Here is a 115,343-nt window from a genome sequence, read left to right on the forward strand (position 1 = left end):
TTAAAACTCTTGAAAGTATCCCGAGTACCACGGAGCACGTGGAATTCTGTGGGAATCTGCCGGAACCATCCGGTAAGGCTAAATACTCGCCAGTGACCGATAGTGCACAAGTACCGCGAGGGAAAGGTGAAAAGTACTCCTGACAGGAGGGTGAAATAGAACCTGAAACCATTTGCTTACAAACGGTAGGAGCCCAGGCTTGCCTGGGTGACTGCGTGCCTTTTGCTTAATGAACCAACGAGTTACTCGTATGTAGCAGGGTAAGGTTTTAAGAATCGTACCCGCAGCGAAAGCAAGTCCGAATAGGGCGTTAAGTTACATGCGGTAGACGCGAAACCGTGTGATCTATCCATGGTCAGGATGAAGTACCGGTAAAACGGTATGGAGGTCCGAACCAGTGTGGGTTGAAAACCGCTTGGATGAACTGTGGATAGGGGTGAAAGGCCAATCAAACTCGGAAATAGCTCGTACTCCTCGAAATAGCTTTAGGGCTAGCCTCGAGACAAAGTATGGCGGAGGTAGAGCACTAATTGGGCTAGGGCTGTTACAACGGTACCAAACCCAGATAAACTCCGAATTCCGTTCATATGTTTCTCGGGAGTCAGGCAGTGGGGGATAAGCTTCATTGCCAAAAGGGGAACAACCCAGACCACCGATTAAGGCCCCCAAATCAATGTTAACAGACTAAGGATGTTAAGTTGCACAGACAACTAGGATGTTGGCTTAGAAGCAGCCATTCATTTAAAGAGTGCGTAATAGCTCACTAGTCAAGCGACTTAGCGCCGATAATACACGGGACTAAACATTGTGCCGAAATCGTGGACTTCTTAGGAAGTGGTAGAGGAGCATTCTGTCGACAGCGAAGGTGATCAGCGATGATTGCTGGAGTTTACAGAAAAGAAAATGTTGGTATGAGTAACGATAATCTAGACGAAAAATCTAGACACCGAAAATCTAAGGTTTCCTGAGCAATGTTAATCATCTCAGGGTTAGTCGGACCCTAAGCCGAGGCCGAAAGGCGTAGGTAATGGAAAGCAGGCACAATTGCTAATATTCCTGCACCATCGAAAACGTTAAACACGGGGACGCAGATCCGTAGTTGCGATAGATTATTGGATTTCTATCGTAGTGAAAGAGCTGCCGAGAAAAGCCGTGTGTATTGTTTAGATGACCGTACCGCAAACCGACACAGGTAGATGGGATGAGTATTCTAAGGTGCTCGAGTTAGACGCAGTCAAGGAACTCGGCAAATTAACCCCGTAACTTCGGGATAAGGGGTGCCCCTAGCAATAGGGGCCGCAGAGAAATGGGCCAAGCGACTGTTTATCAAAAACACATGTCTATGCCAAGCCTTTAAGGCGATGTATATGGACTGACACCTGCCCGGTGCTGGAAGGTTAAGAGGAGAGGTTAGCTTCGGCGAAGCTTTGAATTGAAGCCCCAGTAAACGGCGGCCGTAACTATAACGGTCCTAAGGTAGCGAAATTCCTTGTCGGGTAAGTTCCGACCTGCACGAATGGTGTAACGATTTGGTCACTGTCTCGACTGCGCGCTCGGTGAAATTGTGGTACCGGTGAAGACGCCGGTTACCCGTATACGGACGAAAAGACCCCGTGCACCTTTACTACAACTTAACATTGTGTTTGGACAAAACATGTGTAGAATAGGTGGGAGACTTTGAAGCTGTGGCGCCAGCCATGGTGGAGTCGCAATGTGAAATACCACCCTTGTTTTGTTCGGATTCTAACCTATACCCTTGAATCAGGGTAGGGGACAGTGTTAGGCGGGTAGTTTGACTGGGGCGGTCGCCTCCTAAATTGTAACGGAGGCTTTCAAAGGTACCTTCAGCATGGTTGGTAATCATGCATAGAGCGTAAAGGCATAAGGGTGCTTAACTGTGAGACATACAAGTCGAACAGGTGCGAAAGCAGGACTTAGTGATCCGGCGGTAGAGTGTGGAATTGCCGTCGCTTAAAGGATAAAAGGTACGCCGGGGATAACAGGCTGATCTCCCCCAAGAGTTCACATCGACGGGGAGGTTTGGCACCTCGATGTCGGCTCATCGCATCCTGGGGCTGGAGAAGGTCCCAAGGGTTTGGCTGTTCGCCAATTAAAGCGGTACGTGAGCTGGGTTCAGAACGTCGTGAGACAGTTCGGTCTCTATCCTATACGGGCGCAGGATACTTGAGAGGAGTCGCTCTTAGTACGAGAGGACCGGAGTGAACGAATCAATGGTGTACCAGTTGTCACGCCAGTGGCACCGCTGGGTAGCTATATTCGGTTGAGATAAGCGCTGAAAGCATCTAAGCACGAAACTCACCTCAAGATTAGGTATCCCCTTTCTTCGGAAAGATAAGGCTCCAGAGAGATGATCTGGTGATAGGCTGCAGGTATAAGCATAGTAATATGTTCAGCCGAGCAGTACTAATAAGCCGAATGACTTACCATATAATTTTTATCTTATATTGCATAAGGTAGCTCTAAGGTTTGTCATCAATAAAAACTTTTACATTATACTACAAGTTTGTGCGTCAATCACCTAAAGGCGAATGCCAGTGAGGCGCACGACAAGTTTCTGGTGATTTAATTCAGGGGAAACACCTCTTCCCATTCCGAACAGAGTAGTTAAGCCTTGAATTACCGATGGTACTGTGCGGGAAACTGTACGGCAGAGTAGGTTTCGCCAGTTTTATTCTAAAGCCGTTCTGATTATTTCAGAGCGGCTTTTTTGTTATACATACCCCGAATGTATAGCGTAACTATTTTTTTTACGAATACGTAACCTTAATAAAAGGGGAGAAAATTAATCAAAACACCTTCTATGAAAAAAAAATTACTTTTAGTGTTTTTTTCTATGGGGATTGTTGTTTTGCTGAATAGTGTTTCTTATACACAGACATCCTTAGCAGACAGTCTCAGAGACGCCGGCAATCTCGATGCCGCGATCGAAGAATATCAAAGATTGTACAATACCAACCCTAATGACGATGATAATACATATGACCTGGCAGGAGCTCTGGCTTTAAATCGTCAGATCGACAGCGCATTTCACTACCTCTTTATAGCCGTCAGGAATGATACTTCGGTTGTCGTTTTGAGTGATCCTTTTTTCATTCACCTGATAGATGATCCACGATGGAGTGAACTGGAGGATATGCTCATCGAAAGGGTAGAAAAAAAGTTGGGAAAATACAGTAATGTCGAGCTTTCCAAAGAGCTATGGAGGATGCGCTTAAAAGACCAGGCTTATTACTATCATATCAATATAGCTGAGAAGAATGGCTATGGAAATTTGGTCCGCATGGCACTATGGGACCTTAAAACGAGAATAAATGAAGAGAATGTCGCCAGGCTAGAAGAAATAATCTCGGAGTACGGTATCCCGAAGATATCATATGTCAAAAATACTGCGGCTGAAGCCGCCTTTCTTATCATTCAGCATGCAGACATAAAAACCCAGGAAAAATATCTTCCAATGTTCATTGAAGCCGCAGACAGCGGAGAGGCTCACTGGTTTCAGGTCGCGCTAATGGTCGATAGGGTAAATATCAGAACGGGAAAGATGCAAATTTACGGGACACAATTATATCAGCATGAGGACGGATCATACTATGTAAAAGATCTTATCGAGCCGGAATATGTAAATCAAAGGCGCGCGGGTGTTGGACTGGGACCGATCCAGGAATATGTAAAACAGTGGAATGTGGTATGGGACATTGAGCAAAAGGAAAAATAGTATAAGTCTAGGAAGATTATAAACCGTCCTGATTTTTTTCAGAGCGGCTTTTTTTGTTACATTTTGACAAAAATTTAATTTTATCCGCGGTTCAATTTTATTATATTTAATTAAAGCAAAAATCTATTAATGAATTATCAACCCGGTACTAAAGCCCTGGTTTACGGGCAATCCGTTTCTCCAGAAGCATATGAAACAAGAGACTATCTTGGACGCCTTGTGGTACACCATGATTGGATCGAGGTAGACACTGATGAAGAGTCTGTTAAGATGTTTGGAAAACCACTTAAGGAAGTCCAATACCCAGTTGTTATCTGTCCCCGTGGTGAAGTACTCTATAAGCCTTCAAAGAAACAAATGGCTGAGCATATGGGCTGGACCTTCACCCCAAGCAGAAAAGAGTATGACGTATTAATACTCGGTGCAGGACCTGCGGGACTAAGTGCCGCAGTATATGCTTCCTCCGAAGGACTTTCCACGCTTTTAATAGAAAGATATGCAGTTGGAGGGCAGGCGGGTTCGAGTTCACTGATAGAAAATTATCTCGGATTTCCGCATGGTATCAGCGGTGTTGAGCTTGCAGAGCTAGCCCGCCAGCAAGCAATAAAGTTTGGTACGGAATTAATTCTTTTCCAGGAAGGAATAAAAGGGTTTTATAAGGATGATATGGTTGCAATTCAAACCAGGCAGGGTGAAGAGATATTAGCTAAAAGTGTTATTTGTGCCACAGGAGTTAATTACAGAAAGTTGGGATTAGATGAAGAGAAAAAATATCTGAACAAAGGTGTTTATTATGGCGCGGGAATGGGAGAAGGTCCTTTTTGCGTGAATGAGCATGTATTTGTTGTCGGCGGTGGTAACTCAGCCGGGCAGGCAGTAATGCATCTTGCGCATTACGCAAAACAAGTAACGATGGTAGTGCGGTCCGGCAACCTCGCGGAATCACTTTCACAATACCTGATAAACCGCATCGAAACAAAGGATAACGTGGATGTGTTGTATAATTCTAATATAACCGGGCTATACGGCGACAATCATCTGGAATCAATAGAGGTAACATCCGACGGTAAAAAATCCGAGTATAAAACGGGGAGAGTTTTTGTTTGTATAGGAGGAACACCTAATGTAGAGTACACAACGGAAAATGATTTTGAAGCTGATGACGGTGGATATCTTCTTACCGGGCATGACATACTAACTGAAGGGAAACCCGGTGTGTGGAACCACGACCGGCATCCTTACCATCTGGAAACGAGCCAGCGGGGAGTATTTGCAGTGGGTGATCTGAGGCATAATTCAATTAAACGCGTGGCTTCAGCTGTGGGTGAGGGGGCTATAGTTATTTCATTCGTTCATAAATATCTTAAGGAAATGGGATACGTAAATGCGTAAGTTAGACCTTAAGCGATTTTATTTGTTTTAATAACCAGGATTTTACACCGAAATAGTTATTTTTCATTTTTTCGGTATTCGTTCGTAGTTTTTCCTTTTCGTAGTTTATCTCAGTTTTTTGTTTCACCGACAACCGTAGCTTTATTAGCGCTGAAGTGCTGTCCAGGAAGTTCTTGATCCCTTTCTGCATTTCCCCAATGGCTATCTCTTTTTTCAAGTATTCTTTTGCTGTTTTTATCAGATTCAATCCGTCCTCATAATATCCTATCTCGTAGTAGATCCTGAGTAACATAATATAAACCTGTATCTGCATTATAAAAATGTTGAAGTTAACCTTGTAAATGAGTTCCATTGCCTTTTCGAGATTTCCTTTAAGATATTCCATATATCCATACGAAAAATTTAGCGCGTCCGTTTTGACGTCATCGATCAGGTCATGCTTCATTTTATCCATGAATTTTTCCGCCCATTCAAATTCACCGACGCTTGCCGCATTCTTTACCACGGCTATAAAATCCGGATAAAGAATCTTTCCGAGCGGTATAATACCTTTGTCGAGGTGAAACTTATCCAGTTCAAAACAATCACGAAGATATTTTTTGTCCATTGTTCTTGCAAAATTTACAACTGTGTATGATCTCATGTAGGTAAAAAGCATATATATGTCACCCCGGTTCAGATTGTCATAATACTTATCCCTGAGTTCCTGAAGGATATTGTAATATTTGTATTCACCTGTCTGCTGAAGGAAAAAGATGTTCTTATATAAATTTATTATAGGGACATCTTCAAACGATCTTCCTTTGAGATACCGTGTAATATCATCGATCATTGTAAGCTTAAACGGGTAATTATTCTGCTTAAGTTCGTGGAGGATAGCGCAATAGTGTTTTACTACTTTTACAATGAAGAAGTTAACTAAAGTGTCAAGCTCCTGTTGCATGAGGTCAAATCTTGTATTGGGATCGAATATGCTCCAATATAGAGCTTCCTCGAGTATCAGTTGATGCTTATCTTCGAGATAGAACTCGCTATCGGTTTTTTCACTCTCCAGTTTTTTCTGAGTCTTTGCGAGGCGTGTTTTATATTCGTCAAATGCCTGCTTATCCCTAAGCATTTCGAGTATTCTGATCTCCTTTGATATAGAACGCTCTTCCTTATATTCTACGAGAATAAATTTTATGGCCAGCGCGTGGAGATCGGATAGGATATTTTTTATGGCGAAGTAATCGAACTCCTCTGTTTCAAAACTGCTTTTGTAGACCGTTTCCTCAGAGTAATCCTCAAAATCCGGATAAAATTTGATCAATTCACCGTAAACCCTGGCGGTATTTCTATTCTTATTATAATATGGGGAGCTTACAAAATCCTTGAACCTCTTGACCTCATCCTTATCGAAGCGCTTTAACAGCTTAATTAATTTTGACTCTCTCATTCTAAACAGTTTCTCTAATATATGCTGATTTTAGCAAAATTTCTATGTTTTTATAAGTGAGTTTCCTAAAAATTTTCTAAAACATTGATAATTTTTTTTTGGAGGGTTGGACTTATGCTTATAATTTTGAAGCATCATTACTAATTAAACCATTTTAAAAATTTTAACACACAAAGGAGGAAAAATGAAAATCCTTTATCTGGTTCTGGTGGTTTTCATTTCCGTGTACATTGCAGGTTGTAACAATTCCGATGTTGTAGATCCGAATAGTGGAATTAACGGGACCGGTACCGGAAATACTGTGAACTTTACTATGCAGGGTTCAGGAACTTCGCAGAGCTATGATTTTCAGTTTACACCCGGAGTAGACGTAAAGCTGAATTATCTAATTGCATCACTTCCGGCTCAGCAGTTTTCGGATTCAGTACCAAACACCAATCCTAGTACTGTCTTTTCATCCGGGCAGTCATACAGCTGGTATCCGTACACCGGTGTTCAGACAGGACAGCAGTGGTCGTTTACATTTAACGGCACCACTGTCTCGAGTAACCAGTCGTTTACTTCAACAGTAAGTTTCACTATTCCTTAAACCAAAAAAAATTTAAACAATGAAAAACAAAACATTTAAATTTTTACTTCTTGCAGTAATAGTGCTAACAGCGCTACTCCATACAGAGAAAACATACGCCCAGAAAGTTTTGATCGGACCAAGATTATCAGGTAATTTGAATATTTACAATCAAAAGGGTTTGACAGGCACATGGAACGGTATCGGGGCGGCTATAGGAGGAACTATAGATGTTTCCTTTAGCCCGCACATAGGATTGATGGCTAACCTTAATGTTTTCGATATGAGGAATTTCAAGAATTCACAAACCCAGGGCGGTGTAACAACCGAGCAGAGTTACAAGCTTGCCTATGTAACCCCGGAAGTTCTGTTCAAAACCGAGTTCAGCGGATTTTACATGGTAGCAGGTCCTTCACTGGGTATTAATATTACCAATAGCGGTGAGATAACACAAACAGCTACGGGACAGACACCGGTTTCTCAGACAAGTAATCCGGAAGTCAATACTATGAGGCTGGATATTAAAACAGGTGCGGGTTATACATTCTCGTTAGGCAATAACATGTATATGGGAACAGACTTTATGGTTATGATACCCGTTACTGACACCTATAATTTTACAGGTGTCAGTAACAGTGTCCTTACATTCCAGCTTGGTGCAGCGCTGAAATTTAAGATCTGATTTTACACGGGCATGTTTGATTGATTTCAAACATGTTTTCTCCGGGGAGCGGTTGTATGGAACCGCTCCTCACTTAAAATAAGAATTTTTAATTCTTCTTTCAATTTTCCTTTCGAATGAACTAGCCCGTGTAAGAACTTACCCCCTTATGCGGGCTATTTAGATTTTCCAAAAGATGCAACAATTCCCCAATATTAAGTTTTCAATTTATTCTTAAAGTTTTTATTTTTAATGTAATAAATTAAAAACTTTGATATGGGCAAATATCTTTTAACATCGATTTTCGTCTTACTGTTTTGTGTAGATATAATGGCGCAATGTGATACGGCTGAAATGTCGGCAATCGATGGAATAGTCATAACTGCCGAGAATAACCTGCTTGACGCAAAGGTACTGAATACGACTCTCGAAGATGGTACCGGGCTGACAGCATTCTATGTCAATAATGACCTCATTAAGCTGACTGTAGACGCAAAACAATTCATGCAGGAGATCTTCGTATCCGGTGGGTATGCAGTGTGTTTTAAGGTGACTTCGTTTACTTCGGATTCAAATATGTACGAGATATATTATTTCAAAGACAACAAACTGGTTTGCCGTGAAGATCCAATGACGGGTGAGATGTCAGGTCCGCCGGACGAGCCGGAAACCGACCTCATCGCGGGATTTGAGTATTATCTTAGCGCTATACAGTGAGGTGTACTGGTAACTTATTTACCTAATGCCGGGAGTATATAATCGTTTATTATTTTTTCGGTTTGCTCATGTCCAGTTCTCGAGCCATATAGTGAGCCTGTTAATACTACAACCGCATCCAGGTCGGGAAATACGACAATTTTGCTTCCCCCGTTTCCCCTCATCGAATAGGAGTAGTATTTTTCCTTCCTGTCGCCAAAATTTTCTAGCCACCAAAGATAGCCATAATCCAGGTATTTGCCAGCATTTGCTTTTGATGTAGTAGATTTTTCTATCCATTCTTCGGAGATTATCCTCTGACCGTTCCACATTCCTTTGTTATTATACATAAGACATAACTTAACATAATCGCGTGCTGTCAATCCCAGTCCGCCTCCTGTCATTGGAAGCCCCGTAGGAGTTTTCTGCCATTGGGGATTTGTAATGTTCAGCGGCTCGAACAGGTACCTCGTTGCGAATTCATCCACTTTCATTCCGGTTGCTTTCTCAAGGACGGCTCCAAGTGTCACTACCCCCGCGGTGCAATAGCTGAAGCTTCTTCCGTACTGGGAATCCTCCGGTTTCTCTACCCACGCCGGGAAGCCCTTTATGGGAAGATCCAGAGTAAACTTTACATAGTCCTCTATGAGATACATTCTTTCCTCATTGCCCCTCGAAAAGCTGTTATCATCGTCACATTCAAGCAATGAGCTCATTGTGAGGAAATCCTCTATTGTAATTTGGTTTTTACGCGGGTCAGGGTTTTCCACCGGTTGCAGGTCTGGGAAGTAGTCCATTATATAAGTCTTTTCCGAAGGAATGAATCCTTTATCGATTGCGATTCCTATCAGCATCCCTGTTATGGTTTTTGTGACCGACCGTGTATCCTGTAGGGATGAGCTTTTGTATCCATTGTAATACTTTTCATAAATGAGTTCATTATTTTCTGCAATTAGCACGCTGTTTATATTCTTAAAAGCTCCGGCGTCGATTGCGCTGTCGAGGCTCCTCATGATGGATAGTGAAAGATTATACGATGAGGGGTCTCCTGTTTTAAGTCCGTCATCGAGATCTTCGGGAGTTCCATTGTCCTGAGCTTTACATAGACATGTACTGATTATGATTAGTGGTATGATAATAAACGTGTTGAGCGGTATTCGCATTTGTAAATGATTAATTACTATATCCAAAAATAAAGGTTTCTGTGAGAGCTAAATAGAACAATATTAAGGTTTATCCGAGATGAGACTTTCTGTAGGCAGAGGGAGTAAAGGATTTTACTTTCTTAAACTCTCTTATGAAATGACTCTGGTCCGAGAACCCGCACGTATAGGCTATCTGTGTAAGTGTGAGTTCGGAATTTGCGAGGAGATGCAGGGATTTTTCTATTCTGAGGTTTCTAATGTAACTTCCAAGAGTCGCATTAAAATACCGGGGAAATTCACTGCTGAGATATACAGGATGGATACCGGCATAGGATGCCAGGTTGCTGAGGGAAATACTGTGCGTGAATCTGGAATGTACTATTTCTCTAACGGTATTTACCCAGTTTGGTGTTCCGGTCTCTTTCCTCCCGGAATGTTTTGTGAGCCGGCTCCATAATTGTATAACCAGGTTTTCTATTTCTGAGGCATCGGGCTTACCTTTGCTAATCAAGTGGTGGATTTTTAAAAAGATATTTTTAACAATACTGTTATTGATAATTTTACTGCCTTCAAAGTTCTTTTCGTCGATCCGGTTTTCCCTGAGCCAACCGTTACCAAGCTCTATATGGAGCCCACGCGCTGTGGATGAATGCCTTACATTATAATGAGCATCCTGCCAATTGTGAAATAACAAAGTGCCTGGGTTACAATAATACGATTCTTTTCTATTAGCTTCGTAGAGTTTTCCTTCCAGGAGAAAAGTGAAATAGGGATTTTCGTGGTAATGCCATCCTACATATTTGTGCGTGTATGCAGTATCGGTAATGATCAATCCTTTATACCGCAGGATCGTATTATGATCGCCGAAATAACTTCCAGAGTCAAGAACTTTCATAAGTTTAATATAAACAATATATCAGGTTATGTGAAGTTAAACATATGATGCTTTTGTAAGGGTATTAGTTTATCAGATATTGCCGGTGCTCATCCTCACCTAAATTATTGAATTGTATAAGTATTAAAATCAAATTATCTTATAAATTCACGTAATCTGCCCTTGTAGCTCAGTGGATAGAGCATCGGTTTCCTAAACCGAGTGTCGGATGTTCGATTCATCCCAAGGGCACAGGCGCAGACGCGCAGTTCGTAGAGACTTTAGAGATAAGAGTTTATAGAGTAATGAGCAATAAAGTTGCACTCGTAACCGGCGGAGCAAGGAGGTTAGGCAGGGATATCTCATTATCCCTTGCAGAGGCAGGTTTTGATATAGTGATGAACTACAGCGGTTCATCACCGGAGACGGTCGCAGAGACAGCCGGAGAGATAGAAAAGTTCGGTGTTAAGGCTTACCCCGTTAAAGCCGACATCAGCAGATCCGGTGAAGTGGAAGCGATGTTTGACATGGTGAGAAAGGAGGCGGGCAGACTGGACGTATTGGTCAATAACGCCGCGATATTCGAGGGAGTTGATTTCTTTGACATTACCGAAGAGTATATAGACACGTTCCTGGGAATAAATCTGAAAGGAACGCTCTTCTGTTCACAGCAGGGCGCGAAGCTGATGCTGGAGTCCGGCGCAGGAAAGGAAAGAGAGAACCGCAGGCGGATCATTAATATGTGTTCGCTGGGCGGAATTCTGAACTGGTCCCGCTTTATTCCGTATTCTGTCGCAAAAGCCGGTGTGCATAAGCTGACAAAGATAACAGCGCGAAAGCTGGCTCCGGAAATTCTCGTGAACGGTATTGCGCCCGGGACGATAGTCATAGAGGACGATCCGAATTACACTGTCGATCCGGAGGAAGTAAAGAAGTACCCTATGAAAGAGTTCGGTAAAGCGAGCGACATAACAAGTTTAATAAAATATCTTGCAAAAGAAAACGAATACATTACAGGACATATTTTCATTGTCGATGGAGGCAGGGTCTTAGTATGATAATAAGCATGACCGGCTACGGCAAGGCCGAGGGCGACTTCGGAGGCAGAAATTATTCGATAGAGCTGAGATCGGTGAATAACAGGTTCTGTGAAATAAGTTTTAAATACCCCAGGTATATGTCGTCCAGGGATTTTCAGCTTAAGGATATCGTAAAGAAAAAGATTTCGCGGGGAAAGATAAACGCATCACTTATGGTAAAAGCCGATGGCGACATGGAAAACATGGCAAAGGTGAATACGGACGCGGCTAAGTATTACTACAGCATGCTGGATGAGCTAAGAAAAGCTACCGGTATTCAGAGCGAGATAGGGCTGGATCAGTTGTTGAAATTTTCCGATGTCATGGATACAAACGACGCGGAGGAAGTATCGAATGAAGAGTTTGATTTTATCGCGTCACTGCTGAATAAAGCGCTCGATGATGTTGTCGCGATGAAGCTCAAGGAAGGCAGTCATATAAGGGAAGATCTTTTGAAGAGGATAGAATTTATTGGTAAAGAGACAGGCAGAATACTAGAAATATCTGAAAAGAATAAGCCGGAAGCTAAAGAAAAGCTGGCTAAGAAGGTCGAAACTATAATGGGCGATAAGACGATCATCGATGAGAAGAGATTGGAAATGGAGCTGGTGCTCCTCTCCGATAAACTGGACATAAGCGAGGAGTGTACGAGGCTCGACAGCCATTTGAAATATTTTGGTGAGTATATTGATTCTGAGGAACTTGCGGGCAGGAGGCTTGTATTCCTGGTGCAGGAGATGAACAGGGAAGTGAACACTATCGCTTCCAAATCGATGAGCGCCGAGATTTCCCAATCGGCATCGGTGCTTAAAGAAGAGCTTGAGAAGATACGGGAGCAGTTGCAAAATGTTGAATAAATTAATTAAACATTCGTAATGCTTTTTGTGATCTCGGCTCCTTCGGGTGCAGGAAAAACAACGATTGTTAGAGAAGTCTTGAATGATATGCCGGAATTGGTATTTTCTGTGTCGGCGACATCTAGACCCAAAAGAGAAAGCGAGATCGAGGGTAAAGATTACTTCTTCCTTACGAAGGAAGAGTTTCAGGAGAAGATAGATAATGACGAGATGGTTGAATACGAGAAGTTGTTTAATGATCATTTTTACGGTACGCTGAAGTCGTTCATTCATAAGGAAATAATGGCGGGAAGAGACCTGATCTTCGATATAGACGTAAAGGGCGCTCTTTCTATAAAGAATTTATATGGGCAGAAAGCGGTTTTAATTTTCATCGAGCCGCCGAATAAAGAAACGCTGAGAGAAAGACTGATAAACAGGGGAACGGAACCGAACGATCATATAGAGGAGAGATTGAAAAGGATAGATATGGAGATGGAAAAGGGAAAGGAATTCGATTTCAGGGTCGTAAATGACGACCTGCAGACGGCAGTAAATGAAGTAGAAAAAATAATTAAAAATTATAAATTAGAGGATTAAGAACATGGCAATGAAAACATTGGACCTGGACAAATTCGAGGCAGATGCATCGAATCTTTATGAAGCGACCGTAATTTGCTCAAAAAGAGCAAGGACGATCAATGACGAGCATAAGTTAGAGCTTGGCCAGAGGCTTCAGCCGGTCATTGAAAAGGAAACCGAAGACGATACTATCATGAACCAGGACAAGCTGAACATCTCGCTGGAATTCGAAATGAGAGACAAGCCGACCATACAGGCTATCAAGGAAATGACGGACGGCGAGCTGGAGTTCAGGTACAGGGATAGTGAATAATCTTATTCCCGATGCTTAAGGGAAAGAAAATATTACTTGGCGTCAGCGGCGGTATAGCCGCCTACAAGGTATGTTATCTTGTAAGGTATTTCGTCAAGGAAGGCGCGGAGGTAAAGGTCATAATGACACCCTCCGCAACGAAGTTCGTCTCACCCGTCACACTATCGGCGCTCTCTAAAAATGAGGTGCTGATAAATCTCCTTCCGCAGGATGATCCCGAAAAATCAGAGACAGTTGATACACAGACTTGGCACGTAAACCTTGGGCTATGGGCTGACATTTTTGTTATTGCCCCGGCCACGGCGAATACAATAGCTAAGATAGTACACGGCGAGAGCGATAACTTCCTTCTCGCAACTGTGCTCTCCGCGCGGTGCCCCATCGTTATTGCACCTACCATGGATGACGATATGTACAATAACGAGGTAACACAGGATAACATAAAATCTCTCAAAAAGCTGGGGTACAAGATCATCGACCCGGAATCCGGGGAACTGGCGAGCGGACTGATAGGGATAGGGCGTATGGCTGAGCCCGAGACGATATTCGAGTTTGTGAAGAATGAGCTAAGCAGGCAGGAAGATCTGAAGGGAAAGAAAGTGCTGGTGACAGCCGGACCAACTCTAGAATACATTGACGCAGTGAGGTTCATTACAAATCACTCCTCCGGGAAGATGGGTTTTGCTGTTGCGAGAGCCGCTAAGGAAAGAGGCGCGGACGTAACTCTTGTAACCGGAAAGGTAAATCTCGACGACATACAAGGAGTAAAGAGAGTGGACGTGGAGACGGCGGAGGAAATGCTCGACGCTGTAAAGGAAAACATGTCCGGAGCCGATATTATTATTATGACAGCGGCTGTGGAAGATTTTAAACCGCTCGAATCTAGCGCAAGTAAGATAAAGAAAGAGGGACAGGATAAGTTTACATTCGAGTTCGGTAAGTCACCTGACATACTTGATTATCTCGGGAAAAACAAAGCAGGATATAAGCTTGTGGGATTCGCTATGGAAACGGATAATGGTGAAGCAAACGCGAGAGATAAATTCGAACGCAAGAATCTCGATCTAATAGTTCTTAACAATCCTAACACCGAAGGCGCGGGGTTTGGTACAGATACTAACGTAGTGACATTTATAGATAAAGACGATAAAGAAGAACTTCCGCTGATGAGTAAATATGAGGTAGCTAACAAAATAATAGATAAGTTTGTAGGTTAGCTTATTAACAAACACCTAACAATCACACCCTTTTTACTAACATTATTAACATTTATAGAATTTTAAATAGATGTAAAATTAGCTCTTTATTTTTGTATTCCTACCGTTTATATTTACCTATCAACAAATATTTTCAACCTAATCTCATTGAGTGAATTAGACGAAATCCTCGAAGGGGCGAGAAATTTCCTCAGGTATAAAGAGAAGTACAGCCCTGTCAGCATTTTTGAAAGTGAGGTGGCAAGGACACCGGGAAATTCACCATCCGATCAAACAGTGAAAGCAAAAGAAAAAAGTATCGAGAAAAAAGCAAAACCTTCACAGCCGGGCGAAGACGGTTTGGTGCGTGAAGATGACGTGCTGTACTCACTTGTGAGAGAGGACTGGATGGATGCAAACAGCCTGGATGAACTCAACAAGATGATCTGTAATTGTCAGAAGTGCGATCTATGGAAAACGCGGACTAACTTCGTTTTTGGCGTAGGGAATCCGAATGCTGATCTGGTTTGTGTTGGCGAAGCACCCGGCGCTGAAGAGGATAAACAGGGTAAGCCGTTCGTCGGAAGAGCCGGACAGCTGCTGACTAAGATTCTTGAGGCTATCAATTTTCAGCGAGAGGACGTATATATCTGTAATATCCTCAAATCCCGCCCGCCGGATAATAGGAATCCTTTGCCATTTGAAATAAAGCAATGTGAGCCATATCTTATTAAACAGCTTGAGCTGATAAAACCAAAGTTTATACTTGCTCTCGGCACGTTTGCGTCACAAACTTTGTTGAAGAGTAAGGAGCCTCTCGGTAAATTGCGTGGACGATTCCACTCGTACAACGGAATTCCGATGATGGTTACGTATCACCCTGCGGCATTGCTCAGAAATCCACATTGGAAAAAACCCACGTGGGAGGATGTTCAGCTTCTGAAAGCGGAATATGACAAAGTAGTAAATAAATAATTTTAATATAGATTGGCAAAGAGTACAAAAAAACAAACGCTGGAATTAGTAGATATCCCCGATGAAAACCAGGATCTGGGTGAGGGGCGCATAGCCCCTAACGCGCTCGACCTTGAAGAGAACGTCATCGGCGCGGTGATGCTCGACAATATGGTTATGAACGAAGTTCTCCAGATACTCGACAGCAGGCATTTTTACCGCCCGGCTAATGGTATTATATTCCAGGCTATGATAAACCTGGATGCGAAAAAGGAACCGATAGACCCGAATACGCTCAAGGAAGAGCTGAGGCGGATGGGAAAACTGGATGAGATAGGAGGTGTAGAATATATCATAGACCTGAGCTCGGCAGTTTCTACTTCAGCAAACGCTGATTATTACGCAAGGATAATTTTCGAAAAGTATATACTGCGCTACCTGATTAATATCTCATCGAAGATCGTTAACAAATGCTTTGATCCTACTATAAATACTTTCACTGTACTGGATGAGGCGGAGCAGAAGATACTCGATATTTCCGAATCACTTTCCAAAAAGAAGATCGTTTCCGTAAAAGAAGAGATAGAAAAGCTCATCTCCGAACTAGGCGATCAGCGTACAAACAGAAGCGGTATCATAGGAATACCAACCGGTTATGTGAAGCTCGATGAGCTTACTGTAGGTCTTCAGAAATCTGAGCTTATAATCGTAGCAGGCCGTCCGTCACATGGTAAAACGGCTTTTGCGTTGAATATAGCCAGGAATGCGGCGGTTGATCACAACAAATCTATCGGCCTGTTCAGCCTGGAAATGTCCGTACGTGAATTGATACTAAGGCTTCTTGCAGGTGAGGCGAGAGTTGACGGTAAGCTCTTGAAATCCGGTAAATCGACTCCCGAAGACTGGAACAAAGTTTTGAACACATATCATAAGCTAAAAACGAATCTCTATATAGACGATTCGAGTGAGCTTTCTATACTTGAGCTGAGAGCAAAAGCAAGGAGGATGAAGCAGGACAACGATATAGATATGATAATCGTCGATTACTTACAGCTTGTAAAAGGACCTGACAACGCCGAGCGAAGAGACCTCGAAGTTGCATATGTTTCGCGCGGATTAAAGGCTCTTGCAAAGGAGCTCGATATACCGGTTGTCGCGTGCGCTCAGCTTAATCGTGGCATCGAGCAGAGAGGTAAGGAGAAACGCCCTCAGCTTGCCGATCTTCGTGAATCCGGTGCTATCGAGCAGGACGCTGACGTGGTAATGTTCGTACACAGACCCATCATGGGAATGAAAGTTGATGAACATAATCCCGACCACCAGGAGCTTAAACGTAAAGCGGAAATAATAATCGGTAAACAGAGAAACGGACCGACGGGAGATTTTGAATTAATATTCCTTAATGAGTATGCTAAGTTCGAGAATATGCACAAGAGCCCAAGGATAGATGAACGAAGCCTCAGTGTGGATGAAGAAGAAGATATGCCCTTCTAACGAATGACTGACATCAGACCAAATATTAATAAGCCGGTTGTGCCGGCTTTTTTATTGCATATAATCGGGTATGTAATAATTTATTCCGTGCTCGAGATCGTAGCCGGCTTCGGTGATCCTTTGAATCCGGTTTTTGCCTTGATCATCGCCCTATCGGTTGTTGCGACGGCCGCAATAGTCGAAGTGGGTCTTTTAAAATCAAGGATGAGCGAAGTCTTCTCTATCCTTGGTTTTGGTATTCCTTCCGGTTCCTCTATCATATTTGCAGTAGTAATTGCTCTTTTGCTATTTCTTTGTTTCCCGCTTATCACATCTGTAACCGGGTATGAGTTTACGTTGCCTACTAACTGGATCAGGCTTGCGCTGGGTGTCTTTGTATTGCACGGTATTGCAGAGGAAGTGTTATATCGCGGTTATTTGTTCAATCACCTTAGGCAGGGAAGGAGTTTCGCTAAAGCAGTTTGGATGTCTGTATTATTTTTCACACTCGCTCATATTCCGATAATGATTACTCAGGGGATATTTGTTGGAGGTACGGCTGTACTTCTTGCCGCGGTGTCGTCATTTCCGTTAGCTAGGCTTTATGAAAGAGGCAATAATACTATCTGGGCACCGGCTATTGTGCATTTTGCAATTGACATGGTGATACCGATTGTCGCGGGAGGAGAGATGACAGAATCAGCACAAAAAGCAGTGATGATGTGGATGGGAACAAGTATGGTTATCCCATATATAGCATTCTTAATTCCCCGTAGTAAAGCTCAGAGGTCTATTCGATAAGTTATCCATTCGTTCATCTGGCGTGCGCCGAGCTTGTCGTAAAATTTTATCGCATTAACGTTCCAGTCGAGAACCACCCATTCCATCCGCCCGCACTTTTTCTTCTCTGCTATCCTTCTGAGTTCAGCCATATACATCTGCCCTATGCCCTTGCTTCGCTGATCTCCCGATATATAGATGTCTTCCAGATATAGAGTAGGTCGCGCTCTGAAAGACGAATATGTGAAAAAGTATATTGCATATCCGACCGCTTTACCGGAACTCTTATCGAATGCCAGGAGTACTTTTATCAGCGGTTTATCTGAAAAAGTATCTCTCAGAAGCCGTTTTTGGGCTTTTTTGTCAGGACGGTCAAGTTTTTCGAAATCAGCCAGCTCATTAATTAAACGGAGAAATTCTTTGCCGTCGGATTTCTTTGCTTTGCGTATTTTTATGCTCATATAAGGATTTGGGAATTCATTAATTACTTTGAATAAATTTATTATTTTAAATTAGCAAAATAAAAAATGTATTGAAATGGATAGAAGGGACTTTTTAAAGGGTGCGGTGTTGATGTCTGTGTCAGGAGTTTTCCTGGGAAGATTATCGAGCGGAGCATCGAGAGCTTTGAGCTTTTTCGATGACTACGAGGATATGAAATGCCAGAAGATCCTCAAATCATTTCCTGCTTCACTGCAGGAGCTTCCTCTGAATGAAATTATTGCCGAAGTCGGTAAATCGTTCATAGGGACGGAATACGTCGGCGGCACGCTCGATGAAAACATGAAAGAATCGCTGGTGATAAAAGTAACCGGGCTCGATTGCGTAACATTTGTCGAAAATACACTTATAATGTCCAGGCTCGTAAAAAGAGGAAAAACGGAATTCGAAGATTATAAGAAGGAACTGGAATTCATCCGCTACAGGGACGGAAATATGGACGGCTATCCGTCACGTCTGCACTATTTTTCTGATTGGATATATAATAACCAGCAAAAAGGTGTCGTCGAAGATATAACTTCCGGTATTGGCGGAAAGCCTTATAATAAGACTATTGATTACATGACCACTCACCCTGATTCATATAAACAGCTTAAGAACGATCCTGCTAATTTCCAGGCAATGGAAAATGTGGAAGCCGAAATAAACTCTCGCCAGATGTATTATATACCAAAGGGTGAAGTGGATCAGTATTACGATCTTCTTCAAACCGGAGATATTATAGGCACGACAACGGACATCGCGGGGCTGGACATTACACACACCGGGTTTATTTATAAAGACGATACCGGGACGTATTTTATGCATGCTTCCTATCCTAAGAAGGAAGTGATTATCAGCGGTGAAGAGCTTAAGGAGTATCTTGCGGGCAATAAGAAGCAATCAGGCATTATGGTTGCGAGACCGCTCGCATTATAATTTTGATGACGGGATTTATTCTATTTTATATTATCGCCTGTATTGTGTGCTACCTGATAGGTTCCATTCCAAGCGCATTCCTGGTACTGAAAAAATTTCACGGTAAGAACATAATGGATGAAGGCTCCGGCAATGTCGGCGCTATGAATTCATTCGACGTTACTGGGTCTAAGATGACAGGCTTTGTAGTGTTCGCGTTTGATTTCCTCAAAGGATTTATTCCGGTGGCTGTTCTGATATTTGTATTCGATCTTTACCTTCCTTATATAATGATTCCTGCTGTAATGCTCGTTATTGGTCATAACTATTCTATCTTTCTTAAGTTCAAAGGTGGGAGAGGGCTTGCAACTGCTGCAGGAGCATCTATGCTGATCAATTACTGGTTGATGGTGATATGGTGTTTCCTCTTCGTGGCGACCTTCCTTATTAAAAGGAATGTACACTGGGGAAATGTGATCGCAACAATATTAATGCCTTTGACGGTGTATATATTATCGGGCTTCATTTTGCAATTTACGCTTGGTTATATTGACGTGGGAAGTGGCGGTTATTACACAGCCTTAGAGGAGCAACTATTTGTCTTCAGTTCCTCAATAAGTTTAATTATATTACTAAAGCATATTAATCCTATCGTAGAATTATTAAAAAAGAAAGAAAATGAGTAAAAATCCCCAATTGACATCCATAGATGATCTAAATGAAATGGCTCGCCAGATTAGGAGGGACATTATTAATGAGCTGAATATTGCTCAAACCGGACACTCCGGGGGACCTCTTGGTATGGCGGATATTTTCACCGCACTCTATTTTAATATTATGAACGTAGATAATGAAAACCCGGAAATGGGTGAACGGGATTTTTTATTCCTTTCGATAGGACATATAGCGCCTGTTTGGTATCCTACACTTGCCCGGCGCGGATACATACCCCTGGAAGAGCTAAAAACGCTCCGCCAGATAAACGGCAGGCTGCAGGGCCACCCGGCTCCAGCAAAAACTCACGGTGTTCCGGGTGTAGAGATCGCGTCAGGATCTCTGGGACAGGGACTCTCTATTGCTGTAGGAGCGGCTTTGGGGTTAAGATTGGATGGGAAGTCGAATCACGTGTATTGTATATGCGGTGATGGTGAATTGCAGGAAGGGCAGATATGGGAGGCGCTGATGACAGCCGCGCATCATAAATGTGACAACCTTACAATGATAATAGACAGAAACCATTGCCAGATAGACAACAGGACCGAGAACGTGATGGAGATAGAACCGCTCGCGGATAAGCTGAGGGCGTTTAATTGGGAAGTTTTTGAGATGGACGGGCACGATATGCAGGCGATACTGGATACGATAAAAGCCGCGAAGGATTTCAAAGGGAAGCCGTCGGTGATAATAGCCAATACATATATGGGTAAGGGCGTTTCATTTATGGAAGACAAATATCAATGGCACGGCGTACCTCCATCACATGAGCAGGCAGAGCAGGCTCTCAGCGAGCTTGAACCGACAAAGTATGGTGATTTTGTGTAATTTAGAGAAAATGATGAATCAAAATGGAATCTTTAAAGGATAAAGTTATAATCCTGACCGGTGCCTCACGAGGCATCGGCAGGGCAACCGCAATAAACCTCTCAGCAGATAATCCAAAACTAGTACTGGTTTCAAGAAAGCGTAACGATCTGGATGAAGTGTTGCCGTTTTTAAAGGGCGATAAGGAAAACGTGCTTTTTGTCGAGGCAGACGTGTCCAGCGAAGAGGATTGCAGAAAGATAGTGGACGAAGCCATAGGGAAATTCGGTACAGTGGATGTATTAATAAACAATGCGGCGCAATTTGGGCGATATAATGTTACTGAGCTTAAGATGGAAGATTTCGACAGGATTATGAACACAAATCTCCGCGGGGTAATATATTTAACACAACTTGTGCTACCCTACATGATAAAGCAGAACGGTGGTACAATAGTAAATATTTCGTCGACAGCAGGCAAACGCGGTTATGAAGGCGGTACGGCATACTCAGCTTCTAAGCACGCACTCAACTCATTCAGTGAATGTCTTAATAAAGAAGTTCGTCCGAATAACATTCGAGTTATTACCGTAAGTCCATCATCTGTTGATACCAGAAATAAAGATGAGTCTGATATTAAGAAAGGCGGGAAAGGTGTTTACATGAGGATGGAAGATGTGGCAGAGTCGATCGCGCTCGCTATAAGGCTTCCCCAGCGTGCTTTGGTAAATGACATAGAGCTTTGGGGAACCAATCCATGGAAATAGAATGAGATCAGAAGCAAAGCTTACAGCGGTGGCGCCGACTCTTTTAGTTGCCGATATGAAAAAAAGCATTGAATACTGGAAGGATAAACTTGGTTTTGAGCTTGTGAATACCTTTGGTGAGAATACTTTTGCCATAATGAAAAGGGATAATAACTATGTAATGTTTGGGCAGGTCAAAGATCCTTCCGAAATTAAGCCCTACTGGAAGATCCGTGAAAAAACCTCCAATATCTACTTCTGGACGGATGATGTAGAAACGCTATACAAGGAATTCAAAGAGAACGGAGCAACAATCGACTGGGATCTATATACTGCACCTTATGGTGTGAAGGAATTTGGAATAAATGATCCGGATGGTTATGATATAGCCTTTGGGGAAATCCTCCGTTAAGTTTAGAGAATACTTTTCAGCTTTCCTTGTATAATTAAACTTTTTACGATACTTTTATTTAGCGTGCGGGAATAAAGAGTCACCCTTCCTTACATTAAATCATTGTGAAATAATTTCTTATTTTGCTCCCCGGCTAGTAAATAGTATTGCTGATAATAATACCGATAATAAATGCTTATAAATTGAGAATAGTTTAATTAACAAAACAAGGAGAATTCAAAAATGCAAAAACTTCTTAAATTTCTGTTCTCAATGGTTTTTCTTGCTATTTCATTTAATTCAGTCCTTTCACAGGGCTGGTTTACACAGGTAAGTAACGCCAGTGGTAATGACCTGCTGTCGCTTTCATTTATCGATGATATGACAGGCTACTGTGTAGGTCAGGGAGGAACAATCATTAAAACCACTAATGGAGGCACAAATTGGGCATTACAATCCTCCGGAACGACCGAGACGCTCAACGGTGTGTTCTTTGTGGACGCAATGACAGGCTACGCAGTTGGTAATGGTCCGTTTCCATCGGGTGACGGTGTGATATTGAAAACCACCAATGGAGGTACTAACTGGGTAATGCAGGCATCAAATACTTCGGGGAATAATCTATATTGTGTTCATTTCTTTTCTGCCGATGTGGGGATTGCCGGGAAGGATTTCGGAGGCGGTGACACTTCTGCTATGATTATGACATCAAACGGCGGTACGAACTGGGTGAGAGTATTCCCGGGTTCGGCAGTGATCGTTTATTCATTCGATTTTCCAACGTCTTCGATCGGTTACGCGACGGGAAGCCAGACAATCCCAAATAATGCATATATACTTTCTACTTCCAATTCGGGAAGTAACTGGGCATACGGCTTTTCGACCTCGACTTCGATACAAACTGATGTTTCATTTGGAAACGCAACAACGGGGTACACATGCGGTTTCTTTGGAACTGTAGCAAAGACGACCAATTCCGGGGGAAATTGGACTGCCCTTACTACAGGGCAATCACCCTCCGATAATTATTTTGGTGTTCATTTTACATCCGCTACAACCGGATATGTAGTGGGCTCGAAGGGCGGAACATCTTTTCCAATTGTAATAAAAACTACCGATGGCGGAAGTAATTGGACAGAGCAGTCAACAGGTCAGGTACAATATCTTGAAGATGTTGCATTTGTCGATGATAATACGGGATGGATCTGCGGCAGGGTAGGATTATTGTTGAAAACAACTACCGGAGGCGCTTTGGTTGGTATAACCAATATAACTTCACAAGCGGTAGATTACACCCTGCAACAAAATTATCCAAACCCTTTCAATCCGGAAACAAAGATCAAGTTTTCTATTCCGGGTGCGGGATCAAAAAATAATGTAAAGCTCAGTGTCTTCGATGCTTCAGGTAAGGAAGTGGCTGTTCTGGTAAACGGCGAACTCAATTCCGGCACGTATGAGTATTCATTCCACGGCGGGAATCTATCCAGCGGGGTTTATTTTTATAAGCTTGAGACGGATGGATTCATAGAAACTAAAAAGATGCTACTGGTCAAGTAACGATAATATAGCAAAGGATCTAAAAAAACCCGGTCATACCGGGTTTTTTTGTTAAAATATAGCATTTCAACTACCTTTTAAAGTGAGTTTATTAACTTACTTCACTTCTTTAATTTAATATTTTACAAAAATATAATATTTTCTTTGGCCTGAAATTTGTAGTAGAAAGTATAAAATCAAGTATATGCGGGGATTTATACTTTTATTTTTTCTTTTTACTACCATAAATAGTCTTTTCTCTCAATTCACATCCGGCTGGGAAACTCAAAATTATTTTTCCTATACCGGAACCGTGAATGACCTCATTTATTTTCCTTCAAACAAAATTGTCGCTGCAGGTGATTACGGTGAAATTTACTATTCCGAAAACGGGGGAATAGATATGAAAAAGATCCCTACGGGGTTTTCATATCATTTGAGGTCAATATCATTTAAGGACAATTCGACGGGTTATATTGCAGGGCATGGGGGCACAATCCTAAAAACCACCGATGGCGGTAAGAAATGGGAAAACCTTATCAGTGGAATATCCGACAATATTTTTGACATCGAAGTAAACAGTAATTACATAATAGCTGTGGGTGAAAGAGGAAAAATTTTGAAATCCACTAATGATGGCTTGACATGGATTTTAAAGGATCAAAATGATTCATACTATCTTCTTGCTATAAAGTTTTTTAATAAAGATACCGGAAATGCTGTCGGTTCAAACGGTACTATCCTGCGAACTACCAACGCAGGTGAAACCTGGAACCGACAAAATACCGGTTTAAATTTTACAGCTCAGTTTACGGATATCGATACACGAAACGACATAGGGATTGTGGTTGGTGATTCCGGTTATGTATTGCGAAGTCTCGATCACGGCGAAAGCTGGACCGATGCAGATACCGCGTCGCACACTAATTTTGGAAAGATACTATATGAAGCAAAGATAATTAACGATACATTAATTTACGTGGTCGGAGAAGGAATGAAGGTTTCGACAGACGGAGGAAATACCTTTGCATTCTCTTATTTTAATAACTTCGGCATAAGTAAAGTGAAATCTATCTCCGTATTAAACCCGGATTCTGTTTATGCCTGCGGAACAAAAGGGATAAGCCTTTTTAGAGGTTCCTATTATGATATCCTCCACTTCCCATTTCATTCATTCGACTATATAAATCTATCCGTTTTAGACGAGAATAATTGCTGGATAAGCGGAGGTCCAACTGCCAAATATTTGTATTCAGTATATAATACTACAAACTCCGGAGAGTCGTGGAATTTTACTAAAATCAATGAATACGAAGATGATTTCTATTCCATGGCTTTCCTGAATATCGATACCGGATTTATTATGGGTAGAATTAATTACCCAGGGCAAATATTAAGGACTACCGATCGAGGCACATCCTGGCAGGTAATTAGAGACTCTACTTACTTCTGGAGAAGGTCGGATATTCGTTTTAGGGATAATTCTTTATATACAATCAAGGATTATCAAATTCATAGATTTGATTATGATGGAAATCTCATAGATACTATACCCAGACCTTTCGGATTACCCGGACATCCAGAGGTGTATGACTTTTTTCTGATCGGTGATTCGACAATTTACATGATCTCCGGTAATTCGCTATATAAGAGCAGTAATAATGGGAGAAACTGGACATATTTAATACAATATTTTTATCAAACCGAATATACAGACTGTTATTTCTACAGCGAAGATTATGGCTTTTTTGTCGGGTATAACTCTGTGATACTGCGAACTACGGGAACGAATCTTCTCGAAGAACTCTACACGGGAAATCCTGAACCTGATCTGGTTTTTAACGGGGTTACAATGTCCGATTTTTACACTGTTCATATAGTCGGAAATGACGGTATTATATATACATCAACTGATGGAGGGGATACGTGGAAATTAATTGAAAGCGGTGTAACGTCAGATCTGAACCAGATAGAGTTTGCAAATGATAAAACCGGCTGGATAGCAGGTGATAATGGTGTGATACTTAAAACAACAACCGGGGGAACAAATTGGGAAAATGTAAATAACGGAATACCTGTTAAGTATACTCTGTATCAAAATTATCCAAATCCCTTTAATCCGGTTACCACAATTAAATTCGATATTCCTGATGACATTGGGACAGCGGTTATTAGAACAAAGTTAGTGATCTATGATGTCATTGGGAGGCAGGTAAAAGTTCTCGTCGATGATGACCTCCAGGCAAATTCATATTCCTATTCCTTCGATGCTTCCGATCTATCCAGTGGAGTGTATTTTTATCGTCTTGTAGCTGGAAATGATTTCTCTCAAACCAAGAAAATGCTGTTAATTAAGTAATATTCATCTAATTTTTTTTTAAAAAAAAACCGGGTTAGTGCGGGTTATTGTTTAATAGATAGTCTCAACTACTTAATGGTCAATTGAGTTTTCCGGATTGCAATACCAGTAGATAGGTATATCGTCCATTAAGTCACCGAACTTTGATAAGATGCTTTCCGGATATCCGAATTTATTGTAAAGAGCCAGTCTTTGCGCAGGATAGTACCATGATAAAGCATAAGGTTGTAAATCGGTAAGGATCCCATCTATTTCTCTAACTATTTCAACCCTTCTTGTTTTATCAAAGGAAATAGTATATTCGTTACAAAGCTGGTCTATCCGGGTATTTTTTACACCAGCCCAATTTGTCGAATAAAGTTCATCTGCGGATTCTGAACCGAAAGAACTTACGGGATTAGGGAAAAGTAATCCACCCCATGCGGCTACGATCATTTGAAACTCCCTTTCGCTTCCATTAATATAAGAATCAGATATATCTAGTAGCTTAAGTTTTATCTTTATCCCAGCTTTTTTACAGTCTTCTTGATAATAAGTAAGAAACTTGGTGAGCGTTGGACTTCCATATGTAATTTCAGCTTCCAGCGTTTTACCATTTTTTTCAAGATAACCATCCGAATTTTTACTACTCCATCCTGATTTTAATAAATATTTTTTGGCTTCCTCAGGATTATATCTAACTTTTGGATTAGAGGGGTTAGCATATTCGCTATTATCCCAGTATGAATCTTCAGGCTTTGGGTATCCATCATACAATTCGTTGATAAATCTTTCTCTGTCATAAAGATACGAAAGCGCTTTTCTTATGTTTACATCATCAAAGGGAGGTTTTCTCATGTTAAAACAAATACCTCTGACTCCACTTGGGTATTTATTGAAAACTTCTTTCCTCAAGATAGTTCTACTATTGTCGCTATCAAGCTTCTTCCAGTCCCGGATCTTGGAGACTGTAGTTAAATCTATTATGTCGATATTACCATTTAGAAACGCTTCAAACTCAGATCCCTTTACAAGTTCAAATTTTATTTGATCAAAATTAAATTTTCCTTTATTCCAAGGCTCGTTATATCCCCAATAATCATTTCTTCTGGTTAAAGTAATAGATTTTCCATCTACAACATTATTGGGATCCAAGGCATACGGTCCACTTCCGGGGACATATTCAAAATCAAACATATTTAAAAATTGGTCCCCGGTCAGTCCTCCGATCACATGAGCAGGTAGCAAACTTATTTGTGAGAAATATTTAAACATTCTCCAATCCAAATCTTTTGTCTTCACAGAAACAATATATTTGCTTTCGGCAATAGGCATGTCAAATCCTTGAAAGAGTTCGTTTGTATATGGTGATCGAATTCCAGGATCTACCAATAGCTTCCATGTTGCTATTACATCTTCCGTTGTTACTGGCATTCCATCAGACCACCTTGCCTTTGGATTTATTCTAAATTTAAATTCTTTTTTGTCCTCGGAAATCCACCAATGTGTTGCCAGTCTAGGAATATCATCAAGGGTTACCGGATCTAAACCTAAAAGGCTTTCGTATCCCAGCTCATAATAGAAAATGTAATTCCAATAATAGTTTGCGTATTCTCCCACTACCCTGAATGTTACGGGGAAATCCTGTAGTGGAAGTACAATACTTCCACCTTTTACGGCGTTTGGATTGCCAATAGTGTTATAATTCATATTTGTTATCCATCCTTCTCCTGTAAAACCCTCTCCGCCCTGCTCTGGCGATACTGTAGAATCACTTAATGTGATAGAATTAGAAACGTATTCATTGCCTCTTAGATTGTTTGTAGCTAAAATAAAGATTACATATATTGTAAAAACAATAAATAGATTTGACTTATTCATTTTCTTGGATTAAGTTATGAATATACACAAGGATATTCTGAAATAATAGTTTTTTTTACTTACATATAATCCTCCGCAAGTATTTCCACTTCCCATCGTCCAATCAGTAAAAGAGAAAATCTCTAATTTACTGAAAGGGGATATTATCATGAAAACTAAATTAATTTCAGCAGCAATGGTTATAATAGGACTTATATATTTGCTTGCATTCTACGGATGCAATGAATCGAGCGCGATCACAAATACGGAGACTTCAGGTAGTTCAGGAACCGGCGGTGAGGTGCCGGCTATTTATTCAAAGCTTTACGGCGCATACGATATGTATGTCGATGGTGATTATCTCGTCGTAAAGACAAAGGATCTCCCGGATCACGGAAGCCCGTATTATACGGGAAGCGGTTATGAAGCTTACAATGGAAACAATCAGAACTTTAACCTGAACCCAAACAGGATCAGGGAGCAGGATATTACTCTAAGGATTCCGCTGAATCCAACTGAGGCTTCAAATCACCAATCCACGCCAATGGGGGTAATAGGTGTATCGCTGAATGGAGTGCCGTTCTTTAATCAATACGCAGCAGGAGGTGTGCCATTGACAGGCGAAATAAATTCTTTCGATCAGTATAATGGTCACCCTCAGATGACAGGCTTGTATCACTATCATATTGAACCTACTTATCTGACGCAGGCTTACGGAAGAGATGCATTGTTAGGATATTTGCTGGACGGATTCCCGGTTTACGGACCTGAGGAAAACGGGCAGACCTTAACAAATTCCGACCTGGATGAATACCATGGACACTTTGGACCGACTGCGGATTACCCTGACGGTATTTACCATTACCATATAACGGATGAAGCGCCCTATCTGAACGGTGACGGATTCTACGGTGTACCGGGAACAGTAAGCCAATAAAGAAACTCTTAATAATACTGAAATGAAGAACATCAAAATTAATATAGTATTAATGCTAGTTACAGCCGGTATAATCGCCGGCTGTAACGATAGCGATACTGTAACAAGTGTTTCATCGACAGATCCGGAATTAGGTGACGCTCTTGTTACTACTTATCATAAGTTTTACGGGGCGTACGAGGTGTCCTTTGAAGGGGACTATGTAGTAATGAAAACAAAGGGACGTCCGGAACATCCAAGCCCGTATTATCAGGGGACTCAATGGGAGGGATCATTATATGAACCATATAACGGCACAAATCAGAACTTTCACCAAAACCCAAACCACATCAATGAGTTTAACTTCACTTTTAAGATCCCGTTACATCCACAGGCATCAGGTACTCCAACCCCGACGCCGCTTGGACCAATCGGAGTAGCGCTTAATGGTGTACCGATATTTAATCAGTATGCGGCAGGCGGTGTACCTCTGACAGGAGAAATTAATTCCTTCGATCAATATGGCGGACACCCGACGGGTAATCATATGTATCACTATCATGTCGAGCCATTGTATTTGACTACATTGTACGGCAGGGATGCACTGGTGGGGTACTTGCTGGACGGATTCCCTGTATACGGTCCTGTCGAGAACGGAAAAGTTTTAACAACAAGTACTCTAGATGCATATCACGGTCATTTTGGTGTGACCAGGGAATATCCAAATGGGATATATCACTATCATATCACAGATGACGCACCTTATATCAATGGTGATGGATTTTACGGGACGCCGGGTACAGTAACTCAATAAAGATTGTTGGTGTCTCATAAAAGACTCTCCGGATCGATTCCGGAGAGCCTTTTATATTTATAAAGTATTAAATTATAGCTATTTAAAGAAGTGCAAGTATTTACGCGTAACACCGTCTAATTATACAAATGGGTAAGATGAAAACATTAGTATTAATATTGTTTTTAGCCGTAACACTGAATATAGCCGGATGCTCATCGGTTAATAACGGAGCTATAGAAGCGGCATCGATCGTCGTCGAAGAGAAGACGGTAAGCGCCGATGACAAAGGGCTCTCGTTGAGCAACGGAACGGTTCTTTATAATGGTGAACCGTTTTCCGGAACGGTGATAGGGTTATATGAAAGCGGAGATTCGGCGTCTGTTTCATCATACTACCTTGGGAAAGAAAATGGATGGTCATATAAATGGTACCCCGACGGTACAAAAATGGAAGAGCGTTATTACGAAAACGGAAAGAAAGAGGGGACTCACAAGGCGTGGTATGAAGACGGCAGTCCGAGATTCGTATATAATTTCGTAAATGGTGAATATAACGGCAGTGTGCAGGAGTGGTATCCGAACGGACAGATGTATAAGAACTTTTACTATGAAAAGGGTTACGAAACGGGCATGCAGACTGCATGGGAAACAAACGGAAAGCTCCTGGCTAATTACGAGGTGAAAAACGGCAGAAAATACGGTCTTACCGGAACTCATAACTGTAAATCACTTTGGGATAATGAAAACTCTATGTAAATACATATTGATCGCATTAGCGGTAATTTCAGTTTCAGGCTGTGGTATGAAAGAGGAAGAAAGCACAAGCACGCTTCCATATTACAACGGCTCTGACTTCACACCTATCTGGATAGCTCCCGGTGAAAGTGTACCGGATAGCATTCATAAGGTAGATCAGTTCTCTTTCATCGATCAAAACGGTGAGACGGTAACTAACGAAACATACGAAGGCAAAATATACGCGGCGAACTTCTTCTTTACTTCATGCCCGAGTATCTGTCCCGTAATGACGAAGAATTTGAAAACTGTCGAAGATGAATTTGCGGATGATGATGAGGTTATGTTTATTTCGCATAGCGTAACCCCGGACATCGATTCGGTCAAAAGACTGAGACAATTTGCCGACACATACGGAATAGATGACAATAAATGGCACATGGTAACCGGAGATAAAGCCGACATATATAATCTCGCATGGTATTCATATTTTGCTGATGAGAACCCCGGTTTTTCCGAGGATTCGAGCGAATTCATTCATAGTGAGCATGTACTCCTTGTAGATCAAAACGGCTACATTAGGGGAGTTTACAAAGGCACGCTGGAGCTGGAAATGCAGAGAATGTCGGATGATATAGCGATATTGGAATCAGAGAATTAGTTCTTATTTATTCAGTATATTATTCTCTACTGCCCCGTGTAAAAGCGGGGCTTTTTATTAGGTATTTTAATTAAATATTCAGTTTCTTAACTTAAACCTGTGAAAAATCTGAAAAGATACATACCGCTGTTTATTACGGTCGGCGTATTTGTTTGCCTGTTCGTAGTGTTTAATATGACAAACACACCACCGAAACAAATTTCACAGCTTTCGCCGGAGCAGTCATCTTATTTTGAGGAGTTCGGCACGCCCGAAATATATTCCGAAAAATATATTTCAAGAAACGGTGGCTTACTTAATTCAAGAATAAATATACAACCCGGAGTTTCAGAGCCTAAAGTGACAGCAAACCCCGTTAAAAGCGACGTATTCGCCGTTGCGTCGAATGATTTTTCCGCCCAGAACTCTGCCGGCATATATATTACTGAGGATGGCGGAGTGAACTGGGATCTTGTGCAGGTTCCTCTCTCCATAATAAAAGTAAAGAACACATTCTACTCAGACCCGTGGGTAGAGTATGATAATTCCGGTAACCTGGCTTTTGCGGCAGTGGTAATAAGAACGGATAACGATCACAGGAGCGTGGTGTTTAATGTTTCCAGGGACAACGGAAAGACATGGCTCGACCTGCCGATAATTCTAAAGAGCAAGGAGTCCGATTCGGAAGGATTCGATAAGCCAAAGGTACACTTCGATAACAGCAGCAATGTATATGTAACGTGGCTTGAGGAAGGAGACGGTACAGAAGATGTTTACATGAGTATTAGTCATGACGGCGGAAAGACATTTGGCGGAGCGAATGTTATTGCTAAGGGTGAAATACAATATGATGATGTGCTCTTCGATAACGACAAAGTATATCTGGTTTACGCGGAGGAGCATGAGGAGATCAAGCTTATCAGCTCAAATGATAAAGGTGTTACATGGAGCAATCCTGTTACTATTGCGGAATATCAGCATTATGAAAAGGTCGAGGGCGGTCAGTTCGTAATAAAGCACAACGGTGAAAAAGGCATAAGGGTTAATTCAGACCCGCAGGCTCTAATATCGGACGGAAAACTGTTCATAACTTTTGCCGGGCAGGCTGAGAATAAAGACCTCTCGCAGATTTACTTTATCAGCGGGGATCTGCAGACAATGCAGTTCAGCGAGCCGCGAGCTCTGGACGGAAATCCAACCGGGGATAAATTCATGCCGGCTCTTTGTAAAGACAATAATGGAACCATTTTTGTATTATACTACTCTTCTCAAAACGATCCGGGCAACCTTATGACCGAAGCGTATCTCGCTTCTACAAAAGACCTCGGAAACTCATTCACATTTACAAATCTCTCTACCGAAAGTTTCGATCCGCTGGATATTGTGGTGGATGGAAGCTACATGGGTGATTATATTTCACTAGCTGTGAACCGTGACAGGCTCGTTGCAGTCTGGACCGACGGAAGGCAGGGCAGTCTCGACCTTATGGCAGGCGTGATAAATTATTAATCCAAATCATAGTCTTTCCTTAGAATTTATTTATGTTCAAAATAATACCAATGATCATCTAATTTCCAGCCTTTTTCATCATACGTTGAGTGATAATCTAATAATGGGTAATATACAATTCCATTGTCATCCGAAAAATCAAAATGGACAGTTTTCGCATCGGGTGCTTTATTAATCAATCTAACTTTAGTTTTTATTAAAAACTGCAAGGAAGTTCTAATTAAAATAGTATCAATTTTACTTTTTGATGCAATATCGAAAAGACTTTGATTACTATTCCTATCATATATCTCGCGAAAACTTGTGTTCCAAAATTTTATTTCATCATCGACACTCAAACCCGTAAGAATAATACTAAAATAATTATCATCTGCACTAGAAATATTATAGAGTACTGCCCCCCCAAAAGGGAGATCTATTCCATTCGAATCAAACCTTGATATTGTTACACATGTGTTTTGATTAAAAAAAGCATTTCCTAAAGAGATAATTTCTTCTTTATTTGAATTATAAATCATTTTGCTTTTTTCAAAATCACTTAAACTTTTCGAATCACATGCGATAATGTTTAATACTATCAAAGATGATATTAATATTTTAGGCATAGCTACAAATCTTAGGCGAGATATTCTTTTAACTTTTCTATCGCTTTTCCTCTGTGCGATACCTCATTCTTTTCTTCAGCGCTTAGTTCGGCGAAAGTCTTATTATATCCATCCGGGATAAAAAGCGGGTCATATCCGAATCCATTCTCACCGCGCATTTCCGTAATTATTTTCCCAGGGCATACTCCCTCGAACATGTGATACTCTTCGGGGGACAGGTACAAGCATATCACGGTCTTAAAGTGAGCGGGAGACTCATTTAGATCCCTCTCTTTTAATTCGGATATGAGCTTATAGCAGTTATCGGAATACGATGCGTTTTCACCGGCATATCTCGCGGAATATACTCCGGGTCTTCCGTCCAGCGCATCCACGAACAAGCCCGTATCATCCGAAATAACCGGTATCTCCACTGCATCATATATCTCTTTGGCTTTTTTAAAAGCATTGCCTTCGAGCGTATCCGCGGTTTCTTCTACGTCGATTTCGATCCCTTTGGAATTTAACGAATATACTTTCGTGCCGTTATTGGAGAGTATAGAACTTATTTCCCACGTCTTGTGCGGATTATTTGAAGCTATGAGAAGTTCTTTCATATCGTTGAGTTTATTCATAAGGGATCTCTTCTTTATATTGAAGTTGATAGAGTTTGTAGTAAAGTCCGCCTTTTTCGAGAAGCTCCTGGTGCGTGCCCATTTCCTTGATCTCTCCTTTATGCATTACTATTATTTTATCGCATTTTTGTATTGTGGAGAGCCTGTGCGCAATGATGATCGAAGTTCTTCCTTCTATGAGCTTTTTGATCGCTTCCTGTATAAGTATCTCTGTGTGTGTATCCACGCTCGATGTTGCTTCATCTAGTATGAGTATTTTAGGATCATAAGCCAGCGCTCTTGCAAATGATATGAGCTGTTTCTGTCCGGTCGAAAAAGACGACCCGCGCTCCAGCACTTCATTATCGAGCTTGTCGGGAAGTGTCTGCACAAAGTCATACAGCCCTACATTCTTTACGGCATTATCCACTACCTCGCTGGTGATGGATTCCTTGCCAAGTGTGATGTTAGAGCGTATCGTGCCTCTGAAAAGGAACACGTCCTGTAATACGATGGCGATATTCTTTCTTAGCTCATGCTGGCGCATCTTCCGGAGGTCTATACCGTCAACCAGTATCTCACCTTCATTCACGTCATAAAATCTGCACAGAAGGTTAATTATGGTGCTTTTACCCGCGCCTGTCGCGCCTACAAATGCCACCTTTTCGCCTTCATTTATCTTAAAACTGACGTTTTTTATGACGTACTCATCCGGGTTATAGCCAAAAGAGACGTTTTTAAATTCTATCGTACCCTTTAGATTCTCCGGCTCGACAGGGTCTTTTGGGTCTACTACCGGGGTCTGGTAGTCCAGCACCTCAAATATCCTTTCACTGGATGCCATTGCCTGCTGGAGTATGTTATATTTTTCTGAGAGGTCGCGTATCGGACGGAAGAACATTTCCGTATATTGCAGGAATGCGATAACCACACCAACCGAAACCGCGCCCTGGACGACCTGTCCGCCACCATACCATATAATAAGAGCCATTGCTATCGCGCCTATCAATTCGACGATGGGGAAGAAGACCGCGTAATAAAAAACGCTCCTTATATTCTGGTTTGTATGCTCCCTGTTGACTTCCTCGAAATCCTTTACCGTCTGGTCTTCCTTGTTAAAATACTGTACAATGGATATTCCCGATATATGCTCCTGTATGTAAGAGTTAAGCCTGGCAATAAGTAAACGTATCTTTCTGAACGAATCTCTTACTTTTCTCCTGAATACCGATGTCGCATATATCAATAGAGGTAATACGGCAAGTGTTACGAGCGTGAGCTTCACGTCGAGGTAGAACATGAATGAAACTATTCCCAATATTAAAAAAATGTCACCGAATGCCGTTACTATACCCGACGAAAACACTTCGAAAAGAACTTCGATGTCGTTAGTAACTCTGGTTACCAGTCGTCCTATCGGGTTTTTATCGAAGTATTTCAGGTTAAGATTCAATATGTGGTCGAAGATCTTCCTTCGCAGGTCGAAAGTTATATTCTGTCCTATCCAGCTGGTAAGGTACGTCATTCCGTATTGTATAGCCCCCTGCAGTACCAGGCTAAGTCCGAAAAGTAATACAATGAATTGTAATCCGGGGATGTCGCCTTTGGTAATGTAGTCATCGACCGCCATTTGTGTGAACGCGGGGCGTATTGCCGCCAGCCCGGATATGCTGATTGTTAGTATTACCGCCAGTACGACAAACTTTTTATATGGTTTGACGAATACCAGCAGTCTTTTCAGCAGCGCGGAGTCTATCGGTTTCCCTAATTCTTCTTCTTCGTGTAATCCTGCCATTTACAGCTCTTTTATTTCTTCTTCCAGTAATTGCTTTGAATAGATGTCATAGTAAATTCCCTTCAGCGCGAGTAGTTCATTATGTGTACCTTCTTCTTTTATCTCACCATGTCCGAGTACTATTATATTGTTTGCGTTTTGAATGGAAGATATTCTGTGTGAAATAATAATGTTGGTCCTTCCTTTCATAATTGTCTTCAGCTCCTGAAGTATCTGTTCCTCCGTATGGGTATCGACAGCCGAGAGCGAATCGTCCAGTATCAAAACTTTCGGACGTTTGTAGATAGCTCTTGCGAGCGATGTTCTCTGCTTTTGACCGCCCGACAGTGTGATGCCTCTTTCGCCGACCATTGTGTCGAATTTATGCGGGAAATCCATCACGTCCTTATAGAGATCTGCCGACCTGGCTGAGTTTTCTACAAGTTCTACATCCAGCGAATCGGACGAGTAAGAAATATTCTTGCCGATCTTCGTCGAAAAGAGGAACGATTCCTGTGGTACTATACCTATGGATGCTCTTAATAATTTAAGCGGTATCTTTCTGATGTCGTGCCCGTCCATGTAAATACCACCCTCCGTTACGTCGAATATACGAGGTAGAAGGTTGATAAATGTACTTTTGCCCGATCCTGTATGCCCTATTATGCCCAGTGTAGTGCCTTTTGGGATAATAAGGTTTATGTTTTTAAGGGCGTAAGTTTCTGTATTCGGATACTTGAATGACACATCCTTAAATTCGATTGCTCCGTGCAGATCTTTTTCGGTGATGCTCTTATCGGTATCGTTATTGTCGGCAATGTCGGGTTTGAGGTCGGTAATGCTCAGTATTCTCTTCATCGATGGAGCCGCTCTTTGTATGATATTTACTATCCACCCGATTGCGATCATCGGCCATGTAAGCTGACCAAGGTAAATAATGAACTCCGATATATTACCCAGTGTCATCTGTCCGTTGATGACCTTGAGTCCGCCAAAGTATATAACAAGTATTATCGAAACCCACGTGAGCAGGAACATCATAGGGAAAGTAAATGCCTGTACCTTTGCGAGTGAGAGGTTCTTTTTGTAGTAATCCCTGGACTGTGTATAAAACTCGTTCATTTCATACTCTTCTCTAACGAAAGACTTAACAACCCTGATGCCGGAGAATACCTCCTGCGCCAGTGAAGTCAGATCGGAGAATTTTTCCTGTACCTTTTGTGATCTTGAATAGGCAAATTTTCCCATGAAGTAAACCAGTATCGAAATAAGGGGCAACGGTGCTAGTGAGATAAGAGTTACCTCTACATTTATAGATAAAAGTATATATAGAAAGACGATCGTCCTTGTAAAAGTCTGCAATGAATACATTATTCCCGGTCCGAGGAAGTTCCTGACGTTATTAATATCGTTCGTGGCATGAGCCATAAGGTCGCCCACGGTGCGGGAATTATAGAATTTCTTTGTCATTAGCTGTAAATGCGCAAAGAAGTCCAGCCGGAGATCGTTTTCGACCTCGCGTGAGACCACTATAATAGATTGCCGTGTGAAGAATAAGAATAATCCGGAAAGCGCGGTCAATCCAACAATAGCAAGGGCATACTGTACCAAGGAATAATCACCAGTGCCATGCTGGAGGAAATCAACAGCGCGTCCGACAACAAGTGGTATCACTGCGCTTACGCAAATGTGCAGAATTATAAAGAAATACCCGAATATGATTTTTCCCTTATATCTTTTAAGGTAGGGAGCTAAACGAAGTAGTGGTTTCATATATTATGTACAAATATCGGCAATTTTACCCGATGAGAAAATGCAAATAAATGGTGAAATTTTTATGATTCTGAACTCTTTATAGACGGTTATACGTTTTCGCATTATTATTGTTTAGACTTGCAAATAATATTTAATTAGATAATTTTCATTTTATAATGAAAAACAGGCTCATAATATCGTTTTGCGTGCATCTATTACTGGGGATACTCTTTGTGTTTCCCATTTACTCTGCCGAGGATTTTGAATTTAGCGGTAATTCACTTGAGAACATTGGCTACTTTGGAAAGGAAAGCGGAAGCGATCTAAATACGGTATTTTACAAGAACACCAGTTCATCTTACCGTATCAAATGCCTGCCTGCTATAAAAGAACTTGGTAGTGTTTCCTTTTTACCAATAAAAGTTTGCGAGACGGACTCCTGTTCCGATTTTCTCCTTAGATACTCGCATCAGATAGTTGACATCTCCTTATTGAAATGTATTAGAAGCGTAGTCATGTTGTGTTAGACACCTGCCAAATTTCTGCTTGGTTTTAAATTTCAACTCACATTTAATTTTTTAAAAAGTTGCTTTCCGGATTTTATTCCGGTTTAGCCTATTTACATGTCCGGAAAATTAATAAATGATATTCCTGCATACGCTCTCGTGCGTGAGATACGGACTTTCTTACGTCTCAACTCCCGATTGCATAACTATATTCTCGTATTAGCAGTCGTAACTTGGGGTGTAATGGTTGCCGATCTTCAAACCGAACTCTCACAGGAACGGGAAGAGCTCGAGCAGATCATTGCCGAATTATCAGAGTCTAGGATACAGGTTGAACCAGCAACAAACAATCTGGATGTTCCATCCTTTCAAGGTATTTCATACCTCCTTTCAGATGAAAATTTTCGATCACACATAATAGTTTTTGAGAGGAAGTGTAGAGCTCCACCTCGCATCGGTTAGTTTGTATGATGTGCATTTAAAAACTAATCGAAAGGTAATGATATGAAGAGAAGTTTTATATACATTTTTTTAATGTGTTTTCTATTACAGGCACCGCTGTTTGCTCAAACGATCAGGGTTTTGGATGAAACTACTCTAACCGCGATCTCAAATGCTGAGATAACGTCGGAGCTGAATAAGGATAATCCAATATATACGGATGTTCTCGGGCAGGCAGATATCTCGAAAATTGCCGGTGCTGATAGGATCACTATTGAAGCTGTCGGTTACAAAACCAGGCAGACTTCCTTTGATAAACTTAAATCCAATAGCTACAGGGTGTACATGTCTGAAACCGTGTATTCTGTGGATGAGATAGTGGTTTCGGAATTAAAATTTCCCGAAAAATTATCCGACGTACCGAAACAGGTGGACATTATTACTGCTCCTGAAATAAGATTTAAGAATCAGCAAACAACAGCTGATCTTCTCCAGAATACCGGGAATGTACTCGTGCAGAAGAGCCAGCTCGGCGGCGGAAGCCCGATCTTACGCGGATTGGAAGCTAATAAGATACTTCTTGTAATTGATGGTATCAGGCTGAACAATGCTATATTTCGCGGTGGTCACCTTCAAAATGTATTAAGAATTGACCAGGATATTTTAAGCAGGGCGGAAGTTCTTTTCGGTAATGGTTCCGTTATTTATGGTAGCGACGCGCTGGGCGGCGTTATTAGTTTCACTACAAAGGACCCGTTGTTAAGCCCAAGCAAAAAAACATTGTTCACTACTTCTGCATACGGAAGGTATTCGTCCGTTGATGAGGAAAAAGCCGGCCACCTCGATTTTAATATCGGATTGGAAAAGGTAGCTTTCCTCACCAGTCTCACTTACAATGACATCGGTGACCTTAAGCAGGGATCTTCTGACGGTGGTCTCGATACCCTGTGGAGCAGGAATTTCGTTCAGGGCAGAATAAACGGAATGGACACAATGCTGGTAAATGACGACGATAATCTGCAAACTCCTTCGGGTTATTACCAGTATGATATTCTGCAAAAAGTTCTCTTTAAGCAGAATAACAATGTTTCGCATATGCTGAATTTCCATTACTCCAATACTAACGATATTCCGAGATATGACAGGCTTGCCGCCACTAATTCAAGCGGACAGTTTACTTCCGCGGAATGGTACTACGGACCGGAAAAAAGAATACTGGGCTCATACCAGATGAGATTTAATACAAAAAAGACTATCTTCGATAACGGTCTCTTTACTCTAGCCTACCAGGATATTGAGGAAAGCAGGCACTCGAGGAGCTGGAATTCATCTAATAGAACGGACAGGAATGAAAAAGTAAAAGTTTATTCGGGCAACCTCGATTTTGCGAAAAAGATCAATAGCAGTGACTTAAGCTATGGTCTGGAATTTTACTACAATGACGTAAACTCCACCGCATCGAGGGAAAATATAAATACTGGTGCAATAACTCCTGCTTCTACGCGTTATGCCGACGGCGGAGCAACCATGAGCACATTTGCCGCTTACTTTTCCAATTATTACGAATTCAACAGGAATTTCGTACTGACACAGGGTATAAGGTATAACTATGTGGACCTGGAAGCAACTTTCAATGATACAACTTTCTATAAGTATCCTGCAGGAACAGTATCTCAGATAAATAATGCTCTTACTGGTAATCTGGGTATGGTCATATATCCGGATAAGAAAAAGAATTACAAGATATCACTCATGGGATCGACGGGATTCCGCGCTCCGAACGTGGATGACCTTTCCAAGGTGTTCGATTCACAACCCGGAAGCGTTATCGTACCTAACCCGAATCTTGGACCGGAAAACTCATACCAGGGAGAACTCACCTTTGCCGGAATTTTTGGCGACAGAGTTCTTGCCAGCGTAACGGGATATTATAACTACTTACAAAATATAATCATCACTGCGCCGTTCCTTGTAAATGGTCAGGACTCTATTGTATATGACGGTGTTCTTAGCCAGGTACTTGCAAACCAGAACGCGCAGACAGGCTATATCTATGGATTTAACTTCAGCCTGAATGCGGATATCTCCGATAACTTTGCCTTCAACGGTACTGTAAATTATACCTACGGAAGGATAAAGACGGACACAACTGACTATCCTCTGGACCATATCCCACCGTTATTTGGTAGAGCAGGTCTTATATTCAAATATGACAAACTAAAGAGTGAATTCTATACTTTGTTTAATGGAATGAAGGACAAAGACGATTATAACTTATTTGGTGAAGACAACTTCTCCGGCGCTACCCCTGAAGGTATGCCGGGATGGTTTACTCTGAACTTCGACGCGATATACCAATTCGTTCCTTATGCTGCGATACAGGTCGGTGTCGAAAATATTCTTGATAAAAGATACAGAGTTTTTGCTTCGGGGATAAGCGCTCCGGGCAGGAATTTTGTTGCTACCCTAAGGTTAAGTTATTAGTGTCCAATAAAGGTAATCAGCACGATAAGGGGGGCTTAGTCCCCCCTTTAATTTAATTGATAAATTTTCAATATTAATAGTAAATAAATAATTAATGCCAGGCAGAATTTTTATAGTATTGTTATTCATTGGGCTTATATGCTCTAATTTGGTCTTTGCACAGGATGAAGAGGAACGTGAACGTGAGGAAGAAGAGAGACAGGATACGCTAAAGACGGAGATAAACGAAGTCGTTATTACGGGTACAAGGACATACAAAAGGATCATCGACATCCCGTATTCTGTATTCAGAGTAAAGGACGAGGAAATAAAGTTCGGCAGGAATGTGAACGCAAAAGACCTTCTTGCTGACGTTCCGGGATTGTTCTTACAGACTCGTTACGGTAATGACGTGAGAATTTCGATAAGAGGATTTGGAACCAGGTCTAATTCGGGAATTCGCGGTATCAGGGTACTTCTCGACGGAATTCCGGAATCTGATCCGGACGGTGAAACCTCGATCGACGGAATTGATTACACCACGCTCGGTGGTGTTGAAGTTGTGAAAGGAAACCTCTCATCTCTATATACAAATTCTCCTGGCGGTGTTGTGAACTTCATTACGGACATGGATTTCGGCTCCAGCTATGTAAGATCGCTAAACGAAGTGGGGCAGTTCGATCTCCTCATGAATGGTGTACAGGTTGGACTCAATGATAAAAATTACAAGGTCTTTACAAGCTATAACTACAGGAATCTCATTGGCTACAGGGAGCATAGTAATGAGTACCGTCATCTTTTGAATGCGGTTTACATGTCCTTTCCTAATTCCTCCAGTTCCATGTCACTCTTTTTTAATGCGACCGACGGATTGCAAAAACTTCCCGGATCGCTCACTCTCGAAGAATATGAAAACGATCCTCAACAAGCATACTTTCAGGCAGTATCGAGCGATTACAAAAGGATAACCCAAAAGGGAAGGCTTGCTCTTAAGTACAGGAAGCTTTTCGGCAGGGATAATGTTCATGATTTTGAATTTACGGGTTACGGCGCTGTAAGGAATCTGGATTATACTACTAATACGCTTTATAACATCCGTCAGAAATATATCATCGGTACAATGGCGCGGTTCATCGAGCAGACACCTCTTTTTGGCAGGGAAAACGAGTTTACTTCCGGTATAGATTACTTTTACATCAATGGTCCGCTGTCTTCCTATGATAACGTAGCCGGGCAGAAGGGCGACCAGCTTCAATCTCAAAACGACGAGACTCAGTTCAATATAGGTGCTTACTTCCAGGACCAGATAAATATTCTAAAAGGAAAGATGTATTTCCTGGCATCGGGAAGGTATGACAAGGTTGGATTCATAAACGACGATATGCTATTCGGCGCAAGGAATTCCGAGCGCGTTTTTGAGAGGTTCACTCCAAAGTTCGCTCTGAATTACAAGCTTAGACATGATGTGGCGATTTATACTTCGTATGGGTTTGGATTCGATACTCCGTCATCGTCGGAACTCGAGAACTATCCCGCCAGTTCAAATAACGGTTTCACTACATTGAATCCGGACATCGAACCCCAAACATCGAAAAACTTCGAGCTGGGTATTAAGGGCGATATAGTCGATAAGAGCCGTCCATTCCTGAGAAAGGTGTTTTTTGAGGTTACATTTTTCAATACTATCATAGATGATGAAATTGTACCGTTTACGATCACAGACAGAACTTATTACAGGAACGCCGCTCAAACCAACAGAACCGGTGTAGAATGCGGACTTAAGATAGAACCTTTCAGAAAAACTGATGTTATAGTTAATTACACGTACACGGACTTTGTCTATGACCAGTATATTGCGAGAACATATAACCAGCAGGGTATTCCTATCGATGCGGATTATTCCGGCAATAGGGTTCCATCGGTTCCTCAGCATTTGGTGAATTTCATCATCGAGCATGAAAGGGAACTGACGGAGCACTTCGAAGCCTTGTTCTTATTTGACTGTGACTATGTAAGCAGTATGTATGTGGACGATCAGAATACCGAACAAACTGACCCGTATTTTTATGCTAATTTCCTCACCGGATTGAACTGGAAAGTTGGAAATGCCTCGATGATACTATCCGGCGGAATGAATAACATTTTTGACAAAAAATATGTAGGCTTTATTAATATTAATGCTAACCCGGAATTTCCTCAAAACCAGAGAAGATACTATGAACCGGGTGAACCCAGAAGTTTTTATATGAAGTTTAATATATCTTACAGGTTATGAAGACCTTATCTAGTATAATAATATTGTTGTTAGTAGCGACGGGTAGTGTGTTTGCGCAGTTTCCTAATTTTCTCATACACCCTTCCGGTAATAACCAGATCGAACCGTCGATAGTCGTGAGTCCTCAAAATCACATGCTAATGTTTTGCAGTGCTTATACAATAAGCGGATCATTTAGAAGCGAGGGTATATATGTTTCCACAAATGGAGGCGCGACATGGTTTGGAACTGACACATGCCAGGGACAGCCGATAACGACAGGGCACGGCGGTGATCCGGGTCCGATAATAGATAAGGACGGTGTTTTTATTCTTACTCACCAGGGAGGATTCTTCCCGGGTATGTACGCGAATTTTTCTACGAATAACGGATCGACTTGGTCCGATAATTTTACTATAGCGCAAAACGATCAGGACAAGGGCAGTCCGGGCACGGATAATATCCCGACGAGTCCTTATTATGGGAGGTCATTTCTTGTTTGGACGAGATTTGTTTCGCCCTTTCCGGTAGTTATCTCGTACACTACTAATTCCGGAACTTCATGGCAGACACCTTTCATTCAGATCAATAACTCTCTCCCGGGACGGCAGTCTCTTGCGCCTGTGACAGCTACTTCTTCTAATGGTTTTCAATGCGTTGCATGGGCGTCCAGCCTCACTACGTCACCCTTTAATGAAAAAAGCATAGGCTTTGCTAAGTCAACGAATGGGGGAGTCAATTGGAGCGTTCAGGAAAGCATTTATGACTGTAATGGCGTGAAAACTTCATCACAAGCTCCATGGAGCATAAGGATCAATGGTTACCCTTCGATGGATATAGATAATACCGGCGGTCCAAGAAATGGCTGGATATACATCGTTACAGGGGAAAAGGACCTTGCCCCGGCCGGTACCGATCCCGATATAGTATTTCACCGTTCGACCGATAATGGCGCTACATGGTCGGCTGGTGTGCGTGTTAATCAGGATCCAATAAATAACGGGAGAGTGCAGTTTTTCCCATACATAGTGGTTGATGGTGACGGGGGACTTAATGTTGTATATTATGACAATAGGAATACGCCCGACTCACTGGATGTTTATATTTCTCACTCGAATAACGGCGGACAGACGTGGACAGACCATATGATAAGCAGTCATAAGTACTATCCTAAAGCCGTTAGCGGAGCCGGAGCCGGGAATCAGGGTGACAACATCGGAATGACATATTTCGACGGAAAGCTTCTTCCGGTATGGATGGACAATACAACAGGAAAATACCAGGTGTGGGGGGCAATAGTGGATGTCTCCAGCATTGGAGTAACTTCTATAAGTAGCGAAATTCCGGAAAGTTTTAATTTAGATCAAAATTATCCTAATCCATTTAATCCTTCTACAAAGATAAACTTCTCTCTTCCCGTGAGGTCAGCAGTATCATTACAAATTTATGATATGAGCGGTCGTTTGGTAAAGACCCTTGCTGAGAGCGGTGAGTTTTCACCGGGCAGTTACAGCATCGATTTTGACGGAAGTGCGCTTTCGAGTGGTGTTTATTACTACAGTTTGCGCACAGAGAGCGGGATTTTAACGAGGAAAATGGTACTTCTCAAATAAAGCCTACTTTACCAGAACCATCTTTTTAGTTTCGGATATAACTTCACTGCCGTTTACAGGCGTTATCGTAAGATTATAATAATAGATTCCTGATGCCAGCCCGTCGGCATTAAAGTTAATGAAATGCTCTCCCGCAGTCTTAAACCCGTTGTTATTACTCTTTATCTCACGTCCATTAATATCATATACTTTTAATGTAACATAAGCATTGTTTCGTAAGTCGTAGCTGATAACCGTGACCGGATTGAATGGATTAGGATAATTTTGAAAAAGTGTATAGTTTAGAGGTAGTTCTGTGTAGGGATTATTTATTCCAACGTTTGTGTAATGGTATTTAAGGACGGTGCCGTTTTCTCCGCAGGCATATCCATGCGCCGTATCGGTAAATTGCAGATCATATATTACAGAGCTATCCGGCGTCGGAATATTAGTCCAATTATTACCTCCGTCTGTTGTATACAGCATAAGCTGAGCAAATCCCAATGGGGCCCAGCCTTCGAGCGGTTTTCTAAAGGATATTGCCCCCGCTATACCAAATACATTAAGACTGGTATAATTCCACGATCGCCCGCCGTCATCCGACCTTACCACACCCGACCCGTATTCATAGTCTCCGCCTACGCCTATTATATTAAGTGAATCAAAATAATGAATATCCTGTACGGGTTCAGGTCCTACCGCCTCAGATGACCAGTTAAATCCTCCGTTGGTGGTCTTCCATATTACTCCGGCAACGTCTATTATTCCCCCGCACCCTAATCCGTTATCCCTGTTGTAAAAATCGAATTTTATTACGGGGAAGTTTGCGGTAAATGAAGAATCGACGTAAGCATCTATCCATTTGTCACCCCCGTCTGTTGTGTATAATAATCTTCCGGGGTAGCCTCCTATCCATCCGTTCTGCAGATCGTAGAAATATATAGTGTTGAAATAAACGTCGTCCTCCGGGTACATTTGGTTTGACCAGTTGACTCCGCCGTTTGTGGTTTTTAGCATCACTGTTCCGTATGGTCCGCCCGATCCAACTATCTTCCATGCCAGAGCCCAACCCAGGGTATCATTTAGGAAGAATACATCTATTAAACCGTAATTAACACCGCTTTCTTGCAATACCCAGCTGTTTCCGCCTGTCGAAGTGTACATTATCACGCCGGAATCTCCGATCACCCAGCCCCGCAGACTGTCCAGAAAGAACACTTCTTCGAGCCTTTCGTCCACGGGTGTATTGATCTTTGACCAGGGATTTTGAGCCATAACTGTGCTTCCCATTGTCAGCATCAATACCGCTGTCAATATTTTAATTCTAAGGACCAATATTTTAAACCAAATTCCTGCTTATGTTATTATAACAAACAATTGTTATAAAATCACTTATATAATTATGGGAGATTATTGCGCTTTCTGAAGAACCATTCTGCGCACAACATTAATATCAATAGCGATAGAAAGTACGGATTTATGTTTAGACTGAAATTCTTCAGCGATTCTATTTTATCCGATGACTTATCATTGATCCCGGACAGGAAATCCGATATCTCATTTCCGGTTAATCCGCTAAGATTCTTTCCGCCCGTCTCATTTGACAATATTGATAGGATGCTGTTATCTGCTCTTGTATTTAGATATTCGTAATTATTCTCTCCAACCAAAAACCTTCCCTCGTCACTCTCCACGAATTGATCCCGTACATACAGGCTAGCCGTATAAGTGTAATCTCCATCCACGGGGACTCTGATGCCTCCCTCGAATGTTGTATTATTTATCTTTGTCAGCTCCAGCTCTCCGTTAAACCCGGTACCGTTTATTTTTACCCGGATTGCTTCACCGCCGATTATTTCCGGGTCATTGAGCGAGGCAATGAACTTTACATCCTCATACTTTGAAAAAACGGGACGTGTTGTCTCTATGGAAAATTTCTTCTGCCTGTCTTTATCAGCTATATATGCAACCGTTGTCGAAAGCAGATAGTTCAAAGCTTCTGCGCCGTTCGTTTTACGCGGGCTCAGCCTCCATTTATACAGCCCGTGTACCAGTATAGCCGCTGAGTGATTATCGCTCGTATTTTGGACAACGAACGCCGGCTCCGATGACGCAGTAAGTAGTATTGTCTCCGACGACGGATTCGCTATAAAGTTCGTCCCCCCGATAAATACCGGAGGGAGATTGTTTATCGACGACAATATCTCATTACGCCCGAATGCCTCATTCTCGACTATGCTCACGGTCTTTACACTTGTTTCACTTTCCGACTCTGAATAGTTGCTTGCACGGAAGGGAAGCTTATTCTCGAGCAGTGCCAGCTTCGAATAATCCGTGTTCTTGCTCGCCAGGAAGAACAGCGACGCTTTATTATTTTCTACTGCATCCCTTATTCCCGTTAGCATGTCGTTACTACTTACTGCGATGGGGTATCCGATAAGTATAAACACCCTGAATTGCCCTAGCTCCGGGGGTGCTCCCTCATAATATGATGTTGCGCTTTTTTGCGTGAGAAAGGTTGTCTCGAAATTACCTATCTTCTTTATCTCTTCCTTCACAAAGGCATTTTCATAGCTCGGACCGCCCGATAGTGCCAGCACCTTGAACTTATTATCTATGAACTTTATGAAAAACTCTCTGTAGTTATTCTTATCCGTTATCTCACCGTTTAGCGGGACTGCCTCGATCTTATACTTCTTCATGCCCGGGGTCAGGGAAGTGATATTAAAATCCGCATTATACAAAATTCTATTACCCGATACTGTTATAGTTTGCGATGTGATCAACTTGTCTTCTTCGTAAAGGTTCAGCGTTACATTTTCTGAATATCCGAACGAATTCAGTTCTACCTTTAAAGGTACGGAGCTCTCGATGAAAGACGATTTATTGTAGAATATATCCTTTACTACTACATCCTTCTTTTGAACTGTATCCCCGATAAGAAAATAATTGAACGGCGCATTAAGCTTACGTGCGGTGAACAAAGGATTCCCGCCCTCGTTTAGCATGCCGTCAGAGACGACAGTCACAGTAGAGATATTACCGGACGCATACAGCTCCTCCAGGCTGGAAAGCGCATCCGATAGGTTAGTTTCATTATTATCTATCTCAAAATAACGTATGGAATCCTCTATCTCACTTCCGATACCTTTGGAAAACGTAAAGAACTTATTTTCGGCACTTCCCGGACTGATCGGAAGCAGAATATCTCTGTAAGTGCTGTCGGATGATTTATATCTGTCTTCGAGGTAGAGACTCTTCGAATTGTCTATTAAAAAAATATTGACAGGCTCTATCCGTAGGACCGATATAAACGATATCACCGGCGATGCGAGAAGCATCAGCAGAAAAAAAAGTGTAAGAGATCTTAAAATGGTGAATAATATCCTGCGGTTTTTTGATAGGGCGGTCTTACGGTAGTAGTAAAAAGCGATCAAGACCGATACAATCATTATCACTATAAAGAAAATAATATTGTATTCGGTCTTGATGAAAAAGTTCATTATGTCATGTAATACTGAATGATCCGGAGCTATGCTCCGCGTTCTCTAAAATCGTATGTCAACGTATATTGTCTCGCGGATCTCATTGATCCAGTCTTCCATTTCTTTGTTTTCTTTAAAGTATAACGCGAACTGCTTTATTCGGTCATAGTCGTCAGTCAGGTTTAGCTCATGTTCAGGAGAGAATCTGTGTAACATCAATATCTCGTATCCGTAATTACCGTCGCTTCCAACCCTTATTGCCTCTGTTATTCCGCCGGGGCTTACTTTGGTCAATGCTTCCAGCTCAGCGCTATCGAGCGAAGTCAGAGGTATTAAACCTGCGTACCCGCTGTCGGTTTGAGCCTGTGACCCTTGAGAGAACTCATACGCCGCCTCTTTAAAGGTCATCTCTCCGTTCTCTACCTTTGATTTTATACCGTTTAGGAAAGAAATTGTTTCAAGGTCTGAGGATTCTAGCTTTGGAAATTCGACAAGAATGTGGCGTGCTGTTCTCTTATCGCCGTTTATATTTTCGAGTTTTATTATATGATACCCAAATTGTGATTCAATTGGCTCGGAAACTTCTCCTTCTGTCATACTGAATAAGGCTTCTTCGAAAGGCTTTACGAAAACTCCCTTTCCCGCCGGTCCCAGGTATCCTCCGTTTACTGCGGAAGCCTTGTCGTCGGAATTCCTTTTTGCCAGATCTTCAAAATTTGCGCCTGCCTTTATGCTGTCAAGTATCTGTAATGCTTTTTGCTTCGCGAGATCTTTCTCCGTGTCGGAGATTTTTCTTGTAACATATATCTGCGATAGCTCATATTCTGAACTCGCCGCCGGCAAACTGTCCCTGTATGTTTCGTAAAATTCCCGTACTTCCTTGTCCGATATTTTAATACCGCCTCTGAATTTCTCGCGTTTAAGCCTGTCTGCTCTCAGTTTCTTTTCGAGGTCGTCCTTCAGCAATAGCTTGATCCTTCCAAGCGACATTCCGTATATCTCTTCCAGCTGTTTAGGCGAACCTACCTGCTCTATCAGAGATTGTATCCTGTAATCCAGCTCCCTGTTTATATCTTCCTCGCTTATTTCTACGCTGTCCTGTACTGCCTTTGCATAGATTATCTTATCGGTCAGCATCTGCTGGAATATCTGCTGGGCAATGGATGGGGTTACTTCTTGAAGCTGGTTTTGTCTTGCGTACACCTGTACCTGGTACTGAAAATCTGATTCTAATATCACGTCGTTACCCACAACTGCTAAGATCCTGTCTCCTTGCTTGGGCTGGGAATATCCCGTCCCGGCAAAGAGGATCATCAGTACAAATAATAAAATTGCTTTTTTCGACATTCTAATGTTCGTCCTTAGATTAATCTTCCGTGAATGCTTCGGTTAATACTTCGTCCTTTATAACAACAGGATATTTCTGCTTTAGGTTCTCAACATACTGCTTTTCCATTTCCTTAAATTTCTCCTGCTGTAGTATATTGGATATTTCCGACCTTACTTCGCTGAAATCCCTGTATTTTGTTTCCTCTCCATCTTTATACGCATATTTTTCCTTATTTGCTTCATAATAACTTTGCATTTCCGGATCTGTGATCTGGATCTTGCTCCATAGCTCTTCCTGGTCGACCTTAAAGCTCAATAATCCGTCTTCGTATTCCTTTAAAAGTGCCAGGTAATCATCATTATTTTCGACATTTTCCTTCTCAGCCATTACGTTCAGCAGTGGTAATTCAGCCGAGTTTTTCACTATGCTCTGAAGAGTATTGTAGTTCGCCGCATTGTTTGCGAATTCCTTGTTAATGGTGACTTGCTGTATGATGTCCTTGATCTTTATCTCACCGCCGTCATATGTTGCAACTATGGTTTCTTTATCTTGTTCCGTGAATATGCTGTCCGTATTGTTGCTTCCGATCGTCTTTGTTGAGTCGAATTTAGCCGTAAGAACCGCAAATCCGTCGTCCTTTATTTCGAAATCAAGCTTATCCCTTACCTGTTCGAGATACTTGTTGTACTCGCCCTTGTACTGCTGGCTTCTCTTGAATTCCGATTTGAGCTTATCCTTCTGCTTTTCAAATGGCTCATATTCCTTTATGTCCGTCAATTTGATAATATGGTATCCGAATCTTGTCTTTATTACGTCGGATATTTCGTCCTTCTTAAGAGAGAATGCCGCGCTGTCGAATTCCTGCACCATTCTTCTTCTGTCAAAGTATCCAAGGTCGCCTCCGTTTGGAGCGGAACCCGGATCTTGTGAAAATTGTTTTGCAAGCTCGCCAAAATCTTCACCGTTCCTTGCTCTTTGTAGTATTTCCTGCGCTTTATTGTATGCTTCTAGAGTATCGACTATGTTGCCGAGACTGTCAGTCTTGTTCTGAATTAAAATGTGTGATGCTTTTATACTTTCGACTCTTTCCTTCTTATCCGTGAGCTTTACGATGTGAAGTCCGAATTGTGTCCTGATAGGCTCTTTTGTAATATCACCAACCTTCATGGCATATACTGCGTCTTCGAATTCAGGTACCGTCATTCCGCCGGTGAAATAATACAGGTCACCGCCGTTTTGTTGTACCGTTTGGTCTTCCGACATTTCTTTCGCAACGGTTGTGAAGTCTTCACCGTTGTTAAGCCTGTCGAGCACTTGTTGTGCTTTTTGATATGCCTTTATTGAATCCTCTGCCGGTGCATTCGGAGGAAGGTTTATCAAAATATGGGAAGCTCTGACCTCGTATTTTTTCATGTCATAGAGCTTCTGTATGTTTGGTTCTATTACTTTCTGATCGATTAGGAATGTTGATAGGAAATTTTTCTTGTATTCATTGAGATCGTTCTGTATATCAGCTGACTCGAGCAGTCCTCTGTCGCGGGCATCCTTTACTTTTAATTTGAATTTTATCAGTAGGTCGAGAAATTCTTTTCTCTGGTCGAGAGTGGTCTTCTTTGCTGAATCAATATTGTTTACTGTCTTCAAAAATTGGTTTTCAAAGTCCTCGAGATAGATCTTTTCATCGCCTACCTCTGCCACAACCTTCGTTTTTTTCGATGAGCATGCGACAAGAGCTATTCCGAAGCATGCTATTATAATTAGTGCAAAATATATTGGATATTTTGTTTTTATCATGTTAATTACTTATGGGTTTATTTTACTCTGGATTTTTTGACATAAACTACAATTTTAACCATTTCCCCCTCTAATAACAAGTCAATGTATAGCCATGTTTCCTAATAAATTTATGTATTACAGATTTTTATTCTTTATCTTTTCGCATAAAAAAAATATTACAAGGAGTCCCCATTTTCTTGGACGACGTGGTAATTCCCCGTCCATCAATAATAATCCTAATATCATATGGGGATCGCTCCTATCCTCTTATTTTTTCTCCCAAATGTTTGTCATTCCCGCGCAGGCGGGAATCTAGATCCATGTGTATGGGACGAGGCAGATAATTTATTCTATTTCAATATCATACAACGAAATAAACTTATATTTCCTCTTTATATTTTCCTCTATTTTTCGGAAATTTGACAAACAACAACGTTCCGACTCTATCTAAACAGGCGGATGGGCGATAAAATTTCACTTTTCGATACAAACTTTATTGTGTGCGATGTCGAGACCACAGGAGGCTCCGCATTCAATAACCGCATCACCGAGATAGCCCTTATCAAAGTCCAGGGCTTTGAGATCACCGATAAATTAACAACGTTAATAAATCCCCGTCAGCACATTCCAACGGGTATCCAGTACCTCACCGGAATCACCAATGAGATGGTAATGAATAAACCGGTTTTCAGTGAGGTATCGGATAAGCTGGTCAGATTTATTTGCGACAGTGATTTCCCGAAGGGAAGGGGAAGGACTCTTGCTCTGCCCCACGACACGATCTTCGTCGGGCATAACGTCCGCTTCGATTATAACTTCGTCCGCGAGTCGTTCCTCCGCAACCCCGACCCGCTTGGTCTGAACATGGCAACGCTATGCACCGCTAAGCTGGCACGCCGCATCCTCAAACGCCTCAAAAGTAAGTCGCTTGCCAATGTAGCGAACCACCTGGAAATACCGCTCGACAATCATCACCGCGCTTACGATGACGCGCTCGCTACCGCTAAAATACTCATTCACTTCCTCAATAAGATGGCGGATGATTACGACTTCGAGCATACGTACGAGGTGTTGAAATTCCAGAATACGCGGATCTACACTTCCCAGAAGAAATCGCCCGCGCTCCGCAGGGTTAAGCTCGACCTCCGCACACTGCCCGACAACCCGGGCGTGTACTTTATGAGGAACCGGAACGGGGACCCCATTTACATCGGCAAGGCGAAATCACTCAAGGACCGCGTGTCGTCTTACTTCCGCCACAATGACGAACTGTCTCACAAGATACGCAAGATGCTCGCCAATGTGCACTCTGTGGATTTCCAGCTCACAGATAGCGAACTCTCCGCGCTGATACTCGAGTCACGCCTTATAAAGAAGGAGAAACCTATATTCAACTCCGCTATCAAGCGTTACCGCTTCCATCCGTTCATCAAGATTGACGTGCAGAATCATTATCCTCGAGTGGAAAAGGTGTACGAGATAGAGAACGATGGCGCTAACTATTACGGACCGTTTTCCAGCGGACTGACGGTGAATAAGCTTGTGAAGGATATCAACGCGCAGTTCAAATTGCGTAAATGCGACGAAAAGAAGTTCAAGCCGTCACGCAATCACTCTACGTGTATGTATTACGATATAGGGCAGTGTCACGCCCCGTGTAACTTAACACAGGCGCTCTCGGATTACCGTAAGGAGGTGGATAGTGTGCACCGCTACATAACTTCAGCCGAACCGGAGTCGGTACAGAGGATATTATTGAAGAAGATGGACGACTTTGCCGAGAATTTCGAGTACGAGCAGGCGGCATTTATACGTGACAGGTTAAAGGACATAGAGAAGGTGCTGAGCTACCAGAAGGTCATTACCTCCGCTATCAATAATAAGAAGATCATTATCAAATGTGATAACCGCAAGGCGCGCGAGGTATTCTTCATTCATAACGGAAAACTGGTGCAGACTTATACGCTTCGCAAGCCCCAGCGGGATTCAAGTGTCGATATGGATCAAAAGGATTTAATGGGGGAGATAACCGACACGACGGATTACCTATTCTTTTCGATTAGCAAGTTCGCACGGCATAAATACACACCGCAGGAGCTGGACGAGATAAAGGTCATTTCCAACTGGCTCGCGCTCAACCGCGACCGAAACCGCGTACTTGAAATAACCGAGCGCCACACCAAAAAAGACATCGTAAACTTCGTTTTCGGATGAGGATGTTAATCTCGTGGTAGTTCGGGAATCATAACTTTATCTGATTATTTATTGTTAATGATTACTGTTCCTACACCTAACTTAATCTCTTTTATAAAAAAACTGAAGTCGGGTAAAGCTACTTTATCGTTTGAAGGAACTATAATAAATGTTATTGTAAAATTTGTTGAATCAGTTCTTTCTCCGGCTTTTTTAAGTTCCTTCATTGTGCGGGTTAGGTCGACTATAAAAGTATTGTTCATGCTTCCGTGATGATTCTCAGCGGTTGGGTCGAAAAAGAATGCAAAACTACCTGCGTAATGGACATTGTCTGTTGAAGTTTCTTTTGTCGCCTCAGGCATATTGACATAAACTCTTACAAAAAAGTTACTTTCGATTGGCTGTTTGATATCTTCCAGAGAAAGAAGCACTTTGTTTTTGTCTGTTGGATTTGATGACATCTCTATTAGGTCTTGTCCTACTTTTACTTCCAATGTTGTATTCTTCCTGGAAGAATAGATCTCGATTCCTTTACCTATTGGAGTTTGTAATTTGTATTCCATCCTTATGTCAACACCTTCTTCTAATTTTTTCCTGAATGCTATAAATTCATTGTCTTTCTCGCTTGTAAATCTATTAAAGTTGTTTGGGCAGATAGTTTCATAAGGAGGACTTAACTCATACTTATAAGTAATTAAGGGCAAAGCGATAGTTCCTAAAACTGAGACTGTATCTATGTCATCCCCATTCCAGTCTACAAAGATATTGTTAAAAGTATGATCTTTCCAGTTGGGATCGGAAGTATTTTCATTCCCGCAATTTATGTTCCATACTGCCCACATATAATCCACCATACTATGATGACAATAGAATATCGGGTCTAATGGGGAGTGAAAAGTGCTCATAATTCCCCCAATATTGCTGTGAATATGATTATGTGGACCTGATTCAACCTGTCCCGGGCCAGATAGACTTGAGTTAACTGCAAAAGAAATAAAATCATAGCCAAGTAAGTTGGCCAGATTTGTCTCACCGACAGTTGCTATGTCGAATTGGAATGACGCATTAGCAATTCTGTTTGATTCATACAATGGGTTAGTGCTTCCCCAGAATTGCGAAGGAATTTTTCTGTCGTTTAAAGACCAATTCCAGTAAGGTAATGCGAAGCTGTTTTCACCTGTGAGTTTTCTGCATATAGTCTCAAAGTAATACAGATATGCTCTGTGCCAGGGAAAGAAAAACCAATTCCTATGTGAACAATGATAATAATGAATATTCGCTTGATAATCCCAGTTTCTTTTGTCTGTAGATGGTAACGACTTCATGATGTTGACTGCTTCTTTATAGATTGCGATCATATCGTCTAATTCCGGAGAACCATCGCGGATATATCTTCGCATTGGTCTGTTCCGTATGGCTTCTTCGATTTGTTCGCACCCGCCAAACCAAAGTGGCAATGCAAGGGAGGCAATGCCCATCGTGGATAAATAAATAAATTCTTTTCTGCTCCACTTTTTAAAACTTTCGTCTTTTCCCATAGCTTTTTTTAGGAAAATACAAACAATAAATTAAAACCGCAATAGTACACTATAAGTTTACACCAATATTTATATATTAACTGTAATAACAATATATAATAAGGGTTAAAACATTTATAAAATTACTTTAAAGACTGTTCCCGGGAGTTTCCAACTGGAAGTCCGTAACCACATCCTTGAAATAACCGAGCGCCACACCAAAAAAGACATCGTAAACTTTGTTTTCGGATAATTTTTAACTAGAAATCCACTTTCTGGGGCATTTCGGGGACACACATTTTCCCTAAATTAACACTAATTTTTCACTATATTTCCTTATCACAATGTCGCAACCAATTTCTTAACCAACTCCATACGCATGAAAAAATTTACAATTTTAGCAATTCCCGCTGTAATACTGGCATTTATATTCGCGGGAACCCAATTTACTTCGCCCGAAAATCCGGCATTTACAAAGCCCGTATCAGTAAATGAAGACCGGACAGAGATCCAGAGCCCGCAGGACGTGACCAATTGGACCACCGAAGGATACCAGGTCAAGCTCAATAACAAGCCATTCTTTGCGAAGGGGATGGGCTACCAGCCGGTACCCGTTGGATCGCACCCGAACGATTATCCCAATGGCGATTACTTTATGAAGGAGTACTCCAATATCTACGAGCCCGACATAAAGAAGATGAGGGACATGGGCGTGAACGCCATCAAAATTTACAGCTGGTATCCCGATAAGGACCACAACGACTTCCTCAATAAATGCTACAACGGCGGGAACAAGCCGATCTACGTGGCGGTGGGTTATTTTATGCCGCCCGGTACTATCATCGGGGAATTCGATGCAAAGCTCAAGCTGTTTAAACAGCTGGCGGAAAGCACGAAAAACCACCCGGCGATAATGGGCTATATGCTCGGTAACGAGAACGTTGGGGGCGACGTGAATAACTCAGCCTTCTGGACCAACTATAACAAGATAGCCGCCGCGCTGAAATCTATCGCGCCCAATAAGCTCACGTTCACCGGGCTCGTGGACGACGGTATGGCATCGGTAAAAGCCGGCAACAATTATATGGTGAACCTCGACGTGTGGGGGATCAACGTGTTCCGGGGAAAGACGCTGGGTAACTTTTACTCGACGTACCAGTCGGCATCTAAGAAACCGTGCTTCATAACCGAGCTGGGCTTTCCGGCAACGGTGCGTGAGAACGGCGTGCCGAAGATGATGCCCGATAACGCGGACGATGTGGGCGAATACGCGGAGGACGTGCTGAACGAGATCCACAATAACAGTTCGGATGACGAACCCGATGATCCCATCGCGGGGGTGTTCTGGTTCATGTTCTGCGATGAGTGGTGGAAGCAGGAGTGCCCGGCGTGCTACGGAAGCCCCTGCGCGTGCAGTAAGTCCACGCACGACTTCACAAAAGATAATTACACGGATAACTTCCCCGGCAAGTACTGGGACGAAGAGTGGTTCGGTCTGTACACCGCCGACCGCCAGCCCCGCGCTGCCGTAAACGTCATAAAAGAGCTCTGGGGACACTAGGAGCCGTTAAAGATTTTTATGCAAAGGCAGTCATTTAATAATGGTTGCCTTTTTTGTTTGTCTTTGTATGATCCTTATTTCAATGAGCTAAGCTGTCTCTGCGGACGGGGGAGGCTTACCGTCCCGGTAAACTGGGACCGCGGAAAGCTTACCGCCCGCGCCCGCACCTATACTAGGTCGTAGACCTAATTTTAACATATTTACTTTTCTATGATGGCAGGGAGTCACCCCTCACCATGGTAGGTTGATTTAAAGAACGGTGAGAATATTTCCTACACCGAATCTGTTACCGTGGTTGATTTCTCCGAAGGAGTGCCTACGGCAAAAGTTCGGCGAGAATATTTCCTACCCCGAGTCTGTTACCGTGGTTGATTTCTCCGAAGGAGTGCCTACGGCAAAAGTTCGGCGAGAATAGTTGTTGGCGGGGGTTCATTTCATTCACCCATAACACCAACAACGGCATTACATTTTTACCCCCCCCTCGGTCCCCCCTTTGATAAATGGGGGAGGAATAGAGACAGGTATTATATTCTCCCATTTTACACATGTTCTAATCCGGTCAAGGACCGAACGCGTAATGTACCTCTAACGGAGGCATACCGCTTGTAGGTTGATTAGGTAAGGCATAAGCCCTCCTGAGTAAAGTGTAAAGATAGTGTGAAAATGGGGAGGATGTAAGGAGAAAAGGGTTAGATGCGTATATATACTTTTTTTCTTTTTGTATAATCTCGGATATTTTAAAAGAATTACTTAATTGCATTACCAAATTTATCATCGACGTTCACTAAGTCATACAAAATGAATTTAGTTTCAACATGATTTTCTTTGCATTCAAAATACTCGGGAATGAAAAAATCAGTTTTAATTGAAAAATCTTTATGGCTTTGGTCAAGTATTCCATTTTCAATTAGAAAATCTATAAGATTTGATAGATTGTCATTAATTTTATCAATATCGAGTTCTCCATAATGAGAAAATGAAACAAAGGGTAATATATCATAATAATACTTGAATTTTTTTATAAAAGTTGTAAAGTCATCATCATTAGTTTTTTTTAGTATCCTTGTGTAAATTGTTAACAAAAAGATTCCAACTTCATGAGCAGAGTTGATTAAGTCCCACTCAACAAAAGCATATTTTTCATAGGGACTTGAAAATTTTACAATTTTTGGAATACGTATATATTCGAACACATTTTCATTCAAAATCCTCAATTCTGAGGCATTATAAGGGTTTACTTTAAAATCTTTTCTTATTACGTCAAATAACTCTGGTTTTTTAACTATCCTTTCAAATATCTCTTGGTAGATAATTTTTTTAGAGTTAAAGTAGACAAATTTTATTTGCGTAAACTCATAATTAGCATTCAGCAAAAACCTTTGAAAATTTATTATAGAGTCTATAGTAAAAGTTATATTTTGCCTCCGTTTATATGAGTTTGAAAATAACATTGATTTTTCACCTTTCCAATTTTTCAGATATTTATCTATATATAAATTTGGGAAATAAATACTCATTAAATAGTTTGATAACTCGTCACTAATGGCTGCTGGAAATAAATATATTATGTTCCCACAATCTTTAAAGTCTTGGACAATATAAGATCCAGACTCGGTGATAAATGGTATTGGCCATAAGTCATTATTGAATACTGTACTCTCAAATAAATCAATAATATTAATGTAATGGAAAATGATTAATCTACATAGAGAATAGATTTTTTCAATCGGATTTAGATCAAAAACCTTTTCTATATATTTTTCATAAATTAAACTTAGATGATTATGAAAAATCTTATCATACCATTTAAAATTTTGTATTTTTGATCTACTTATGTTAATCTTTATATCCTCTGAGTTCTCAAAGTTTGCAATCAATTGGGGGACTGGGAAATAATATTTTTCTGGTTCCATCTTGGATTGTAAGTAATCGCTATATTTTTGATCTAACTTCATATAACCTAGCTCATATTCTTCATAGTCTGGAGGTTCCGGATTTGATAATAATATTCCGTTTAAGTAAACCTTATAGGGTAATCTTGAATTGAAAACTTCACTTTCATAATCATTCACAGTGTATGATGTCCAGGTTTCGGACCAGTTAAATCTTGTAGATGGGGGTATTGTGTCAGATCGATTAATAACTTTTGCTTCATCATAACTAAAATTATACTCATCATTCATTAATAGATCCATATCAGCTTGTTTAGGTATCATATAGGAGAGTGATCCATTAACATTTTCCAATTTTAAATCGATTTTTAAATCAAAATCTAATTTAAGAAATAACTCATCAGCTAAGTAAGAACTATATTCTTCGAAGATTTCATTCGTAGGATATTCTAAATCAATCGAGTGTATTTCAAAATTATCTTTTTGAAAGTTTAAATATGTATCTTTGTATTCATTATTAATCACTAGTACTTTGCTGGTTTTAGTTTTAATCAATATAGGAATGTCAACAAACCCAGCAATTGTTTTAATATATTCCACTAAATTATTTTCATCAAATTCCTCACCTATTCTATCTAAAATTTCATTATTTATATAAATATTAATTTTAGTTCCGATTGGTGTTTCATTAGTTGATTTAACTGATTCTATTCTGAATTGTTTATCAACTGATGGGATTTTTATTTTTAGTAGATTTTGACTATTGCTAATGTATTGATCTCTATGTGTTTCTATTTCTATTCCCTCAGCGACCATAAAACAGCTTAATATACCAATTCCAAACCTAGATATAGAATCGATATTTAATCCTTCTCTTATGAATTCATTGCTTCTATAATAACTTTTTCCGGCAATACTTAAATAATTCTTGATAATGTATTCATCCATACCAATCCCATCATCTTTTATTGTAACAACCATTCCATTCGTGTACTGGTCTATGGACACATCAATTTGTCCGATAAAATTTATTTGTTTTAGATTTAGTAGCTTTCTTCTTAAATGAATAGCATCAATACTGTTCTGCAAAAGTTCTCGTATAAACACTTTAGAATCATTGTCATAAATTTCATCACTTAAAATATTGAACATTTGTTTTCTATCAAATTCAAATTGTATGGAGATTGGGACAAAACCTTTTGCATCAACATTCCACTCAACGTGTTTTAGATCTAAAAAATATTTTTGAATATTCATTTGATCTAGAAGATTATTACATTGGTTCAATTCATTTTCGCACAGTATCCTTAAATCTGTAAGACTAGCATAAACTATATAGTCATCAGTACCTCCTGTTACAAGAATAACTCTTCCTAAAAGATACTCTCGTGTTGTTATAGAATATAGAGCTCTATGTTTTTGCCATTCAAGTTTGGAAGTGAGATCTCTTGGATTAATGAACTTCCACAAGATAAAAGGAGTTCTTTGCTCACTTATGTCCAAAAGATCTATTAGCCTTAGATAAATTGTTAAGGCTTTTATATTTATATTTTCATTTAAAACAGAGAAAGATATTGGGTAATTCTGATAATCGTTTAATTTTTCAAAATCATATAAATGTCCCTCACAAACTCGTGCGGCTGCTTCCCCAACTCCATTATTAATAGTATCAAAATATTTTCTTATCCGAGCGCCACTTCTATCACCGTGAGTTTTTCTAATATAATCCCTCCATTTTTTTAATGGAATGTCTGCTAAAAAAGTTATATTACTTATTGGAATTTGTTCGTCAGTAGCAAAGTTAAATAGTCTTTGCCACTCATCACTTATTAAACAAAAATCAGAAATATTTTTCTCATACTTTAATCCTTTACTTAAGATGTATTCTTTTTCATCTTTGCTAATTGCCATTCCCCAGTCATGTCCATATAAGGATAAGGATAAAATAAATAGTTCTGTTGCATTCAAAGATTTAATCAAATTTTCCCCTAGAAGAATCTGAGCATTATGAAATAATCTCGAAAAATGATTTTCTTCATCATGGGGAGTGTATTCATCGAAAAGTAAATTTATATATTTTGTCTCATTTGAAACCTTTTCACGAAAAGAATCAAGGATAGAAATATAATTAAAATTTATGTCCTTTCTACATTCCGACTTGAACTCTAATTCATTAATTATCAAACAATCAGGTAACTTTGTATGCTCCAAACCAATTTGTTATTTTAATTTTTTTTTAAAAAATAACTATAATCATTTAAAATAACAATATTTCTAAAGGATAATACTATAAATAAATTGGCTAAACTGCCCAATTACATTAGCTTTACTACCTATCTCGACTCCATCCGATAAATCGAGTTCGGACGGGACTACCTTCGGTAGTAGTATAAGATACTAACAAAAAAGGCAAGCCTTCTGATGAGCTTGCCTTTCGGATTTATTACTGCCTATATGGGGTTAAAACATAGTTGCTTGTTATTCGTCTTTTTTGTCGTCGTCTACTACTTCGAAGTCGGCGTTTTCTACGTTATCGCCTTCGCTTCCACCACCCTGTGTCTGCTCTCCGTCTGAGGGCGGGGGAGTCTGACTTCCTGCGCCACCACCTTGCGGTCCGGATTGTCCTCCCGGCTGTTGAGCGGACTGCTCATACATTTTAGAGGAGGCTTCCTGCCAGAGCTTGTTGTAGTCATCTATAGCGGAGCGTATCTCATTTTTATCGGTGCCTGCTTTTACACTGTTGACGCGGTCGAGAGCGGCTTGAATCTTGCTCTTTGTATCCGCATCGAGTTTGTCGCCGAGTTCCTTGAGCTGTTTTTCGCCCTGGAACGCGATCGAGTCGGCTTCGTTTTGGACGTCTATAAGTTCTTTCTTTTGTTTGTCTTCTTCAGCGTGTTCTTTAGCGTCTGATTTCATCTTTTCTATCTCCTGATCACTCAGACCGGAGGAGTGCGTGATCTTGATATCCTGAGTCTTGCCCGTGCCGAGGTCTTTGGCGGATACGTTGAGGATACCGTTAGCATCGATGTCGAAGGTGACCTCGATCTGCGGGAGCCCTCTTGGAGCCGGGGGTATTCCATCGAGATGGAAGCGTCCGAGCGTCCTATTGTCATTCGCCATAGGGCGTTCACCCTGAAGCACGTGTATCTCTACAGAGGGCTGATTATCCGACGCGGTCGAGAATGTCTGCGACTTTTTGGTCGGGATAGTCGTATTGGCTTCGATGAGCTTTGTCATCACACCGCCGAGAGTTTCGATACCGAGCGAGAGCGGGGTAACGTCGAGCAGGAGCACGTCCTGTACGTCACCGGCAAGCACACCGCCCTGAATAGCGGCGCCGATCGCGACGACTTCATCCGGGTTAACACCTTTGTGTGGTTCTTTGCCGAATATCTTTTTCACCGTCTCCTGAACGAGCGGGATACGGGTAGAGCCACCGACGAGAATAACTTCGTCGATCTCATTAGCGCTGAAGCCTGAGTCTTCGAGAGCTTTTTTGCACGGTCCAACCGTTCTGTCAACGAGGTCGCTGATGAGCTGTTCGAATTTAGAACGCGTGATGGTTTCGAGGAGGAACTTAGCTCCGTCCTGCGTAGCCGTGATGTACGGAAGGTTAACTTCCGTAGAAGTCGAAGTAGAGAGCGCCTTTTTGGCGTTTTCCGCGGCTTCTTTTAGTCTTTGAAGAGCGATCGGGTCCTTGCGGAGATCGACGCCTTCTTTTTTCTGGAATTCGTCGGCGAGGTAATCAATGAGCACCTGGTCGAAGTCATCACCACCGAGGTGACCGTCACCGTTGGTGGATTTCACTTCGAAAACGCCGTCACCGAGTTCCAGTATGGAAATATCGAATGTACCACCGCCAAGGTCGTACACAGCGACTTTTTCGTTAGCTTTCTTTTTGTCGAGACCGTAGGCAAGCGCTGCCGCCGTGGGTTCGTTTATAATACGTTTTACATCGAGTCCGGCGATCTTTCCGGCGTCTTTTGTTGCCTGCCTTTGCGAGTCATTGAAGTAAGCAGGGACAGTAACGACGGCTTCTGTAACTGGCTGTCCGAGATAGTCTTCCGCGGTCTTCTTCATTTTTTGAAGAATCATAGCGGAAATCTCCGGCGGAGAGTAAACTCTCTTTTGTCCAGTAGCCGGGTCGTCGATCTCGATACGCGCGGTATCGTTTTCGCCTTTGATCACTTTGTACGGAACCTTGCCAATCTCATCTGTGACCTCATCATATCTGCGACCCATGAACCTCTTGATGGAGGATATGGTGTTCTGCGGGTTTGTGATCGCCTGCCTTTTGGCGGCATCACCTACGAGCCTGTCTCCGTTCTTTGTGAAAGCCACGACGGACGGTGTAGTCCGGTGTCCTTCAGCATTGGGGATAACGACGGGGTCGCTACCTTCCATAACGGCGACACAGGAGTTCGTAGTACCCAGGTCGATTCCAATTATTTTTCCCATTTTTGTTTTCCTTTCTTTTTAAAACTCTTTCGAAGTAAGCCGGTTTTAAAAATTTTGGGTTATGTTAAAAAAGTTATTTATCTTTATCACAACAATCATCGAATACAACATTCAAAAATAGCTCGAAGAAAAATCCAAGTATACGTCCGATTATTTCATCCCAGTATATCATTTCTGTTTGGTCTAATAAACAACGAAAGGTGAGGCGGACCCGTCGGACCGCTCACCGTTTCGTGTTGTTCTGCATTCGTGGTCTTACTTAATAGTCACTTCTTTTACGACCGGCTTGGCTTCTTCGACTTTTGGAAGAACGATGTTTAATACACCGTCTTTAAACTCTGCGTCGATAGCGTCGGTCTTTATGTCCTTGGAAAGATTGAAGCTGCGGCTGAACTCGCCGTAGTATCTTTCGCTCATAAGCACGTTTTCATTTTCGGTCTTGGTTTCTTTGTTTTTGGTGCCTTTAATTGAAAGGACACCGTTTTCAATGTTAACTTTAACGTCCTCTTTCTTAACGCCCGGCATTTCGAGGGTCAGGTAGAAATTGTCGTTGTCTTCCCTGATCTCTGTCCTCGGGGTAACGTTAATATTCCTGCTGATACCAGCCCAATCGCTGAAGATCGAGTCTATTGCTTCATCGAATGAAGCTAATCCTTTTGGTTTGTTAAATTTAACTAAGTTCATGGGTTGTTCTCCTTAAATGTTAATTTTGTTTTTAAACTCTGTTAATTCAGAATGTGAAAAATTTTTCAAACTCATAATATACTATAGCAAGGAGCGTGCCAAAGCTAAATAGCGAATTATATGTCACTAAGTGTGAAAGAAATGTCAAAAGGAGTGACAGGAAAGACAGGGGAGTGACAGATATGTCAGTGAAATGAAATTGCCACAGAGGCACAGAGTACGCGGAGAAAAGACTTAATGCCTGCGGCTCGCTCGACCGGCAATTTCCGCACGGCCGTTTGAATCACCTTTGGTGATTATGGAATAGTGGCTCGTTCGAAGTGATTAAACCGAATTAGCTGTTATTGACGTCCGGAAGTTATGGATCTAGATTGGCTTCGCCTAACTGGCGGTTCCCACCTCCGCGGGAATGACAAATTGGAGAAGGATTATTTCTTGAATAGGGATCTGGTTTTGCGGAGGTCGATGAGGCCGGTTGCCTGCAAGGTGGATAGGTAAACCATAAATAATGAGGCGAGGATAAGGAGGATATATTTTATCGAGACGTCCTGTAATGCATGAACGAGTGAGCCGCCAACAAAGAAAACGAGAGTAAGCAGGAAAATACCGGATAGCTTCCCGAGCTGGTAATTAACGGGGAAGATACGCTGGGAGATAATGTATAAAGCAATGAACTGTACAATGTATGTGATTAGAATAGCCCAGGATGCGCCAAAGATGCCGTATACGGGAGTAAGGATAAAGTTAAGAATGATGTTAACGATGAATGCGATGGCTGAGGCGAGGAGGAGGAGCGAGGTTTTGTTTTTCAGGAACGGCGCGGCGTTGAGATTGTCCGCGAGGCCGAGGAAGAAGTACGCGCCTAGGATCAGCGGGAGAATGCCAAGCCCGGACCAATATTCGGGAGCAAGTATGTGTATGCCGAAGAAATTAATTTTAGCGAGAGGCGCGGTGAAGAACGAGAAAAATAGAAATATGGAAAGCGCGATAAAGACAAAATATGTGAAAACGTTGGCGATGACCTTCTTGCTGTCTGGGTTTTCCGCGAGGTTAAGGAAGTAGGGCGTCCAGGCGAATTTAAAAGAGGCGATGGCGAGCGTCATTACGGATGCAAGACGGTAATTAGCCGAGTATATACCTACTAGCGATTCGTCAAAGAAATATTTAAGGAAGTAGCGGTCGGACTGGCTAATCAGGATAACGAAAATGCCGATGTAGATGAATTTGTTACCATAAGAGACGAGCTCCTTCATTAGTTGAGTCGAGACTTTCGGGAGCAAATATTCACGGGTAACGATAAGTCCGGCGATGAGCGTGAAAATGACGGACGCGATGTAGGCATAGAAAATTGCTTCGATACCAAAGTGGTATCCGATAATGAGAATGAGGTTAAGACCGAGATTTATCACCAGTGATATGGCTGTAATGACAGCGTATGTTTTTGCTTTAAGGTTAGCGCGGAGCAATAGTAACGGGTAACGTGACAGCGCATCGAAGAAAATGAGCAAGGCGAGGATCTTTATTAAGAATGCTGCCTGCGGAATATTGTCGAATTTAATGAGTTCAGCTATAGCACCGGACGTAAAATACAGAATTACGGAAAAGACGGCTGAAGTAACAGAGATCATCGTGAGCGTGGTGCAGTAAATGCGTGCTTTTTCTGTTTGGTCTTTGGCGTCGATGAAGAATTTGAGAAATGACGTTTCCGTACCAAACATATATAGTATATTCAGAAAAATCCAGAGGGAGAAGATAAGCGAGTAAACACCGAGTTCCTGCGAGGAAAAATAATCGGTATAAAGCGGCAGCAGCAAAACAGACAGCGAGCGGTTAAGGAAAAGCCCCATACCGTAGTAGACGGTGTGCGAGAAGAGCGTCTTAACATGTGATGTGTTTTCCTCAGACATCAGCAATATTATGTTTACGATACAATTCTTCAAGCTTTTCGTTAACTGCTTCGAAGGAGTGGTACTTTTCCACCCATCGGCGACCTTCGGTTATTTTATCTTTACGGAGCTGTTCACTGTCGATTATCGAAAGAAGATTCCCCTTTAATGTATCGATAGTGGAGTGAATCATTGGATTTTCCGGGATAAAATTGAGATAATCCACAGAGAACTCCGTGAAAGTCGGGATACCCATTGAGAGATTTTCGATGGAGTTTTTCCCGTACCCGCTTCCGCCCATCTCACCGCCGACCTGGTCAATTGCGAGGTCGCATGTCTGTTTCAGTTCGAGTAGAGCGTTTCGGTCCATATTTTCGATCAGTATAAACTCAATCCGCCGTTCTTTTTCAATTTCAGCAATAATCGGTAGTATTTTGTCAGTACCTTTAAATTTACGGTTGGTAGGGGAATGAATGATTTTTATAAGCGGGTTATTCCTTTCTTTTATCTCGTACTTTTTTACGTCAAAAGGAAAGAACAGATAATTAATTCCCTTATAAAGATCAATATGGTCGAACTCTACCGTTAGATTTAAATCGCTGATATCATCCAGTTCTTTAAAAATACCGCGTGTACGAAGGTCACTTCCATAATAACAGCAAACAATCTTCTTTCCCCGTTTTTTCATTTCAATGGCAAATCGGGAGTCACGGTAGAAATCCATTCCACCATCGAAATGGTAAATGTCAAATTTATCCAGGTCGTATTTTTTGATAATGTCTTCTATCTTGAACTTATTCATCAGATCGCGGAAAACGAAGTAAACATTTTCAGCGGTGTTCTTCGGTTTTATGTATTTAAGATCACGGGAAGCGGAGCCTGCCCATTCCATTTTAGAGTTGCGCCATTTAGACGCGAGAGAGCCGGAGGGGAGTTTGATCCCAAGAGTAATATCTTCTTCAAAGTTAAGCGTGTTTTGAAAAATTGTAACAAGACGTGATTCATATCCGGTCCGGCGCTGCATTAGGGTAAAGTCCATTGGCATACCGGCAAAGTTCTGCGGCGCAATATGTAAGACACGGGGTTTAGCCAAGCTAAGCGTTTAGTAAACGTAAAATATTTCCGCTGAATATAAGTTCTTTATCGGATGCGGGTATATCGAGTGACTCTACGATGGGGATATATGTCAGCGGGAGACCGAGATTATAATCGGAGCCGAAGATAACTTTTTCCGCGCCAACTTTATGCACAACTTTATTGACGAAATGAAATTCCCGGACAGATTCGGTGCCGAGGTAAACGTGTGGGTAATTGCCATTTTTCACGTCTTCAGCGCATTGCAGGAAAAGCCCAGGCTGGTCACCTCCAAGATGAGCGAGAACAACCATAAGGTCGGGATATTTTTTGGCGCATTCGAGAGGAAACTTGTAGCTTGCTATCTCCTGCCAGCGTCCGCAATGAACTATGACGGGTTTTTTCTTCTCGGATGCGATCTGTAAATATTTATCATAAGATGCATCGCTCATTCGTTTTCTCTGTATAGATGGATGTATCTTAAATGCTGAAATGCTGTCGATGTTCTGCTCCAGGAAACTATCGAGACCCGGGTCTTCCGGATTTATCCATGCCATGTAAAAGAATTTAAAATCGGGATGATCGTCTATCTGCGCAAACAATTCGGCATTCGGTGTGGCGTCGGTAGGCATAGCGAGCGCAGCATCCACGCCGGAAGATTTCATTACCTGTATCGCTTCAGGGATAGTGGATTCATAATTAAAGAAAATATCGCTCCATTTGCCAATATGTATGTGGGAATCGATTATCATTCCAGGATGTCTCCTTTGTGAAAATTATCAATAATAGAAACGGGATTCAAGGATTCATCGGCAAGTGAAGTGATGTTGATCGAACCATTACCACACTTTACAGTGACAGAATCTTCCGTTATAAAGTTTATTTCGCCGGGTTTACCTACTTCATTATCCAACAGTATCTCGGAATTAAGAGCGATGAACTTTTTTGCACCGGATTCGAAAAAAGCACCGGGGAAGGGCGGTATAAGAGCGCGAATTAGGTTAAATATATCTCTCGCGCTTCTATTCCAATCGATCTTACGCTCCTCGTCGGATATTTTTCTATATGCTTTTGGATTTTGAGAAAGGTCCTGCTTCCTGCAATCCAGGGTTTCCCGTTTGAAAGTCTCAAAGAAACGCTCAATGAGAGGAGCTGTTTCTTCTGCACATCTTTTTGAGAGAGTATTAATGTCATCTTTATCGGTTATGGGGATCACTGTCTCGAGGCAGACATCACCGGAATCAACTCCTACATCCATTTTATGCAGTGTAAGTGTGAAAAATTTTTCTCCATTGATAATGGAGCGGGATATTGGAGCGCGTCCGCGGTATTTCGGGAGTTTCCCTCCGTGTATATTAAAAATGCCGTGCTTTGGGATATCCAGTGTATCTTTTTTTATTATTTCCATGAATCCGAGACACATACCGACGTCGCATTTTGCAAGCTCCGTGTGAATTTCAGAGATCTTATTTACATGGAAAATCGGTATTGAATTGGACACACAAAGTTTTGTAATAGGTTCGTAAAATGAATCTTTAAGTCTGTCGTAATCAAGATCCGTATGAGTAACTACGCAATGAGGTTTATACCCTTTCGCTATGAGGTCTCTCAGGCAATTATAGCTTATTATGCCGTGCGCGAGAAAAAAAAACTTCATTTCAGATTTTTTTTGTACCATGCAAACGTGCGTTTTATACCCTCGTTTAGATCAACTTTTGGCACATAGCCGAGCAATTCGGTGGCCTTTTCAATGCTCGGGATACGAAGCTCGACATCCACATAATTTTTCGGAACGTATTTGATCTTTGACTTAGTCGGGCAGAGGGTAATTATTTTCTCAGCGAGAGAGGAGATCGTTACGGTTCCCTTTGGATTACCGATATTAAATATTTCACCGACAGCTTTCTTTTTAGTCAGGCAGAGCTCTATACCCTGAAGCATATCGTCTATGTAACACCATGATCGAATCTGGTCGCCGGCTCCATGGATTTGTATGGTTTTGTTTTTGACAGCGTTTTTGATAAATATCTGTATAGCACCTTCACCTACCTGTCCCGGTCCGTAAATGTTGAACGGACGTATGGTAACGCAAGGGTAGCCTTTCACTTTATAATAGCTGTGGACGAGGTGCTCGCCGGCAACCTTGCTGATGGAATACGTCCAGCGGGCTTCACCTACGGGAGCAAAGTTAGTGCTGGATTTCTCGGTGGATTTATAAGCGTAAGCGCCGAGCACTTCACTTGTGGAGAAGTCCAGGACTCGTTCGAGTTTAGATGAATATTTCTTTAAAGACTTAAGCAGATTAAGAGTCCCGATCATATTTACTTCCATTGTATTGATCGGGTTTAGGATTACCGTATCAATGCCCGCGATCGCGGCAAGATGAACTACAACCTGGGGCTTAAAATCCTGCGCGGTTTTTGTAAGTAGAGAAAGATCCAGTACGTCGCCCTTTACGATCTTGATATGCCGGGAAGAGAGTCCTTTATCAGAAAGCGAGTCGCGATGGAAATTATCGTAAATAAGGATCTCGTTATCCTTGTGAAGTTTGGACGCGAGGGTACTGCCGATGAATCCGGCACCCCCAGTAAGTAATACTCTTTTGTTTTTAATGTTCACGTATTGTTATTTTATTTACCACTAATGTAAAGTTCGTAAGTTTTGCGTAAGAACCCGCTTGCCATAAATTTCTTTTTGAATGAGAAAAGTCCTTCGAGGAATTTATAGCCGATATTTGACGTGCCTACGTCGTACACTCTGTAACCGTTCTTTTTCGCCCACTCGATGGATTTAAACAGTATAAGGTCTGAAACCCGCGCTCGTTTGTACTCTTCGTGCGTCGCCATGTAGAAGTTCAATATCACATCCTCCTTTACCTTAAAGAGGATGCATATACCGGCGATGACCCCCTCGATCTCCGCATAAAAAAGGAATATCTTATCGGGGAGATTATTTTTTAAGTATATCAACTCTTTGATGGAGTGTGTCGGAGTAACATTTTTTAGCTGACGGTTTTCAAGAAGTACGGAATAATATTCTTTGAAATTCTCTTCATCGAGTTCTTTGTCCAGTATTTTGACTTCAATATTTGTATCGGATTTTTTTATCGAGCGCTTTTTGGGGTTAGAGAGCTTTTCAAATTCAAAATTCGTTAAATCGACAATGTTCGTTATCGAATTTTTAGTAATAGAAAATCCTTCATGGAGCAGAGCGTATTCATATTCTTCGTCGGGATTTTTTTGGTAAATGAACGGCTGGTTCCGCAGGATAATGCGGTTAAACCCCTGCGCTTTAATATATTTTCGAAACGTTCTAATAATCTCATTATAATCGATTAGGTCGAGCTTATCGCTCCACGTGAAACCGCCGAAGCTGGCACCGTTGCATGAGATGAATGTTTTACCATTCACGTCTGTTCTTTCGCATCCCGTAAGCAGTGCGGCAATTTTCTTAGTCTTTTCCTCGCGGAATTTAAGATGATGCCATTTGATCCTTTTGCTGAAAAGGTCATTGTAGACGAGGAACTTAGGGTCGAAGAAAAGATTATAGTTCGTTTTAAGGAAACGCGTCCAATCGGGATCTTCGTTAATATTTACTTTAGTGCATTCGAACATATGTCAATTTTGATAAAGCTCGTAGCCGCCGGTTCTTTTAACGAGTTTAAAGTTTTCCGGTATGAATTTTTTTGAATCGGGATACTCGGTCCTATTAATATTGTCCTTTTCCACTATGATATTATATTCACCCTTTGTTAGGGTATCGAGAATGTTCTTAACGTTATCAAATCCGTCTTTCGTATCGGCAAAATAGTAAGAGTATTTGTCATTATGCCAGCCAATGTCGAGTCCATCGAAATAAAAGCTAAATTGGGGATTATACCGGAAAAAACTGCCTACATAAAATATTTTTTCCTTACCGGATGCATCGATCTCCTCTTTGACAGGAGTAAGCCGGAATTCGTAATCCCAATCCAGTGGTTTCACAAGGAAAAAGATATTAACTCCAAGAAATACCGCAACGATCATTCCTGTAAGCAAATTGCTTATATTAGTTTTCTTTGCCAAGAAGAACGCAATAGCAGATAATAAAATAATACTTACAACCAGCATTAGCAGTACAATTATTTTATTAGATTCTGCAATGTATTCTTTGATATCGGGACGGTAATAGTATGATGCGAACCATAAGATGTTGAATAATATTGCAAAGAGCAAAGTGGATTTTTCCCGAGTGAAACCGGGCTTCATATCAAAAAGATACCGGGGTATAATCAAACATGCAGGCGCAAGAATAAGTAGGACATATACCTCCAACTTGGTTCTAAATGATGAAATAATAATAAGACCAACAAGGAACCACACCCACAAGAAAACTTTTCTCCAATCGAGATTTTTGTAGTTACGCGCGTCTTTCAATAGGCTGAAAAACGCTATAATACCAAAAGGTATAATGCTCAGGAAGTAATTTATATGGTACAGAACTCCGGAGCCTTTTTCGTTTTGCTCAACACCTACGAATGCTCTATCGAAAATATGAAAGCCGAGAAAATAATGAAGAAACTCCTGTCCATATGTAACAATCATATACAGGTGCCACGGAAGCGCGATCAAAACACCGATCAATGTGAGTACAAAAATGTTATTAAACGTCAGAGAAGTCTTTTTTCTTTGCAGTATCCAGAAGAGAAACAAGATAATTGGAATGTAGAATCCGACGAGTATCTTAACCATAAGGCATAACCCAAACGTGATACCAACATAAATGATATATTTACTCTGCGGATTTTTTATATATAGAACGATATAGTAAAACGCCAGTAGTATAAAGAAGGTGTATGGTATATCGAATTGGAAGCGTTTGGCGAATACATTGAATATCAAATTTCCCGAAAGAATAAGCGCTGAAAGGAATCCTGTTTTAAGATCGTACATTTCCTGCCCGATCTTCATGATAAAGTAAATACTTCCAAGTCCGAACAGGAATGGAATTATCTTGAAAACAGGAGCACTCGCGCCAAATATTAAAGTGAAAGCGTAACCTATCCAGATGAGAAGTGGCGGATGTGAGCCGGAATAGAATTTACCAACGGAATGCATGCTCTGGTCCCAGACATCGGCATTATCGTAAATAGACATCACGCGGGTTGCGTACATGCCTTCATCCCAGGGCTGTATGTCTGCCGTTAAAAGGGTGGGTAATTTGACGATACATAAAAAAATAACGAGAAAAAGATACAGCTTTAAGAAATTTTTCCCGTTGTTTATGTAATCTAAAAATTGATCGAATGAATTAGCCATTAGCTTTTACATACTCAAATCAATTGAAATTGATGCCGAGTGAGAAAGCATTACTTGTACCAAATTCGCTGGAGTAAGGAATGAACGCGTAATCGAGTTTAATACCTTTATATTTGAATCCCACTCCTGTAGTGAAGTTTTTATTTTCGTAACCGGACTGATAACCAGCGCGGACAAATAAGAAATCCTTATATCCTACCTCACCTCCGGCATGAAGATGGAGAGAGCCCCCGTCCATAACCTTGAATCCTTCTACTCCTATACGGAAATCGAAATCTTTCTTAGAGAATCTATATCCACCGCCTAAGCGAACAAGAGTAGGGAGGTTGGTCGGTACATTTCTCAGGTCATCAAGCGAGCCGAGATTAGCAATCGTACCGGAGAGGCTAAAGTTATTTTTTTGATAGCTTGCTCCAATATCAAATCCAACACCGGTTGCATCATCGATATATATCTTTTCATAAAGCCACTTGGTTGTAAGTCCAATGGAGAATGTTTCCGAAAGTTTATATCCCATGGAAATTCCAATGGAAAGATTTTCCGCACTGAATGTGCCGATAGGGTCACCGGGAGTAGTGCGTATCTCAATATTATCGACGCTGGACCTAACAACTCCAAGTCCCATAGTGAGTCTGCCGCCTAGATTAAACTTTGCCGCAATAAAATCGTTATTCAGATCCTGAATGGATGAATTATGCATGAGGGAGACGTTCTTTGGTGAGCCAAAGCTGAGTCTCGCAGGATTATACACATATGCAGTTGCGTCTTCAGACAGGGAGGAATAAGCCTCGCCCATTGCCATTGATTCCGCACCGACACCGAGCTTAAGGAATGCCATCCCGGTATTACCCGCGCCGTCATTCTGCGCGAAAAGATTAGTAGCAAAAAAGCAGGCTGTTAGTATTATTATTGTCGAAATCTTATTTGTCATATCACTTAAATTTAAATCCTACACTTATATTTTGAATTGGGTCATGTGTATAGGGCTCAAGCTGGAATGAATAATCCAGTCCCAGCATCGTAGTTTTGCCAAAATTTTTATAAAATCCTACACCAAAAGACGGTTTCATATTTCCCAATATATCGTCATTTGCGAAATCTATCCTTTCAACGCCTGCTCTAAACCTTATCTGGTTAGTTACAAACGCTTCACCTCCGAGTTTAAATGAAATAACATTGTCAACAATACCATCCGTGGATGTAAACTCTGTTGTTCCTGTTGGACCAGGATTTTTTTGATACTCAGCTTCAATGGAAACAACACCCAGATTCTTTGGAAGTAAATAACTTGCTCCCAGATTAATGAGCGTTGGGAATTTGTCTGTTGTAGTATTTCCAAATAAAGAACCGTAAAGGTCCTGTGTATTCCACTCGTTCTTTGCGTTAAGGTCACGAACAGCCAGACCGATAGCAAGATCAGGCCGTGGTTTTACAATTGCCCCAAGGTCGAATGCTACGGATGTGCTTGTCACGTTGTCGAAGAGTTTGGAATAATAATATTTAAAGCCAACTCCAACGGAAATATTGTCGCTTACAATAAAGCCTGTGCCAAGGTAGAACTGGTTATCAAATGTGGAAAACGTTCCTATCTGTCTTGTATCATTGTCACGTCCGTCAATGTCAGTTACACCGGCGTTAAGCCATGAAAAGGATATTCCCGCGCCTCTTATCTGCTGGTTAGGGAATTCGATCTTTTTTGAAAAACCGACGAAATTTAGCTGGCGGTCGAGACTGAGAAATGTATAACCAACGCTCGCATAACCTTCTTCCTGGAATGTCGATAGTGCAGGGTTATAGTAGCCGGAAACGTCACTGAAGATATTGGCGACCATTGCATTTCCCATAGAAAGACCGCGCGCTCCGAAACCGAGCCGGGCAAACGATCCCGCATAGCTTCCCGCCTGGGAATAAGCCCCTGTGTATGAAATCAAACTCAATAATATTATTATAAGTATCTTTCTCATCTAAATTATATTCAATTATTGTAACACGAGAATTTTACCCCAGTACTCATCTTCATTATCCACCTGGATCCTGTAGAAATAAACTCCATTAGCAACCTGTACTCCATTATCATTTTTTCCGTCCCATTGAGTGAATATCTCATCGGGGGTATTGCGGGTTGCGTTTTGGATTACGGTACGAACCTGCTGCATACCAAAGTCGAAGATCTTAATTGTGATCTTTGAGCTTGCTTTGCCCGTCTTATAGAATATACGTACGACCTCGTCATCAGGTGCAAACGGATTCGGGGCGGCGTAAGTTTTGATGTCAGAACTTAGATTAATTGGTGTTATCGACCTGAATACCTTCCATTGTCCAACCCATGGCTGACCGAATTCGATAGTTCTCAGCAAACCGTCTGCCGAACCTATATAAAGAGTATCGGAGACATGATTTGCGGCATAGAAAAGCTGTGTCGTGATAAGGTCATTTGTCGTCAGATCAACTATCGTACCTGCTTTAGCCCAAATGAATTCATTGAAATTAGCACGCCATAGTCCTTCGTTTGTCAATCCATATACTATGGAATCTTTTGACCCGATACCGTTTGGAGGTATGTCGGGAAGCGTATTGAACCATGTGAATCCGCCGTCAGAAGAATAAGTGAGCGAACTGGATTCTGCATTATCATCCGCGGGACGGCATGCTGCCCATAGGATGTTATTTCCTGCATAGCGCTGGACATGCATATTAACTACAAAGTTACCTCCCACACCGTCCGATGTCGGAGAGTGGGTTGTGTTCTGATAATTATATTTTCTCCAGCTTTTACCCCAGTCGGTGGAGCGGTTGATACCGTCAGCCGTACCAACGAACAGAGTAGAGTCATTCAAAGCATCAATTGTAAAAACGCGGTGATTAAGATTTTGCAGTGGGTCGAGTTTAAAAGTATATCCCGTACCGGTTATGTAAATGCTGTCGAGGTCGTCCGGTGGCAGAACAACGCGCTGCCATGTATTTCCGTAATCGGTTGATTTTCTGAGTCCGCCTGCGAATGACGTAATCCATATCGTGTAATTCAGAGTATCGTTTTCCGTGTGTGTAATGGAAAGGTCGTAAGAGAGATTTTGCTCGGGCACAACAACCGGAAGCGCGTCCAGTGTATTGCTTCCGTATTGAACAGTCGTATCGTTTATTCCGTCAATTGGTTGGGGGAAAGAAGACCAGTTAAGCCCGTAGTCCGAAGAAACTTTAATGCCTGTTCCGGTCGGGATAGGGTCGTCATTAATTATCTGTGTTATAGCAGTACCGGCGACAACCATTTTTTCGAAGGTATTGAAACCGGAGATGTCATCTTCACCAAAGGGGTCGAGTCCGAAATAACTATCGAAAGTCTTGAAATTATCGGTGGTCCTCATTATTCCGCTGCCGGTGCCGAACCAGACCGTGTCACCATTGAGAATAATATCGGTGATGAAGTTACTGGCGGGGTATGGCTGATTTACAGGGGTAACAAGGATACGGGGACCGTTGTCTTTTTTATTAGTGTGATAAATGTAATAGCTGTTGTAATTCTTAACTCCGAACGATTCAGGTATAAAAGCTACCTGCGCCTTTGAAACGGGAGTCAAGAAAAATACGGTCAATATTATTAGAATAAGTTTTTTCATCAAGGTCTCACGAATTTAATGCTGTCGAGATACTGCGCGCTTAAAACACCGGACCTGTCTCTTCCCTGGAAGACATATTTATAGTATCCGTAGAGTGAATCTTCTGCCGCAGGAGTAACCGGTGCCGTATATTCATACCTGTTACCGGCAGGGTTCGTCATTATAAACGGTTGTCCATTATTAAGAGGGAAGCCGGTTGGTCGGTATCCGTAAAAGAAAATATCGACTATGTCACATTTGCCGTTGAGGTCTGTTGCGTCAATCGAGATCGTCAAGTCGAAAAACCCGGTTGTTGGTCTTACGACGCTATCCGGCAACATCGGGTTAGACAATATTATCGGCTGATTAGCAGTATTAACAACGGGAACGGATATAATTATCAAATTGCTGAAAAGACCAAGCTGATCATCTGCGACTAACTGTAGTTTATAAATGCCAACTAAGAGACATGATATCCCGGTAACATTGATATTTCCGGAGTAATTATTTCCACCTACATTTTGAAGTTGGTATTCGCCAACGAATTCGTTAAGCGAATTATATAATGTTGCGGTAACGGTATTGATCGGGTTAGTGGATGTAACTACAGCGTCCACGTCGAAATTTATCTGCGGAGATGCCGAAGTAGTTCTTACTGTATCAACGGAAAGCGATGTGCTGACAATTACCGGCGCAGTATATTGCGGGTCTATGACGTCAGTGGAATCTTTCTCGCAAGAAAATAGAAAGACCGCAAGCAACAGAGCAATTAATACAGAAAGTGAATTATTTAGCGTTTTCAGGGTACTGTCTTTAGTTCAGGAATACGTTTCTAAATAGTAGATGTGAAGTGTATAAGGTGTAAGTTTATGATTAATAAATGTTACTCAAGATAGAATAATAGGTCTGAAGTGTCAAGGATGTATTTTTGTAGTATATATATGACTTTTTCGCTTAATCTTGGCGGTTATTTTTGTTAAAATCGTACAAATTATTGTAATGAACCAAAAAAAGACATTAACAAGCTATTTTACAGAGGTTTTCTCCGGTCTAGACTACGGCGAGGAGTTTATCTTTACGAAAGTAAAGAATAAGTACCTGGGGCTTTCGCGAGGAGAGCTAGTTTGTGCTATCCGGAAGCTGATTGATGAGCTGGAAAAGATGGGTTTGAAGAGGGGCGACAAGGTGGCTATCATTGCGGCGAACAGGACGGAGTGGGTGATGACGGATTTTGCGTGCATGTTCCTGGGTATTGTAACTGTTCCAATATATAATTCATTAAGTCCGGAGCAGATAAAATACATTTTACAGGACTCAGACGCGAAGGCGTGCTTCCTTGCTTCGTCTTATATAATGGATAAAGTGCTGGCGATAAAAGATAAACTGCCTGAGTTGAAGACGGTGGTAAGTTATGATGACTTCGATGAGATGAATAGGGTGGAGGGAGTAATATTTTTTTCGGAAATGATGACTGGTCAGGAAGATAAACCGAAGAAGTGTATGGAGGAGCTGATGAAACTTGCTGAGAAAGTGAATGAAGATGACCTGCTGACAATAATATATACATCCGGTACGACAGGGACGCCAAAGGGTGTCATGCTGACGCATAAGAATATTTATTCTAATGTGCAGTCATGCCAGAAGATATTACAGATAGATAGGAACGACGCATTCCTTTCTTTTTTGCCATACTGTCATGTGTATGAAAGGACAGCAGGGTATTATTTAGCGATATTTACGGGAGCGAAGATATATTACGCGCAGAATATAGATACGATCGCGGTACAGATGCCGGAGGTGAAGCCGACGATAGTGATCATGGTTCCCCGACTGCTAGATAAGATGTACAATAAAGTTTTGAGACGGGGTGATGATCTGAAACCAATAAAGAAGAAGATATTCGAGTGGGGTGTGAAAGTGGCAGAAGAGAATTGGGATAGGAAAAGCTCGCTAAAATGGAAAATTGCGAATAAGCTGGTATTCGAGAAGGTAAAGGAGAGGACAGGCGGCAGGATACGGTTCTTCGTTTCCGGCGGTGGAGCTCTGAACAAGAAGATCGGGGAGTTTTTCGAGGGTGTAGGTGTGTCAACACTGGAAGGGTATGGCATGACGGAATCTTCTCCTGTAATTTCAGTAAATAGACCGGATAAGAACAAATATGGTACAATAGGGAAGGCGCTGGACGGTGTGATGGTGGATTTTGCAGAGGACGGAGAGATACTGGTGAAGGGAGATCTGGTGATGAAAGGATATTATAAAATGCCGGAAGAGACGGAGAAAACGATAACGAACGGGTGGCTTCACACGGGGGATATTGGTGAGATAGATGATGAGGGTTATATGAAGATCACGGATAGAAAGAAATCACTCTTTAAAACTTCCGGTGGTAAGTATGTAGCGCCGGCACAAGTGGAGGAAGTACTTAGAGGATTGAGTTATCTTGATCAGATGGTGGTGCTGGGCAATGGGAGAATGTATGTGACAGCACTGCTTGTTCCCAACTATGAGGAGTTAAGGGTATATGCAAAAGGCAAAGGTATCACAGGTTCGAATGAGGAATTAATCAGCAATGAGGAGCTTTTAAAAGCAATAGAACGTGACATAAAAAGGGTGCAATCAGGTCTTGGTACACATGAGAAGGTGAGAAAATTCAGATTCCTGTCTCAGCCTATGTCGCCTGAGACAGGTGAGATGACGCCAACGCTCAAAGTAAAGCGCAAAGTAGTAGAAGAGCGATATAAAGATCTTATCGAGGAAATGTATTACGACATTTAAAATTCCATTTAATATTAATTCTAAATTTGTTTAATTTGTAAAGCTTAAAATTATCTATGCTCGACGGATACATACCAATTTTTGTAATAATTATTATATCACTATTATTTGCGGTAGTGAACATAAATTTCTCCTCGTGGTTCGGACCAAAACGTCCGAATAAAGAGAAACTCAGTACCTATGAAAGCGGTGTAGAACCAATAGGAACGGCAAGAGACAGGTTTTCTGTGAAGTATTACATGGTGGCTGTGAGTTTCATAGTGTTCGATATCGAAGTGGTGTTTTTGTATCCCTGGGCAGTATCCTTCATTAATATGGAGAAACCTGAGATGACATATTCTTTCATAGTGGGATTGGTATTTATAGTAATTTTAACAATCGGATTGATATATGAATATAAGAAAGGAGTTTTGAAGTGGGATTAGAAGATCTAATTGCCAAAGAAGGGTTTCTGACCTCAAAGGTAGACGCATTATTTAAATGGTCGCAGAAAAATGCTTTATGGCCTATGCCTATGGGTATATCATGTTGCGCAATCGAGATGATGGCTTTTGCCGGACCGAGATTCGACGTAGCGAGATTTGGAAGTGAAGCATTCAGATTTTCCCCAAGACAATCGGATCTAATGATAGTAGCAGGGACAGTAACTTATAAAATGTCAAAGGTTGTGAGAAAAATATATGATCAGATGCCTGATCCCAAATGGGTTATTGCTATGGGTGCATGTACATCAAGCGGTGGTATGTATAGAACGTATTCCGTGGTACAGGGAATCGACCAATTTCTTCCTGTCGATGCTTACGTAGCAGGATGTCCGCCGAGACCTGATAACTTATTAAACGCTCTTATGAAGATACAGGAAAAGATACAGAAGGGTAAATTTGAAGGAGTTGGACCAAATTTAAATTAGAAGTTTTCGTAATGACTGTAAAAACAAGGGAATACGAACAAAGTTCAATTCCCTTTTTTTTTATACATTTTTAGCTAATATTTAGGAAGTTGTGTTGATTTAATGATTATTTAATACTCTTGTCAGATTATTAGATCAATATAATTATTTTAACACCCAAAAATCGAGGAGGAGTCATGAAAAAACTATTACCTCTAGTTGTATTCATTTTAGCAATTTTCAGCAGTATTAATTTGAAAGCTCAGATCATGGAAGATTTTGAAAGCTCAGATTCAACTCTTCCAGCAGGATGGAGCAGAATTAATAATGCAGGATTTATAATCTCAGCAGACCCGGATGTTAACTGGACTGTAAGAGATTCTGGGCAATATGCTCCCGGTCTTTCCTCAGCTTTAACTCAGTCACACAACAGTTTAAGGTCTGTTGGAATCAGCTGGTGGGCAAGTATTGATACAGTATCAGGTGCAACCACAATTTCGGATTGTTACCTGGTTACCCCGAGTTTTGTACCGCAAAGCAATTGGAAGATAAATTTCTGGGCAACCGGTGGAAGCACGAACTATTCCGATAGTCTTCAGATATGGCTTAGTGTAATTGACTCAACAGCTTCAAGCTTTACAGAGTACATTAACACAATTGCATGGCCTACTGGATCAACATACGGAAACTGGACTGAGTATACTTATGATATACCATCATTCGTATATGGTCTTACAACCTGGGTAGGATTTAGATATTACCAGGATTGTGCTGTAGACGGATTCTTTGTTTATATAGATGATGTCTTTATTGGGGATCCGACCTCTATTTCACAAATCGGAAACAATGTCCCTGATAAATTTGCATTATACCAAAATTATCCTAATCCATTCAACCCAACGACAACAATAAAATTTGATCTTGCAAAGAGCACTAACGTAAGCCTTATAGTTTACAATACTCTTGGTCAGGAAGTTGCCAGGTTGTTTGACGGTAATCAGGGACCGGGATCTTATGAAGCTAACCTGGATGCATCAAAATTATCCAGTGGAACATACTTCTATAGATTGACAACAGATTACTATACAGAAACCAAGAAAATGCTTCTCGTGAAGTAATCTCAATAAATACCTAGTTTTAAAGGTAATCCTGTGAAGAACGGGATTACCTTTTTTTGTTATTTAAAATGAATAATATAATGTTTAATTTGAATAATAGATTATTCTTTATACTCGATTTATGACAGAAGATAGACTTAACTCTCTAAAAGACATACTAAAGGATTTTGATATAGTTTTTGGAGACGTAAACGGCACACCAGACATTACAATCAAGAAAGAAGAAGTAATAAATGTATGCAAAACGCTGAAAGGAGCCGGTGATATGAACTGGCTTGTTGATGCTGTGAGCGTAGACCGTTTCAAGAAGGTTGAAAGGTTTGAAATGGTTTACAATTTGCGTTCGGGAAAGCACAAAGACAGGATGTTTTTAAGGATAAAGCTCGATAGTAAGAAACCAGAGATGGAAAGCTTGACGCAAGTATGGACGTCAGCAAACTGGTACGAGAGAGAAGCTTATGACATGATGGGTATTAACTTCATTAATCATCCTGATCTGAGAAGGATGTATATGCCCGAAGATTATGAATATTATCCTCTAAGAAAGGATTTCCCGCTTATGGGAATACCCGGGTCAATACCATTACCAAACAAATAAAGAGTTTAAGTTTATGTCACAGGATATAAGAGAAAGGTTACTAGAAAACGATCCAACGATAAAAAGGACAAGGATACTCGAAGCGCTCGAGTCGGAGGATATGAGCGTTCAATTCGAGGATGCGCTCGATAATGAGATGGTGCTTAATATGGGTCCCCAGCATCCTGCGACACATGGTGTATTAAGATTATTATTAAAGCTTGATGGTGAGACAGTTATAAAATGTGTTCCTGAGCTTGGATATTTACACAGGGGATACGAAAAGCTTGCGGAAGCTTCCACATATCACGAGTTCATTCCACATACAGACAGACTCGATTATCTCCAGCCGATTGCTAATAACGTCGGCTATGCACTTGCAGTTGAAAAGCTGATCCATCTTGAAGTTCCCGAGCGCGGACAGTACATAAGAATGATCGTTGCAGAATTAGGCAGGATACAATCGCATCTGCTTGCGATTGGTGCTTTGCTCATCGATATAGGTGCGATAACACCATTTTTGTGGTGTATAAGGGAGAGGGAAAAGATTCTCGACATATATGATCTAATTTGCGGTGCGAGATTTACGACATCATATACTAGAATAGGTGGTGTAGCCCAGGATGTGAGCGATCTTGCCATCAGTAACATAGAGAGATTCATTAAAGACTTTCCGGGCTATCTGCAAGAGTGCAGAGATCTTGTAGAAAGGAATAAGATTTTTATAGTACGAACTGAGGGAGTTGGTTATTTATCACCGGAAGAGTGTCTCGAATACGGATTAACCGGTCCTCTAGTTAGAGCGGCTGGATATGACCTCGATCTAAGGAAAGACGAGCCGTATCTAATGTATGACAATGTGGATTTCGATGTGCCAACTTATAATTCCAGTGATTCTCTATCACGTTATTATGTAAGAGTAGAGGAAATGCTCCAATCTGTAAGAATAATCGAACAATGTATCAGTAAGATGCCAAAGGGCGCATACAATTCGCTGAATCCAAAGAAAGTACTGCCGAAAAAGCAGAGGGTTTATACGAAAATGGAAGAGCTTATTCATGACTTTATGCTGATAAATTTTGGTATTAATCCGCCGGTAGGCGAATCATATCAAGCGATTGAAGCCTCCAAAGGAGAACTTGGCTTTTATATTATAAGCGACAGCACAGGACATCCATGGCGTTTAAAAATAAGAAGCCCCAGTTTTAGTAATCTCCAGGGACTTCCTCCAATGATGGAAAACTGCTTTATCGCAGATACGGTTGTTATAATAGGAAGCGTCGATCCAGTGATGGGTGAGGCTGACAAATAAGAAATTAAAAATGAGTAAAGAGATCACAAATCATTTATTTGATGAGAACGAGCTAAAGGAAGCCGAAAAAATACTATCTCACTTTCCAAGTAAGATGTCGGGTACCTTGCCATTGCTTTGGATGCTTCAGGAGAAGTTCGGCTGGATATCAAAGGAATCGATGGAATATGTCGGTCAGCTTTGTGAAGTGCCGTATGACCATGTACTGGGTGTGGTGACATTTTATACAATGTATAATAAGAAACCTGTCGGAAAGGTGCATTTGCAGGTATGTACGAACGTTTCATGTATGCTAAGGGGAGCAGACAGGATTTATGACCATATCTCGAAGAAACTGAATATCAGGAATAAAGAAACTACAGAAGACGGATCATATACTCTTGAGAGAGTGGAGTGTCTTGGGAGCTGTGCATCGGCTCCAATGGTGCAGGTAAATAACAAAGAATATTATGAGAACCTTGAACTTGACAAGATAGATGCGTTGCTGGAAGAGTTAAAGAAAAAGTATTCAGCCTGAAAATAAATCAAGATGGTAAAAGTAATTCTGAAAGACATACCCGATCTAAACAAACTTGACGTTTACGTTGCTAACGAAGGATTTTCCGCATTGAGGAAGTGTCTCACCGGAATGTCTCCTGACGATGTGATAGAGGAAGTTAAAAAATCAAATCTCAGAGGCAGAGGCGGTGCATGTTTCCCGACCGGATTGAAGTGGAGCTTCATGCCTAAGGGTAATGAGAAGCCCAAGTATCTTGCGTGCAACGGAGACGAAAGCGAACCGGGTAGTTTTAAAGACAGGGAAATTTTCGAAAGGAACCCATTCCAATTTATTGAAGGAGCATTAATTGCGGCATATGCAATAGGCGCGGAAGCCATATATCTATACATAAGAGGCGAATACTGGAAATGGATAAACATAATGAATGATGCGATAAAGGAATGCTATGATAAGGGATATATTGGAAAGAATATAATGGGTTCGAAATATTCATGCGATATGTATCTATATAAAGGTGCCGGCGCATATATATGCGGAGAAGAATCCGCTATGATGAATTCGCTGGAAGGAAAGAGAGGCTATCCAAGGATAAAACCTCCATTCCCGGCACAATTTGGGCTGTGGGGATGTCCAACTACTATCAATAATATCGAAACATTATCATGTGTCCCGGAAATAATAAAGAACGGGGCTGAATGGTTCGCCGGAATTGGGGCTCCGAAGCATCCAGGTACGTTACTTTATGGTGTAAGCGGGCATGTAAATAAGCCGGGTGTATATGAATTACCTTCGGGGACGCCGTTGATGACGATCATAAACGACTACGCAGGGGGAGTACTCGACGGTAAAAAGATAAAGATGGTGATACCGGGCGGAAGTTCGATGCCGCCGCTCACTCCAAAAGAGTGTGAGGACATCGATATGGATAATGAGAGTCTGAAGGCAATAGGTTCGGCTATTGGAACAGGCGGAATTATTGTAATGAATGAAGATACTGACCTTGTTGAAGTGCTGACGAGGATAACACACTTTTATTATCATGAGTCATGCGGACAATGTACACCGTGCAGAGAAGGATGCGGATGGATGCTGAGGGTATTAGAAAGGATAGAAGCTGGAATGGGAAGAAAGAGTGATCTGGATCTGCTGGTTTCAGTTGCAAAGAATATTGAAGGAAATACAATATGCGCACTCGGCGAGGCAGCAGCTTGGCCGGTGAAATTTACAATAAACAAGTTTTACGATGAGTTTGCTGCAAAGATAGTTCCGGATGAAAAAGATCTTCCTACAATGAACAAAGTACATGGTCTGAAGCACTCTTCCCAATATGAAGTCCTGAGAAATGATAAAGAGCAGGAGATAGTCGAAGAAATGATTGGAAAGGTGAGAGAAAACGTGAAAGAGAAAAGAAGTACAATATAGATTTTAATCAGAAATAAAAAAACCCCGCTTTTGCGGGGTTTTTTGTTTGATATGGCTCTAAGATTACCGTCTTCCTAATTTTACTTTTAGAGTTACTTCCTTTCCGTCTCTCAATACAATGAAGTCTACTTCTTCATCCGGCTTATACATTCCCATAGCATACATAAAGTCATAAATGTTTTCGACATCTTTTTCACCGAACTTAATAATAATATCGCCTGCCTGCATACCACCCTGGTCGGCGGGACCTCCCTCCTGTACCCCGGATAATTTCATACCCTTGCCGTCGTATGCATAGTCGGGAATCGTACCGACATGTACCCTGACATTACCCATTGGCTGGGTTTCCTTGTTGTCTTCGGGAGCTTTGGTAAATTCCGGCTTAGTGGTTTCATTATCAATCTCGGCAGCTATATCATACATCAGGTTTAGAACTTTAGCTTCTCCGTCATAATCCAGCTTTTCATAAGTATCGCTTGGTTTATGATAATCTTCGTGTGAACCTGTGAATACGTGGATAGATGGAACATTATGCGCGTAGAAGCTTGCATGGTCCGATCTTCCAAACCCTGCCGGATCATATGTTATGTCAAAATTATAATTTTTGTTAATATTGTTGATCATAGTTTCCCATATTGGAGAAGAGCCTGTACCATAGATAACTAGTTTGTCATCCTTAAGCCTTCCGATCATATCCATATTGAGCATGGCAATGATGTTCATATCTTTAAATTTCTCGGAATTAGTAAAGTATGACGAGCCAAGAAGTCCTGCTTCTTCACCGGAAAAGAGCATGAACACTATGTCATGTTTTAATGTGTTCTTTATCGAGGTAAATTTTTGCGCAAGTTCCAGTACCCCTGCATCCCCTGACGCGTTATCGTCAGCACCATGATGAATCTGTTTGTCTGTGCCTGTGTAGAGTGACCCGTATTCACCGTAACCAAGGTGGTCATAGTGAGCCCCAATTACGATTGCTTCATCCTTTGCAGTCGGATCATTTCCTTCCAGGATGCCAATGATATTACCCGTAGTTACAGTTCGGGGTTCAACATCAGCAGTTATGTTTACAGTTACATCGGGAATGTCAAATGATGAAGGCGCACCGCTATCATTAATTTGTTTTTGGATTCCGGCAATATTTTTCCCTGTAGGGGCAAGTATTTTATCAAGAGTGTTTCTTGTTATGTTAATAACCGGGATGCCTGCGTCCTTATATGCGTTTGAGAAAGAGAGTGCAACAAGTCCATCTTCTTCATCATCGAGAGGTCCTGTCACGAAGATAATTCCGGCGGCCTTTTTCTCTTTTGCGGTGATGGTCTTAACGATTAAAGGTGCATATTGCTGTAGAGTTTGGTTATGGGGATCATTAGAATAGGGAGTATATCTCATAATAACAACAATCTTGCCATCGACGTTAATGTCCTTATAGTCATCATACCCGCTAGACTCCGCGCTGATTCCATAGCCCACGAAAACCAGATTACCGCTCACGGTAGTATTCTGTGTAAAGCCCATTGGTGTGAAGTCATGCCCAACTGTGAAGGATTCATCTTTCCCGTTTATGTCTGCCGAGAAGCTGTTATTTGTACCCAGGTCAACAGATGTGATCATCTCGAAATTCTGAATAAAAGTGCCGTTATCACCAGCCGGTTTTATACCATATGATTTGAACTGCTCGATTATATAGTCCTCGGCCTTTTGCATGCCGGGTGTTCCGGGGAATCTGCCGGCGAGTTCATCAGAAGAAAGATACTTAACATGTTCCTTTAGTTCACCGGAGGTAATCTCGGTATTTGGATCACCACCAAATCCAAACGAAATGGTAGCAATAATAAATGAAGCTACAAATAAACTAAATTTTTTAAACATTTTCTTTACCTGCAATTTGTTATTTAACAACAGTCATTTTTTTTGTTTCAGTAAAGTCATTAGTCTCCAACCTATAAAAATAGATTCCGCTTGATGCATTATTAACATTGTACGTAACTTCGTATGTACCAGCTGTGAGCTCAGAATGAACAAGCTGTTTAACCTCTCGTCCAAGCATATCGATAACTGTTAGCTTCACGTAGCCGGTTTTTGGCACTGAAAACCTAATATTAGTTGACGGGTTGAACGGATTTGGGTAATTCTGCTCAAGGGAGTATGATTTTGGTATAGTTGTGCTAATATTATTTAACGAGGATAATACATCAATCTCATATACTCCACGCCCATGAGTACCAAGTCTTAATTTATTTATCCCGGAATGATAATCCAGATGCATAGCTACAGTATTAGGTAAACCGTTAGCTAATTCAATCCACGATGCTCCCCAGTTATCTGTCATAAATACTCCGACATCCATGGCAACGAGGTATGTACTTGTTGAAGTACCAGGGTAGTAAATCAGACCGTCATTTGTTGGTGAATCCGGTAGATTACCACTTATATTTGACCATGACAAACCACCGTTTGTGGTCTTATATATTTTCCCGGCACCGAATCCGGAGTATGTTAAAATAGCAACATTGGACGAATCAGGGTGTATACTGACACTTGTTATGGTTCTGCCCGGGAGTCCGGCTGTCACATTAGTGAAATTATAACCTCCGTCTGTAGATCTATATACTGTACTACCCGATGTTGCATACAATATGAGGGGATTGGATTTCGATATTGCCATTTCCCTGATGACACCGCTGGTACCGTTTGAGATAGCAGTCCAGCTCGATGCAGAATTTGTAGTCTTAAAAACCTGTTGCCTGGCAGTATAAAATATACCAGCCGAGTCCGGGTGTGAAAGTATAGGACCAACCCATGCAGCCGATCCGGATAATCCTCCTGTGCCGTTTGACCATGAAGCTCCACCATTTATAGATCTTTGGATACCATTATTCTGACTTTCGCCAAGTATCTGCAGATTATTTTGCTGGTTAAAGCAAACCTCGCCACCGTCACCGCCAAAAGCTGCGCTCCAATTAATTGTACCGGTAGTCCTTTGCGTTCCATTATCTTGCGTTCCTCCCATAATGAAGGAGCTATTTGAAGGATTGGAAGCAATTCTATAGAATTGTGTAAGTGTCAGTGTAGAATTTAAATTAGTCCAGTTTGAACCCTGGTTTGTCGAATACCATACGCCTCCGTCGTTTGTACAGTACATCTTATTTACATCGGAGGGGTGAAATGCCATATTATGCTGGTCAGGATGTACAGTACCATTAGTATAAGCCATTGTAACATTAGTGAAGGTATTGCCATTTGTTGTTCTCCATACATCAACAGCTCCGACAAAAGCAAGGTTGGGATCAATTGGGCTTACGTGCATATAGAAATCGTACCATGCTTGTCCACCATTAAAGTTAGTACCTACCGAAACCTGGGAATAGTTAAACCCTGAGTTTGTAGATTTGTAAACTGTTATAGAGCTACCTCCATAAATCGCCACATACATTACATTCGGTGAAGATTTACAGATTGCCATGTGATTCCTTGTTTGAGGAACGACACCAGACGTTGAATTGAAGGTGAAATTTGCACCTCCGTTAGTAGATATTACATATCCAGTACCAGAGCCGATAGCGTATGATGTATCACCCCATGGAGTGAATACGACATCGTCACATCTGCCAACGACTATTTGTGACCAATTCTGTCCGGAGTTTGTACTTCTATATAGTCCAGAGTTTCCCATTGCCGCAAGAAGCTCATTTGGGTGTCCCGGTCTAATTACAATTCTAGATGTATATGATGAAGAAGGAAGACCACTTGTATAACTTGTCCAGGAATCACCACCATTTGTAGATTTTAACAAACCTCTTCCGTAATACGATGCGCCACTATATGTCGCCTCGCCTGTGCCATAATAAATGATGTTTGTATTAGTTGGATCAATAGCGATCGAACCGGAGGAAAGAGAAACTTCATTATCTGATTTGGGAGTCCAGGTATTGCCAGCATCGGTTGACTTCCACACACCCCCGTAAGAGGCTCCAATATAAATCACATTTGGGTTCGTAGGATCGATTGCAATCGTAACTATTCTAGAGGCTATATTACCATAGTTAAAATACGCTCCGGATGTAGGTCCTAAGCTAGTCCACGTATTTGTATTGTCATTATAAAACCCATATGTTTGTCTGAGCTGTTCGCGCTGTTGATACGCAATCTTATAAGCATCTGCAGGGATATAGTTATAGGGAAACATCCTTTGTTCATAAAACCACCTTTCCCGGTTAAAAGCATTCCTTTGGGAGACCTCCTCACTTGCCTTGTCGTAGATATTATTTGGAATATTGAGGTCTTGTGCAATTCCAGACATATATATTAACAGAAATATTGGAATTGATAATAGTTTTTTCATAATTTAGTTTAAATTTTGGGTTAGGTGAAATTTTTTCCCCATAATAAGAGTTAAGTTATTTTGAATATTAATTATAGTAAATGTAAATAATGAGAATATTCTACAAAATATCGCTTTTAGCTATAACTGTTACATTCGCTTTTTCATTCAGGGGATTTACCCCTGAAAATAATGACAAATTAAGCCCTATACTTTACAGAGCTTTAAACGTCGTTTCGGAGAATGAACAGTTCCTTGTCTGGATAGAATTTAAAGATAAGGGTGATAATGTTAATCCAAGGACGGTGGATCCAAACACAGTCCTGACTCAAAAATCAATCGAAAGGCGTGAGAAGGTCAGGGATGCAGGAAAATTAATCGATTTTACTGATTTACCTGTAAACGGAAATTATGTTGAGGTTGTGAGGAGTCACGGAGTAAAGATCAAGAATGTGTCGAAATGGTTCAATAGCGTGTCATGCTATGTCACAAAATCCCAAATAGAGGCACTTTCTAATGAGGATATGGTAAAGAAGATAAGCCTGGTAGCAAGATTTAGGAAGGATTATAAAGAAGAGAAAAACCTTTTAGTAGAAGATACCAAGGCTAGCAACCTAAGTACAATCATCGACAATCCAACTTCCCTTAACTACGGACCATCATTACTTCAATCCCAGTTAATAAACGTTCCTCCTGTTCACGACAGCGGTTATAGAGGACAGAATGTTTTGATAGCTGTATTTGATGCAGGATTTGACAATTTAAGTCATCAATGTTTTGATTCAGTGAGAGCAAGAGGTATCAGAACTTATGATTTTGTGAATGGAGATACAAATGTAGCAAATCAGGTTGGTCAAATGGGTGAAGGGTCGCACGGGACGAGAACTCTCTCACTTATAGTTGGATATGAACCGGGTGAGTTGATCTCCCCGGCATACGGTTCGAAAGTGATACTTGCTAAGACGGAAAATACAGACAGTGAGACTCCGGTAGAAGAGGATAACTGGATTGCAGCAGCCGAATGGGCAGACAGCCTTGGAGCTGATATAATTTCTGCATCACTTACATATAGAGAATTTGATCCGGGTTCTCCATATTCTTATGACTGGACCTGGATGAACGGTGACAGTTGTAAGATCACGAGAGCCGCTGACCTGGTCGTGAACAAAGGAATTATTGTCGTAAATTCTGCAGGAAATTATGGTGATGATCCATCACATAATACGTTGGGCGCACCTGCAGACGGAGACAGCGTTTTTGCAATCGGATCGATAGACAGTGACGGACTCCGTTCGTCATTTTCATCGGTTGGTCCAACAACCGATGGAAGGATAAAGCCTGACTTTATGGCAATGGGCAGGAATAATGTGACTGCCGAACCCGGAGAGGGAAATACCGGATATCTTTCATTTGGAAGTGGAACTTCGTTTTCATGTCCAATGACCGCAGGCGTAGTTGCGCTTATTTTGTCAGCAAATCCTAATTTAAATCCGATGAAAGTAAGGGATATACTTCGTCAGACATCAGGAAATTCACAGAATCCAAACTCAAAGATAGGATGGGGAACTGTTAACGCGTGGAGTGCAGTACAGCTTGCATTAACAACTTCGATCGGTCCGGGAAGCGGAAATATCCCATCGGGATATTCGTTGGGGCAAAATTATCCAAATCCATTTAATCCGGCAACCATCATCCCGTTTGCATTAAGTCAGCCATCGACGGTAAGTATGAAAGTATATGATGTATCAGGTAAAGAGGTTGCTATAATATTCAATAACCGTGCCTTTGGTGCAGGTGAGGTAAGCTTCTCATTTAATGTTTCTTCATATGGGTTGACTAGTGGAGTATACTTTTATGTATTATTCGCAAACGGTGCTTTGATAGATGCTAAAAAGATGGTACTCGTGAAGTAACATATGTATTAAATAATAAGATCTTAAGAGCCCTATTTTAGGGCTCTTTTTTTATAGACCTAGTGAGGAAAGTACAATCTTAAAATTTTCTCCCGAACGGAAGTTGTTCAGCCTCCATGCAAAATCAACCCTGAATACACCAAGGATACTACCTATTCCAAAACCTGCTTCCTGAAATATGCCGTCCGTACCGGAAAAGTTTTTATATGCGGCAAGTTGTTTATTCGCGTCACTAATATCTATTCTTCCGGCATTGTAAAATCCAATAAGATCAAACTCTTTTAATACTGGTATATTTCCCCAGAGTATTTTTCCAAAGTCATTCTCGATATTGATAGAGTATAGTTTATCTCCGAGAAATTCCTGATAGGCGGGTGTCTTGAAGTCATCTTCTGCATTTAGTACGCCGGTACTGGTATTGAAGTATGATAATTCCTGAAACGGGACATCACCGGTAAGATATTCGCCTGTAATCCTGAATGAAGGATTAAAAAAAACATTAATCTTTGCCGAGCCTGTAAGGGAAGCATAGAACTTTCTAAATTCATATGTACTTTTTAGAAAGTCCTTGCCGGAATAGTCCATTCCAAATCGGAGTATAGGGAATCTTGTCATCCGAATCCGCGAAATATCTCCGTCACCCCAGTCGATAAATTTGAATTTATTCGGGTCAACTCTGAAGTTTACTCCAATTTTTCTTGTAAATGCATCATTTATTGGAGGGTTTTCTTTGAAATCCTGGTCGCTTTTGAATATGCTGAAATTAGTATTTTTATATGCAGTTTGTTGCTTTTCCTGTCCTAGGGAAATACCTGTTCTTATCTGAGGCAAAAAACTATAGGAGATGCCAAAACGGTAACCATTTGCGTAGTAGTAATCATAATAGTCCGTTTTAAAAAACAGAGAGGAAACCGTATTTGTAAATTCTGAGATTCCCGGCGGGTCAGCAGAGAGTGTCTTTAGTTTATCAAAAAAGCTCGCTGATACAAATAAACTTCTATCTCTGAGTAAACGTTTTGTATAATTGACCTCATATTTTGCTTTTTTATCAGAAAAACCATATCCAAAGTAGGTATCTAGCACATCCTTTCCGAATTTGTTTCTGTAGTTCGCATCCAGCTGGAGATAGTTTCCCTCAACTCTGTTAAAATGATAGTAATTAAGTGGGTTGGAGGAAATATATTTGCCGAGTTTTATTCCGCCCAATCCGAAATTGAACTCTTTTTCTTTTTTCTTTTCATCGTTTTCTATCTTCTCGTAAGCTTTGTTCTCTTCAGTTGAGTTTTTTATAAGCTGGTTCTGTGCCCAATATGCAGAATCTTTATTGGCATCCGGCATGACCTTAATAATGTATTCATCAAATATATTTCGTGGGAGAGGTTCGTTCATTTTGTACGAAGATACAACACTATAGACTTCAGCGTTAAAGTTGATGAACCCGGCGAACGATCCATTCGCAAATATCTGGTTATCAGTGGGCATCCAGAATTCATTTTTCTTTGAGTCGGTATAGTTGCTGAATTTTTGCCGGAAATTGACTTCCGTTATACCTCTTATATTAGCCGCGTTGTTTGTTGTCAGATCCACTTTCATCAGCGCAAAGACACTGTCACTTATATATATCTCACCAAAGAATTGAGGAACGAGGTTGGATTGATTAGTAACTTGGATTTTGTAAATAAGCAGAGAATCGATTGACGTCGTGCCGATCAATTTATAATCATAACTGCCGAAGGCGTCATCTGATAAAGGTCCAGGTATGGAAGTTTCTCCAAGTTCAATATCTTCGTCATAAAAATTTACAATAAAGGGAAGTGCCACACCGCGTGTAGTATTAGCTGTTTCCTTTTTAGCTACTACAACTTCTTTGTAAAAATCAGGTTTTTTGAAATATCCTTTGGTTTGTGATTCAAGTATTGCGAGTATACCGTACTTGTTATCGCTCGTGATCTCAGGCTGAACCGATCCCTGGTTTGAGCGGAGTACGAATTTTGAATAAGCATCATATTCATACTGTTCAAGATTTTTCTGAAATTGTTTTTTATACTGTATAGCCCTCCTAATTATCTCATAGGCGGGATCTTCACCAGCAATAGTAATTTCTTCTATCAATATCTCAGAAGGAGTAAGATAAATATCTCTCTGCGCATCATTACCTTCTATGTTTATCAGGGCGGTATCAGAAAAGTAGCCTATGTATGAAACTACAACTTTGTGAAGACCATTATCAATCTTTAGGATATAGTAACCGTTTTCATCGGATGTGGTGCCGGAGTTATTATCTATTACCTTTACCGTTGCAAACGGAATGGGCTCGTTTGTTTTAAGGTCATATATATTCCCGGTAATATTGTGGGTTTGTGAATGCAGGAAAGATGTGAACACAAAAATTGTACTAATCGTAAAAAATAGCCTTAGGATCGATCTCATATGGTTATTTTGATATTATTACGACTTTTTTGTCTTCTATATTATATTCAGACGGAAAAGAATAATCAATGGTTTCAGTTTTCACAAAGCTGTATGTCGATTTCAATTCTTTCAATTCACCGGTTATTTCTCCTCCTTTAATACAAAGCATTCTGCCATCTGCATTCATGAATGCTTCACCCCAATTAAAGAGATTTCCGAGATTGGAGACGGCTTTTGAAATTACGATGTCATATTTTTGGGAGAACTCGGTTTTTTTTGAAACTTCCTCGGCTCGTCCGGTAACAATGTCAATATCAAGGTTTAATGAATTTGAGATATCCTGAAGAACAGTGGTTTTCTTCTGTATAGAGTCGAGCAAGGTCACATTGAGATTAGGGTAAATTATTTTCAACGGAATTCCTGGAAATCCGCCCCCCGAACCTATGTCGATAATTTGTTCATTACCGCCAAAGGGATATTTTGACAGAAAAAAAATGGAGTTTAGGATATGGTTTTCTATAGAATCTGTCTTGCGGCTAACGAGGTTAATCTTTTCGTTCCATTCCAACAAGAGACCATTATAATTCTTAAAGAGATCAAGCATATGGATATTGTTATCAATATGCAGTTCTTTCTTTAAGAATTTTCCGAGTAATTCCATCCGGTCATTTTATCAAATTTAAACGGCTTCTTAAATCCATATTTTTTTGTATATCCTTACCTAATTTGAAATTAGCATCAATTATAGGTAAATTTTATTAAACCTAAATCTAACCCATTTTATGGATCTATCCAGAAAGCTTTTAACTCCCATTCAATTAATAATTCTTGTAGTTATTTTTCTTGTTGTAATATTATTTTTACTTTTAAGGGATAACAAATCTGAGAATCTCATCGATATTATGGCGGATTCTACTGTTTCGTGGAAGATACCAGATTTTAATTCGATTCCTCCCGGTGAAGAAAGGGATATGATCCTTTATGGAAGAGATCTTATAAGCAAGACATGCAACATAATCGGTCCGAGAGCTACGGATTCACTGATGAGATATGCCGGTAATAACCTTGTGTGCAGTAACTGCCATTTTGATGCCGGTATGAGATATGCGTCGTATAATCTTGTAGGGGTAACCTCGAGATATCCTCAGTACAGCGAGAGAACAAAGGAAACGGAGACGATCGAGATGAGATTAAATGATTGTATGCAACGAAGTATGAATGGAAAGCCCCTTCCTTTAGACAGCAGGGAAATGAAAGCAATGGTAGCTTATCTGGAATTTATAAGTAAAGATGTTCCTAAAGGATATAGAGTAAAAGGTGAGGGTATTCATGATGTGCCTCCACTCGGAAGGGAACCCGATCCTGTAAAAGGAAAAGAAGGATATAATAGATTTTGTTCGACATGCCACGGCGGGTCGGGTGAAGGCGCCGAATATGATCAGTTGCTTCCCGGGGTTATTAAATATTCTGTTCCACCGCTTTGGGGAAATGACACATATAATAACGGCGCCGGTATGTCCACATCAGCTATGGCTGTAAAGTTTATTTACCACATGATGCCATTCGATGATAAAAATTCACTCTCACTTGAAGAAGCATATGACATTGAGGCATTTGTAAATTCACAACCAAGACCGGAGTTTAAATTGCAATAATAAAAGGATTAAAGTTCTTTTTTATTTATTAAAATAATAATATATTTAATTGTCCACTAATATGTGGTTTAAACACTACCATTTTTATAATTTAATCCATATCAAATGAGAAATATATTATTGGTAATTCTACTAAATTTCATGTTTTTGAACTGTATGTATGCCCAGCAAAATTTTGACTGGGGTAATGATGTGGTTGTTAGTCCTCGTGAGCCTTCTGGAATGACATTGCTACAAGGTCCTGGAGATACTTTATATTTTGATATCGTTCAAGGAAATGCACTTAGAGAAGATTATTCATATAATCGAGGAGATTCCTGGGGGTTTTTAGCGAACTATTTTACAATAGGAGGACCAGCTGGTTACGGTAAGATTGAATTTGTTAAATCGGATACTCTATACGCGGTTTACTTTCAGGCAGATAGTTTATTTATAAAAAAACTATTGTCGCCGCATCATAAAAAGATTATGAATGAACAGGTTAAGGATTTTGATGTAGTTTCGACATCAAGCGGCACAATATATTTACTTCTTAGCTTCAAGAACAATGACAGTCTAAAAATTATAAGTACAGTAGACGGGGGAATAAACTGGAGTAAAGAATTATTAATTACAGATAAAGGGTCTCGTGGCAGATTTTCTAAATTCTTATATGGTGATACATTATTAATTAATTATTATGACATAAACAGTATACGGGGGAATGATAGCACGAGTGTATCCGCAATGAGATATACTGAATCTGCACCCGGAGAGCTTACGGCTATAGATACCAATTCTATTGAGGTAATTAACGATTCAGAGATCAAACCTGAGTTCAAGAGTATCATTGGCCGTGATGGAGTAGTTTGGTTTTTTTATACGTCAGGCATATATCCCAATAGAGATGTAAAATTAAAGACAAGTACAGACTATGGTGTTACTTATTCTAATACTGTTGATATTGCAACTGACCCTCTTATAGATGAATGCGGATTAGAGGCTGATTATAATATGTATGCAAATAGATGTGACTTGGTTTATCACTGGAATGATCTAAGCCCGATTCCTAGTATAGAATCGAGTAAGATTGTATATTCTTTTTCGACACAGGTGTCACCCAGGATATTTAGTGAACCATTAAGCCTGAATCAGCATCCAGCGATAGTTAGCCCAGGGGTATATAACCCAATCCTAGCTGAGTTTAATGATTCAACGGCTGATGTAGGGGTTGTATGGGTTGGGCTAGATGGTACTGAAAAGAAAACTTATTGGGACAGACTGCATAATACAACCTTTATCAATATTAATATAACTGAAATTCCACTAGCATATATGGTTAACCAGAATTATCCAAATCCCTTTAATCCTTTAACACAAATAGAGTTCGAAGCTCCTAAAGATGGACGAGTTAGTCTCAAAGTATATAATATACTAGGAGAGGAAGTTGCAGTTTTAGTAAACGAAAATGTAAAATCCGGAAAGTATAGAGTAAGTTTTGATGGTACTAAGCTTGCCAGTGGTGTCTATTTCTATACTTTAGAAGCCCCGGAATATAGAGAAACAAAGAAAATGCTGTTAATAAAGTAGTGAGTTAAAGGAGAAGTAGTTTGCTACTTATCTGATATACAAAAAGCTCCCGCGGGAAACCACGGGAGCTTTGATTTTTAAAAACTATATGTTATTAGCTATGCTGTGTTTTTTTGAATTCTCATACCGTAGAATGATCTCCACACAAAGAATATCGCTATAAGGAACACCACTACACCTACTATCGGTGCAATTGCCCTAAAGCTGTCGGAAATTGCGATTTCCATAGCGAGTAATCCGAATAGTGTTGTAAACTTGATAATCGGATTAAGAGCTACAGATGATGTATCTTTGAAAGGATCACCAACAGTGTCACCAACTACTGTCGCGTCATGTAACGGTGTACCTTTTTCTTTAAGATCTACTTCGACAACTTTTTTAGCATTATCCCAGCATCCACCTGCATTAGCCATAAATACTGCCTGAAAGAGTCCGAATATTGCAATGGATATAAGGTAACTTACGAAGAATGATGCGGCTGAGCTTGCTTTAGTTATTTCCTCTGCACCCATTCCGACAGTTATTACTCCCGGAGCTGAGAAGAATGCAAATGCTAAAGCAAAACAGAATATTGCGATGAATATATTGAACATACCGCTCTGAGCATACTGTGTACATATCTTTACAACTTCTTTTGACTTAGCTATATCCGCGCTTTTTACGTCACTGTCGAGTTTAATATTCTTCTTAATATATTCTACTGCTCTGTAAGCACCTGTTGTAACTGCCTGCATAGAAGCGCCTGTGAACCAGTAAATTACTGCGCCCCCGCAAAGGAATCCTAATATTGAATACGGATTCAGAAGGTTAAGTATTGACTCTGGTTCAACACCGAGAGTCGATCTAAGCACAAGGATAAGTGAGAATATCATTGTAGTAGCACCTACCACAGCCGTTCCTATAAGTACGGGCTTAGCAGTTGCTTTAAAAGTATTACCGGCACCGTCATTCGCTTCGAGATAATATTTTGCCTTTTCAAAATCCGGTTTGAATCCAAAATCTTTTTCAATTTCTTCGGCAACGTTTGGTCTTTCCTCGATGAGTGAAAGCTCATATACAGATTGAGCGTTGTCAGTAACAGGACCGTAGCTATCAACTGCGATAGTTACAGGACCCATACCAAGGAATCCAAATGCTACAAGTCCAAATGCGAAAATGGAAGGGTATATCATGAATTCGTCGAGTCCCTGCTGGCTGGCAACATAAGCCGCGAACATGAGCAGGAAGAAAACTATACCTTTCCAGAATGCGCTGAAATTACCTGCAACCAAACCAGAGAGGATAGTAAGTGAAGCTCCACCTTCTCTTGATGCAGTAACAACTTCATTTACGTGCTTTGATTTAGGACTGGTGAATATCTTTGTGAATTCGGGAATAAGAGCCGCGCCTAATGTACCACAGCTGATAATTATCGATAGTGTAAGCCATACGTTATGAGGGAGGTCGCCAATAAGAACTTTACTAATGACAAAGGTAACAATTATTGAAAGTATTGATGTTACCCAAACAAGCCATGTCAATGGTTCCTCAAAGTCGATATCATCCTTATTCGAAAATCTTACTTTGCTTATAAAATTATTAATCCAGAATGCGACAATTGATGTAATTATCATCAGTATTCTCATAACGAAAATCCAGGTTATCAGTTCTGCCTGGTAGTCGGGGAAAACACCCAAAACTATGAATGAGATAAGAGCTACACCTGTCACACCGTATGTTTCAAAACCGTCTGCTGTAGGACCAACGCTGTCTCCTGCGTTATCACCTGTACAATCTGCAATTACACCGGGGTTTCTCGGATCATCTTCCTTAATGTTAAATACGATCTTCATAAGGTCTGAACCGATGTCGGCGATCTTTGTGAAGATACCACCTGCAATCCTGAGTGCGCTTGCACCAAGAGATTCACCGATTGCAAATCCTATAAAACATGCACCTGCGTATTCACCGGGAATAACGAGCAGGATTATTAGCATCATCATAAGCTCCACGCAGATAAGCAATACACCAATGCTCATACCTGCATTCAGAGGAATAGTGAGAAGTTTGAGCGGCTTTTTTTCGAGAGATGCAAAAGCCATCCTGCTGTTTGCAAGAGTATTCATTCGAATACCAAACCACGCTACACCGTAAGACCCAAGAATACCGATTATCGACCACACGAGAACCAGTGCTACAACTCCAAGAGTGTTTCCTTGCAAGAAGCCAAAATAGAATCCAATACAGATCGCGATGAAGATCTCAAGTATAATAAGGAATTTTCCCTGCTGGATAAGATAGGTTTTACAGGTCTCGAAAATAACTTGAGATATATCGAGCATTGATTTGTGTGCTTTCAGCTTTTTAACCTTAATGAACTGGTAGATACCGAAGAGCAAACCAAGCAAGCATATCACAAACCCAAATAGAAGCAGGTTCCTCTGGTCTGCAGAAAGCTCGGGAAGTATAAGATCAGCTTCCCCTGCAAAAGCCATAACCGGAGCCAATAGGACAAACGTAATGGCAGTCAGTATGGTTTTTTTCATAGTTGAATAAATTTAATTTAAAATTATTGTTCTAATAAAAAATTTTTGTTGAAATTGTTCATTGTGGAAAGTAATCCTGATGTAATAAAAGACATTACGCAATCCCTATAATGGGGCATCATTTTGTTAAAAGTCTCAAATTCAGTTTGAGTAAAATCACCAAGTACAAAATCTATATAATCATCTTTTGAAGGAGGTTCATCAAGCCCGATTCCTATTCTCATCCTGGGGAATTCATCAGTTCCGAATTGGTATATCAAATCTGCGATCCCGTTATGCCCTCCATCAGATCCTTTTCTGCGCACTCTAATGGAACCGAGAGGAATATTAAAGTCATCAACAATTATAAGAATATCGGAAATTTCTTTATCAAAATCGTTAAAAAATCTTGAAATTGCTTCTCCGCTCCTGTTTATGAATGTAAGCGGTTTAAGTAGGATAAACTCTGCACCGTCAATTTTAGATATAAGAGCTTCATACGATGAGGTTTTTATATCGAATCCGGATTTTAAAGAACCGGCAATGTAATCCGCCACTAGAAAACCGGCGTTATGCCTGGTGTATTTATACTTATCGCCCGGATTTCCAAGCCCGGCAATCAGTTTCAAATCTTGATCAGATTAAGTTTTGGAAAGTATTGAAAATTACTCTTCGCCGCCTTCTTCTTCCTCATCGGAGGATTTACCCTTGCCAATTACTTCAGGTTCAGCGCTTTCCTCACCTTCAACCGGAGCAGTTTCTTCAACAGCTGCCTTAGGCGGAACAACAGAAGCTATTACAGCGCTTTCATCATTAAGAATCGTAACATTGTCCAATTTTAAGTCAGAAATTTTTATCGAATCACCTATATTTAATGACGAAACGTCAATATCAATATGAGATGGTATATCTTTCGGTAAACACTCGATGTCCAATTTGTGAAGAGAATGCTGAAGTACGCCACCTTCTTTAACGCCGGGTGCTGTACCTACCAAGTGAATTGTAACTTCAATTTTGAGTTTTTGACCCTTATGTAATGCAAGCAGATCAAAATGAATCGGATTATCTTTTACAGGATGGAATTGAACGTCCTTGATAATACAATTATGATGCTCATCGGTTCCTTCAATATTAAGGTCTATTATATGAGACTCAGAAGTATAAATCAATTGTCTTAATTCAAGGAAGTCGGCTGTTATTGGGATGTTAGTCTCACCAGTTCCGTAAAAAATTCCCGGTACCTTTCCTTCGCTCCTAAGTTTATTCAGCCCGGATCCGGAAGTTTTTTCTCTTTTCGCTACGGTTAATTTTATTTCGGACATTTCTCTAAGTTTTTAAAATAAATAAACTTAAAATTAAGGCAATTAAATTAATTAATCAATTGAATAAGCTGTATATACCTCCCTATGAACATTAAAAAAGCCCCTCAGTTGTTTTGAGGGGCTTAAAAGCGTTAATTAATTGAGATTTAAGTTGTTATGGGCTTTATCGGCTCCTCTCCAGTTTCGACTTTGCCTTCCTTATTAGCCTTTTCCTTTCGTTTTAAGATTCTATCGAGGAAATTATTTACAGATACATACATTACCGGGATGATTACCAGTGTCAGGAATGTGGCAAAAGCCAGCCCGAAAATAATGGCAGTACCCATAGGCTGCCAGAAAGCTGTGTTCATTCCACCTGTTACTATCTTAAATGAGCTCCAATCGAAATCATATCCGGTTGTAAGGGGTACAAGGCCAAGTATTGTAGTTGCTGCTGTAAGCAGAACCGGGCGCAACCTTATCTTTCCGGATTGTATTGTTGATTCGATCCTATCCATACCTCTTCTTTCAAGTTCTTTCTGAAAATCGAGCAATACTATTGCATTTCTAACAACAATTCCCGCCAGAGATATAATGCCTATACCCGTCATTACAATGCCAAAAGGCTGTCTTGTTATAAGTAATCCTATAAGAACTCCAATCAAAGAAAGTACAACAGAGAACATGATAATAAGTGTTGAGCTGAAATTATTGAACTCTATCACAAGGAAAAAGAACACCAGTAATATTGCCATTATAAAAGCTTTCGAAAGAAAAGCCTGTGATTCCTGCTGGTCTTGATTTGCCCCGGAATATTTAATGTCATATCCGCGAGGTAGATTCATTTTAGACAGTTTTTGCTGTACATCTTTGAGAACTCCATCAGCATTAAATCCGGTGCCAACGTTTGCCGAAATAGTTACAACCCTCTTTAAATCTTTTCTTTTGATTGAGCCAATTCCAGCAGTAAAGCTAATATCCGCAACTGAAGAAATAGGGATCAATACATTATCTTTATTTGCAACATAAAGATTTGCGAGGTCCTGAACATTATTCCTCTGTGAAGAATCAAGCCGGACTGTTATATCATAATCATTATTACCTACTCTATAGGTACTGGCATCGTTACCGCTTACAGCAGTATTGACAGTGACAGCTATTGTTCTTGTATTCAGTTTGTACAGTGATGCTTTTTCTCTATCTACAGTAAAGTGTATTTCTGGAGTCTCCCTGTCCAGGTTATCATCGAGGTCAGTCAATCCCGGAATATCCTTTATTTCTCTTTCAATTTTATCAGTGTATTCCGTCAGTATATCATAATCGTCACCATATAAATCTATGCTAACCGGTGGTCCTGTTGGCGGTCCCGCCTGTTGCTGGCTTAGAAGAACTTCTGCCGTCGTAAGTCCGGTAACGGCCTTCCGGATCTGCTCAACTGTTTCCAGTGTATTTTCATTCCTGTCTTCCATGTCGTAGAAGTTTACTGCGATAGTGCTCTTGTCAGGCTGGTTAAAGCCTCCTCCACTCTGGAAGTTAGTATTTATCTCCTGTCCTACAGTAGTAACGTAATATTCGATATCGCCGAATTGCGGCAAAACTTTTTCTATTTTTTCAGTAACCTCATTAGTCTTCTCAATTGCGGTTCCTGAAGGCATCGACACATTTATGTAAACAGAAGGAGGCTCTACCTCCGGAAAAAATTCAAGGCCTGTATTGAAAATTCCATACACCACAAAGATGAAGAGGAGGAATACGAAAACAGCTGCAATTGTTGACTTCCTTCTTCCCATTAGCCATCTTAAAAATATTTCATATTTTTCGATCATTCGCTCAAAATTTCTATCAAACCATTTATGATAGCGAACGAAGATATTGAATTTTGAGGATTTCGCCATTTTTGCTTTCTCTACTTTTACATTGATGATCCAGCTTGAAAATGCAGGGCTGATAACCAACGCAACAAAAAGAGAAGCAAATAGACAAGTAATAATTGTTATCGGGAGGTAAACCATAAACTCACCCACGATTCCCGGGAAGAACAGGAGAGGGAAAAATGACGATATTATTGTTAAAGTTGCGATAAATACCGGTATCTGGACTTCTCTGGGACCTTCTACAGCTGCTTCAGCAGGCAGTAAACCCTCCTTATCCTGCAGGCGGTATATATTTTCGTTTACTACAACCGCATCATCCACGATTATTCCAAGCACAAGGATCAATGAGAATAGAACAACAATATTAAGTGTTATATCAGTCAGACCAAGAATAGCAAACGCGATCATAAATGAGACAGGAATAGCGCTTGCAACAACCAGAGAGTTTCTAAATCCCATAGCTGAGAAGAGAACAAATACAACCAGCAAGAATCCCGTGATAATACCATTTTGAAGTTCCTTTACTGTATCTCTTATGTTCGTAGATTGATCTCCGGTGTAACTAACAGTCAGTCCTTCCGGAAGGTCTTTGGCTTCAACAAGTGCTTTTGTTTTTTCAATAATCTCAATTATGTTTTCGCCGCCTCTTTTCTTAATAGTAAGAGTCACAGCTTCTTTTCCATTCTCCCTGGAATATGTGTCCCTATCTTCAAAGCCATATTCTACATTCGCGACATCTCGTATGAAAATCGGGTCGCCGTTAGGTTTGGTTACGATTATGTTTTCAATGAGAGTAGGGTCAGTATATTCACCCGGAACTTTTACAGTAAAGTCTTTTTGTTCAATATTTACATTTCCACCGGGGACATTAATGTTCTCATTTTGAATAGCAGTAATAATATCTCCGAAAGCGACATTGTAATACGACATTTTATTCGCATCACAATTTATCTTTACTTCGCGTTCCAAACCCCCACTGACGTCCGCACTAAGGACACCATCGATACCTTCGATGTCGTCGGAAAGATCGTCTGCAATTGATTTAAGCTCAGCCAAGCCAAAATTACCCGTAAGGTTTACATATAGGATCGGAAGCTCCGAGAGATTGACTTCAGAGACCTGAGGTTGGTCGCAATCGGAGGGTAAATCCGTTTGCGCTATAGAAACCTGATCTCTTACTTTCTGGAGTGCATCGTCTATCTGTACATTGGTATTGAACTCTACAATGATAGATGAAAAGCTTTCCAGTGAAGTTGATGTAATAGTCTTAACACCTTCAACTCCTTTCAACTGATTTTCGATTTCCTGTGTCACCAACTGTTCCATATCGGTTGGAGACGCTCCGGCGTATGTAGTGGATATGAAAATATATGGAATGGTAATTGACGGTGAGGACTCTCTGGGTATAGTCATGTAAGATGCAGTCCCGACCAAAACAATTATCGCGAAAAGGATATAAATTACCGGTTTATGTTTTACAGCTATTTCAGATATTGTCATTGCTGTTTCTTTGCAGATTCTAAAATGTTACTCAATTACTTTGATTTCATCACCATCGGCAAGTGATTGATAGCCTTCATATATCAGGTGATCACCAGGCTTAAGACCGCTTATAACCTGCACATCGTTGCCATTTGAACCTCCCAGGGTTATTTCTCGTTTCTTAGCAATTCCATTTTCATTTACGAAAATATATTTTGCATCACCATAATCAATAATTTGACCCTGGTTAAGCACTATTGCATTTGGAACTCTCTTTGTAGTAACTTCAACATTAACGCTCATCTGAGGCTTGAATTTCTGATCGGGATTTTCCAGAACGACCTCAACATCAAACGTGCGATTAGTTTCATTTATCGTAGGTGAGACATAGTCGACTGTACCATTAAATTCTTCACCGGGGAATACGCCGAAAGTGAGTTTAACGGTGGATCCGCGTGAAATATCTGTCATGTACCTTTCAGGTACACCGACAGAAACCTTTACTCTTGAAACATTTACTATCTCAACTATCGGGTTTCCCGGTGATCCCATTTCACCGAGATTCATATTTTTCGCACTTACTATACCGTTTATGGGACTTCTAACGACAGTAAGGGGCAGTTTTGAACGAGCCAGATCAACTGTTGTTTCTGCAATATCGAGATTGAGTTTGGCGTTTGTGAATTGTTGTTCGGTTGCTACTCCATTTTCGTAAAGTCGTTGAGTTCTTTCATACTCGCTAAGAGCAAGATTGTAATTTGCAACTGCTTGTTGATAGGAAGCATAATCCAATGATTGGTTTATGCGGGCAATTACCTGACCTCTTCTAACCCTGTCTCCTTTATCGACACCTAAGTAAACTATCTTTCCTCCTTGTTCAGGCGATAAAGCTGCCGACTCGTAGGGGATTAGGACACCAACTATACTGTAACTTTCAATAAACTCCTGCGTCGTTATAATTGTGTCCTTTACAAACGGTATATTTTTCTGTACTTCCTCCTGCTTATCATCGCCACATGAAGTTAGGGTAAAGATCAGAGCTATTATCAATAACTTTGAAAGATCTTTAAATAAAAACTTGTTTGTAATATTCATTTTTATTTGGCTAATAGTTCCTCTAATTGTGATTTTGCGATCAAGTAATCGTATATTGCCTGCAGGTAATTCAATTTTGTCTGGCTTAACGTTAGCTCACTATTCAAAACATCTATCTGTGTTGCTACTCCGTCTATAAAGCTGTAATTGGCCAGCTGAAGACTTCTCTCGGCAAGTTTTACATTTTCTTTTTGAGTAATAATTCTTTGCTTGGCATCATCCATATTTAAAATTACACTTACTGCTTGTGTCCTTAATTTTCTTTTAGTGTCCTGAAGTGTTTCCAATGTCTGTCTTGCCTGGATCTCTTTGATCTGGACCTCATATGAATTTCTGAATAAATTCAGGTCCCAGGATAAGCTTATTCCTCCGCTAAGGGAATTGAAAAATTGATAATCTCCAATTCTGGTATTGTCATTTTCACTCGAGGTCAGCTCATATAGTCCAAACACTGCAAGTTCCGGAAGATATGATTTTTCCTGTACTGATATCAGCTCCTGGTTGATCTTGTTAGATATTTGGAGCTGTCTTACAGCGACGTTGTTCATTACTATGTTATTTATAAGGCTGTCAGTACTTCCGTAAACCTCAGTGCTGTCATAGATAAGATTCCCAACAACGTCTATTGACTGAGTTCCATCCATCCCGATCAGTTGTTGCAGATTTAGTTTACTGACTTTAAGATTTGTTTCAGCTGCATCAATTGAAGGAGCTATATTCTCCATGTTTACTTTTGCCCTCAAAAAATCAAATTCCGTTGCAATACCGCCATTGTATTGTGCCTCGACTACTTTATAGTTATCACTGGCATTTTGCATAGCTTCCATATTCACTTCCAGTACTTCTTTGGAAAAAAGCACGTTATAATATGCTGCAGTTACCTGTTGAATTACATTACTGCTTACAGAATTCAAATTTTCTTCGTTAAGCTTCTCGTAATATTCTGCTATTCTGATTCCCTGAAATACCGGAGTTCCTAGCACAGGAATAGGTTCAGCAAGTGTGATCTTGTTTGAAATGGAATTATCACTTCCAAATTCAATATTTTCACCAAAAATGTTGATGACCGGCTTTAGAAAAGTTCTGGTATAGCTCGAAGTGAGCTTTAATGTAGGAAGTAAATTCTCTGAATATGCTTGAGATACTTGCGTTTGCGCAATCAGCAGGTCGAGTTTTGCATTCGCCAGGTCGGTGTTATTATCCTGAGCTAATGAAATAGCTTCTTTGAGTGTAATTACCTTTTGGGCATATGACTCTATTGTAAAAGTAACCAAGAGAAGTATTAAAACGATAGGAGCCTGTAATTTTTTCATCAAATAAATGTAAAATTTTTACGTGTCAAATTTATAGTACTCTCTGACCGTTTGTTCTAAATTAATTTTGTTTAGGGCGAATTGCTGTCTTCCTTTTTTGGTGAGAATTCCATTAAGTAGTAATTGCATACCATGATTCACAGCATCATTAACAGAGATGTCATTTTCGTATAGGAATTTATAATTAATCATGGATCTCATGCTTGAATTGTACGTTGAAACAATTACACATGTTGGGATTTCTTTATCTACGAGTCCTTCATTTTTTCCCTCATCAATGAGCTCGGATAATACCTGGTAGATTCTATTTGTCCTAAACTCATCAATCTTTTGCCATAGTCTTGGTGCGTGTATTTGCAAATCAGTAAACCATTTATCACTGCACTTAAGAACTTTACTATTGTAGATATTAATAATCTTAGTGAACTTAACAACTACACTTTCCTTTGAAGATAAAATAGAATCTATGTGATCTTTAGATTCACTCATTAACCAACCCGCGACAGCCTCCAGCAAGATCTCTTTGGATTGGAAATATTTATAAATTGTTTTCTTGCTCATCTGAAGATCGCGCGCAATCTCATCCATACTGGTTTTATAAAATCCCTCCGCATGAAATTTGCTAATTGCGTAATTCAGAATTCGATTTCTTTCTTGATCTATTTGGGGTGCTTCTACTTCGCTCACTTGGACTTGGGAAACTATATTGGTTTTTTCAGTTTCCAAGTTAGTGAGAAAAACTTATACTATCAAGTTATATTTTGCAGGACTTAGGTATTCTAAAACGTTTGATTTGTACCGGGAGAGGGACTTGAACCCCCGACCTACGGATTATGATTCCGACGCTCTAACCAGCTGAGCTACCCCGGCAGATTCCCATTACATGGAAACAACAAACTTACTATTTTAGCAGATTTTATTCAATGTAAAATTCATAGGTAAACCAAAGGTGCCCGTTGCATGACCGCAGGTCATAGTCCGGCTCCGCCTGACCAGCACTGCCGTAAGCAGTGCGCAACGGGCACCCTACTTTCATGGGAACAAATTGCCCTTAAACACTTTATATAAATTGATTAATGAGCCTAATTTATTTAATTTAAAACAAAACTCTAATTTAGGATTCACAGGTGCATTTAAGGATTTTGTTGATATTTTTATTTATTTCTTCATTTTTGGGACCTCTTCAGGCGCAAAATGACGACTGGTGGCAGGATAAGAAATACCGGGATGAAAAGGTAAGAATTAAGTATTTCCTATGCAAAAAAGCTTTCGAGGATATATTAAAGGGACTTAATAACAGGAATATAAACTTCATTAACCTCTACTTCGATACTGAAGTATATTTGAATATTATTAGTAAAGACAGGGGATATTACAGCTCAGATCAGGCTGAATTAATAATTCTGGATTATCTCGATTATTTTAAACCATATGCTTTCAGTTACTCGATGTCCCACAGAAAAACGAAATACGCATTTGCATTAGGATCGTGTAATTATAATGTTGGAATGGGTAAACGAAAGCTCAAAGTATCAGTCTCGTTGAAATATAAGGGCAAGAAATGGTTGATTGATCAGGTTAATATAAATTAGGAGCTTGTCACGGCGTGAGAATCTTTAATATGCAAAAAATAGAATCTCTCTTTGACAGCCGGGCTAAGATCCTTGTAATAATTTCGGTTGCCATTATTGGATGGATTTTGCTAATTGATGTGGCGTCCGATTTTATGGAAAACCGGCTCGACAATGATTGGCAGGATATTTATAAAGAAAAGACAGATTTAGAGATACAAACGGTATCCTCCCTCTTCACTTCATATCAGCAAACCCTCGAATCTATATCCGACAACATCACCTGGAATAAGTCTTTAAGGCAAAGCTTAACGAGAAACGAGACTAAAAAAGTTTTCGAAGAGATAGAAAATCTAAATATAGGATCTTCGTATAATGTAGAGGTTTACAATTCGAGATTGGAACTAGTTGCTTATGAAGGGCGTCAGCTTAGACCCGATTATGTTATACTGCAAAAGGCACTTAAAGGACAAAAACTTTCTGTTGTCAAAGAAGTTGGTTTCTATACATATCTTATTGTATATAGTCCTGTACGTGAACCTGATGAAGGAAGGGTAGTAGGGGTTGTGCTTACGGCGGCTTTAGTTGATATACAGTATCAGATACGAAACCGTTTTTTCCAGAGGTCGGGACTAACCAGTGATATTGAAGAAAAGCTCAATGTGCAGGTAGAAGTCATACCCGCAAATACAATTACAGGGTACCTTTTTGTTGATTCTCTCAGTATGCAGGAAAATTCGGAAGTGGATCTTTACGGAGTGCAAAAAACACTCATAGGGAAGATTCTGATCCCAAAATATGACAAGATAACCCACTCTAGAGAATTAGCGGTTACAGCAGAAAGAATATCATCCGGGCTGATATTTGTTTTATCCATAATAATGATTTTCCTCTTCATCCGGTTTCTCGATTTTACTGCTTCAGGATTGACAAAACTTATTCTCTTCGCTCTATTCTTGATTTTGATTAGGTATTTGTGGCTCCAGTTTGGTTTTCCATCAAGCACTTTTGACAGCGAGATATTTTCTCCTGATTATTATGCCTCCAAGTTTGGTTTTGGAATTGTTAAATCAATCGGTGAATTAATTGTTACTTCGTTATTGTTGCTTGTATATTCTGTTTATGCAGTTTCTATAGCATATAATAATTACAAAACTACTCTTAAAGAGATTACTGATAGTAAAGAAAAATTACGATGGGTTTCCTTCATTTTAAAATTTATCTTATTATTAGTTTCTTTTTTCGCTCTCTTCAAGATCTTTGGCGCAGTTATTCAGAGTATTATATTCGATTCAAATTTGAAATTCCTTGATAATAGCAGGATCATTCCTAGTCTTGAATTATTTTCATTACAGCTTGTATTACTTATACTGTCATTCAGTTTCTATGTACTAACTATTTCCATAATTCTGCATCTCATTTTTCGGGTAAATGGTATCCTAGCCGGTAAAAGATTTTCACATTTTATACCTTTTGTGTATCTCTGTATCTTTCTTGTTGTAAATCAAATTCTTGAGACATTTGAGTTTGACTTCGGAGTATCCTATTGGTACAGAGTTGCCATCATTATACTTGTCTTTGCCTTCGGATACTATGTTACCAGGATGTCGCAGAAAGATATAACTTATAGTTTCTACAGTCTAAAAAATTTGTCATTCATACTCCTGCTATGTATCATAACCATTCCGATTATAACTCTCGATAATATAACCTCGCAGGAGACTAAGTTTGTAGAGATTTTGGGTGATAAACTGTCTGAGAATCAGGAAGAGCGAATTAATTTTACCCTTAATTCAGAGTTGGTTACTCTATCCGAGAATAGAGAGATTGAGGATAATATAAGGGATAAGAATAAACTTCCGAGACTGGCATTTTATCTTTGGGCTGACAGTAAGCTCAATACTGAAAACTTTAATTCAACCGTGATTGTACTTGATACCAATAAAGATGTTGTAAGTGATTTTAATATTAATGAGTCAAAACTAAATACTGACTCGGTTCTTTCTTTTTTAAAAATAAATTTCTTCGATAAGGGATATATTGTCCGTCCCGGCGAGATTATGCATTATGAGAAGCAGTCACTTGACAGTCTGTCTACGGAGAATGAGGGAGAATTTGAAGAAGAGGAAGAATATTCAAAAGATGAAGGAAATGAACCTTTTATTTATGATAATATTGCTGTTTTAAAAGATGATCTAAGTAAGTTCTTCGTCGGAATAGTTCCGATCCAAAAACTTGATCTCAGAAATACCCGATTTGCAAGAGTGATCGGTTATCTGGTTATCGGAATTAGCTACGAATCCAGGAATTTCCTTCTTCAATCATCGCTGGATATATTCAAAAGTTATACAAAGGATAATCTCCTCGACAAGCTAATCTCAAGACCTGTATTCACAGAGTATATAAATGGTAAGGTTGCGAGTACTACTAATAAGGACCTTGCGGTCAGCGGACTTAGTTCTCTTAATATTTTCAAGGAATACATAAAGAACAGCGAGAATAATTCTGAATGGCGTATCGAGAATTTTAATAATGAAAAATACAGATCCTATTATATAATGGCTGAGACGGGTAATAATGAAGAAGGTATATATGAAAGGATATATTCAATTAGTTTGAAGAGGGATGATTTACGTGTTACAGTATTCTATTACCTAAAGTTTATCATATTTTCTGTGTTTGTTTATGTAGTTCTTTATCTTGGGTTTGGTATTTACTACATAGTTAAACATAGAAGATTCTGGCTCAATTTCCGCGAGAAGCTTTTCTTTTCATTTTTCCTTGTCTCGGTTATCCCTATAATCCTGCTGGCGATCTACACAAGAGGATTTATAATTAGTAAGAATGATTCCAACTTACAAAATCAAATTATATCCGATCTGAACATTCTCTCGGAGAGCCTCAAAGGGAAACAAATAATCGATGAAACTGTGTCAGATCCGGATAGTCTGCGTTTATTGCAGCGCGATTTCTTAAAGGGCAATCTGTCCAGGACCGATAAGAATTTTAATTTATACATTAAGAATAAATTGATATCGACGACTAATGAGGAGCTTTATAAGTCCGATTTGCTTGATACTCGAGTTGATGCTGAGGCAAATTATAATATTAATTTCCTTAATAAAGACCTCTTTCTGAAAACTCAGAACCAGGGTACGATCTCGTATCTTGTTGCTTATAAACCATACAAAGATCCAAAGAATAATATTGTTGGAATTATATCATCACAGCTTGTTTATAAGCAAAGTGAAATAAATGAAGAATTAACTGAGACTCTTACGTTTATATTTGGTATATATTTTATTGTAATAATTATTTCACTCATACTTGTGAGCTTCCTGACAGATAGAATTTCAAAACCTATTCTAGAATTGCAAAAGGCAACTGAGAAGCTTTCCAGAGGGCAAAGCGGTATACAATTGAAAATATCGTCCAAAGACGAGTTGCAGGGACTTGTTGTTTCTTTTAATAAGATGACTAAAGAATTGGAACGTTCCAAGCGGGAGCTCAAAAAGGCTGAAAGGGAAGCCGCATGGCGTGATATAGCCCGAAGAGTTGCGCATGAGATCAAAAATCCGCTTACACCGATGAAGTTATCTATCCAGCATTTGGTTAATGTTTACAAAGACAACGGTAAAAGTGAATTTCCAGTGGTTTTGGAAAAAACAAAAATGCTTATCATTAACGAGATTGATAAGTTAAATAGAATAGCTACCGAGTTTTCAAATTTCGCAAAGCTTCCGAGAAGAAATTATCAGCCTCTCGACTTAAACAAAATTATGATGGAAGTAATATCATTATATAAAAATCATCCAAATATTAAGTTTAATACCGAATTAGATCAGCATATTCCAAAGGTTCTCGCGGATAGGGAAGAAATGAATAGAGTATTCCAGAATATAATAAAGAATTCCGTGCAGGCAATAGAGGGTGATGGAATGATTAGTGTAGTTTCATATTTAAAGAAGAATCATATTTATTTTGAAATAGAGGATAATGGTATTGGTATGGACAAAAACGTTTTGGAAAATCTTTTTGAACCTAATTTTTCTACAAAGTCATCAGGTATGGGCTTGGGGTTGGCTATTTCAAAGAAATCCATAGATGATATGAAAGCAAAGATTTCTTATGAAAGCAGTCCCGGCTCAGGAACAAAAGTTATTCTGCGTTTCAATATTTACAAACAATAATCTATAAGTTTGCATAAACGTAATATAATCCCAGCAATATTAATTATCCTTTCTTCATTGCTTTATTCATGTGCAAATGAATTACCTCCTCCGGGAGGTGATGAGGACACCACTCCTCCGGTTGTAATAAATATCTCTCCCAAGCCTAATTCGGTTAATTTTTCGGGTAACTCTATAAGAATTGAGTTTGATGAGTATATTGACAGGAGGAGTTTTCAAGATGCATTATTTATTTCTCCAAAACCTAAATCGGATATCGAGATTAACTATGGTGGTAAGGACGTAGAAATTGTTTTTACTGACGGTCTGGAGGCGAATAAGACCTATACTGTTTATATTGGAAAAGAGTTAAAGGATGTACGAAGGGGAAATAAGCTTAATGAACCCATACAGTTTGCATTTTCCACAGGACCCGTTATTGATAAAGGAAAATTATTCGGGAAAGTTTATTCTGAAGAATACGCTGGTGTAGTAATATTAGCTTATAAATTGCATGGCTCTGACGAACCGGATCCGAAAACACAGATCGCGGACTTCATTTCGCAAGTTAATACCAATGGGGAATATTCATTTCTGAATCTGCCGGACGGTAAATATCGACTTTTTGCTTTGAAGGATGATGACAGGAATCTTCTGTTTAATGGCGAATTTGATGACATATATATGACTTCAGCTGATTATGTCGTAAGCGACCTAGATGAGGTGAAAGGCGTGGATTTCCTTATGGAAGAGTTCGCTCCTGAAATCGGGAGCGCAGATTTCCTCAGTTTGCTTACACCAGACACCGCAAAGTATATTTATACATCTATTTCTAGCAGTAAAAGTGAAATACCGCCCGATTACACATTTTATTTTTATTTACCGAACAACAAGCTTACTCGGAGCGAAATAACCGGTAGTGTATTAGTAAAAGACACCGCTTCGGGAGAGATCTACAAACCTGTCTTTAATTGGTTGAATGATTCACTTTTCGAGATGTTCTTTGTAGATAAATTTCGTTTTGGTTCTACTGTGCAGATAGACTTCGATCTGGAGAATACTTCTTTAAAATACTTTTATAGATTGGTATTCAAAATATTAGATCAGAGTTCGATAGGAAAGGTGAACGGGAATGTTAAAGGTGTGCCTGAGGCGGGGAATCAGGTCGTTGTTAGACTGTATAACAATAATAATAAATTTATTAATTATTTTACCAGAGTGAACGGTAATGCCAATTTTAATTTCCCATCTGTTGCCGAGGGCATATATACGATGTTCGCATTTATAGATAAAGATGATGATGGAAGATACTTTGGAGGAGAATTAAAACCATTTAAACCTGCGGAAAGATTTATAGTTTATTCTACTGATCTTAAGGTGAGGGGTACGTGGAGTGTAGATAATGTCTTCTTAACCTTTTAGCTTTATCCGTGATTTTAGTGTATAGCACAGATTATACATAATAAGTTCCTTATTTATATTCATATCTATCTCACGAATCGCATTTTCTATTGATAATACAACTTCATAGTAATCAAATGCGAATTTAGAATTGAATTTCTTTATACGGTCTAACTTATCCATATTCACTATAAATTTTTCATTTGAATTTCTTTCCAGTGACAGATCTCTAAACCATAATAGCATTATTGCCAGGAAGTTTTTAAACAATTCCTTATCTTTAATAGCTGTTACTGAGCTGATCTCATCGGAAAGCTCCAGAGTCTTCCCTGCCAGAAGAGACAATAACACTGATAATACTTTTTCTCTCAGCTCCAGTGTATTGTTTTCTAATATGGAGTTGCAAACCGATATACTTCCTTCCGATAGATTTGCATACAGAAGTGCTTCCTCTTCAGAAACGTCGTTATAAGTTTCTACTATGTATTTTACAATCTCATTGGGTGGAATATCGTCAAACTTAATACACTGACACCTGCCTATTATAGTTGGAGGCAAAGAATTTAAACGTGAAGTTGTGAGTATTAGTAATGAATTTCTTGGCGGTTCCTCAAGGATCTTTAATAGAGCATTAGCGCTTTGCGGGCTCATTTTATCCGCTTCGGAAAATATATATATTTTTTTCTTCCCTTCTCTGCCTGTTAGGTAGATATTCTTCTTTACATAACGGATACTGTTTATTCTTATATTATTTGCTCTGGGGATGGATATCTTATAGTATGGGTCTGCTGATTTCTTGCCTATTTCCTCCCTGTACAGATCGAAATCTTTTGGGTCTAGACTAAGTAATGGGTCTTCATTTTCATCTGAATCATTGCCTGAAGGAAGAGCAGTTATAAAATTAATGCTCTCAGTCCGGAACATATTGGTGTCGGGGGATTCATTGTTTACTAATCGGGCAAACTCTATAGCGGCTGCATCCTTGCCGGTGCCTTCCTTTCCATAAAAAATATAAGCATGAGCCAGCCTTTCGCTCTTATGAATACTCGTAAGGATCCTTTTTACACGTTCCTGCCCAACAATGTTTTCGAACATACCTTATTAATTAAAATGTATTGCCAATTCCGAATTGTATAGTATACTTGTCATTAAGATTAGCCCCGGTCTGCCATATCCAATTTGTTACACCGACATGACCCGGATTAGGATCATACAGCTTAAGTCCAAGATCGAGCCTTATTGCTCCTATTATCGTATAATACCTGATTCCAAATCCGGTCGACATTGCTATCTGATCGAGTCTGAAATCACTTACATTTTCCCACACATTCCCATAATCAAGAAAACAAACAAATCCAAGATCCTTTATTATGGTATTTGATGAGTTAATAAATGGTCGAAATCTTTGCTCAAACATACCATCGATAGAAAAGTTACCACCTTCAGATTGACTTGTAACAAACCCTAATGTCTGAGCTCGCCAGCCCCGGTTATTTATTCCTCCGCCCGCTGTAAATTTAAGGTCTTCTGGCGCGTAAGGTATAATCAGGTTAGCCTCAGTTTCAGTTGTATCAATCACAATATCATTATCACCAGTTTCAAATATTACACCAAGGTTAAATTTAACACCAAGAACTGACTTGGATCGCACATCATCTGAAAAGTTAAAAAATATTTTATTCGAAACTGTATTTTTTACAAATTTGAAAACATTAATGCTAAGGATATTTTGAAGTAATTGACCTAGCAATCCTCCCTCTTGAGCAGTAAAAGTTTGATTGAATCCTTTGGTTGGAAATACAGGGTCGTCTATTCCGTAGTGAATTGCTGATACTGCTAAGGAAGATAAAAAACTGTTAATTTTAAGTTTATAGGTTGTGTTTGTTGTATCTGTAAAATCAACTCTTATATGATCACTTAAGATGTCTGATGAAAAGATTAATTTATTAATGTAAGTAAATGAGGGGAGGTCATAGGAAACGCTTGCCTTAGCTGATATTTCATATCCTCCTGCGCTGTCTATGTTTAGAAAGGTAAGTCCAAGTCTTAAGTTCCCTGCTAGATTTGGATTTCCAAAGAGATACGATTCGGAAACCTGTACAATGTTTTCAATCCGGTTATAGCGAATGTCATGTACCAAACCTCTTACTGAAGCATTAAAGACACGGCTTCCATGGAGGAAGAATCTGTCATAAAAGCTTAGACCCAAACCACCGTAGAACCGGTTTTCTATTTCGTAACCGACAATTTCCGGGGTAAGTTCATATTTGTTCCTAATACTTACGTTTAGTACAAGATCGACTATGCCGCTTGTAGAGTCAGTAGTTGAGTCAAAATTAAACGTACTGGATTCTATTATTGCATTGGAGAGTATCTTTTTTGTAGTAGACTCTACTTTTCTTTTCGAATATATCTCTCCTTCTTTGAAATCAAAGTTTCGTCTTATATAATCGGGTGTTATCCCGTAACGGTTGCCTGTTAACTTTATATTTGTTTTACCGAAGCGAGATAATGTTCCGGTCGAGAAATATATCCTGATATCGACCGTATTTTTCAGATTTGGATTGGTTGAAAATATATTAATTACCTTTACTTCATTTTTTTTTGCGAATGCATATCCGTTGTTTTGCAGGAGTGTGAGTATTCTTGCTATCTCTAGATTTATATCAGCCCGCGAATAGGATTTTCCCGGAGATATTAGCATCTGGCGCTTTCCTAGTCCGGGAATATATATAGAATCCGTTAAATTTTGAGGTAGTGAATCCAGCCCTTCGTATAAGATCTCATTATAATGGCTTTGCTCATTTTCTATTATGGTATATACTATTACTACCTCGTGATCTTCAGTATTATAGTTAAGAGCCGAATCGACAATGGCATTGAAATATCCGTTATCGAAATAAAACTTTTTTAGAGTTATCATATCATTGATAACCGTATTAATATTTAGATCTGTCCCGGATGATGCAGAGATAATTGCATCTAATTGTTCGGATTTAAAGGACTGGGTTTTAAGAAATGAAAATTTAACGTCAGATACTTCCCAGGGTTGAGTCTCTTCGGGTGGTTCATCCTGAGCAAATGAAATGCCGCAAATAATGAAATTTAAAAAAAGTAATTTAATAAGTAAAAGCGGCTTCATTCTTCGGTTATTAACATTTTACTGCAAATTTATAAAAAATAAGACCCAATAGAGATATACTATTGAGTCTCGATAATTTTATTTTGCTAAAGAATTAGAAATCCTTGCTTTCCTCGTCGTAAAAAAAGTCCTCATCGGTAGGATAATCAAGCCAGATTTCCTCTATACTTTCATATGGTTCATCTGAATCTT

Annotated in this window: 88 protein-coding genes, 2 tRNA genes and 2 rRNA genes (2 of these 92 cut by a window edge); 49 read left to right on the forward strand and 43 right to left on the reverse strand. The window is 40.4% G+C overall.

Annotation, left to right across the window (positions count from 1 at the left end):
• The 4 genes from H6614_02760 to H6614_02775 all read left to right on the forward strand — a co-directional run.
• Positions 1–2,459 (forward strand): 23S ribosomal RNA (locus tag H6614_02760); it begins 433 nt to the left of the window's first position.
• A gap of 115 nt (positions 2,460–2,574) precedes the next feature.
• A 5S ribosomal RNA gene (gene rrf, locus H6614_02765) occupies positions 2,575–2,689 on the forward strand.
• Positions 2,690–2,821: 132 nt separating this feature from the next.
• Complete coding sequence (locus tag H6614_02770; protein ID MCB9242571.1) at positions 2,822–3,736, forward strand: tetratricopeptide repeat protein; 915 nt, start codon at positions 2,822–2,824, stop codon at positions 3,734–3,736.
• A 129-nt stretch (positions 3,737–3,865) separates the two neighbouring features.
• Positions 3,866–5,128, forward strand: a complete 1,263-nt coding sequence (locus H6614_02775; GenBank protein MCB9242572.1) for an FAD-dependent oxidoreductase — start codon at positions 3,866–3,868, stop codon at positions 5,126–5,128.
• A 1-nt stretch (position 5,129) separates the two neighbouring features.
• On the opposite strand, the gene H6614_02780 is transcribed toward H6614_02775, so the two are convergent.
• Complete coding sequence (locus H6614_02780) at positions 5,130–6,563, reverse strand: hypothetical protein (GenBank protein MCB9242573.1); 1,434 nt, start codon at positions 6,561–6,563, stop codon at positions 5,130–5,132.
• 184 nt (positions 6,564–6,747) lie between these two features.
• Here H6614_02780 and H6614_02785 point away from each other — a divergent pair, with 184 nt between their 5' ends.
• The 3 genes from H6614_02785 to H6614_02795 all read left to right on the forward strand — a co-directional run bounded on the left by H6614_02785 (position 6,748) and on the right by H6614_02795 (position 8,509).
• Positions 6,748–7,152, forward strand: a complete 405-nt coding sequence (locus H6614_02785) for a hypothetical protein (GenBank protein ID MCB9242574.1) — start codon at positions 6,748–6,750, stop codon at positions 7,150–7,152.
• Between the two features lie 19 nt (positions 7,153–7,171).
• Positions 7,172–7,813: an outer membrane beta-barrel protein gene (locus H6614_02790; protein ID MCB9242575.1), complete on the forward strand. Its 642-nt coding sequence runs from the start codon at positions 7,172–7,174 to the stop codon at positions 7,811–7,813.
• Between the two features lie 255 nt (positions 7,814–8,068).
• Entirely contained in the window at positions 8,069–8,509 is a 441-nt protein-coding gene (locus H6614_02795; GenBank protein MCB9242576.1) for a hypothetical protein, read from the forward strand.
• Positions 8,510–8,523: 14 nt separating this feature from the next.
• Here H6614_02795 and H6614_02800 read toward each other — a convergent pair whose 3' ends face one another.
• Together H6614_02800 and H6614_02805 are read right to left on the reverse strand one after the other, a co-directional pair.
• Positions 8,524–9,501 carry a serine hydrolase gene (locus H6614_02800; GenBank protein MCB9242577.1) on the reverse strand — a complete coding sequence of 326 codons (978 nt, stop codon included), beginning with the start codon at positions 9,499–9,501 and terminating at the stop codon, positions 8,524–8,526.
• 220 nt (positions 9,502–9,721) lie between these two features.
• A complete protein-coding gene (locus H6614_02805) occupies positions 9,722–10,528 on the reverse strand; it encodes a helix-turn-helix transcriptional regulator (GenBank protein MCB9242578.1) in 807 nt (268 codons plus the stop codon).
• A gap of 158 nt (positions 10,529–10,686) precedes the next feature.
• Between H6614_02805 and H6614_02810 the strand changes: the two genes are divergently transcribed.
• The 9 genes from H6614_02810 to H6614_02850 all read left to right on the forward strand — a co-directional run bounded on the left by H6614_02810 (position 10,687) and on the right by H6614_02850 (position 17,741).
• A tRNA-Arg gene (locus H6614_02810) sits at positions 10,687–10,759 on the forward strand.
• 53 nt (positions 10,760–10,812) lie between these two features.
• Positions 10,813–11,565, forward strand: a complete 753-nt coding sequence (locus H6614_02815; protein ID MCB9242579.1) for an SDR family oxidoreductase — start codon at positions 10,813–10,815, stop codon at positions 11,563–11,565.
• The gene (locus H6614_02820; GenBank protein MCB9242580.1) at positions 11,562–12,443 is read left to right on the forward strand and encodes a YicC family protein; all 882 of its coding nucleotides are present in this window, start codon (positions 11,562–11,564) and stop codon (positions 12,441–12,443) included. Before H6614_02815 ends, H6614_02820 begins: the two co-directional genes overlap by 4 nt.
• Positions 12,444–12,461: 18 nt before the next feature.
• Positions 12,462–13,022: a guanylate kinase gene (gmk, locus tag H6614_02825; protein MCB9242581.1), complete on the forward strand. Its 561-nt coding sequence runs from the start codon at positions 12,462–12,464 to the stop codon at positions 13,020–13,022.
• A 10-nt stretch (positions 13,023–13,032) separates the two neighbouring features.
• Complete coding sequence (locus H6614_02830; protein ID MCB9242582.1) at positions 13,033–13,317, forward strand: DNA-directed RNA polymerase subunit omega; 285 nt, start codon at positions 13,033–13,035, stop codon at positions 13,315–13,317.
• 11 nt (positions 13,318–13,328) lie between these two features.
• Positions 13,329–14,534, forward strand: coding sequence for a bifunctional phosphopantothenoylcysteine decarboxylase/phosphopantothenate--cysteine ligase CoaBC (gene coaBC / locus H6614_02835; GenBank protein ID MCB9242583.1), 1,206 nt, complete (start codon positions 13,329–13,331; stop codon positions 14,532–14,534).
• A 387-nt stretch (positions 14,535–14,921) separates the two neighbouring features.
• A complete protein-coding gene (locus H6614_02840) occupies positions 14,922–15,488 on the forward strand; it encodes a uracil-DNA glycosylase (GenBank protein ID MCB9242584.1) in 567 nt (188 codons plus the stop codon).
• A gap of 12 nt (positions 15,489–15,500) precedes the next feature.
• Positions 15,501–16,961 carry a replicative DNA helicase gene (dnaB, locus tag H6614_02845; GenBank protein ID MCB9242585.1) on the forward strand — a complete coding sequence of 487 codons (1,461 nt, stop codon included), beginning with the start codon at positions 15,501–15,503 and terminating at the stop codon, positions 16,959–16,961.
• 3 nt (positions 16,962–16,964) lie between these two features.
• Complete coding sequence (locus H6614_02850; GenBank protein ID MCB9242586.1) at positions 16,965–17,741, forward strand: CPBP family intramembrane metalloprotease; 777 nt, start codon at positions 16,965–16,967, stop codon at positions 17,739–17,741.
• Here H6614_02850 and H6614_02855 read toward each other — a convergent pair.
• Complete coding sequence (locus tag H6614_02855; protein MCB9242587.1) at positions 17,723–18,181, reverse strand: GNAT family N-acetyltransferase; 459 nt, start codon at positions 18,179–18,181, stop codon at positions 17,723–17,725. The two genes, H6614_02850 and H6614_02855, sit on opposite strands and share 19 nt — an antisense overlap.
• Positions 18,182–18,257: 76 nt before the next feature.
• On the opposite strand from H6614_02855, the gene H6614_02860 reads away from it, so the two are divergent.
• The 7 genes from H6614_02860 (at position 18,258) to H6614_02890 (ending at position 25,671) form a co-directional block, all read left to right on the forward strand.
• Positions 18,258–19,139: a DUF1460 domain-containing protein gene (locus tag H6614_02860; protein MCB9242588.1), complete on the forward strand. Its 882-nt coding sequence runs from the start codon at positions 18,258–18,260 to the stop codon at positions 19,137–19,139.
• Positions 19,140–19,144: 5 nt separating this feature from the next.
• The gene (locus H6614_02865) at positions 19,145–19,804 is read left to right on the forward strand and encodes a glycerol-3-phosphate acyltransferase (GenBank protein MCB9242589.1); all 660 of its coding nucleotides are present in this window, start codon (positions 19,145–19,147) and stop codon (positions 19,802–19,804) included.
• Entirely contained in the window at positions 19,797–20,660 is an 864-nt protein-coding gene (locus tag H6614_02870) for a transketolase (protein ID MCB9242590.1), read from the forward strand. Before H6614_02865 ends, H6614_02870 begins: the two co-directional genes overlap by 8 nt.
• A gap of 23 nt (positions 20,661–20,683) precedes the next feature.
• Complete coding sequence (locus H6614_02875) at positions 20,684–21,406, forward strand: SDR family NAD(P)-dependent oxidoreductase (protein ID MCB9242591.1); 723 nt, start codon at positions 20,684–20,686, stop codon at positions 21,404–21,406.
• A 1-nt stretch (position 21,407) separates the two neighbouring features.
• Positions 21,408–21,797 carry a VOC family protein gene (locus H6614_02880; protein MCB9242592.1) on the forward strand — a complete coding sequence of 130 codons (390 nt, stop codon included), beginning with the start codon at positions 21,408–21,410 and terminating at the stop codon, positions 21,795–21,797.
• 222 nt (positions 21,798–22,019) lie between these two features.
• Positions 22,020–23,333, forward strand: a complete 1,314-nt coding sequence (locus H6614_02885) for a T9SS type A sorting domain-containing protein (GenBank protein ID MCB9242593.1) — start codon at positions 22,020–22,022, stop codon at positions 23,331–23,333.
• 292 nt (positions 23,334–23,625) lie between these two features.
• Positions 23,626–25,671, forward strand: a complete 2,046-nt coding sequence (locus tag H6614_02890) for a T9SS type A sorting domain-containing protein (GenBank protein MCB9242594.1) — start codon at positions 23,626–23,628, stop codon at positions 25,669–25,671.
• A gap of 72 nt (positions 25,672–25,743) precedes the next feature.
• Here the strand turns inward: H6614_02890 and H6614_02895 are convergent, their stop codons facing one another.
• Positions 25,744–27,531 carry a hypothetical protein gene (locus H6614_02895; GenBank protein MCB9242595.1) on the reverse strand — a complete coding sequence of 596 codons (1,788 nt, stop codon included), beginning with the start codon at positions 27,529–27,531 and terminating at the stop codon, positions 25,744–25,746.
• 148 nt (positions 27,532–27,679) lie between these two features.
• Here H6614_02895 and H6614_02900 point away from each other — a divergent pair, with 148 nt between their 5' ends.
• From H6614_02900 to H6614_02920, 5 genes are all read left to right on the forward strand, one after another.
• Positions 27,680–28,447: a YHYH protein gene (locus H6614_02900; protein MCB9242596.1), complete on the forward strand. Its 768-nt coding sequence runs from the start codon at positions 27,680–27,682 to the stop codon at positions 28,445–28,447.
• 22 nt (positions 28,448–28,469) lie between these two features.
• A complete protein-coding gene (locus H6614_02905) occupies positions 28,470–29,240 on the forward strand; it encodes a YHYH protein (GenBank protein MCB9242597.1) in 771 nt (256 codons plus the stop codon).
• 137 nt (positions 29,241–29,377) lie between these two features.
• Positions 29,378–29,977 carry a hypothetical protein gene (locus tag H6614_02910; protein ID MCB9242598.1) on the forward strand — a complete coding sequence of 200 codons (600 nt, stop codon included), beginning with the start codon at positions 29,378–29,380 and terminating at the stop codon, positions 29,975–29,977.
• A 46-nt stretch (positions 29,978–30,023) separates the two neighbouring features.
• The gene (locus tag H6614_02915; GenBank protein MCB9242599.1) at positions 30,024–30,617 is read left to right on the forward strand and encodes an SCO family protein; all 594 of its coding nucleotides are present in this window, start codon (positions 30,024–30,026) and stop codon (positions 30,615–30,617) included.
• A gap of 99 nt (positions 30,618–30,716) precedes the next feature.
• Entirely contained in the window at positions 30,717–32,105 is a 1,389-nt protein-coding gene (locus H6614_02920) for an exo-alpha-sialidase (GenBank protein ID MCB9242600.1), read from the forward strand.
• A 26-nt stretch (positions 32,106–32,131) separates the two neighbouring features.
• On the opposite strand, the gene H6614_02925 is transcribed toward H6614_02920, so the two are convergent.
• The 4 genes from H6614_02925 to H6614_02940 are packed head-to-tail and all read right to left on the reverse strand — an operon-like array spanning position 32,132 to position 36,850.
• Entirely contained in the window at positions 32,132–32,710 is a 579-nt protein-coding gene (locus tag H6614_02925) for a hypothetical protein (GenBank protein ID MCB9242601.1), read from the reverse strand.
• Positions 32,711–32,721: 11 nt separating this feature from the next.
• Positions 32,722–33,306 carry an RdgB/HAM1 family non-canonical purine NTP pyrophosphatase gene (gene rdgB, locus H6614_02930; GenBank protein ID MCB9242602.1) on the reverse strand — a complete coding sequence of 195 codons (585 nt, stop codon included), beginning with the start codon at positions 33,304–33,306 and terminating at the stop codon, positions 32,722–32,724.
• Positions 33,307–33,316: 10 nt separating this feature from the next.
• Complete coding sequence (locus H6614_02935) at positions 33,317–35,098, reverse strand: ABC transporter ATP-binding protein (GenBank protein MCB9242603.1); 1,782 nt, start codon at positions 35,096–35,098, stop codon at positions 33,317–33,319.
• Positions 35,099–36,850: an ABC transporter ATP-binding protein gene (locus H6614_02940; GenBank protein MCB9242604.1), complete on the reverse strand. Its 1,752-nt coding sequence runs from the start codon at positions 36,848–36,850 to the stop codon at positions 35,099–35,101.
• A gap of 158 nt (positions 36,851–37,008) precedes the next feature.
• Here H6614_02940 and H6614_02945 point away from each other — a divergent pair, with 158 nt between their 5' ends.
• The 5 genes from H6614_02945 (at position 37,009) to H6614_02965 (ending at position 44,109) form a co-directional block, all read left to right on the forward strand.
• Positions 37,009–37,359 (forward strand): hypothetical protein, encoded by a 351-nt coding sequence (locus H6614_02945; protein ID MCB9242605.1) that lies wholly within the window; start codon positions 37,009–37,011, stop codon positions 37,357–37,359.
• A gap of 96 nt (positions 37,360–37,455) precedes the next feature.
• Complete coding sequence (locus tag H6614_02950) at positions 37,456–37,800, forward strand: hypothetical protein (protein ID MCB9242606.1); 345 nt, start codon at positions 37,456–37,458, stop codon at positions 37,798–37,800.
• 42 nt (positions 37,801–37,842) lie between these two features.
• The gene (locus H6614_02955) at positions 37,843–40,263 is read left to right on the forward strand and encodes a TonB-dependent receptor (GenBank protein ID MCB9242607.1); all 2,421 of its coding nucleotides are present in this window, start codon (positions 37,843–37,845) and stop codon (positions 40,261–40,263) included.
• Between the two features lie 94 nt (positions 40,264–40,357).
• Positions 40,358–42,517: a TonB-dependent receptor gene (locus H6614_02960; GenBank protein MCB9242608.1), complete on the forward strand. Its 2,160-nt coding sequence runs from the start codon at positions 40,358–40,360 to the stop codon at positions 42,515–42,517.
• Positions 42,514–44,109 (forward strand): exo-alpha-sialidase, encoded by a 1,596-nt coding sequence (locus H6614_02965; GenBank protein MCB9242609.1) that lies wholly within the window; start codon positions 42,514–42,516, stop codon positions 44,107–44,109. Before H6614_02960 ends, H6614_02965 begins: the two co-directional genes overlap by 4 nt.
• 3 nt (positions 44,110–44,112) lie before the next feature.
• Here the strand turns inward: H6614_02965 and H6614_02970 are convergent, their stop codons facing one another.
• The 4 genes from H6614_02970 to H6614_02985 all read right to left on the reverse strand — a co-directional run bounded on the left by H6614_02970 (position 44,113) and on the right by H6614_02985 (position 50,697).
• Positions 44,113–45,423, reverse strand: coding sequence for a T9SS type A sorting domain-containing protein (locus H6614_02970; protein ID MCB9242610.1), 1,311 nt, complete (start codon positions 45,421–45,423; stop codon positions 44,113–44,115).
• Positions 45,424–45,488: 65 nt separating this feature from the next.
• On the reverse strand, positions 45,489–47,591 hold the full coding sequence (locus tag H6614_02975) for a hypothetical protein (GenBank protein MCB9242611.1): 2,103 nt from the start codon (positions 47,589–47,591) through the stop codon (positions 45,489–45,491).
• A gap of 45 nt (positions 47,592–47,636) precedes the next feature.
• The gene (locus H6614_02980; GenBank protein MCB9242612.1) at positions 47,637–48,920 is read right to left on the reverse strand and encodes a peptidylprolyl isomerase; all 1,284 of its coding nucleotides are present in this window, start codon (positions 48,918–48,920) and stop codon (positions 47,637–47,639) included.
• A 19-nt stretch (positions 48,921–48,939) separates the two neighbouring features.
• Positions 48,940–50,697 (reverse strand): peptidylprolyl isomerase, encoded by a 1,758-nt coding sequence (locus tag H6614_02985; GenBank protein MCB9242613.1) that lies wholly within the window; start codon positions 50,695–50,697, stop codon positions 48,940–48,942.
• Positions 50,698–51,138: 441 nt separating this feature from the next.
• On the opposite strand from H6614_02985, the gene H6614_02990 reads away from it, so the two are divergent.
• Positions 51,139–52,893, forward strand: coding sequence for a GIY-YIG nuclease family protein (locus H6614_02990; GenBank protein MCB9242614.1), 1,755 nt, complete (start codon positions 51,139–51,141; stop codon positions 52,891–52,893).
• A gap of 44 nt (positions 52,894–52,937) precedes the next feature.
• On the opposite strand, the gene H6614_02995 is transcribed toward H6614_02990, so the two are convergent.
• Positions 52,938–54,410, reverse strand: coding sequence for a tyrosinase family protein (locus tag H6614_02995; protein MCB9242615.1), 1,473 nt, complete (start codon positions 54,408–54,410; stop codon positions 52,938–52,940).
• Between the two features lie 358 nt (positions 54,411–54,768).
• Here H6614_02995 and H6614_03000 point away from each other — a divergent pair, with 358 nt between their 5' ends.
• On the forward strand, positions 54,769–55,950 hold the full coding sequence (locus tag H6614_03000) for a hypothetical protein (GenBank protein MCB9242616.1): 1,182 nt from the start codon (positions 54,769–54,771) through the stop codon (positions 55,948–55,950).
• Between the two features lie 746 nt (positions 55,951–56,696).
• On the opposite strand, the gene H6614_03005 is transcribed toward H6614_03000, so the two are convergent.
• The 14 genes from H6614_03005 to H6614_03070 form a co-directional block, all read right to left on the reverse strand.
• Positions 56,697–60,053 (reverse strand): ATP-binding protein, encoded by a 3,357-nt coding sequence (locus tag H6614_03005; GenBank protein MCB9242617.1) that lies wholly within the window; start codon positions 60,051–60,053, stop codon positions 56,697–56,699.
• 267 nt (positions 60,054–60,320) lie between these two features.
• A complete protein-coding gene (gene dnaK / locus H6614_03010) occupies positions 60,321–62,300 on the reverse strand; it encodes a molecular chaperone DnaK (protein ID MCB9242618.1) in 1,980 nt (659 codons plus the stop codon).
• A 255-nt stretch (positions 62,301–62,555) separates the two neighbouring features.
• Entirely contained in the window at positions 62,556–62,984 is a 429-nt protein-coding gene (locus H6614_03015) for an Hsp20/alpha crystallin family protein (protein ID MCB9242619.1), read from the reverse strand.
• A gap of 428 nt (positions 62,985–63,412) precedes the next feature.
• Positions 63,413–64,924: an oligosaccharide flippase family protein gene (locus H6614_03020; GenBank protein MCB9242620.1), complete on the reverse strand. Its 1,512-nt coding sequence runs from the start codon at positions 64,922–64,924 to the stop codon at positions 63,413–63,415.
• The gene (locus H6614_03025; protein ID MCB9242621.1) at positions 64,884–65,963 is read right to left on the reverse strand and encodes a hypothetical protein; all 1,080 of its coding nucleotides are present in this window, start codon (positions 65,961–65,963) and stop codon (positions 64,884–64,886) included. The genes H6614_03020 and H6614_03025 overlap by 41 nt, the downstream gene beginning before the upstream one ends.
• Position 65,964: 1 nt before the next feature.
• Positions 65,965–66,696, reverse strand: a complete 732-nt coding sequence (locus H6614_03030; protein ID MCB9242622.1) for an amidohydrolase family protein — start codon at positions 66,694–66,696, stop codon at positions 65,965–65,967.
• A complete protein-coding gene (locus H6614_03035; protein ID MCB9242623.1) occupies positions 66,693–67,601 on the reverse strand; it encodes a methionyl-tRNA formyltransferase in 909 nt (302 codons plus the stop codon). Before H6614_03035 ends, H6614_03030 begins: the two co-directional genes overlap by 4 nt.
• Complete coding sequence (locus H6614_03040; protein ID MCB9242624.1) at positions 67,598–68,557, reverse strand: NAD-dependent epimerase/dehydratase family protein; 960 nt, start codon at positions 68,555–68,557, stop codon at positions 67,598–67,600. Before H6614_03040 ends, H6614_03035 begins: the two co-directional genes overlap by 4 nt.
• Before the next feature lie 17 nt (positions 68,558–68,574).
• Positions 68,575–69,558, reverse strand: a complete 984-nt coding sequence (locus H6614_03045) for a GNAT family N-acetyltransferase (protein MCB9242625.1) — start codon at positions 69,556–69,558, stop codon at positions 68,575–68,577.
• Between the two features lie 3 nt (positions 69,559–69,561).
• Positions 69,562–71,241 (reverse strand): glycosyltransferase family 39 protein, encoded by a 1,680-nt coding sequence (locus H6614_03050; protein MCB9242626.1) that lies wholly within the window; start codon positions 71,239–71,241, stop codon positions 69,562–69,564.
• Between the two features lie 19 nt (positions 71,242–71,260).
• On the reverse strand, positions 71,261–72,172 hold the full coding sequence (locus H6614_03055) for a PorV/PorQ family protein (GenBank protein ID MCB9242627.1): 912 nt from the start codon (positions 72,170–72,172) through the stop codon (positions 71,261–71,263).
• Between the two features lies 1 nt (position 72,173).
• Positions 72,174–73,205, reverse strand: coding sequence for a hypothetical protein (locus H6614_03060; protein ID MCB9242628.1), 1,032 nt, complete (start codon positions 73,203–73,205; stop codon positions 72,174–72,176).
• Between the two features lie 15 nt (positions 73,206–73,220).
• Positions 73,221–74,855, reverse strand: a complete 1,635-nt coding sequence (locus H6614_03065; protein ID MCB9242629.1) for a hypothetical protein — start codon at positions 74,853–74,855, stop codon at positions 73,221–73,223.
• Entirely contained in the window at positions 74,855–75,595 is a 741-nt protein-coding gene (locus tag H6614_03070) for a hypothetical protein (GenBank protein MCB9242630.1), read from the reverse strand. Before H6614_03070 ends, H6614_03065 begins: the two co-directional genes overlap by 1 nt.
• Positions 75,596–75,833: 238 nt before the next feature.
• On the opposite strand from H6614_03070, the gene H6614_03075 reads away from it, so the two are divergent.
• The 8 genes from H6614_03075 (at position 75,834) to nuoF (ending at position 83,426) form a co-directional block, all read left to right on the forward strand.
• Entirely contained in the window at positions 75,834–77,609 is a 1,776-nt protein-coding gene (locus H6614_03075) for a long-chain fatty acid--CoA ligase (GenBank protein ID MCB9242631.1), read from the forward strand.
• 56 nt (positions 77,610–77,665) lie between these two features.
• Positions 77,666–78,034: an NADH-quinone oxidoreductase subunit A gene (locus H6614_03080; GenBank protein MCB9242632.1), complete on the forward strand. Its 369-nt coding sequence runs from the start codon at positions 77,666–77,668 to the stop codon at positions 78,032–78,034.
• The gene (locus H6614_03085) at positions 78,025–78,519 is read left to right on the forward strand and encodes an NADH-quinone oxidoreductase subunit B (protein MCB9242633.1); all 495 of its coding nucleotides are present in this window, start codon (positions 78,025–78,027) and stop codon (positions 78,517–78,519) included. Before H6614_03080 ends, H6614_03085 begins: the two co-directional genes overlap by 10 nt.
• A 176-nt stretch (positions 78,520–78,695) precedes the next feature.
• The gene (locus H6614_03090) at positions 78,696–79,616 is read left to right on the forward strand and encodes a T9SS type A sorting domain-containing protein (protein ID MCB9242634.1); all 921 of its coding nucleotides are present in this window, start codon (positions 78,696–78,698) and stop codon (positions 79,614–79,616) included.
• A gap of 121 nt (positions 79,617–79,737) precedes the next feature.
• Positions 79,738–80,214 carry an NADH-quinone oxidoreductase subunit C gene (locus H6614_03095; protein ID MCB9242635.1) on the forward strand — a complete coding sequence of 159 codons (477 nt, stop codon included), beginning with the start codon at positions 79,738–79,740 and terminating at the stop codon, positions 80,212–80,214.
• A gap of 13 nt (positions 80,215–80,227) precedes the next feature.
• Positions 80,228–81,505 carry an NADH dehydrogenase (quinone) subunit D gene (gene nuoD / locus H6614_03100; GenBank protein MCB9242636.1) on the forward strand — a complete coding sequence of 426 codons (1,278 nt, stop codon included), beginning with the start codon at positions 80,228–80,230 and terminating at the stop codon, positions 81,503–81,505.
• A gap of 10 nt (positions 81,506–81,515) precedes the next feature.
• Complete coding sequence (locus tag H6614_03105; GenBank protein MCB9242637.1) at positions 81,516–82,022, forward strand: NAD(P)H-dependent oxidoreductase subunit E; 507 nt, start codon at positions 81,516–81,518, stop codon at positions 82,020–82,022.
• 12 nt (positions 82,023–82,034) lie between these two features.
• Positions 82,035–83,426, forward strand: a complete 1,392-nt coding sequence (nuoF, locus tag H6614_03110) for an NADH-quinone oxidoreductase subunit NuoF (GenBank protein MCB9242638.1) — start codon at positions 82,035–82,037, stop codon at positions 83,424–83,426.
• Positions 83,427–83,489: 63 nt separating this feature from the next.
• Here nuoF and H6614_03115 read toward each other — a convergent pair whose 3' ends face one another.
• Both H6614_03115 and H6614_03120 read right to left on the reverse strand, forming a co-directional pair.
• The gene (locus H6614_03115; protein ID MCB9242639.1) at positions 83,490–85,298 is read right to left on the reverse strand and encodes a M28 family peptidase; all 1,809 of its coding nucleotides are present in this window, start codon (positions 85,296–85,298) and stop codon (positions 83,490–83,492) included.
• Positions 85,299–85,317: 19 nt separating this feature from the next.
• A complete protein-coding gene (locus tag H6614_03120) occupies positions 85,318–87,771 on the reverse strand; it encodes a T9SS type A sorting domain-containing protein (protein MCB9242640.1) in 2,454 nt (817 codons plus the stop codon).
• An 89-nt stretch (positions 87,772–87,860) separates the two neighbouring features.
• Here H6614_03120 and H6614_03125 point away from each other — a divergent pair, with 89 nt between their 5' ends.
• Positions 87,861–89,663, forward strand: coding sequence for a S8 family peptidase (locus H6614_03125; protein ID MCB9242641.1), 1,803 nt, complete (start codon positions 87,861–87,863; stop codon positions 89,661–89,663).
• Positions 89,664–89,714: 51 nt separating this feature from the next.
• Here H6614_03125 and H6614_03130 read toward each other — a convergent pair whose 3' ends face one another.
• Both H6614_03130 and rsmG read right to left on the reverse strand, forming a co-directional pair.
• Entirely contained in the window at positions 89,715–92,093 is a 2,379-nt protein-coding gene (locus H6614_03130) for a carboxypeptidase-like regulatory domain-containing protein (GenBank protein MCB9242642.1), read from the reverse strand.
• A 4-nt stretch (positions 92,094–92,097) separates the two neighbouring features.
• On the reverse strand, positions 92,098–92,736 hold the full coding sequence (gene rsmG, locus H6614_03135; GenBank protein MCB9242643.1) for a 16S rRNA (guanine(527)-N(7))-methyltransferase RsmG: 639 nt from the start codon (positions 92,734–92,736) through the stop codon (positions 92,098–92,100).
• A gap of 121 nt (positions 92,737–92,857) precedes the next feature.
• On the opposite strand from rsmG, the gene H6614_03140 reads away from it, so the two are divergent.
• Positions 92,858–93,730, forward strand: coding sequence for a c-type cytochrome (locus H6614_03140; protein ID MCB9242644.1), 873 nt, complete (start codon positions 92,858–92,860; stop codon positions 93,728–93,730).
• A 105-nt stretch (positions 93,731–93,835) separates the two neighbouring features.
• Positions 93,836–95,299, forward strand: coding sequence for a T9SS type A sorting domain-containing protein (locus H6614_03145; GenBank protein MCB9242645.1), 1,464 nt, complete (start codon positions 93,836–93,838; stop codon positions 95,297–95,299).
• A 98-nt stretch (positions 95,300–95,397) separates the two neighbouring features.
• Here the strand turns inward: H6614_03145 and H6614_03150 are convergent, their stop codons facing one another.
• The 8 genes from H6614_03150 to H6614_03185 all read right to left on the reverse strand — a co-directional run bounded on the left by H6614_03150 (position 95,398) and on the right by H6614_03185 (position 105,738).
• Positions 95,398–97,824 carry a sodium-translocating pyrophosphatase gene (locus H6614_03150; protein ID MCB9242646.1) on the reverse strand — a complete coding sequence of 809 codons (2,427 nt, stop codon included), beginning with the start codon at positions 97,822–97,824 and terminating at the stop codon, positions 95,398–95,400.
• A gap of 23 nt (positions 97,825–97,847) precedes the next feature.
• Positions 97,848–98,432 carry an aminoacyl-tRNA hydrolase gene (locus H6614_03155; GenBank protein ID MCB9242647.1) on the reverse strand — a complete coding sequence of 195 codons (585 nt, stop codon included), beginning with the start codon at positions 98,430–98,432 and terminating at the stop codon, positions 97,848–97,850.
• A 36-nt stretch (positions 98,433–98,468) separates the two neighbouring features.
• Complete coding sequence (locus H6614_03160; protein ID MCB9242648.1) at positions 98,469–99,125, reverse strand: 50S ribosomal protein L25; 657 nt, start codon at positions 99,123–99,125, stop codon at positions 98,469–98,471.
• Positions 99,126–99,271: 146 nt separating this feature from the next.
• Positions 99,272–102,478 carry an efflux RND transporter permease subunit gene (locus H6614_03165; protein MCB9242649.1) on the reverse strand — a complete coding sequence of 1,069 codons (3,207 nt, stop codon included), beginning with the start codon at positions 102,476–102,478 and terminating at the stop codon, positions 99,272–99,274.
• 27 nt (positions 102,479–102,505) lie between these two features.
• On the reverse strand, positions 102,506–103,555 hold the full coding sequence (locus H6614_03170; GenBank protein MCB9242650.1) for an efflux RND transporter periplasmic adaptor subunit: 1,050 nt from the start codon (positions 103,553–103,555) through the stop codon (positions 102,506–102,508).
• 2 nt (positions 103,556–103,557) lie between these two features.
• Entirely contained in the window at positions 103,558–104,868 is a 1,311-nt protein-coding gene (locus H6614_03175) for a TolC family protein (GenBank protein ID MCB9242651.1), read from the reverse strand.
• Between the two features lie 18 nt (positions 104,869–104,886).
• On the reverse strand, positions 104,887–105,555 hold the full coding sequence (locus H6614_03180; protein MCB9242652.1) for a TetR/AcrR family transcriptional regulator: 669 nt from the start codon (positions 105,553–105,555) through the stop codon (positions 104,887–104,889).
• A gap of 109 nt (positions 105,556–105,664) precedes the next feature.
• A tRNA-Met gene (locus H6614_03185) sits at positions 105,665–105,738 on the reverse strand.
• 272 nt (positions 105,739–106,010) lie between these two features.
• Between H6614_03185 and H6614_03190 the strand changes: the two genes are divergently transcribed.
• From H6614_03190 to H6614_03200, 3 genes are read left to right on the forward strand one after another with little or no spacing between them, the layout of a single operon-like run.
• On the forward strand, positions 106,011–106,460 hold the full coding sequence (locus H6614_03190; protein MCB9242653.1) for a DUF4783 domain-containing protein: 450 nt from the start codon (positions 106,011–106,013) through the stop codon (positions 106,458–106,460).
• A gap of 29 nt (positions 106,461–106,489) precedes the next feature.
• A complete protein-coding gene (locus tag H6614_03195; GenBank protein MCB9242654.1) occupies positions 106,490–110,629 on the forward strand; it encodes a HAMP domain-containing protein in 4,140 nt (1,379 codons plus the stop codon).
• Between the two features lie 9 nt (positions 110,630–110,638).
• Positions 110,639–112,030 carry an Ig-like domain-containing protein gene (locus H6614_03200; GenBank protein ID MCB9242655.1) on the forward strand — a complete coding sequence of 464 codons (1,392 nt, stop codon included), beginning with the start codon at positions 110,639–110,641 and terminating at the stop codon, positions 112,028–112,030.
• Here the strand turns inward: H6614_03200 and H6614_03205 are convergent.
• The 3 genes from H6614_03205 to H6614_03215 form a co-directional block, all read right to left on the reverse strand.
• On the reverse strand, positions 112,019–113,104 hold the full coding sequence (locus tag H6614_03205) for an AAA family ATPase (GenBank protein ID MCB9242656.1): 1,086 nt from the start codon (positions 113,102–113,104) through the stop codon (positions 112,019–112,021). The genes H6614_03200 and H6614_03205 overlap by 12 nt on opposite strands.
• 10 nt (positions 113,105–113,114) lie before the next feature.
• On the reverse strand, positions 113,115–115,151 hold the full coding sequence (locus H6614_03210) for a BamA/TamA family outer membrane protein (GenBank protein MCB9242657.1): 2,037 nt from the start codon (positions 115,149–115,151) through the stop codon (positions 113,115–113,117).
• 94 nt (positions 115,152–115,245) lie between these two features.
• On the reverse strand, positions 115,246–115,343 hold the final stretch of the coding sequence (locus H6614_03215; protein ID MCB9242658.1) for a DUF2795 domain-containing protein. The gene runs 130 nt beyond the window's last position; 98 of the gene's 228 nt are visible here — the last part of the coding sequence; its start codon lies beyond the right edge, outside the window — the gene reads right to left on this strand; its stop codon occupies positions 115,246–115,248.

The organism is Ignavibacteriales bacterium, from assembly GCA_020635255.1.
GTDB lineage: Bacteria > Bacteroidota > Ignavibacteria > Tepidaquicellales > Tepidaquicellaceae > JAEYVS01.

Bases quoted from the DNA above. Each gene is read 5' to 3' on its own strand.
- H6614_02770 (MCB9242571.1), top strand. From the start codon at position 2,822: ATGAAAAAAAAATTACTTTTAGTGTTTTTTTCTATGGGGATTGTTGTT.
- H6614_02775 (MCB9242572.1), top strand. From the start codon at position 3,866: ATGAATTATCAACCCGGTACTAAAGCCCTGGTTTACGGGCAATCCGTT.
- H6614_02780 (MCB9242573.1), bottom strand. From the start codon at position 6,563: ATGAGAGAGTCAAAATTAATTAAGCTGTTAAAGCGCTTCGATAAGGAT.
- H6614_02785 (MCB9242574.1), top strand. From the start codon at position 6,748: ATGAAAATCCTTTATCTGGTTCTGGTGGTTTTCATTTCCGTGTACATT.
- H6614_02790 (MCB9242575.1), top strand. From the start codon at position 7,172: ATGAAAAACAAAACATTTAAATTTTTACTTCTTGCAGTAATAGTGCTA.
- H6614_02795 (MCB9242576.1), top strand. From the start codon at position 8,069: ATGGGCAAATATCTTTTAACATCGATTTTCGTCTTACTGTTTTGTGTA.
- H6614_02800 (MCB9242577.1), bottom strand. From the start codon at position 9,501: ATGAGGAGCCTCGACAGCGCAATCGACGCCGGAGCTTTTAAGAATATA.
- H6614_02805 (MCB9242578.1), bottom strand. From the start codon at position 10,528: ATGAAAGTTCTTGACTCTGGAAGTTATTTCGGCGATCATAATACGATC.
- H6614_02815 (MCB9242579.1), top strand. From the start codon at position 10,813: ATGAGCAATAAAGTTGCACTCGTAACCGGCGGAGCAAGGAGGTTAGGC.
- H6614_02820 (MCB9242580.1), top strand. From the start codon at position 11,562: ATGATAATAAGCATGACCGGCTACGGCAAGGCCGAGGGCGACTTCGGA.
- gmk (MCB9242581.1), top strand. From the start codon at position 12,462: ATGCTTTTTGTGATCTCGGCTCCTTCGGGTGCAGGAAAAACAACGATT.
- H6614_02830 (MCB9242582.1), top strand. From the start codon at position 13,033: ATGAAAACATTGGACCTGGACAAATTCGAGGCAGATGCATCGAATCTT.
- coaBC (MCB9242583.1), top strand. From the start codon at position 13,329: ATGCTTAAGGGAAAGAAAATATTACTTGGCGTCAGCGGCGGTATAGCC.
- H6614_02840 (MCB9242584.1), top strand. From the start codon at position 14,922: ATGGATGCAAACAGCCTGGATGAACTCAACAAGATGATCTGTAATTGT.
- H6614_02850 (MCB9242586.1), top strand. From the start codon at position 16,965: ATGACTGACATCAGACCAAATATTAATAAGCCGGTTGTGCCGGCTTTT.
- H6614_02855 (MCB9242587.1), bottom strand. From the start codon at position 18,181: ATGAGCATAAAAATACGCAAAGCAAAGAAATCCGACGGCAAAGAATTT.
- H6614_02860 (MCB9242588.1), top strand. From the start codon at position 18,258: ATGGATAGAAGGGACTTTTTAAAGGGTGCGGTGTTGATGTCTGTGTCA.
- H6614_02865 (MCB9242589.1), top strand. From the start codon at position 19,145: ATGACGGGATTTATTCTATTTTATATTATCGCCTGTATTGTGTGCTAC.
- H6614_02870 (MCB9242590.1), top strand. From the start codon at position 19,797: ATGAGTAAAAATCCCCAATTGACATCCATAGATGATCTAAATGAAATG.
- H6614_02875 (MCB9242591.1), top strand. From the start codon at position 20,684: ATGGAATCTTTAAAGGATAAAGTTATAATCCTGACCGGTGCCTCACGA.
- H6614_02880 (MCB9242592.1), top strand. From the start codon at position 21,408: ATGAGATCAGAAGCAAAGCTTACAGCGGTGGCGCCGACTCTTTTAGTT.
- H6614_02885 (MCB9242593.1), top strand. From the start codon at position 22,020: ATGCAAAAACTTCTTAAATTTCTGTTCTCAATGGTTTTTCTTGCTATT.
- H6614_02895 (MCB9242595.1), bottom strand. From the start codon at position 27,531: ATGAATAAGTCAAATCTATTTATTGTTTTTACAATATATGTAATCTTT.
- H6614_02900 (MCB9242596.1), top strand. From the start codon at position 27,680: ATGAAAACTAAATTAATTTCAGCAGCAATGGTTATAATAGGACTTATA.
- H6614_02905 (MCB9242597.1), top strand. From the start codon at position 28,470: ATGAAGAACATCAAAATTAATATAGTATTAATGCTAGTTACAGCCGGT.
- H6614_02910 (MCB9242598.1), top strand. From the start codon at position 29,378: ATGAAAACATTAGTATTAATATTGTTTTTAGCCGTAACACTGAATATA.
- H6614_02915 (MCB9242599.1), top strand. From the start codon at position 30,024: ATGAAAGAGGAAGAAAGCACAAGCACGCTTCCATATTACAACGGCTCT.
- H6614_02925 (MCB9242601.1), bottom strand. From the start codon at position 32,710: ATGCCTAAAATATTAATATCATCTTTGATAGTATTAAACATTATCGCA.
- rdgB (MCB9242602.1), bottom strand. From the start codon at position 33,306: ATGAAAGAACTTCTCATAGCTTCAAATAATCCGCACAAGACGTGGGAA.
- H6614_02935 (MCB9242603.1), bottom strand. From the start codon at position 35,098: ATGGCAGGATTACACGAAGAAGAAGAATTAGGGAAACCGATAGACTCC.
- H6614_02940 (MCB9242604.1), bottom strand. From the start codon at position 36,850: ATGAAACCACTACTTCGTTTAGCTCCCTACCTTAAAAGATATAAGGGA.
- H6614_02945 (MCB9242605.1), top strand. From the start codon at position 37,009: ATGAAAAACAGGCTCATAATATCGTTTTGCGTGCATCTATTACTGGGG.
- H6614_02950 (MCB9242606.1), top strand. From the start codon at position 37,456: ATGTCCGGAAAATTAATAAATGATATTCCTGCATACGCTCTCGTGCGT.
- H6614_02955 (MCB9242607.1), top strand. From the start codon at position 37,843: ATGAAGAGAAGTTTTATATACATTTTTTTAATGTGTTTTCTATTACAG.
- H6614_02960 (MCB9242608.1), top strand. From the start codon at position 40,358: ATGCCAGGCAGAATTTTTATAGTATTGTTATTCATTGGGCTTATATGC.
- H6614_02965 (MCB9242609.1), top strand. From the start codon at position 42,514: ATGAAGACCTTATCTAGTATAATAATATTGTTGTTAGTAGCGACGGGT.
- H6614_02975 (MCB9242611.1), bottom strand. From the start codon at position 47,591: ATGAACTTTTTCATCAAGACCGAATACAATATTATTTTCTTTATAGTG.
- H6614_02980 (MCB9242612.1), bottom strand. From the start codon at position 48,920: ATGTCGAAAAAAGCAATTTTATTATTTGTACTGATGATCCTCTTTGCC.
- H6614_02985 (MCB9242613.1), bottom strand. From the start codon at position 50,697: ATGATAAAAACAAAATATCCAATATATTTTGCACTAATTATAATAGCA.
- H6614_02990 (MCB9242614.1), top strand. From the start codon at position 51,139: ATGGGCGATAAAATTTCACTTTTCGATACAAACTTTATTGTGTGCGAT.
- H6614_02995 (MCB9242615.1), bottom strand. From the start codon at position 54,410: ATGGGAAAAGACGAAAGTTTTAAAAAGTGGAGCAGAAAAGAATTTATT.
- H6614_03000 (MCB9242616.1), top strand. From the start codon at position 54,769: ATGAAAAAATTTACAATTTTAGCAATTCCCGCTGTAATACTGGCATTT.
- dnaK (MCB9242618.1), bottom strand. From the start codon at position 62,300: ATGGGAAAAATAATTGGAATCGACCTGGGTACTACGAACTCCTGTGTC.
- H6614_03015 (MCB9242619.1), bottom strand. From the start codon at position 62,984: ATGAACTTAGTTAAATTTAACAAACCAAAAGGATTAGCTTCATTCGAT.
- H6614_03030 (MCB9242622.1), bottom strand. From the start codon at position 66,696: ATGATAATCGATTCCCACATACATATTGGCAAATGGAGCGATATTTTC.
- H6614_03035 (MCB9242623.1), bottom strand. From the start codon at position 67,601: ATGAAGTTTTTTTTTCTCGCGCACGGCATAATAAGCTATAATTGCCTG.
- H6614_03045 (MCB9242625.1), bottom strand. From the start codon at position 69,558: ATGTTCGAATGCACTAAAGTAAATATTAACGAAGATCCCGATTGGACG.
- H6614_03050 (MCB9242626.1), bottom strand. From the start codon at position 71,241: ATGGCTAATTCATTCGATCAATTTTTAGATTACATAAACAACGGGAAA.
- H6614_03055 (MCB9242627.1), bottom strand. From the start codon at position 72,172: ATGACAAATAAGATTTCGACAATAATAATACTAACAGCCTGCTTTTTT.
- H6614_03060 (MCB9242628.1), bottom strand. From the start codon at position 73,205: ATGAGAAAGATACTTATAATAATATTATTGAGTTTGATTTCATACACA.
- H6614_03065 (MCB9242629.1), bottom strand. From the start codon at position 74,855: ATGAAAAAACTTATTCTAATAATATTGACCGTATTTTTCTTGACTCCC.
- H6614_03075 (MCB9242631.1), top strand. From the start codon at position 75,834: ATGAACCAAAAAAAGACATTAACAAGCTATTTTACAGAGGTTTTCTCC.
- H6614_03080 (MCB9242632.1), top strand. From the start codon at position 77,666: ATGCTCGACGGATACATACCAATTTTTGTAATAATTATTATATCACTA.
- H6614_03090 (MCB9242634.1), top strand. From the start codon at position 78,696: ATGAAAAAACTATTACCTCTAGTTGTATTCATTTTAGCAATTTTCAGC.
- H6614_03095 (MCB9242635.1), top strand. From the start codon at position 79,738: ATGACAGAAGATAGACTTAACTCTCTAAAAGACATACTAAAGGATTTT.
- nuoD (MCB9242636.1), top strand. From the start codon at position 80,228: ATGTCACAGGATATAAGAGAAAGGTTACTAGAAAACGATCCAACGATA.
- H6614_03105 (MCB9242637.1), top strand. From the start codon at position 81,516: ATGAGTAAAGAGATCACAAATCATTTATTTGATGAGAACGAGCTAAAG.
- nuoF (MCB9242638.1), top strand. From the start codon at position 82,035: ATGGTAAAAGTAATTCTGAAAGACATACCCGATCTAAACAAACTTGAC.
- H6614_03115 (MCB9242639.1), bottom strand. From the start codon at position 85,298: ATGTTTAAAAAATTTAGTTTATTTGTAGCTTCATTTATTATTGCTACC.
- H6614_03120 (MCB9242640.1), bottom strand. From the start codon at position 87,771: ATGAAAAAACTATTATCAATTCCAATATTTCTGTTAATATATATGTCT.
- H6614_03125 (MCB9242641.1), top strand. From the start codon at position 87,861: ATGAGAATATTCTACAAAATATCGCTTTTAGCTATAACTGTTACATTC.
- H6614_03130 (MCB9242642.1), bottom strand. From the start codon at position 92,093: ATGAGATCGATCCTAAGGCTATTTTTTACGATTAGTACAATTTTTGTG.
- rsmG (MCB9242643.1), bottom strand. From the start codon at position 92,736: ATGGAATTACTCGGAAAATTCTTAAAGAAAGAACTGCATATTGATAAC.
- H6614_03140 (MCB9242644.1), top strand. From the start codon at position 92,858: ATGGATCTATCCAGAAAGCTTTTAACTCCCATTCAATTAATAATTCTT.
- H6614_03145 (MCB9242645.1), top strand. From the start codon at position 93,836: ATGAGAAATATATTATTGGTAATTCTACTAAATTTCATGTTTTTGAAC.
- H6614_03150 (MCB9242646.1), bottom strand. From the start codon at position 97,824: ATGAAAAAAACCATACTGACTGCCATTACGTTTGTCCTATTGGCTCCG.
- H6614_03160 (MCB9242648.1), bottom strand. From the start codon at position 99,125: ATGTCCGAAATAAAATTAACCGTAGCGAAAAGAGAAAAAACTTCCGGA.
- H6614_03165 (MCB9242649.1), bottom strand. From the start codon at position 102,478: ATGACAATATCTGAAATAGCTGTAAAACATAAACCGGTAATTTATATC.
- H6614_03170 (MCB9242650.1), bottom strand. From the start codon at position 103,555: ATGAATATTACAAACAAGTTTTTATTTAAAGATCTTTCAAAGTTATTG.
- H6614_03175 (MCB9242651.1), bottom strand. From the start codon at position 104,868: ATGAAAAAATTACAGGCTCCTATCGTTTTAATACTTCTCTTGGTTACT.
- H6614_03195 (MCB9242654.1), top strand. From the start codon at position 106,490: ATGCAAAAAATAGAATCTCTCTTTGACAGCCGGGCTAAGATCCTTGTA.
- H6614_03205 (MCB9242656.1), bottom strand. From the start codon at position 113,104: ATGTTCGAAAACATTGTTGGGCAGGAACGTGTAAAAAGGATCCTTACG.
- H6614_03210 (MCB9242657.1), bottom strand. From the start codon at position 115,151: ATGAAGCCGCTTTTACTTATTAAATTACTTTTTTTAAATTTCATTATT.